General features: G+C 55.0%; 74 protein-coding genes and 1 rRNA gene (1 of these 75 only partly in view). 45 read left to right on the forward strand and 30 right to left on the reverse strand.

Going from position 1 to position 85268, the window contains the following annotated elements; all coding sequences use genetic code 11:
- The 9 genes from kdsC to npr form a co-directional block, all read left to right on the forward strand.
- On the forward strand, positions 1-411 hold the 3' portion of the coding sequence (gene kdsC / locus ACMWLG_RS13910) for a 3-deoxy-manno-octulosonate-8-phosphatase KdsC (protein WP_023309356.1). The gene continues 156 nt to the left of window position 1, outside the view; the window shows 411 of its 567 coding nt (coding positions 157-567); its start codon lies off the left edge, out of view; the stop codon is at positions 409-411.
- Entirely contained in the window at positions 408-983 is a 576-nt protein-coding gene (gene lptC, locus ACMWLG_RS13915) for an LPS export ABC transporter periplasmic protein LptC (RefSeq protein WP_023309357.1), read from the forward strand. Before kdsC ends, lptC begins: the two co-directional genes overlap by 4 nt.
- A complete protein-coding gene (lptA, locus tag ACMWLG_RS13920; protein ID WP_023309358.1) occupies positions 952-1506 on the forward strand; it encodes a lipopolysaccharide ABC transporter substrate-binding protein LptA in 555 nt (184 codons plus the stop codon). The genes lptC and lptA overlap by 32 nt, the downstream gene beginning before the upstream one ends.
- 6 nt (positions 1507-1512) lie before the next feature.
- The gene (lptB, locus tag ACMWLG_RS13925) at positions 1513-2238 is read left to right on the forward strand and encodes an LPS export ABC transporter ATP-binding protein (protein WP_023309359.1); all 726 of its coding nucleotides are present in this window, start codon (positions 1513-1515) and stop codon (positions 2236-2238) included.
- A gap of 47 nt (positions 2239-2285) precedes the next feature.
- Positions 2286-3719 (forward strand): RNA polymerase factor sigma-54, encoded by a 1434-nt coding sequence (rpoN, locus tag ACMWLG_RS13930; protein WP_045403547.1) that lies wholly within the window; start codon positions 2286-2288, stop codon positions 3717-3719.
- Positions 3720-3741: 22 nt separating this feature from the next.
- Entirely contained in the window at positions 3742-4029 is a 288-nt protein-coding gene (gene hpf / locus ACMWLG_RS13935; protein ID WP_008501444.1) for a ribosome hibernation promoting factor, read from the forward strand.
- 82 nt (positions 4030-4111) lie between these two features.
- Positions 4112-4603 (forward strand): PTS IIA-like nitrogen regulatory protein PtsN, encoded by a 492-nt coding sequence (gene ptsN, locus ACMWLG_RS13940; RefSeq protein WP_008501443.1) that lies wholly within the window; start codon positions 4112-4114, stop codon positions 4601-4603.
- Positions 4604-4648: 45 nt separating this feature from the next.
- Positions 4649-5503 (forward strand): RNase adapter RapZ, encoded by an 855-nt coding sequence (gene rapZ, locus ACMWLG_RS13945; protein WP_014885397.1) that lies wholly within the window; start codon positions 4649-4651, stop codon positions 5501-5503.
- Complete coding sequence (gene npr / locus ACMWLG_RS13950) at positions 5500-5772, forward strand: PTS phosphocarrier protein NPr (RefSeq protein WP_003861872.1); 273 nt, start codon at positions 5500-5502, stop codon at positions 5770-5772. Before rapZ ends, npr begins: the two co-directional genes overlap by 4 nt.
- Before the next feature lie 39 nt (positions 5773-5811).
- Here the strand turns inward: npr and mtgA are convergent, their stop codons facing one another.
- From mtgA to lptF, 5 genes are all read right to left on the reverse strand, one after another.
- Positions 5812-6537: a monofunctional biosynthetic peptidoglycan transglycosylase gene (gene mtgA / locus ACMWLG_RS13955; protein ID WP_045403550.1), complete on the reverse strand. Its 726-nt coding sequence runs from the start codon at positions 6535-6537 to the stop codon at positions 5812-5814.
- On the reverse strand, positions 6534-7187 hold the full coding sequence (gene elbB, locus ACMWLG_RS13960; protein WP_045403552.1) for an isoprenoid biosynthesis glyoxalase ElbB: 654 nt from the start codon (positions 7185-7187) through the stop codon (positions 6534-6536). The genes mtgA and elbB overlap by 4 nt, the downstream gene beginning before the upstream one ends.
- 232 nt (positions 7188-7419) lie before the next feature.
- On the reverse strand, positions 7420-9753 hold the full coding sequence (arcB, locus tag ACMWLG_RS13965) for an aerobic respiration two-component sensor histidine kinase ArcB (RefSeq protein WP_023309363.1): 2334 nt from the start codon (positions 9751-9753) through the stop codon (positions 7420-7422).
- Positions 9754-9888: 135 nt separating this feature from the next.
- On the reverse strand, positions 9889-10971 hold the full coding sequence (gene lptG, locus ACMWLG_RS13970) for an LPS export ABC transporter permease LptG (RefSeq protein ID WP_023309364.1): 1083 nt from the start codon (positions 10969-10971) through the stop codon (positions 9889-9891).
- Positions 10971-12071, reverse strand: a complete 1101-nt coding sequence (gene lptF, locus ACMWLG_RS13975; RefSeq protein WP_024906345.1) for an LPS export ABC transporter permease LptF — start codon at positions 12069-12071, stop codon at positions 10971-10973. The genes lptG and lptF overlap by 1 nt, the downstream gene beginning before the upstream one ends.
- A gap of 266 nt (positions 12072-12337) precedes the next feature.
- Between lptF and pepA the strand changes: the two genes are divergently transcribed.
- The 5 genes from pepA to ahr all read left to right on the forward strand — a co-directional run bounded on the left by pepA (position 12338) and on the right by ahr (position 18963).
- Entirely contained in the window at positions 12338-13849 is a 1512-nt protein-coding gene (gene pepA, locus ACMWLG_RS13980) for a leucyl aminopeptidase (RefSeq protein WP_045403555.1), read from the forward strand.
- An 85-nt stretch (positions 13850-13934) separates the two neighbouring features.
- Positions 13935-14378 carry a DNA polymerase III subunit chi gene (gene holC, locus ACMWLG_RS13985; RefSeq protein ID WP_008502815.1) on the forward strand — a complete coding sequence of 148 codons (444 nt, stop codon included), beginning with the start codon at positions 13935-13937 and terminating at the stop codon, positions 14376-14378.
- The gene (locus ACMWLG_RS13990) at positions 14378-17233 is read left to right on the forward strand and encodes a valine--tRNA ligase (protein WP_045403558.1); all 2856 of its coding nucleotides are present in this window, start codon (positions 14378-14380) and stop codon (positions 17231-17233) included. The genes holC and ACMWLG_RS13990 overlap by 1 nt, the downstream gene beginning before the upstream one ends.
- Positions 17234-17356: 123 nt before the next feature.
- Complete coding sequence (locus ACMWLG_RS13995) at positions 17357-17860, forward strand: GNAT family N-acetyltransferase (RefSeq protein ID WP_045403561.1); 504 nt, start codon at positions 17357-17359, stop codon at positions 17858-17860.
- A gap of 83 nt (positions 17861-17943) precedes the next feature.
- Complete coding sequence (gene ahr / locus ACMWLG_RS14000) at positions 17944-18963, forward strand: NADPH-dependent aldehyde reductase Ahr (protein ID WP_045403564.1); 1020 nt, start codon at positions 17944-17946, stop codon at positions 18961-18963.
- Positions 18964-19006: 43 nt separating this feature from the next.
- Here ahr and ACMWLG_RS14005 read toward each other — a convergent pair whose 3' ends face one another.
- Complete coding sequence (locus ACMWLG_RS14005; RefSeq protein WP_045403566.1) at positions 19007-20647, reverse strand: dihydroxyacetone kinase subunit DhaK; 1641 nt, start codon at positions 20645-20647, stop codon at positions 19007-19009.
- Positions 20648-20785: 138 nt separating this feature from the next.
- Between ACMWLG_RS14005 and ACMWLG_RS14010 the strand changes: the two genes are divergently transcribed.
- Positions 20786-22288 carry a helicase HerA-like C-terminal domain-containing protein gene (locus tag ACMWLG_RS14010; RefSeq protein WP_023309371.1) on the forward strand — a complete coding sequence of 501 codons (1503 nt, stop codon included), beginning with the start codon at positions 20786-20788 and terminating at the stop codon, positions 22286-22288.
- Between the two features lie 84 nt (positions 22289-22372).
- Here ACMWLG_RS14010 and ACMWLG_RS14015 read toward each other — a convergent pair whose 3' ends face one another.
- The 3 genes from ACMWLG_RS14015 to ACMWLG_RS14025 all read right to left on the reverse strand — a co-directional run bounded on the left by ACMWLG_RS14015 (position 22373) and on the right by ACMWLG_RS14025 (position 26556).
- The gene (locus ACMWLG_RS14015) at positions 22373-23020 is read right to left on the reverse strand and encodes a hypothetical protein (protein ID WP_032668272.1); all 648 of its coding nucleotides are present in this window, start codon (positions 23018-23020) and stop codon (positions 22373-22375) included.
- Between the two features lie 72 nt (positions 23021-23092).
- Entirely contained in the window at positions 23093-25261 is a 2169-nt protein-coding gene (locus tag ACMWLG_RS14020; protein WP_045403569.1) for an effector protein Tle3 domain-containing protein, read from the reverse strand.
- 362 nt (positions 25262-25623) lie between these two features.
- A complete protein-coding gene (locus tag ACMWLG_RS14025) occupies positions 25624-26556 on the reverse strand; it encodes a TIGR01212 family radical SAM protein (RefSeq protein WP_100245694.1) in 933 nt (310 codons plus the stop codon).
- Positions 26557-27243: 687 nt separating this feature from the next.
- On the opposite strand from ACMWLG_RS14025, the gene gltB reads away from it, so the two are divergent.
- Positions 27244-31704 carry a glutamate synthase large subunit gene (gene gltB, locus ACMWLG_RS14030; RefSeq protein WP_045403575.1) on the forward strand — a complete coding sequence of 1487 codons (4461 nt, stop codon included), beginning with the start codon at positions 27244-27246 and terminating at the stop codon, positions 31702-31704.
- 9 nt (positions 31705-31713) lie between these two features.
- Complete coding sequence (gene gltD / locus ACMWLG_RS14035; protein ID WP_045403578.1) at positions 31714-33132, forward strand: glutamate synthase subunit GltD; 1419 nt, start codon at positions 31714-31716, stop codon at positions 33130-33132.
- A 28-nt stretch (positions 33133-33160) separates the two neighbouring features.
- On the opposite strand, the gene sspB is transcribed toward gltD, so the two are convergent.
- From sspB to zapE, 5 genes are all read right to left on the reverse strand, one after another.
- Positions 33161-33658: a ClpXP protease specificity-enhancing factor gene (gene sspB, locus ACMWLG_RS14040; RefSeq protein ID WP_045355426.1), complete on the reverse strand. Its 498-nt coding sequence runs from the start codon at positions 33656-33658 to the stop codon at positions 33161-33163.
- Between the two features lie 5 nt (positions 33659-33663).
- A complete protein-coding gene (sspA, locus tag ACMWLG_RS14045; protein WP_014885418.1) occupies positions 33664-34302 on the reverse strand; it encodes a stringent starvation protein SspA in 639 nt (212 codons plus the stop codon).
- 308 nt (positions 34303-34610) lie between these two features.
- Positions 34611-35003, reverse strand: coding sequence for a 30S ribosomal protein S9 (gene rpsI / locus ACMWLG_RS14050; RefSeq protein WP_003860436.1), 393 nt, complete (start codon positions 35001-35003; stop codon positions 34611-34613).
- Between the two features lie 15 nt (positions 35004-35018).
- Positions 35019-35447, reverse strand: coding sequence for a 50S ribosomal protein L13 (gene rplM, locus ACMWLG_RS14055; RefSeq protein WP_006178824.1), 429 nt, complete (start codon positions 35445-35447; stop codon positions 35019-35021).
- Positions 35448-35739: 292 nt separating this feature from the next.
- Complete coding sequence (gene zapE / locus ACMWLG_RS14060) at positions 35740-36864, reverse strand: cell division protein ZapE (RefSeq protein WP_045403581.1); 1125 nt, start codon at positions 36862-36864, stop codon at positions 35740-35742.
- Between the two features lie 189 nt (positions 36865-37053).
- On the opposite strand from zapE, the gene zapG reads away from it, so the two are divergent.
- From zapG to degS, 3 genes are all read left to right on the forward strand, one after another.
- On the forward strand, positions 37054-37452 hold the full coding sequence (gene zapG / locus ACMWLG_RS14065; protein ID WP_008502832.1) for a Z-ring associated protein ZapG: 399 nt from the start codon (positions 37054-37056) through the stop codon (positions 37450-37452).
- Positions 37453-37623: 171 nt separating this feature from the next.
- A complete protein-coding gene (gene degQ / locus ACMWLG_RS14070) occupies positions 37624-38991 on the forward strand; it encodes a serine endoprotease DegQ (RefSeq protein ID WP_023309385.1) in 1368 nt (455 codons plus the stop codon).
- A 91-nt stretch (positions 38992-39082) separates the two neighbouring features.
- Positions 39083-40150: an outer membrane-stress sensor serine endopeptidase DegS gene (degS, locus tag ACMWLG_RS14075; protein ID WP_023309386.1), complete on the forward strand. Its 1068-nt coding sequence runs from the start codon at positions 39083-39085 to the stop codon at positions 40148-40150.
- 57 nt (positions 40151-40207) lie between these two features.
- Here the strand turns inward: degS and mdh are convergent, their stop codons facing one another.
- Complete coding sequence (gene mdh / locus ACMWLG_RS14080; protein WP_023309387.1) at positions 40208-41146, reverse strand: malate dehydrogenase; 939 nt, start codon at positions 41144-41146, stop codon at positions 40208-40210.
- A 397-nt stretch (positions 41147-41543) separates the two neighbouring features.
- On the opposite strand from mdh, the gene argR reads away from it, so the two are divergent.
- The 3 genes from argR to yhcN (ACMWLG_RS14095) all read left to right on the forward strand — a co-directional run bounded on the left by argR (position 41544) and on the right by yhcN (ACMWLG_RS14095) (position 43030).
- Entirely contained in the window at positions 41544-42014 is a 471-nt protein-coding gene (gene argR, locus ACMWLG_RS14085) for a transcriptional regulator ArgR (RefSeq protein WP_023309388.1), read from the forward strand.
- Between the two features lie 375 nt (positions 42015-42389).
- Positions 42390-42653 carry a peroxide/acid stress response protein YhcN gene (gene yhcN, locus ACMWLG_RS14090; protein ID WP_023309389.1) on the forward strand — a complete coding sequence of 88 codons (264 nt, stop codon included), beginning with the start codon at positions 42390-42392 and terminating at the stop codon, positions 42651-42653.
- Between the two features lie 110 nt (positions 42654-42763).
- Positions 42764-43030: a peroxide/acid stress response protein YhcN gene (yhcN, locus tag ACMWLG_RS14095; protein ID WP_023309390.1), complete on the forward strand. Its 267-nt coding sequence runs from the start codon at positions 42764-42766 to the stop codon at positions 43028-43030.
- Between the two features lie 61 nt (positions 43031-43091).
- Here the strand turns inward: yhcN (ACMWLG_RS14095) and ACMWLG_RS14100 are convergent, their stop codons facing one another.
- From ACMWLG_RS14100 to aaeX, 5 genes are all read right to left on the reverse strand, one after another.
- On the reverse strand, positions 43092-43364 hold the full coding sequence (locus ACMWLG_RS14100; RefSeq protein ID WP_023309391.1) for a barstar family protein: 273 nt from the start codon (positions 43362-43364) through the stop codon (positions 43092-43094).
- A gap of 45 nt (positions 43365-43409) precedes the next feature.
- Entirely contained in the window at positions 43410-44864 is a 1455-nt protein-coding gene (locus ACMWLG_RS14105) for an NAD-dependent succinate-semialdehyde dehydrogenase (RefSeq protein WP_045403584.1), read from the reverse strand.
- Positions 44865-44953: 89 nt separating this feature from the next.
- Complete coding sequence (aaeB, locus tag ACMWLG_RS14110; protein WP_045355383.1) at positions 44954-46921, reverse strand: p-hydroxybenzoic acid efflux pump subunit AaeB; 1968 nt, start codon at positions 46919-46921, stop codon at positions 44954-44956.
- 5 nt (positions 46922-46926) lie between these two features.
- On the reverse strand, positions 46927-47859 hold the full coding sequence (gene aaeA / locus ACMWLG_RS14115) for a p-hydroxybenzoic acid efflux pump subunit AaeA (protein WP_023309394.1): 933 nt from the start codon (positions 47857-47859) through the stop codon (positions 46927-46929).
- Between the two features lie 7 nt (positions 47860-47866).
- Positions 47867-48070, reverse strand: coding sequence for a p-hydroxybenzoic acid efflux pump operon protein AaeX (gene aaeX / locus ACMWLG_RS14120; RefSeq protein ID WP_003860416.1), 204 nt, complete (start codon positions 48068-48070; stop codon positions 47867-47869).
- 179 nt (positions 48071-48249) lie between these two features.
- Between aaeX and aaeR the strand changes: the two genes are divergently transcribed.
- A complete protein-coding gene (gene aaeR, locus ACMWLG_RS14125; RefSeq protein WP_023309395.1) occupies positions 48250-49176 on the forward strand; it encodes an HTH-type transcriptional activator AaeR in 927 nt (308 codons plus the stop codon).
- Positions 49177-49252: 76 nt separating this feature from the next.
- On the opposite strand, the gene tldD is transcribed toward aaeR, so the two are convergent.
- The 8 genes from tldD to csrD all read right to left on the reverse strand — a co-directional run bounded on the left by tldD (position 49253) and on the right by csrD (position 61524).
- A complete protein-coding gene (gene tldD / locus ACMWLG_RS14130; protein WP_029740073.1) occupies positions 49253-50698 on the reverse strand; it encodes a metalloprotease TldD in 1446 nt (481 codons plus the stop codon).
- An 84-nt stretch (positions 50699-50782) separates the two neighbouring features.
- The gene (gene yhdP / locus ACMWLG_RS14135; RefSeq protein ID WP_045404808.1) at positions 50783-54586 is read right to left on the reverse strand and encodes an AsmA2 domain-containing protein YhdP; all 3804 of its coding nucleotides are present in this window, start codon (positions 54584-54586) and stop codon (positions 50783-50785) included.
- Positions 54587-54628: 42 nt separating this feature from the next.
- Positions 54629-56098: a ribonuclease G gene (gene rng, locus ACMWLG_RS14140; RefSeq protein WP_010436156.1), complete on the reverse strand. Its 1470-nt coding sequence runs from the start codon at positions 56096-56098 to the stop codon at positions 54629-54631.
- A complete protein-coding gene (locus ACMWLG_RS14145; protein WP_023309398.1) occupies positions 56088-56681 on the reverse strand; it encodes a Maf family protein in 594 nt (197 codons plus the stop codon). Before ACMWLG_RS14145 ends, rng begins: the two co-directional genes overlap by 11 nt.
- 9 nt (positions 56682-56690) lie before the next feature.
- Positions 56691-57179 carry a rod shape-determining protein MreD gene (gene mreD / locus ACMWLG_RS14150; RefSeq protein ID WP_023309399.1) on the reverse strand — a complete coding sequence of 163 codons (489 nt, stop codon included), beginning with the start codon at positions 57177-57179 and terminating at the stop codon, positions 56691-56693.
- A complete protein-coding gene (gene mreC, locus ACMWLG_RS14155) occupies positions 57179-58195 on the reverse strand; it encodes a rod shape-determining protein MreC (RefSeq protein ID WP_023309400.1) in 1017 nt (338 codons plus the stop codon). The genes mreD and mreC overlap by 1 nt, the downstream gene beginning before the upstream one ends.
- Positions 58196-58257: 62 nt before the next feature.
- Positions 58258-59301, reverse strand: a complete 1044-nt coding sequence (gene mreB / locus ACMWLG_RS14160; protein ID WP_000913396.1) for a rod shape-determining protein MreB — start codon at positions 59299-59301, stop codon at positions 58258-58260.
- Between the two features lie 282 nt (positions 59302-59583).
- The gene (gene csrD, locus ACMWLG_RS14165) at positions 59584-61524 is read right to left on the reverse strand and encodes an RNase E specificity factor CsrD (protein ID WP_023309401.1); all 1941 of its coding nucleotides are present in this window, start codon (positions 61522-61524) and stop codon (positions 59584-59586) included.
- A gap of 182 nt (positions 61525-61706) precedes the next feature.
- Here csrD and ACMWLG_RS14170 point away from each other — a divergent pair, with 182 nt between their 5' ends.
- The 14 genes from ACMWLG_RS14170 (at position 61707) to ACMWLG_RS14235 (ending at position 74623) form a co-directional block, all read left to right on the forward strand.
- Positions 61707-62681, forward strand: a complete 975-nt coding sequence (locus ACMWLG_RS14170; RefSeq protein WP_045404806.1) for an MDR family oxidoreductase — start codon at positions 61707-61709, stop codon at positions 62679-62681.
- A gap of 77 nt (positions 62682-62758) precedes the next feature.
- Positions 62759-63760: a protein-methionine-sulfoxide reductase catalytic subunit MsrP gene (msrP, locus tag ACMWLG_RS14175; protein ID WP_032659657.1), complete on the forward strand. Its 1002-nt coding sequence runs from the start codon at positions 62759-62761 to the stop codon at positions 63758-63760.
- Positions 63761-64360 carry a protein-methionine-sulfoxide reductase heme-binding subunit MsrQ gene (gene msrQ / locus ACMWLG_RS14180; RefSeq protein WP_032659655.1) on the forward strand — a complete coding sequence of 200 codons (600 nt, stop codon included), beginning with the start codon at positions 63761-63763 and terminating at the stop codon, positions 64358-64360.
- 234 nt (positions 64361-64594) lie between these two features.
- The gene (gene aroQ / locus ACMWLG_RS14185) at positions 64595-65047 is read left to right on the forward strand and encodes a type II 3-dehydroquinate dehydratase (RefSeq protein ID WP_023309405.1); all 453 of its coding nucleotides are present in this window, start codon (positions 64595-64597) and stop codon (positions 65045-65047) included.
- A 21-nt stretch (positions 65048-65068) separates the two neighbouring features.
- Positions 65069-65530 carry an acetyl-CoA carboxylase biotin carboxyl carrier protein gene (gene accB / locus ACMWLG_RS14190; protein ID WP_010436174.1) on the forward strand — a complete coding sequence of 154 codons (462 nt, stop codon included), beginning with the start codon at positions 65069-65071 and terminating at the stop codon, positions 65528-65530.
- A 10-nt stretch (positions 65531-65540) separates the two neighbouring features.
- Positions 65541-66890 carry an acetyl-CoA carboxylase biotin carboxylase subunit gene (gene accC / locus ACMWLG_RS14195; protein WP_003860388.1) on the forward strand — a complete coding sequence of 450 codons (1350 nt, stop codon included), beginning with the start codon at positions 65541-65543 and terminating at the stop codon, positions 66888-66890.
- Between the two features lie 108 nt (positions 66891-66998).
- Positions 66999-67241, forward strand: a complete 243-nt coding sequence (locus ACMWLG_RS14200; RefSeq protein WP_006178860.1) for a YhdT family protein — start codon at positions 66999-67001, stop codon at positions 67239-67241.
- Complete coding sequence (gene panF, locus ACMWLG_RS14205; protein ID WP_045355372.1) at positions 67231-68682, forward strand: sodium/pantothenate symporter; 1452 nt, start codon at positions 67231-67233, stop codon at positions 68680-68682. Before ACMWLG_RS14200 ends, panF begins: the two co-directional genes overlap by 11 nt.
- A gap of 11 nt (positions 68683-68693) precedes the next feature.
- Positions 68694-69575, forward strand: a complete 882-nt coding sequence (prmA, locus tag ACMWLG_RS14210) for a 50S ribosomal protein L11 methyltransferase (protein WP_023309407.1) — start codon at positions 68694-68696, stop codon at positions 69573-69575.
- A 128-nt stretch (positions 69576-69703) separates the two neighbouring features.
- Positions 69704-70444 carry a carbonic anhydrase gene (locus tag ACMWLG_RS14215; protein ID WP_045404804.1) on the forward strand — a complete coding sequence of 247 codons (741 nt, stop codon included), beginning with the start codon at positions 69704-69706 and terminating at the stop codon, positions 70442-70444.
- 330 nt (positions 70445-70774) lie between these two features.
- Positions 70775-71740: a tRNA dihydrouridine synthase DusB gene (gene dusB / locus ACMWLG_RS14220; protein WP_023309409.1), complete on the forward strand. Its 966-nt coding sequence runs from the start codon at positions 70775-70777 to the stop codon at positions 71738-71740.
- Positions 71741-71763: 23 nt separating this feature from the next.
- Positions 71764-72060, forward strand: coding sequence for a DNA-binding transcriptional regulator Fis (gene fis / locus ACMWLG_RS14225; RefSeq protein ID WP_000462905.1), 297 nt, complete (start codon positions 71764-71766; stop codon positions 72058-72060).
- A gap of 177 nt (positions 72061-72237) precedes the next feature.
- Positions 72238-72402 (forward strand): DUF2556 family protein, encoded by a 165-nt coding sequence (locus tag ACMWLG_RS14230; protein WP_023309432.1) that lies wholly within the window; start codon positions 72238-72240, stop codon positions 72400-72402.
- Between the two features lie 139 nt (positions 72403-72541).
- Entirely contained in the window at positions 72542-74623 is a 2082-nt protein-coding gene (locus tag ACMWLG_RS14235) for a putative bifunctional diguanylate cyclase/phosphodiesterase (protein WP_229218378.1), read from the forward strand.
- Here ACMWLG_RS14235 and envR read toward each other — a convergent pair.
- Positions 74539-75258 carry an acrEF/envCD operon transcriptional regulator gene (envR, locus tag ACMWLG_RS14240; protein ID WP_047063977.1) on the reverse strand — a complete coding sequence of 240 codons (720 nt, stop codon included), beginning with the start codon at positions 75256-75258 and terminating at the stop codon, positions 74539-74541. The genes ACMWLG_RS14235 and envR overlap by 85 nt on opposite strands.
- A 386-nt stretch (positions 75259-75644) precedes the next feature.
- Between envR and ACMWLG_RS14245 the strand changes: the two genes are divergently transcribed.
- The 7 genes from ACMWLG_RS14245 (at position 75645) to ACMWLG_RS14275 (ending at position 85061) form a co-directional block, all read left to right on the forward strand.
- Entirely contained in the window at positions 75645-76784 is a 1140-nt protein-coding gene (locus ACMWLG_RS14245; protein ID WP_414762994.1) for an efflux RND transporter periplasmic adaptor subunit, read from the forward strand.
- A gap of 11 nt (positions 76785-76795) precedes the next feature.
- The gene (locus ACMWLG_RS14250; protein ID WP_045404797.1) at positions 76796-79909 is read left to right on the forward strand and encodes an efflux RND transporter permease subunit; all 3114 of its coding nucleotides are present in this window, start codon (positions 76796-76798) and stop codon (positions 79907-79909) included.
- 303 nt (positions 79910-80212) lie between these two features.
- Positions 80213-80434, forward strand: a complete 222-nt coding sequence (locus ACMWLG_RS14255; protein ID WP_008502867.1) for a lipoprotein — start codon at positions 80213-80215, stop codon at positions 80432-80434.
- 473 nt (positions 80435-80907) lie between these two features.
- The gene (locus ACMWLG_RS14260; protein ID WP_023333654.1) at positions 80908-81933 is read left to right on the forward strand and encodes an amino acid ABC transporter substrate-binding protein; all 1026 of its coding nucleotides are present in this window, start codon (positions 80908-80910) and stop codon (positions 81931-81933) included.
- A gap of 67 nt (positions 81934-82000) precedes the next feature.
- Positions 82001-83182 (forward strand): amino acid ABC transporter permease, encoded by a 1182-nt coding sequence (locus ACMWLG_RS14265; RefSeq protein ID WP_045404795.1) that lies wholly within the window; start codon positions 82001-82003, stop codon positions 83180-83182.
- A 9-nt stretch (positions 83183-83191) separates the two neighbouring features.
- The gene (locus ACMWLG_RS14270) at positions 83192-84295 is read left to right on the forward strand and encodes an amino acid ABC transporter permease (RefSeq protein ID WP_023309439.1); all 1104 of its coding nucleotides are present in this window, start codon (positions 83192-83194) and stop codon (positions 84293-84295) included.
- Between the two features lie 7 nt (positions 84296-84302).
- Positions 84303-85061 (forward strand): amino acid ABC transporter ATP-binding protein, encoded by a 759-nt coding sequence (locus ACMWLG_RS14275; RefSeq protein WP_023309440.1) that lies wholly within the window; start codon positions 84303-84305, stop codon positions 85059-85061.
- A gap of 106 nt (positions 85062-85167) precedes the next feature.
- Here the strand turns inward: ACMWLG_RS14275 and rrf are convergent.
- Positions 85168-85268: ribosomal RNA gene (gene rrf, locus ACMWLG_RS14280) — 5S ribosomal RNA — on the reverse strand; the annotation flags it as partial.

An 85268-nucleotide genomic window follows, 5' to 3' on the forward strand; every position in this document is an offset into this window, starting at 1 on the left:
GCGTTTAACGTTCGCGACGGCTACGGTATCCGCTGTGCGCTCACCTCGGGTATTGAGGTGGCTATCATCACCGGGCGAAAAGCTAAACTGGTAGAAGACCGCTGTGAAACCTTAGGAATTACCCATCTGTATCAGGGTCAATCCGATAAGATGGCAGCGTTTAAGGATTTACTGGGTAAACTGGCTATCGCACCGGAAAACGTGGCCTACGTCGGAGACGATCTGATTGACTGGCCCGTGATGGCTGAAGTCGGGCTGAGCATCGCCGTTGCCGATGCGCATCCGCTGCTGATCCCGCGCGCTGATTATGTCACCCACATCAACGGGGGCCGTGGTGCCGTACGTGAAGTCTGCGATCTGCTCCTGCTGGCGCAGGGCAAGCTTGATGAGGCCAAAGGGCAATCGATATGAGTAAAACCAGACGCTGGATTATCATTTTGCTTTCGCTTGTCGCACTGGTCTTGATTGGCGTGAACCTTGCCGATCGCGACGATACGCAAACGGAAGTGGTCAACAATAACGATCCAACCTATAAAAGCGATCACAGCGACACCGTGGTCTACAGCCCGGAAGGCGCGCTGAACTATCGCCTGATTGCCCAGCATGTTGAATATTTTTCAGATGACGGTATTTCGTGGTTTACCCAGCCTGTCATGACCACATTTGATAAGGACAAAGTGCCGACGTGGTCAATTAAGTCAGATCGGGCAAAACTGACAAATGACCGTATGCTTTATCTGTATGGTCACGTTGAAGTCAACGCCCTGACCGCTGACTCGCAACTGAGAAAAATTACGACGGATAATGCCCAGATTAACCTGGTAACCCAGGACGTGACCTCGCAGGATCTGGTCACACTGTATGGCACAACATTTAATTCCAGCGGTTTGAGAATGCGCGGGAACTTACGCAGCAAGAACGCCGAGCTGATTGAAAAGGTTAGAACCTCCTATGAAATTCAAAACAAACAAACTCAGCCTTAAAGTAATTATCGCCAGCGCGATGCTGGCGACCAGTCTCCCCGCGCTTGCTGTAACGGGCGATACCGACCAACCGATCCATATCGAGTCTGATACCCAGTCTCTCGATATGCAGGGCAACGTCGTCACCTTCACGGGTAACGTCGTCATGACTCAGGGCACCATCAAAATTAACGCCGACAAAGTGGTCGTGACCCGTCCGGGTGGCGAGCAGGGCAAAGAGATCATTGATGGTTACGGCAACCCGGCAACCTTCTACCAGATGCAGGACAACGGCAAGCCGGTGAAAGGTCACGCCTCGCATATGCACTACGAGCTGGCGAAGGACCTGGTCATCCTGACCGGAAATGCGTATCTGGAACAGCTGGACAGCAACATTACCGGCGACCAGATCACCTATCTGGTGAAAGAGCAAAAAATGCAGGCTTCCAGCGAGAAAGGCAAACGCGTCACGACCGTACTGGTTCCGTCGCAGCTGCAGGACAAAGGCAAAGGCCAGGCCCCGGCACAGAAGAAGAGTAACTAATTCGTTATGGCAACATTAACTGCAAAAAATCTCGCGAAGGCCTACAAGGGCCGCCGTGTCGTAGAAGATGTCAGTCTGACCGTCAACTCCGGCGAAATTGTAGGGCTGCTTGGCCCTAACGGTGCGGGTAAAACCACCACCTTCTACATGGTCGTTGGCATTGTGCCGCGCGATGCCGGCAACATTATCATTGACGATGAAGACATCAGTCTTCTGCCGCTGCACGCGCGCGCGCGTCGCGGGATCGGCTACCTGCCGCAGGAAGCCTCCATTTTCCGTCGTCTTAGCGTTTACGATAACCTGATGGCGGTCCTGCAAATTCGTAACGATCTGACCAGCGAGCAGCGTCAGGATCGTGCCAACGAGCTGATGGAAGAGTTCCACATTGAGCATCTGCGCGACAGCCTCGGTCAGGCACTCTCCGGGGGTGAACGCCGTCGCGTTGAGATTGCGCGTGCGCTGGCTGCAAACCCGAAATTTATCCTTCTGGATGAACCCTTTGCCGGCGTTGACCCGATCTCGGTTATCGATATTAAACGTATCATTGAACACCTGCGTGACAGCGGGCTTGGCGTACTGATCACCGACCACAACGTCCGTGAAACGCTGGCCGTGTGTGAACGCGCGTATATAGTGAGCCAGGGCAATCTGATCGCCCACGGTACGCCGCAGCAGATCCTCGAAGACGATCATGTTAAGCGCGTCTATCTTGGGGAAGACTTCAGACTCTGATAGGGTAGAGGTAACGTAACGCCGAACCGGAGAAAAATGCTCTGAACATGAAGCAAGGTTTGCAATTAAGGCTCAGCCAACAACTGGCGATGACGCCGCAGCTACAGCAGGCAATTCGCCTGTTGCAGCTGTCCACGTTAGAACTTCAGCAGGAGCTCCAGCAGGCGCTGGACAGCAACCCCCTGCTGGAACAAACCGATCTTCATGACGAGGTAGATACTCAGCAGTCACAGGATACAGAAGCGCTCGACACCGCGGATGCACTCGAACAAAAAGAGATGCCCGACGAGCTACCGCTGGATGCCAGCTGGGATGAAATCTACACCGCCGGAACCCCTTCCGGTACGCGTGCAGACTACCAGGATGATGAGCTACCGGTCTACCAGGGTGAGACCACCCAGTCGCTGCAGGATTACCTGATGTGGCAGGTGGAACTCACCCCCTTCTCCGATACCGACCGTGCGATTGCCACCTCAATTGTCGATGCCGTTGACGACACCGGCTATTTGACCGTCACGCTGGACGATATTCTGGAAAGCATGGGCGACGAAGAGATTGAGCTTGAGGAAGTCGAAGCCGTTCTGAAGCGCATCCAGCGTTTCGATCCGGTAGGCGTGGCCGCAAAAGATCTGCGCGACTGCCTGCTGATCCAGCTTTCTCAGTTCAGCAAAGAGACGCCATGGATCGACGAGGCGCGCTTAATCATCAGCGATCATCTGGATCTGTTGGCCAACCACGATTTCCGCAGCCTGATGCGCGTCACGCGGCTGAAGGAAGAGGTGCTGAAAGAAGCGGTGAATCTGATCCAGTCGCTCGATCCGCGCCCGGGACAGTCGATCCAGACCAGCGAGCCCGAGTACGTCATCCCGGACGTGCTGGTCAGAAAACACAATGACCGCTGGGTCGTTGAACTGAACTCAGACAGCATCCCTCGCCTGCAAATCAACCAGCAGTATGCCTCCATGTGCACCAGCGCGCGTAACGACTCCGACAATCAATATATTCGCAGCAATCTTCAGGAAGCGCGATGGCTGATCAAAAGTCTGGAGAGCCGAAATGATACGCTGCTACGCGTCAGCCGCTGTATTGTTGAACAGCAGCAGGCGTTCTTTGAGCAGGGCGAAGAGTATATGAAACCGATGGTACTGGCGGATATCGCCCAGGCCGTCGAGATGCATGAATCAACCATTTCCCGTGTCACCACGCAGAAGTATCTGCACAGTCCACGCGGTATTTTTGAGCTTAAGTATTTCTTCTCCAGCCATGTGAATACCGAGGGCGGCGGCGAAGCGTCGTCAACGGCCATTCGTGCCCTGGTGAAGAAGTTGATCGCCGCGGAGAACCCCGCGAAGCCACTAAGCGACAGTAAGTTAACCACCATGCTGTCCGATCAGGGTATTATGGTGGCACGTCGTACTGTTGCGAAGTATCGAGAGTCTTTATCCATTCCGCCGTCCAACCAGCGTAAACAGCTGGTCTGACACAACCGATAAGGAAGACACTATGCAGCTCAACATCACTGGACAAAACGTCGAAATTACTGAGGCTTTACGCGACTTCGTGAACGCGAAGTTTGCAAAACTCGAGCAGTATTTCGAAAGGATCAATCAGGTCTATATTGTGTTGAAAGTGGAGAAAGTGACTCATATCTCGGATGCCACCCTGCATGTTAACGGGGGTGAACTGCATGCCAGTGCGGAAGGGCAAGACATGTACGCTGCTATCGACGGCTTGATTGATAAGCTTGCACGACAGCTCAATAAACATAAAGATAAACTGAAACAACACTAATTGTCCGGGCAGTTAACGGGTGCAGGACGGCCTGTTGTGAAACACAACAGGCCATTTGTACAGTTAGCGCTTAGGTGAAATTATGATGAACAACGATTCCGCTCTTCAACTGAGCAATGTCCTTAACCAGGAATGTACCCGCAGTGCGGTTCACTGCCAGAGCAAAAAACGTGCGCTGGAGATCATCAGTGAACTGGCTGCCAAACAGCTGGGCCTGCCGCCGCAGGTGGTGTTCGAAGCGATTCTGACCCGTGAAAAAATGGGCAGTACCGGTATCGGCAACGGCATCGCGATCCCGCACGGCAAACTGGAAGAGGATACCCTGCGTGCCGTTGGTGTGTTTGTGCAGCTTGAAACACCCATCGCTTTCGATGCCATTGATAACCAGCCCGTCGATCTCCTCTTCGCGCTGCTGGTGCCCGCTGACCAGACAAAAACCCATCTGCATACGCTGTCGCTGGTCGCAAAACGTCTGGCCGATAAAACCATTTGCCGTCGACTGCGCTCGGCCCAAAGTGATGAAGAGCTCTATCAAATTATCACTGAAGCAGAAGGCAATCAGGATGATGCATAACCAGGAGATGGCCTTCACATCTGTTGTCCTGAGGAGAAACGGAACATGGTGCTGATGATTGTCAGTGGCCGTTCAGGGTCCGGGAAATCCGTTGCTCTGCGCGCCCTGGAAGACATGGGTTTTTACTGCGTCGATAACCTGCCGGTCGTGTTATTGCCCGACCTGGCCCGCACGCTGGCGGAGAGACAAACCTCTGCCGCCGTCAGTATCGACGTTCGCAACATGCCTGAATCGCCAGAGATCTTCGAACAGGCCATGAGCAACCTGCCTGACGCGTTCTCGCCTCAGCTGCTGTTCCTTGATGCAGACCGCAATACGCTGATCCGCCGCTACAGCGATACCCGTCGCTTGCACCCGCTATCCAGCAAGAACCTCTCTCTGGAGAGCGCTATCGATGAAGAGAGCGACCTGCTGGAACCGCTGCGTTCCCGTGCCGACCTGATTGTCGACACCTCTGAGATGTCCGTTCACGAGCTGGCGGAAATGCTGCGTACCCGGCTGTTGGGTAAACGCGAGCGCGAATTGACGATGGTGTTCGAATCCTTCGGCTTTAAGCACGGTATTCCAATCGATGCGGATTACGTTTTCGACGTGCGCTTCCTGCCGAACCCGCACTGGGATCCGAAGCTGCGTCCAATGACCGGTCTGGATAAGCCGGTGGCGGCGTTCCTCGACCGGCACACAGAAGTACACAATTTTATCTACCAGACGCGAAGCTACCTTGAGCTATGGTTACCTATGCTGGAGACAAACAATCGTAGCTACCTGACGGTGGCGATTGGCTGTACCGGCGGTAAACATCGTTCGGTTTATATCGCCGAACAGCTGGCCGACTATTTCCGCTCGCGCGGGAAGAACGTTCAGTCCCGTCATCGCACGCTGGAAAAACGTAAAACATGACCGTAAAACAAACCGTTGAGATCACCAATAAGCTGGGTATGCATGCACGCCCGGCGATGAAGCTGTTCGAGCTGATGCAGGGTTTCGATGCAGAGGTTCTGCTGCGGAATGACGAAGGTACCGAAGCGGAAGCGAACAGCGTGATTGCGCTGCTGATGCTGGATTCCGCCAAAGGGCGCCAGATTGAGGTTGAAGCCACCGGTCCTCAGGAAGAGGAAGCTCTGGCGGCGGTGATTGCCCTGTTTAACGCAGGGTTCGACGAAGATTAAGGTCTGCTATTCAGGCGGGTAGCGCTGCGCTTACCCGCTCTACATAAGATTATTACGCTGCATAAACCCCTCTCCACCCAGCTGATTCATCTGGCGCATAATCCACGCCTGACGGCTTCGCACGTACCCTGATGGGGCGCTGGCCTTAAAGCGGATAGGATTTGGTAACACAGCGGCCAATAGCGCCGCTTCTGACATGCTCAGACGGCTGGCTGGCTTATTGAAATACCGCTGTGCGGCAGCTTCCACGCCAAATGTGCCGTCGCCAAACTCAGCGACGTTGAGATAGACGGTCAGAATGCGTTTTTTGCTCCATACCGTTTCCATCCCCAGGGTCAACCCCGCTTCCAGCCCTTTTCGCACCCAGCTTCGACCATCCCACAGAAACAGATTTTTGGCCGTCTGCTGCGACAAGGTTGACGCACCGCGCACGCGGTTTTCATGGCGTTCGTTATGGGCTAGCGCCTTCTCAATGGCCGCAACGTCGAATCCCCAGTGCTCCGGGAATTTCTGGTCCTCAGCCGCGATGACCGCCAGCCCCATGAACGGTGAGATCTCGTCCATGCTCACCCAGTCAGAGTGGGCAACGTAGCCGAAATCGCCGCTGAACCACGCGCTAAGCTGGCGCTCAACCATAACGGCAGAGAACGGAACCGGCATAATGCTGAATAAAGCCAGCCCGCCTCCCCAGAATACCGCCAGCACAAGTACGATGCGCAAGAGAAAACGTTTCACCCCTGCGCCTGCGGCAAATTTACGCCTCATTCAGTCAGCACCAGCACGCGAGCCACCAGCTTTTCAATACCTGAGGCCGCCTCAGCGATATTATTCGCCAGCATATACGCCGGGGTGGTGACAATTTTGTTATCTTCGTCAACCACAATGTCATCAACCGGGCACGGAACGTGCTCGCCCCCCATTTCCTCCACGATCTCCGCGGTATCAATATCCGTCCCGATAGTCAGCCGCAGCGGGAAATCAAAAATCCTGGGCAGCATTGCCGGCGCGATGCAGATAAAGCCCAGCGGTTTTCCTGCCGCATGCATGGCCTGCGACAGTGCTTTAAGATGAGGATCGATCTGACACTCCGCTCCCTGCGCAGCAAAGGTACTGAGATTTTTGGCCGCGCCAAACCCACCCGGCACAATGAGCGCATCAAGCTCTGTAGAGTCTGCCTGAATAAGAGGATGGATATCACCTCGCGCAATACGCGCGGCTTCAATCAGTACATTACGGGTTTCCGCCATCGGCTCGCCGGTCAGATGATTAATCACATCCGCCTGATTTTTGTCCGGCGCAAAACAAATAACCTCTGCTCCCTGCTTAGCCAGGGCCAGCAGCGTGATTACGGCTTCATGTATTTCAGAACCATCGTAAACACCGCATCCGCTCAGCACGACACCAATCTTTTTCATCATGACAATCCTTTTCTGCAACTTGCTGAAGCACATTAATAATTTTGATTAAAACGCTATGCTTCACACATTTCACTGATTCATGTAACAAACCATTTAAGATTTGCTATCTTATCTGCGTGCGGCCTAAATTTTTCAGGCAGCGCCCTTTCGAAAATAACTTTATAAAACAGGCGCAGCCACGATTTCCCTGGTGTTGGCGCAGTATTCGCGCACCCCGGTTAAGCCGGGGTCATTTTTTTCTGGCGTCGACCCAGGCTTTAAGCACCGCCACATCGTTTTGCCACTCTTGTTTCATCTCTTCAACCCAATCACCCACGTTATCTTCCCATGCAGGTAAATCAGGCGACTGAATCTGTTGACCCAGCTGCTGCAGATGGCGTAAGCCGACCGAGCCGGCCGCACCTTTAATTTTATGTCCTTCTTCGACAATGCCCTTCTGGTCCCGGGCGGTCAGGTTTGATTCCAGCACGCTCAGATAGCCCGGCATCATTTTTTCGAACACCGCCAGACCATCGGTAATCAGTTTCGGGCCGACCAGATCGATGTACTGCTCCAGCATCGCGGTATCGAGTATCGTTTGGGCTTTTGCGCTATCAACAGACGTCATGGTGCTCTCCTCTTCATCATGGGTATCCCAGAACTTCTTGATCATGGCGGTCAGAGCAGGCACCGCCAGCGGCTTGCTGAGTACATCGTCCATACCGGCATCGAGATACTCTTTTTTATCTTTCAGCACGTTCGCCGTCAGCGCCACCAGCGGCGGCAGTTCGTCGGCCGCGTACTGACGCGTCAGCTCTCGCGAAATATCCAGCCCGGTCATATCCGGCAGCTGAATATCCAGCAGAACAAGATCGTATTCGCCCGGTTTAAACATCTCCAGCGCGGCCTTACCGGTCATCGCGACATCCACGCTGTTGCCCAGTTTTTCCAGCACCGAGCGCGCCACAATCACGTTCAGCTCAATATCTTCCACCAGCAGGACGTGCAGCGCGGGCAGCGGCATGTCGTCGTTTTCAAAGGTGTCTTCAACCTCTTCCGCCACCGCCGGCGCATGGACCGTCAGCGTGAAGGTTGACCCTTTACCCGGCTGGCTGGCAACGGTGATATCGCCACCCATACTCTTCGCCAGCCGTTTAGAGACCGCCAGGCCAATGCCCGTTCCGGTCGCCGGTTTCCCGCCGTTGCTGTCCTTCACCTGATAGTACATCGCGAAAATTTTGTCCTGCTCCTCCTGCGGAATACCTATCCCGGAGTCCTCCACCTCGAAGTGCAGCATGTCGCCTTCGTCATAGCGGATGCGCACCGCCACCTGCCCCTTCTGGGTAAATTTCACCGCGTTGCTGATAAGGTTCCACAGGATCTGGCGCAGACGCGTGCCGTCAGTCACCACTTTATGCGGCAGCGGCAGGGTTGGCTCCATGACAAAGCTCAGTCCCTTCTGCTGCGCCTGCAGGCCGGACAGGTTTTCGAGGTCGGCAAGGAAGCTGGTGAAATCAACAGGCTGATTATCAAGCTGAACTTTACGGCGCTCCATCTTATCCATATCAATAATATCGTTGAAGATATTACCCAGCGTGACCGCTGAGACATGGATAGTCTTGAGGTATTTCTCCTGCTCTGCGGTCAGGTCGGTATCCAGCAGAATACGGCTCAGCCCGACAATGCCATTAAGCGGCGTACGCAGCTCGTGGCTGATAGTGGAGATAAAGGTCGTCTTATCACGGCTGGCGCGCTCCAGGGCATCCTGGTAGCGCTTACGCTCGGTGATATCGCGGCCAAAGCCCATCAGGCCGTGGCGTTTCCCCACGCGGTCATAGTAGGGCACCTTACGGATCTCAAAACAGGCTTTGCGTCCGTCCGGGTAATCCAGCCACTGTTCATAGGTCAGCGAGACGTTATGGCGGAATACTTTTTCGTCCGTCTCCATGACCTTGGCCGCCGCTTCTTCAGAGTAAACGTCCTGCGGCTTCAGGTTAATCAGCTGCTTCTCGCTTTTCCCGGTGAGCAACTCCATCGCCCGGTTACAGCCGGAAAACTCTTTATCTTCATTACGGTAAAACACCAGATCCGGCGAAGCATCGAGGAACGACCGCAGGAAAGAGGATTGCTGCTCAAGCTGGATCTGCGTGACCTCGCGCTCTTTCATTTCGATTTTCAGCTGCTCCAGCGTGGCCTGACGCTCGGCTTCCGCCTTCTCACGATCTGAAATCTCCTGATTCAGCTGCGCAATGTTGTCTTTAAGCTGGACGTTGAGCTTCAGGTCGCGCTCGCGCATCTCTTCCAGTTTATCGACCAGTTTTGACAGACGCTGACGGGACTCTTCCAGCTGTTCAACCACCACGGAAAGGAAATAGACCGCCCAGGGAGTAATGAGCAAGCCAAAGAAGATGGAGCGGATAACGTCGATACTCTCGACCTGACCATGCAGAACCATGGTGACGGCCATTTGCACGACAATGGCCAGAACGACCAGCGCCAGCGCAAGCAGCATGGAGAAACGCACCAGCCCAAGCTTCATCATCAGGTCGACGTAATACTGGGCAAGCATTCGAATTTGCTTCATAGAAGATCCCTTCACGACTTTATCGCTCAATAATACTCAAATTCAGGGCGAGGCGTTGAAGGTTGTGAGAAAAAGTGCGGGGTGAAACAGGAGATTAGCCTCGCTCCCGGTTAACCGGAAGCGAGGAGAGGTCGATCAGGAGCGTTTCAACAGCAGCCAGAGGCTGATCAGGAGGAAACTTGCGCTTGGCAGCAGCGCACCTATTATCGGCGGAATGCCATAAACCAGCGTCAGCGGACCGAAGATCTGATCGAGCACGTAGAACACAAAGCCGAAGCTGATACCGGTCACGACGCGCACGCCCATCGGCACGCTGCGTAACGGACCGAAGATAAACGACAGCGCCATCAGCATCATCACCGCCACGGACATCGGCTGGAAGATCTTGCTCCACATGTTGAGCTGATAACGTCCCGCATCCTGCCCGCTCGACTTCAGGTATTTCACATAGTTGTGCAAACCGCTGATGGAGAGCGCGTCAGGGTCCAGCGCAACAACACCGAGCTTATCGGGCGTCAGGTTGGTCTTCCACGTACCGGTTACAGTCTGAGAACCGGCGATCTGTTTCGGATCGGTCAGGTCAGACTCATCGACCTGGGACAAACGCCACAGTTTATGTTCGGCGTCAAATTTCGCCGAAGAGGCGTGGCGGACTGACTCCAGACGGCGCTGGTCATCGAAAGCATAGATGCTCACCCCACCCAGTTCATCATTCCCCTTCACCCGTTCGATGTAGACGAAATTTTTACCGTCTTTCGCCCATAAACCTTGTTGAGTCGAGAGCAGCGAGCCGCCATACATGGCCTGCGCACGGTAGTTACGCGCCATCTGTTCGCCCTGCGGCGCGACCCATTCGCCAATCGCCATGGTCAACAGCACCAGTGGGATCGCGGTTTTCATGACCGACAGCGCAACCTGCATGCGGGTAAAGCCCGAGGCCTGCATAACGACCAGCTCGCTGCGCTGCGCCAGCATTCCTAGCCCCAGCAGCGCGCCCAGCAGGGCCGCCATCGGGAAGAAAATCTGCACATCTTTCGGCACGCTGAGCAGGGTATACATCCCCGCGCCCATCGCGTCATAGCTCCCCTGCCCGGCTTTTTTCAGCTGATCGACAAATTTGATAATGCCGGAGAGCGACACCAGCATGAACAACGTCATCATGATGGTGGTAAAAATGGTTTTACCGATATAGCGATCAAGAACGCCAAACGCCTGCATTAGATGGCTCCTTTACGCGAGAATCGGGCACGTATGCGGCGCACAGGCACCGTATCCCACAGGTTTAATCCCAGCGCCAGTAAGATGTACAGGCTGTTGACGAACCATGTCCAGACCATAGGGTCCAGCTTACCCTTCGCGCCGTTAGAACGAATCGAGGTTTGCAGCAGGAAATAGATCAGGTAAAGCAGCATCGCCGGCAGCATAGAGAGCACGCGTCCCTGGCGCGGGTTCACCACGCTCAGCGGAACGACAATCAGCGCCATCATAAACACGGTGAAGACAAGCGTAATACGCCAGTGGAACTCAGCGCGCGCTCTGTCGGTATCGGTATTCCACAGGGTACGCATGTCCATTTGCTCGGTATCCGTTGGATCGAGCGCCACCGCCTGATGGCCGATAATGGCCTGATAGTTCTGGAAATCCGTAATACGGAAGTCGCGCAGCATCGCGGTGCCTTCGAAACGGGTGCCTTTGTTCAGCGTCACGATCTGAGAACCATCTTTGCGCTGAGCAAGCTGACCGGAGTCTGCAACCACCACGGAAGGACGCGCGTTACCTTTGGGACGTAACTGCGCCAGGAATACGTCGTTGAATTTACTGCCGTCAACGCTCTCAATAAACAGCACGGAGTTGCCGTCGGTCGCCTGCTGGAACTGACCCTGAGCTAAGGCTGCCATGCCGGGGTTGGCTTTCGCTTCGGCCAGCACTTCGTCCTGATGACGGGAAGACATGGGCCCCGCCCACATCACATTCACCGCTGCGACAATACCCGTGAACAGCGCCAGTATCATGGCTGCTTTCACCAGTACCGCTTTGCTCAGGCCACAGGCATGCATCACCGTGATTTCACTCTCGGTGTAGAGTTTCCCAAGCGTCATGAGCAGGCCAAGGAAAAGACTTAGCGGCAGGATGAGCTGCGCCATTTCCGGGATCCCTAAACCAAGCAGGGAAAGCACCAGATTAGTTGGAATTTCGCCGTCAACGGCCGCACCGAGGATCTTAACCAGCTTCTGACAGAAAAAAATCAGCAGCAGGATGAAGAGGATCGCCAGTTGGCTTTTGAGCGTCTCCCGCACCAGATATCTTATGATTATCACTTTAAATACGCCCGTAAAAACCCGTCTCTTTGCTGGAAAATCGCTTGTTTCATGGCTTAAACGTCATTTATTCTCTTGAGTCGTCGAAATCATCGCTAAGATTAAAACATCCGGCGGATTCACGCTTCAGGACTTTTTCTGACGTGTCGAAACCGTAGTAACGTAAGATTAACACGAAGTCACCACAACAGCGGACATGAGTTACGAAAGGTTTCAATTCTATCCGTAGCTGCCGCCGTTGTCTTTAAGATTCAGGAGCGTAGTGCATGGAGTTCAGTGTAAAAAGCGGTAGCCCGGAGAAACAGCGGAGTGCCTGCATCGTTGTGGGCGTCTTTGAACCACGCCGACTCTCCCCGATCGCCGAGCAACTCGATAAAATCAGTGACGGCTATATTAGCGCCCTGCTGCGCCGTGGCGAACTGGAAGGCAAACCTGGGCAGACGCTGTTACTGCACCATGTTCCGAACGTACTGTCAGAACGTATTCTGCTGATTGGCTGCGGCAAAGAACGCGAGCTGGATGAACGTCAGTATAAGCAGGTGATTCAGAAAACAATCAATACGCTGAATGATACCGGCTCAATGGAAGCCGTCTGCTTCCTGACGGAACTGCACGTTAAAGGACGTAACACCTACTGGAAAGTGCGTCAGGCGGTTGAAACGGCAAAAGAGAGCCTGTACAGCTTCGATCAGCTGAAGACCAATAAAAGCGAGCCGCGTCGTCCACTGCGTAAAATGGTCTTTAACGTGCCAACCCGTCGCGAGCTGACCAGCGGCGAACGCGCGATCCAGCACGGTCTGGCGATCGCGGCCGGCATTAAAGCGGCCAAAGATCTCGGCAACATGCCGCCTAACATCTGTAACGCGGCGTACCTGGCCTCTCAGGCGCGTCAGCTGGCCGACGCCTACAGCAAAAACGTCATTACCCGCGTCATCGGCGAACAGCAGATGAAAGAGCTGGGGATGCACTCTTACCTGGCGGTCGGTAACGGCTCGCAGAACGAATCCCTGATGTCCGTCATCGAGTACAAAGGCAACCCGTCCGAAGACGCGCGCCCGATTGTGCTCGTCGGTAAAGGCCTGACCTTCGACTCCGGCGGTATCTCCATCAAGCCTGCCGAAGGCATGGATGAGATGAAGTACGACATGTGCGGTGCGGCGGCGGTTTACGGCGTGATGCGCATGGTCGCGGAACTGCAGCTGCCTATCAACGTGATCGGCGTTCTGGCGGGCTGCGAAAACATGCCTGGCGGGCGCGCCTATCGTCCGGGTGACGTTCTGACCACCATGTCCGGCCAGACCGTTGAAGTGCTGAACACCGACGCCGAAGGCCGTCTGGTGCTGTGTGACGTGCTGACCTACGTTGAGCGCTTCGAGCCGGAAGCGGTGATTGACGTCGCTACCCTCACCGGAGCCTGTGTGATTGCGCTGGGCCACCACATCACCGGCCTGATGTCGAACCACAATCCGCTGGCGCATGAGCTTATTGGTGCCTCAGAGCAGGCTGGGGACCGCGCATGGCGTCTGCCGCTGGGTGACGAATATCAGGATCAGCTGGAGTCTAACTTTGCGGATATGGCGAACATTGGCGGACGTCCTGGCGGGGCGATCACCGCGGGCTGCTTCCTGGCACGCTTCACCCGCAAGTACAACTGGGCGCACCTGGATATCGCGGGCACCTCATGGCGCTCCGGTAAAGCTAAAGGCGCAACCGGTCGTCCAGTGGCGCTGCTGTCGCAGTTCCTGCTCAATCGTGCGGGTTTTAACGGCGACGAGTAAGTCAAACGGCAGTAAACCGTAGGCCGGGTAAGGCGAAGCCGCCGCCCGGCTTAAGCATTTAAAGTGAGCACAAGAAGCCCCATATATGAAGAATGCAACGTTCTACCTTCTGGACAACGACACCCATCAGGATGGCCTCAGCGCCGTAGAACAGCTGGTGTGTGAAATTGCCGCAGAACGTTGGCGCGCAGGTAAACGCGTTCTGATCGCCTGTGAAGATGAACAGCAGGCGATTCGCCTGGATGAAGCGCTGTGGGCGCGCCCGCCGGAGAGTTTTGTGCCGCATAACCTGTCGGGCGAAGGCCCGCGCGGCGGTGCACCGGTTGAAATTGCCTGGCCGCAAAAGCGCAACAGCAGCGCGCGCGATATTCTGATTAGCCTGCGGATAGATTTTGCAGATTTTGCCACCGCTTTCACAGAAGTGGTAGACTTTGTCCCTTACGAAGAATCTTTGAAACAACTGGCGCGCGAACGCTATAAAGCGTACCGCCTGGCTGGTTTTAACCTGAATACGGCAACCTGGAAATAATGGAAAAGACATATAACCCACGCGATATCGAACAGCCGCTTTACGAGCACTGGGAACAGCAGGGCTATTTCAAGCCTAACGGCGACGAAAGCAAAGAGTCCTTCTGCATCATGATCCCGCCGCCGAACGTCACCGGCAGTTTGCATATGGGTCATGCTTTCCAGCAGACCATCATGGACACCATGATCCGCTACCAGCGCATGCAGGGTAAAAACACCCTGTGGCAGGCGGGGACTGACCACGCGGGTATCGCGACCCAGATGGTAGTTGAGCGTAAAATTGCCGCTGAAGAAGGAAAAACCCGCCACGACTACGGTCGCGACGCGTTCATCGACAAAATCTGGCAGTGGAAGGCGGAATCCGGCGGCACAATTACCCGTCAGATGCGCCGTCTCGGCAACTCCGTAGACTGGGAGCGCGAGCGCTTCACCATGGACGAAGGCTTGTCCAACGCCGTTAAAGAAGTTTTCGTCCGCCTGTACAAAGAAGACCTGATTTACCGCGGCAAACGCCTGGTAAACTGGGATCCAAAACTGCGCACCGCCATCTCTGACCTGGAAGTGGAAAACCGCGAGTCTAAAGGCTCCATGTGGCACATCCGCTATCCGCTGGCCGATGGCGCAAAAACCGCCGACGGTAAAGATTACCTGGTGGTCGCAACGACCCGTCCGGAAACCCTGCTGGGCGATACCGGCGTAGCCGTTAACCCGGAAGATCCGCGTTATAAAGATCTGATCGGCAAATTCGTGGTGCTGCCGCTGGTAAACCGCCGTATTCCGATTGTGGGCGACGAACACGCCGACATGGAAAAAGGCACCGGCTGCGTAAAAATCACCCCTGCACACGACTTCAACGACTATGAAGTCGGCCGTCGTCACGCCCTGCCGATGATCAACATCCTGACCTTCGACGGCGATATCCGCGAAAACGCAGAAGTGTACGACACCAAAGGCAACGAATCCGACGTTTATTCCAGCGACATCCCGGCGGAATTCCAGAAGCTGGAACGTTTTGCCGCGCGTAAAGCGATCGTGGCTGCCGTTGACGCACTGGGCCTGCTGGAAGAGATCAAGCCTCACGACCTGACCGTGCCGTACGGCGACCGTGGTGGCGTGGTAATCGAGCCAATGCTGACCGACCAGTGGTACGTGCGTGCCGACGTGCTGGCGAAACCGGCTGTTGAAGCGGTTGAGAACGGCAGCATTCAGTTCGTGCCGAAGCAGTACGAAAACATGTACTTCTCCTGGATGCGCGATATTCAGGACTGGTGTATCTCTCGTCAGCTGTGGTGGGGTCACCGTATCCCGGCATGGTACGACAACGAAGGCAACGTCTACGTTGGTCGCAGCGAAGATGAAGTGCGTCAGGAAAACAACCTGAGCGCGGACGTTGCGCTGCGTCAGGACGAAGACGTTCTGGACACCTGGTTCTCCTCCGCGCTGTGGACCTTCTCCACCCTCGGCTGGCCAGAGAACACCGACGCGCTGCGTCAGTTCCATCCAACCAGCGTGATGGTGTCCGGTTTCGACATCATCTTCTTCTGGATTGCCCGCATGATCATGATGACCATGCACTTCATCAAAGACGAAGACGGCAAGCCGCAGGTTCCGTTCCATACCGTTTACATGACCGGTCTGATCCGCGACGACGAAGGCCAGAAGATGTCCAAGTCCAAGGGGAACGTTATTGACCCGCTGGACATGGTTGACGGTATCTCTCTGGAAGAGCTGCTGGAAAAACGTACCGGCAACATGATGCAGCCGCAGCTGGCGGAGAAAATCCGCAAGCGCACCGAGAAGCAGTTCCCGAACGGGATTGAGGCTCACGGTACCGACGCCCTGCGCTTCACCCTGGCGGCGCTGGCCTCTACCGGCCGTGACATCAACTGGGACATGAAGCGTCTGGAAGGTTACCGTAACTTCTGTAACAAGCTGTGGAACGCCAGCCGCTTCGTGCTGATGAACACCGAAGATCAGGATTGTGGCTTCAACGGCGGCGAAATGACGCTGTCTCTGGCTGACCGCTGGATCCTGGCGGAATTCAACCAGACGGTAAAAGCGTTCCGCGAGGCGCTGGACAGCTACCGCTTCGACATCGCGGCGGGCATCCTGTATGAATTCACCTGGAACCAGTTCTGCGACTGGTATCTGGAGCTGGCGAAGCCGGTCATGAACGGCGGCACTGAAGCGGAACTGCGGGGCACGCGCAACACGCTGATTACCGTTCTGGAAGGCCTGCTGCGCCTGGCGCACCCGGTTATTCCATTCATCACCGAGACCATCTGGCAGCGCGTGAAGGTGATTGCTGGCATCAACGCAGATACCATCATGCTGCAACCGTTCCCGGAATTCGATGCGGCGAAAGTGGATGAAGCGGCATCAGCGGATACCGAGTGGCTGAAGCAGGCGATCGTTGCGGTACGTAACATCCGTGCTGAAATGAACATTGCCCCTGGCAAACCGCTGGAGCTGCTGCTTCGTGGCTGCAGCGAAGCTGCCGTTCGTCGCGTCACAGAGAACAACACCTTCCTGAAAACCATGGCGCGTCTGGAAAGCATCACCGTGCTGCCTGCGGATGACAAAGGTCCGGTTTCCGTGACCAAAATCATCGACGGCGCCGAGCTGCTGATCCCGATGGCGGGTCTGATCGACAAAGACGCCGAGCTGGCTCGTCTGGCGAAAGAAGTGGCGAAAGTCGACGTGGAAATTGGCAAAATCGAAAGCAAGCTGGCGAACGAAGGCTTTGTCGCCCGCGCGCCGGAAGCGGTCATCGCGAAAGAGCGTGAGCGTCTGGTTGCCTTCGCCGATGCGAAGACCAAGCTGATTGAGCAGCAGGCGGTTATCGCTGCCCTGTAATGCTTTTACCCCTTACGCTTCAGAGCGTAAGGGGTATCCTTCCTGAAAACTCCTCGCTTGCACTCCCCTTTCTGCGGTGCTATTAACAGCAGTTATGTGTCAATTTTTGTAATGAGTAATGCTATGAGCGTGATTACCCCCGTCGCGACGACGATGCGCCGGATCGCTGAGCAGGATAACCCGGCTATCGCCGCCGTTATCCGCACCGTTTCTGCCGAATATGGCCTGACGGCTGACAAAGGCTACACGGTTGCCGACCCGAACCTGGACGCGCTTTACCAGCTCTACAGCCAGCCAGGGCACGCCTACTGGGTAATCGAGCAGAACGGCCAGGTTGTCGGAGGCGGCGGCGTGGCGCCCCTCAGCTGCAGCGAGCCGGATATCTGCGAGCTGCAGAAAATGTATTTCCTGCCAACGGCGCGCGGGCAAGGACTGGCGAAAAAGCTGGCGCTGATTGCTCTGGATCATGCGCGCAAGCAGGGCTTCACCCGCTGCTACCTTGAAACGACCGCGTTCCTCAAAGAGGCCATCGGCCTGTATGAACATCTGGGCTTTGAGCATATCGATGCGCCCCTGGGCTGTACCGGTCACGTTGACTGCGAAGTCAGAATGCTGAAAAGTCTGTAACTTTCGTTCCTGCCCTCTTCTGTTAAGCGGCTGTAAACTGAATGCTCTACACTCTCAGTTCACACCACAACGGGGGAAACACGATGTCGAAGATAAAAAGCTACGCCGCACCGCAGGCGGGTGCAGAACTTGAGCTGTACGAGTACGATGCGGGCGAACTAAAAGCAGAAGACGTCGAAGTACAGGTTGATTACTGCGGGATCTGCCACTCGGATCTCTCGATGATCGACAACGAATGGGGCTTCTCCAGCTATCCGCTGGTTGCCGGACACGAAGTCATTGGCCGCGTCGTGGCGCTCGGTAGCGCCGCGCAGGACAAAGGGCTGAAAGTGGGCCAGCGTGTGGGCATTGGCTGGACGGCACGCAGCTGTGGTCACTGCGACGCCTGTATCAGCGGAAATCAGATCAACTGCCTCGAAGGCGCCGTTCCTACCATCCTGAACAAAGGCGGTTTTGCCGATAAGCTGCGCGCCGACTGGCAATGGGTGATCCCGCTGCCGGAGAGCATTGATATCGAATCCGCCGGTCCGCTGCTGTGCGGCGGTATCACCGTCTTCAAGCCCCTGCTGATGCACCATATCACCGCCACCAGCCGCGTGGGCGTCATCGGTATTGGCGGACTGGGCCATATCGCCATCAAGCTGCTGCACGCGATGGGCTGTGAAGTCACGGCGTTCAGCTCGAACCCGGCGAAAGAGAAAGAAGTACTGGCTATGGGGGCGGATAAAGTGGTGAATAGCCGCGATCCGCAGGCGCTGAACGCGCTGGCGGGCCAGTTTGATCTGATCATCAACACCGTTAACGTGGATCTCGACTGGCAGCCGTACTTTGAAGCGCTGGCCTACGGCGGTAACTTCCACACCGTGGGTGCGGTGATGAAGCCGCTGCCGGTTCCGGCGTTTACCCTGATCGGTGGGGATCGCAGCATATCCGGTTCTGCTACCGGTACGCCGTACGAGCTGCGCAAACTGATGAAATTCGCCGGGCGCACCAAAGTGGCGCCGACCACCGAACTTTATCCGATGTCGAAGATCAACGAAGCGATCCAGCACGTGCGCGACGGTAAAGCTCGCTACCGCGTGGTGCTGAAAGCGGATTTCTGATGTGAGTTTGCCGGGTGGCGGCTTCGCCTTACCCGGCCTACTTTCACTGCTGTGCCAATACGTTAAATACTTCCGCTATCGCGACCGCTCCCGGATCCATTACCCCATCCAGATTCTCTTTATTGACATACGACGAGCGTCCCGCGCCGGCTTTCGCCATTTTCGCCGTTGCTTCGGCACCGTGCTGTGCTGCCTTCGCCGCTGCCTCGATATCTCCCTTCAGCAACGCCTCCAGCGCCGGTTGCAGCGCGTCGATCAGTGTACGATCGCCGAGATCTGCCCCACCGTACTGCTTCATCTGCGCCAGCCCGCTGAGCAATGCCTCGGGCAGCGGCTGACCATCGTGAAGCTTTTGCCCGGCCGCGGTGAAGAAGATCGACATCAGCACCCCGCTCGATCCGCCCATCACCGTAGCCAGCCGCTCGCCCACCAGCAACAGCAGCGTCGATACGTTATCAAGCGGGAGCTTGCGATCCTCCAGACGCTGCGCAATATCCCGCGCCCCTTGCGCAAAAGTGGAGCCGGTATCGCCGTCGCCCACTTTGGCATCCAGCGCGTTCAGTCGGTTTTCCAGCTGGAGCAGCGTTTTCGTCACCGAGGAAACATATTCAGCCACCCGCAGATTGTCCGACGGAGTGTATTCCACGCGATCGTGAATGGCGGTATGCGCCACGGTGCGCAGTGGCGCAAACGCCACGGGCTTCTGCCAGCCCAGCGTTTCGACCTCGGCGTGAATCGCCTTTTCAAAGAAGTCGTTGAGCTTCAGCAGCGTGAGCGAAAAGCCCTTCATGTCCAGCGCGCTCACCAGCGGTGCGGGGCCTATCAGGTACGCGATCTCCTCTTTCAGCGCCGAATGCGCCAGCTCTTTGGTCAGCAGCGCCATCTCCAGCGCCGATACGCCGCCGAGATTGTTAATCAATACCGCAAACCGCCCCTCTCCCGCCTGCGCGCGTAACGGCGTCACCAGCGTGTCGATAATGGCTTTGCTGTTCTGCGTATCAACGACGGAAGCACCGGGCTCGCCGTGAATGCCCAGCCCCAGCTCGACATGGCCCTGCTTAATGCGCCCCTCTTCCTCGTCGCTGCCTGGCAGGTTGCACGTTTGCATCGCAACGCCCAGACTCCAGAGGTTATCGCAGGCCTGTTGCGCAATATCCCGTACCTCACTCAACGATTTCCCGTGCTCCGCCGCATAGCCCGCAATCTTGTGCACCAGTGCCGTACCGGCAATACCGCGCGGCTGTTTGTTATCCGGCAGCGCGATATCGTCCGCCACGATCGCCATCTCCACCTTAAGACCGTAGCGTTTGGCCTTTTCTGCCGCGAGGCCAAAGTTCAGGCGATCGCCGGTGTAGTTTTTGACAATCAGCAGACAGCCTCGATCGCCCGTGACCGCCACAATGGCATTCAGCACCGCATCCACGCTCGGCGAGGCAAACAGATCGCCACACACTGCCGCCGTCAGCATCCCTTTGCCGACAAACCCGGCGTGCGCGGGTTCGTGGCCTGAGCCGCCGCCGGAGATCACCGCCACGCGGCTTTTGTCCCAGTCGCCGCGTGCGACGATCCTGATGGCCGGATCGATATCAAGTTTGACGAGATTTGCGTGTGGCGCAGAAAGCAGTATGCCTTCAATGGCATCGTTGACCAGCTGTTTGCGATCGTTAAAGAAGAATCTGGACATCGTTTCCCACTATTTTTGTGAACCGTATGCAAAAGCATAGTCCGCGCTGGATAATGCGCCGCAAAGTCAGGAATTTACTCAACCAAATTGCGGTCAGGTTGCCTATACTCCACCCAGGACTAAGAGAGGAAGCGCATCATGAGTACACCATTGTTAATTGCCCGGACGCTGGAAAAAGAGCTGTATTTACTGCCCGCGATGGCGAACCGCCACGGTCTGATCACCGGAGCGACCGGGACAGGCAAAACCGTCACCCTGCAAAAGCTGGCTGAGTCGCTTTCGGAGATTGGCGTACCGGTCTTTATGGCTGACGTGAAAGGCGATTTAACCGGTGTGGCTCAGGAAGGTACGGCCTCTGAGAAACTGCTCGAACGGCTGAAGAATATTGGCATCACGGACTGGACGCCGCATAACAATCCGGTGGTAGTGTGGGATATCTTTGGTGAGAAAGGCCACCCGGTGCGCGCTACCGTCTCCGACCTCGGCCCGCTTCTGCTGGCCCGTCTGCTTAACCTCAACGACGTGCAGTCCGGCGTGCTGAATATTATCTTCCGCATTGCCGACGATCAGGGGCTGTTGCTGCTTGATTTCAAAGATCTGCGCGCCATTACGCAGTACATCGGCGATAACGCCAAATCCTTCCAGAACCAGTACGGCAATATCAGCAGCGCCTCGGTGGGCGCCATTCAGCGCGGGTTGCTGACCCTGGAGCAACAGGGTGCCGAACACTTCTTCGGCGAGCCGATGCTGGATATCAAAGACTGGATGCGCACCGACAGCAGCGGCAAAGGCATCATCAACATTCTGAGCTCCGAGAAGCTCTACCAGATGCCAAAGCTCTACGCCGCCAGCCTGCTGTGGATGCTCTCTGAGCTCTACGAACAGTTACCCGAAGCGGGCGACCTGGAAAAACCGAAGCTGGTCTTCTTCTTCGACGAAGCGCACCTTCTGTTTAACGATGCGCCGCAGGTATTGCTGGATAAGATTGAACAGGTCATTCGCCTGATCCGCTCCAAAGGCGTTGGCGTCTGGTTTGTTTCACAAAACCCGTCGGACATCCCGGATAACGTGCTCGGCCAGCTCGGTAACCGCGTGCAGCACGCCCTGCGCGCCTTTACGCCGAAGGATCAGAAAGCGGTGAAAGCCGCCGCGCAGACCATGCGCGCTAATCCTGCCTTTGATACCGAAGCGGCGATTCAGGCGCTAGGCACCGGTGAAGCGCTGATCTCGTTCCTGGATGCGAAGGGCAGCCCGTCTGTGGTAGAACGCGCCATGGTGATCGCGCCCTGCTCGCGCATGGGGCCGGTTACCGACGATGAGCGCAACGGCCTGATTAACCACTCTCCGGTTTATGGGAAATACGAAGACGAGGTGGATCGCGAGTCCGCGTTCGAGATGCTGCAAAAAGGGGTCCAGGCGACAACGGAATCGCAGGATGCGCCTGCCGCTAAAGGGCAATCTGTCGCCGTTGATGACGGCATTCTCGGTGGGCTCAAAGACATTCTGTTCGGCAGCACCGGGCCGCGCGGCGGCAAGCGCGACGGCGTGGTGCAGACCATGGCGAAAAGCGCGGCGCGGCAGGTCACCAATCAGATAGTGCGCGGCATGCTGGGAAGTCTGTTAGGCGGCCGTCGCCGGTAGCGGGGATAAAGTAAAACTGTCCTATACTTACCTGAGATTCGCCTTTTTGAATACCTCCCCCGTTTGGGAAGGTATTCAAACGCCTCAGTGCTTATCCATATCGCAGCGCATATGATCCCAGCCGGTGTAGTTTTTCACTTCTGGTACTTTGTCTGGCTGTCCTTGCCAGTTGATTTTAAATTGCTCAATACTCCCCTGGAGCCCTTCTTTGGTCATGTAGACCATGCCCCATGCCGCTCCCGGAGAGCGTGGTTTAATATGATGCACAGAGCCGTCCTCAGCTTCATAGGTTATCCCCGGCCCCCCTGTTGCCAGACGGGGGTCATCATAGGGTTTGGATGACATATATAGTCGGTGTTTGGTTTGCAAGAATCCCTGATCGTTTACGACGGTGAAAGATATCAGGGCATCGTAGGGTGGCGAGGAATCGCCATTAGGTTCGTTTTCAGTGGGCGGGAACGATGAAGGATACCATGTCTTCCCATAGTCTTTAGACACAATCGAGCCGGCTGAATCCCAGGTTGGCAGCGCAATATAACGTTCTGAAGGATGAATAAATTTTTTGGTAAAAATACGATAAAACTGGCTTACGGGTTGAGTTCGAATCCCCCGTTTCGTATCGACATACCAGATTTCACCTGCACAATTCCAGCCTTTCAACTCTAGGTAGCGGTGGCCATCAAAACGGTACACAATTTGCGTAGGACTGGTATCTGCGGAGGGCTGATTCATCGCCCAGATGGTCACGATACCGATAACTAATACTAACCATAAGATGAAAAATTTCCGGCTCACGTGATATACCTACTTTTCGTTAATTTGGCTTATATTTAACGCTCGTGGCATTTCCCATTGCAGAATAATTTTTTCTTCGAACTTAACAGGCTTAACAATGCCATATTCAATTTCCATCCTGTTGCGTTTATGGGGTCGGACACCAGCATAATTATTCACTACCCCAAATTCATCTTTCGGTAATATTGCGTCAGGTTTATTCATAAAAAATTTGGTCGTAGAATCATCCAGTTTTCCTGTTCGGTAATATTCTTTAGCCTGAAAATTCTTATTCAACGGATCCCGCCAGTCCGCGCGATGCAAAAGATCCTCCCAAAAACGGCCAGCCTTATAATCAAAAGATTTGCATTGCCCGATGGCTAAATCAAAGGCCATGGCCTGGGAAGGTGCATACTCGCTCATCACAATGGAGGAGTGCTGGCTGTACCCAACGGGATCAGCTTTCTTCCATTCATCTTCCAGCTCATCGCGGTTTTTCAGCCAAACCAGCGTCAGGTTTCTGAACGTATCGACGCCCGACACAACTCCCTGAATCACTTTGTGCTTCCGCTCAACTGTCATCTCTTGCAGCTCGTCAGGGGTCAGCGAATGGCCTGGCTTCATCGTTGGGTAATAATATTTATCCATAGGAAACATGCCTGAGGCTGTTCTGCTCAGGGCATGGGCTTTCGCGGAATACGAAATATAGGCGTCGGGACTTTCTGGATCGATATAAGCTTCATAGGGTATATCGCAGGTTTTCGGGTCGTTGTCTTTTCGGTTTTTCTCACCCTGTAATTCAAATACAAATGGCTCAGGTAATTCTTCGCCATTGATGACAACATCACGAGCAGAGTAAATCGCGTTCGTAACAGAACTGTATTTCGCATCCCCTTTCTGTATTGCGGGCAGTTCGAAGCACGTTTTGTCTGGCGGGAAACCGACATGACCATGCTGGTAAAAGACCCGCTGATACAGGTTTGGAATATGACAGGCGATGTTTTGCGGGATACCGCGCCAGCCAATGCCCTGAATGTTTTTCAGGGATACCGTTCCGTCATTCGGGCAGAAATAATTATACACCTTGCCGTTATTATCCCGTCGGAACCGAGCATCCTGCCGTAATGGGTTATCTGACGGTTTTCGTAATGTGCAAGCGGCCTCCATCGCCAGCATGTCTGCCTCAGTCACCTCGCCACCTTTGTACTGCGTTGCCATCAGGGCACAGAAATTGCTGAATGTCTGCTGACGGGCAGCGCTGGTCTGGTGATGACCAGACTGGGCATTTTCTAATAGTCGCTCTTCCAGCGAATACGGGGAGTGGGTCAGAATGGTGCAGTTAACGGGATCATAACCAGCCTGCTTCACCAGCATATTAGCCAGCATTGTAATGATAGTGCCCTGGCTGTGCGCCACGATGTTAATCACATCGTTCTCTGTAACTGGCTCTTTTCGGATTTGAATAATCAAATCCGCCAGCCGCTGAGCGGCAAAAAACTGATAGATGCGGTGCGGGTTGGGAAAGATGGGGTGGGTGAAATCGCCGCCATTTGCATGCAACGTCATAAAACCGGTGGCAGCGACGGCAACGCCACCGGCCCCCGGGCCAAGCATGTCCGGTATATTGGTGGTTGCATTGGCAAACGTGCCACCACCTTTGGCAAAATTGATATCGAGCGCATTTTTAAAGCAGTCGTTCTGAAATGCAAACGCCCCTTTACTGTCATTACCCAGCGCGGCCTTCTTGGTTTCGTCATCTTCCTGGTAGGCGTCGTAAGGGATGTGGGCGTCGCTGCCCAGCTTTCCGACTTCGTCCCGATAACGCTTCTGGTCAGCGCGCCACTCCTCATGCGTAACCGGCTTATAGCCCCAGTAAAAGGGGATAATGGGAGAACGTCCAGGCTCACAGATTTTCTTTTGCGCCTCTTCGTTGTGGGACATGATGAAATCTTTCCACTCGTGCGCATACAGGTCTGAACGGTTCAACCGCTTGCTTAACCCGGAAATAATCCCTTTTTCCTGATTCTGATAAGCTTCCCCAACATCGTTCACACCGTGCACCAGAATCACAATGCATGGCATCGGGCGCGGAACGCCGACTTTACGGGTCTGGGCTACCAGGCCCAAACTTTTGTGAACAGGAATATCGTTTTCAGATATAACGCGTGGACAATACGGACTTATTCTTACACCTGTCATCAACGTATCTCCAGATAATGAATACCGCTGAGACAGCTAAAACAACATAAATTACCTTCCATACGGAATATCCTTTTTAAGAGTGGCGATGTAAGACATTACGCCTGTAAGGAAGGCATTTAAATACAAAATAAAATATCAATAAGCACCACAGAAACTCGGATTATTCATCCAGTGAATAACTCACAGAAAAGAGAAAACGGATTTACTGCGATATTAATAGTCTGACGACTACCCACAACTGAAAAGAATAAGAACCATAGCGACTTAAATAAATAAAACTCATCAAATAAACAAATAACGGGATTCATTTATATTGATAAGTTTTCATTAATACTATTCAAATTATTTATAGCAAAACGCTAACGGTCAGAAATTGGAACCCAAGGCATTCCCAGCGCCGCCCCCTGCACGCCGTTCTCCTGCAGGTAGCGGTCGATTTCCACCATCCCCGTCCAGCGGTTCTCACACCATAGCGGTGCCAGAAGCGTTGGACGGCGGGCGCTGGCCGAGATGCGGTGGTAGACAATTTCCGGCGGGGTGTGGCGAATCATCTCCCCCGCCGTCACCGTATAGTCCTCAAGCTCAATACCGCTTAACCGCCCGGCTGCCCAGGCTTTCGCCATAATGCTTCCCGTAACGATATGCAGCGGGTGCAGCTTAATGCCGTCCACGCCGGTCTCAAGCACCTTTTCCAGCGTCTCCAGGCCGTGCTGCTGCCCTTCACCCGGCAAGCCGACAATCAGGTGCGAGCAGACCTTCAGCCCGCGCTCGCGGGCCAGGCGAGTGGTGCGCTGGTAGCAGGCGAAATCATGGCCACGGTTAATACGGTGCAGGGTTTTGTCGTGCGCGGTCTGCAGGCCCAGCTCCAGCCAGATCTCGTAGCCTTGCTCTTTGTACTCGCTGAGCAGGTCCAGCACCGCGTCCGGTACGCAGTCCGGGCGCGTGCCCACGCACAGCCCAACGATGTTAGCCTGGCTGACGGCCTGCTGATACATAGAGCGCAGCACCTGCACTTCCGCCCACGTGCTGGTGTAGGCCTGAAAATAGGCCAGATACTGCTTCGCGCGGTTCACCAGGCTGGCCTGATGGGCAAGCTGTTCAGCGATAGATTTATGCCGCTGGGCCTCGTCAGCAAAGGACGCAACGTTACAGAAGGTGCAGCCGCCGCGCCCGATGGTGCCGTCGCGATTCGGGCAGCTAAACCCGCCGTGCAGCGTCAGCTTATGAACCTTTTGCCCGTACCGCTGCAAAAGATCCCCACCAAACATATTGACTAATTTCTGTAACTGCATAATCTGATAGACCGTCCCGGAGAAAGGGGACAAGCCTGCCACTTTTAGCCTCTGTCGGCGATGACCTGGATCAATCGCCCTGGACGGCTTTTATCTATATGAATAAATACTCAGGATTACTGCAATTTCATTCACGCTACCCGTGATTACTTTTCCTTATGTTCTGATTGTTTTTTTCATTTATAGCGCCACCACTGAAAAACAGTGGGTTTATGCGGGTTTGCAGCCATTGCCAGATTATTATTCTGCTATAAAACGGCTATTCAGCACGCTACATTGATAATACCGCTTTCATATAGTGAGTCAGATCACACTCCGCTGCGTCCTGCCAGGGCATACAATCAATGTAAAAATAGTTAAATGACATTTAATTTCAAAGACATAAACTCTCTTTAGCACATTTTTGTATAAATAAGATTGCCATTTGACCTGTGTACCAATTCCCGATAAGTTGGAAATCCGCTGGAAGCTTTCTGGATGAGCGGCCTGCTCATCATATTTATGCAGTAATTGAGATTCCCTCTGAAGCAAGTCCTCAAACTTGTTTACCTGCGCGAAAGGATGAAAAAGAGGGCGAATGCGAGGTCCGCGTATGAAACGCAAACCCCGTCGCCATGCTCTTTCTGTGCCTGTGCGCCACGGTAAAGTTCAGTGGGAAGCCCGACGAGCCTGGGGAGGTTCACTGATATGTTGTACGATAAATCCCTTGAGAAGGATAACTGTGGTTTCGGCCTGATCGCCCACATAGAAGGCGAACCTAGCCACAAGGTAGTGCGTACTGCTATTCACGCACTGGCCCGAATGCAGCACCGTGGCGCTATTCTTGCCGATGGTAAAACGGGCGACGGTTGCGGCCTGCTGCTGCAAAAACCGGATCTTTTCTTCCGCATCGTGGCGGAAGAGCGCGGCTGGCGTTTAGCCAAAAACTACGCTGTCGGCATGCTGTTCCTGAACCAGGATCCTGAAAAGGCTGCCGCCTCACGCCGCATCGTCGAAGAAGAACTTCAGCGTGAAACCCTGTCGATTGTCGGCTGGCGCAATGTGCCAACCAACGAAGGGGTGCTCGGTGAAATCGCCCTCTCCTCGCTGCCTCGTATTGAACAGATTTTCGTCAACGCGCCTGCGGGCTGGCGTCCGCGTGATATGGAACGCCGTCTGTTTATTGCCCGCCGCCGCATTGAAAAACGTCTCCAGGACGATAAAGAGTTCTACGTTTGTAGCCTCTCTAACCTGGTGAACATCTATAAAGGTCTGTGTATGCCGGCTGACCTGCCGCGCTTCTACCTGGATCTGGCGGACCTGCGTCTGGAATCGGCCATTTGCCTGTTCCACCAGCGCTTCTCCACCAACACCGTTCCACGCTGGCCGCTGGCTCAACCGTTCCGCTACCTGGCGCACAACGGCGAGATCAACACCATCACCGGTAACCGCCAGTGGGCCCGCGCCCGTACCTATAAGTTCCAGACGCCGCTGATCCCCGATCTGCACGATGCCGCGCCGTTCGTGAACGAAACCGGCTCGGACTCCAGCTCCATGGATAACATGCTGGAACTGCTGCTGGCGGGCGGGATGGATATCGTGCGCGCCATGCGTCTGCTCGTGCCGCCGGCCTGGCAGAACAACCCGGATATGGATCCTGAGCTGCGCGCGTTCTTCGACTTTAACTCCATGCACATGGAGCCATGGGACGGCCCGGCGGGCATCGTTATGTCCGACGGCCGTTTTGCCGCCTGTAACCTGGACCGTAACGGTCTGCGTCCGGCGCGCTACGTTATCACCAAAGACAAGCTCATCACCTGCGCCTCTGAAGTCGGCATCTGGGATTACCAGCCTGACGAAGTGGTCGAGAAAGGCCGCGTCGGTCCGGGCGAGCTGATGGTGATCGACACCCGCGGTGGGCGCATCCTGCACTCCGCCGAAACCGACAACGATCTGAAGAGCCGCCACCCGTACAAAGAGTGGATGGAGAAGAACGTGCGTCGCCTGGTGCCGTTCGAAGATCTTACGGACGAAGAAGTGGGCAGCCGCGAGCTGGACGACGATACTCTCGCAAGCTACCAGAAGCAGTTTAACTACAGCGCGGAAGAGCTGGACTCTGTCATCCGCGTGCTCGGTGAAAACGGCCAGGAAGCGGTCGGCTCAATGGGTGACGATACCCCGTTTGCCGTGCTCTCCAGCCAGCCGCGCATCATTTACGACTACTTCCGCCAGCAGTTCGCGCAGGTGACCAACCCGCCGATCGACCCGCTGCGCGAAGCGCACGTGATGTCGTTGGCCACCAGCATCGGTCGTGAGATGAACGTCTTCTGCGAGGCCGAAGGCCAGGCGCACCGTCTGACTTTTAAATCGCCGATCCTGCTGTATTCAGATTTCAAACAGCTCACCACTATGAAAGAGGAGCACTACCGCGCCGACACGCTCGACATTACCTTCGACGTGAACGAAGCGAGCCTTGAAGAGACGGTGAATGCGCTGTGTGACAAAGCCGAACAGATGGTGCGTAACGGCACCGTGCTGCTGGTGTTGTCCGACCGTAATATCGCGAAAAACCGTCTGCCTGTACCTGCCCCGATGGCGGTCGGCGCTATCCAGACGCGTCTGGTCGATAAGAGCCTGCGCTGCGACGCCAACATTATTGTGGAAACCGCCAGCGCCCGCGACCCGCACCACTTTGCCGTGCTGTTAGGCTTTGGCGCGACGGCGATCTACCCGTACCTGGCCTACGAAACGCTGGCGCGCCTGGTGGATACCCGCGCGATCGACAAAGATTACCGCGCGGTGATGCTGAACTACCGTAACGGCATCAACAAAGGTCTGTACAAGATCATGTCCAAAATGGGCATCTCGACCATTGCCTCCTACCGCTGTTCTAAGCTGTTTGAAGCGGTCGGCCTGCATGACGAGGTCGCCAACCTCTGCTTCCAGGGCGTGGTCAGCCGCATCGGCGGCGCCGGTTTTGCTGACTTCCAGCAGGATCTGGTGAACCTGTCCAAACGCGCCTGGCTGGCACGTAAGCCTCTGGATCAGGGCGGTCTGCTGAAATACGTTCACGGCGGCGAGTATCATGCCTACAACCCGGACGTGGTGCGCACGCTGCAGCAGGCGGTTCAGAGCGGTGAATACAGCGATTACCAGCAGTACGCTGAGCTGGTAAACAACCGCCCGGCGGCAACGCTCCGCGACCTCATTGCCCTGAACCCGGGTGATGAAGCGGTCAGCATTGACGAGGTTGAGCCTGCATCCGAGCTGTTCAAACGCTTCGATACCGCGGCGATGTCCATCGGCGCGCTGAGCCCGGAAGCCCACGAAGCGCTGGCGGAAGCCATGAACAGCATCGGCGGCAACTCCAACTCCGGCGAAGGCGGTGAAGATCCGGCGCGTTACGGCACCAACAAAGTGTCCCGCATCAAGCAGGTGGCATCCGGCCGCTTTGGCGTGACGCCTGCGTACCTGGTCAACGCCGACGTGATTCAGATTAAAGTCGCTCAGGGTGCTAAACCGGGCGAAGGCGGCCAGCTGCCGGGTGATAAAGTTACCCCGTACATCGCCAAACTGCGCTATTCCGTGCCGGGCGTGACGCTGATCTCCCCGCCGCCGCACCACGATATCTACTCTATCGAGGACTTAGCGCAGCTGATTTTCGACCTGAAGCAGGTCAACCCGAAGGCGATGATCTCCGTGAAGCTGGTTTCCGAACCGGGCGTCGGCACCATCGCTACCGGCGTGGCGAAAGCCTATGCGGATCTCATCACCATCGCCGGCTACGACGGCGGTACCGGCGCAAGCCCGCTCTCCTCCGTGAAATACGCGGGCTGCCCGTGGGAGCTTGGCCTGGTGGAAACCCAGCAGGCGCTGGTGGCGAACGGTCTGCGTCACAAGATCCGTCTGCAGGTGGACGGCGGCCTGAAAACGGGCCTCGACATCATTAAAGCGGCGATCCTCGGCGCGGAAAGCTTCGGCTTCGGTACCGGCCCAATGGTTGCGCTCGGCTGTAAATACCTGCGTATTTGCCACCTGAACAACTGCGCAACCGGCGTTGCTACCCAGGACGAGAAGCTGCGTAAGAACCACTATCACGGTCTGCCGTTCAAAGTGACCAACTACTTTGAGTTCATCGCCCGCGAAACCCGCGAGCTGATGGCGCAGCTGGGCGTGAAGCGTCTGGTGGACCTGATTGGCCGTACCGACCTGCTGAAAGAGCTGGAAGGCTTCACGGCGAAGCAGCAGAAGCTGGAGCTGAGCAAGCTGCTGGAAACCGCGCAGCCGCACCCTGGCAAAGCGGTCTACTGCACCGAGAACAACCCGCCGTTCGATAACGGCGTGCTGAACGCGCAGCTGTTGCAGCAGGCGAAACCGTACGTGGACGACAAGCAGAGCAAAACGTTCTGGTTTGATATCCGCAACACCGACCGCTCCGTGGGCGCCTCCCTCTCCGGCTACATCGCGCAAACGCACGGTGACCAGGGGCTGGCAGCAGATCCGATTACCGCACACTTCAGCGGTACCGCGGGTCAGAGCTTCGGCGTATGGAACGCAGGCGGCGTTGAGCTGTACCTGACCGGCGATGCCAACGACTACGTCGGTAAAGGCATGGCAGGCGGCCTGCTGGCGGTGCGTCCTCCGGTCGGCTCAGCCTTCCGCAGCCATGAAGCCAGCATCATCGGTAACACCTGCCTGTACGGCGCGACCGGCGGTCGTCTGTTTGCAGCAGGCCGTGCGGGCGAGCGTTTTGCGGTGCGTAACTCCGGTGCTATCACCGTGGTGGAAGGCATTGGCGATAACGGGTGTGAATACATGACGGGCGGGATTGTTTGCGTTCTGGGTAAAACCGGCGTGAACTTCGGCGCGGGCATGACGGGCGGTTTTGCGTACGTCCTGGACGAAGACGGTGAGTTCCGCAAACGCGTGAACCCGGAGCTGGTAGAAGTGCTGGACGTTGATACGCTGGCTATCCATGAAGAACACCTGCGTGGTTTGATTACCGAACACGTGCAGCATACCGGTTCTTCGCGCGGCGAAGAGATCCTGGCAAACTGGCCGGCGTTCTCTGCGAAATTCGCGCTGGTTAAGCCGAAGTCCAGCGATGTTAAAGCCCTGTTGGGTCACCGTAGTCGTAGCGCAGCAGAGCTGCGCGTGCAGGCGCAGTAAGGAATTCAGATGAGCCAGAACGTATACCAGTTTATCGACCTGCAGCGTGTTGATCCGCCAAAGAAACCGCTGAAGATCCGCAAAATTGAATTTGTTGAAATCTACGAGCCGTTTTCAGAAGGCCAGGCCAAGGCACAGGCAGACCGCTGCCTGTCCTGCGGTAACCCTTACTGCGAATGGAAATGTCCGGTACACAACTACATCCCGAACTGGCTGAAGCTGGCCAACGAAGGGCGTATTTTTGAAGCCGCCGAGCTGTCTCACCAGACCAACACCCTGCCGGAAGTGTGCGGCCGCGTGTGCCCTCAGGACCGTCTGTGCGAAGGTTCCTGTACGCTGAACGACGAGTTCGGCGCGGTGACCATCGGCAACATCGAGCGCTATATTAACGATAAAGCGTTCGAGATGGGCTGGCGTCCGGATATGACCGGCGTGAAGCAAACCGACAAGCGCGTGGCAATCATCGGTGCGGGCCCGGCGGGCCTGGCCTGTGCGGACGTGCTGACCCGCAACGGCGTGAAGGCGGTGGTCTTTGACCGCCATCCGGAAATCGGCGGTCTGCTGACCTTCGGTATCCCGGCCTTCAAGCTGGAAAAAGAGGTCATGACCCGTCGCCGTGAAATCTTCACCGGCATGGGCATTGAGTTCAAACTGAACGTGGAAGTGGGCCGCGACGTGCAGCTCGACGACCTGCTGAAGGATTACGACGCCGTGTTCCTCGGCGTGGGCACCTATCAGTCCATGCGCGCCGGTCTGGAGAACGAAGATGCGCCAGGCGTGTACGACGCGCTGCCGTTCCTGATTGCCAACACCAAGCAGATCATGGGCTACGGCGAAACCGCCGATGAGCCGTTCGTCAGCATGGAAGGCAAACGCGTGGTGGTGCTGGGCGGCGGTGATACCGCGATGGACTGCGTGCGTACCTCCATTCGTCAGAATGCGGCACACGTGATCTGCGCCTATCGTCGTGACGAAGAGAACATGCCGGGCTCTAAACGCGAAGTGAAAAACGCGCGTGAAGAGGGCGTGGAGTTCCAGTTCAACATCCAGCCTCTGGGTATTGAAGTGAATGCCAACGGTAAAGTGAGCGGCGTGAAGATGGCGCGCACTGAGATGGGCGCACCGGATGCGAAAGGCCGTCGTCGCGCCGAGATCGTAGCCGGTTCTGAGCACGTGATCCCGGCCGATGCCGTAGTGATGGCGTTCGGCTTCCGTCCTCACAGCATGGAATGGCTGGCGAAGCACAGCGTTGAGCTGGATTCGCAGGGTCGCGTGATTGCGCCAGAAGGCAGCGACAACGCATTCCAGACCAGCAACCCTAAAATCTTCGCCGGTGGCGATATCGTTCGCGGTTCTGACCTGGTGGTAACGGCGATTGCCGAAGGTCGTAAAGCGGCTGACGGGATCCTGAACTACCTGGAAGTGTAAAAAAAACAGGCCCGATTGGGCCTGTTTTTTATTTCACGACGCGAAGAGCCGGACGACCACCGCGCGGAGGCGGATCGTCATCAGGGTCATTGTCGTCGTGATGATCGGGTTTATCACCATCGATAAGTGACATCACCGTGTCGCTTTCGCGCTCATCGGATGCGTTGTCATCATTCAGGCTGGCAACCTCTTCATCATACGCCGCTTCCGGCTCGAACATGGTACCCGCACCGTTTTCACGCGCGTAGATAGCCAGCACGGCTGCCAGAGGTACGGAAACCTGACGCGGCACGCCGCCGAAACGCGCGTTGAAGCGCACTTCATCGTTTGCCAGCTCCAGGTTACCCACCGCGCGCGGGGCGATGTTCAGTACGATCTGTCCGTCACGTGCGTATTCCATTGGAACCAGCACGCCCGGCAACGTCACATCCACAACCAGGTGCGGCGTGAGCTGGTTATCCAGCAGCCATTCATAGAAGGCGCGCAGCAGATACGGACGGCGTGGGGTAAGTTGTGACATTTCCACAGTCATTAGCCTCGGCCGAGACGCATTTCACGTTCCGGTTCAGTTAAAGATGCCAGGAAAGAGTCGCGCTCAAAGACGCGAGTCATATAGCCTTTCAGCTCTTTTGCGCCAGGACCGCTGAACTCTACGCCCAGGGTTGGCAGACGCCACAGCAGCGGTGCCAGGTAGCAATCCACCAGGCTGAACTCATCGCTCAGGAAGAATGGTTTCTGACCAAACACAGGAGCGATCGCCAGCAGCTCTTCACGCAGTTGTTTACGTGCAGCGTCAGCTTCAGAAGCAGAACCGCTGGTAATCACGTTCATCAGCGAGTACCAGTCTTTTTCGATACGCTGCATGTACAGGCGGCTTTCACCACGCGCGACAGGGTAAACAGGCATCAGTGGCGGATGAGGGAAACGCTCATCCAGATATTCCATAATGATACGGGATTCCCACAGGGTCAGCTCGCGATCCACCAGCGTCGGTACGCTTTGGCTCGGGTTGAGATCGATCAGATCCTGAGGCGGGTTATCCTTTTCCACATGCTCGATCTCAAAACTGACACCCTTCTCGGCCAGCACGATACGAACCTGATGGCTATAAATGTCAGTAGGACCAGAAAACAGCGTCATTACCGAACGTTTGTTGGCAGCGACAGCCATGAAAACCTCCAGGTATATTCAGAATTTTTACTGCTACCAGCCCAACAGGGGCCAGCCAGATGTTGTATCGCCCATCCCAGAGAAAACACATTGTTCAAGAAACGAACAAAAATCGAGTATTCACCGATATTTGGGCAGAAAATTGGATGATAGTTTACCAGATTTTGATGGCTTTGTGGTGAGGGGATTCTGGAAATGTGGAAAAAGAGAAGATATATGCATGGATATTGTGGATAACCTGCGCATTATCCATAAAAAAACCCGCCGAAGCGGGTTTTTCGCCAATCGTTCTGCGTAAGCAGAATGGATTAACGTTTGGAGAACTGTGGACGACGACGTGCTTTACGCAGACCCACTTTCTTACGTTCAACCTGACGCGCGTCACGAGTAACGAAGCCAGCTTTACGCAGTTCAGAACGCAGGGATTCGTCGTACTCCATCAGAGCGCGGGTGATACCGTGACGGATCGCACCTGCCTGACCGGAGATACCACCACCTTTAACGGTGATGTACAGATCCAGTTTTTCTACCATGTCAACCAGTTCCAGCGGCTGGCGAACTACCATGCGGGCAGTTTCGCGACCGAAGTATTGTTCCAGAGAACGCTGGTTGATTACGATTTTACCACTGCCCGGTTTGATGAAAACGCGAGCTGCGGAACTTTTGCGGCGACCAGTGCCGTAGTATTGATTTTCAGCCATTGCCTATAATCCCGATTAGATGTCAAGAACTTGCGGTTGCTGTGCCGCGTGGTTGTGCTCGTTGCCTGCGTAAACTTTCAGTTTACGGAACATAGCACGACCCAGCGGGCCTTTTGGCAGCATGCCTTTAACCGCGATTTCAATCACACGCTCAGGACGGCGGGCAATCATCTCTTCAAAGGTCGCTTCTTTGATACCACCGATGTGGCCAGTGTGGTGATAGTACACTTTGTCAGTACGCTTGTTGCCGGTTACAGCAACTTTATCAGCGTTCAGAACGATGATGTAATCACCGGTATCAACGTGCGGAGTGTATTCCGCTTTATGCTTACCGCGCAGGCGACGAGCCAGTTCAGTAGCCAGACGGCCCAGAGTTTTACCGGTCGCGTCAACAACATACCAGTCGCGCTGTACGGTTTCTGGTTTAGCTGTAAAAGTTTTCATTAAAAGCTTACCCAAATAATAAGTTACACGTTGGTGAACACCCAAACGTTTAGTCAGTTGAGGTTCACACGACAAAGTCCGGCAAACCTACCCCTTCGAATAGCACATGCCGACACATAGAAAGTTTCGGGAAAAAAACCTTCTCGTAACGTGGGGTCGCAAGATTATAGAGAAGTTGAGGTCAAAGATCGACCCTTAAATGTGATTTGGAATGGGTTTTTCGGGGGGGTGTATTGTGCGGTCTGGTGCCCTCACCCCCAGCCCCTCTCCCACAGGGAGAGGGTGGCATTTGTTACGGCATATGCTCCAGCTTCAGGTATTCCTCACTCTGCATCTCCTGCAGGCGCGACAGGCAGCGCTGGAACTCAAATTTCAGCCGCTCTCCCTGGTAAATCTCATATAAAGGTACCTCGGCGCTGACCACCAGCTTGACGTGGCGCTCATAAAACTCATCCACCAGCGCAATGAAGCGCCGTGCTTCGCTCTCCATCAGCCGCGTCATCACCGGCACGTCCAGCACCATCACGGTGTGGAACAGACGCGAAAGCGCAATGTAGTCGTGCTGGCTGCGGGCATCCACGCAGAGCGTCGTAAAGGAGACCGCCAGCGTTTGGTTTTCGACGCCAAGCGTGGGCAGCGGTCGATGGTTAATCTCGAGTTCCGGGGCGTGCTCGCGTTTTGCCCCCGCCAGCGCCAGCCAGAGTGTATCCATCTCGCGGGTGGTCTCTGCATTTAACGGCGAGAGCCACAGGTGCGCCTGGGTCAGCGTGCGCAGACGATAATCGACACCGGCATCGACGTTCATGATGTCGCAGTGCTGCTTGATGGCATCGATGGCGGGCAGGAAGCGTGCCCGCTGCAGGCCGTTACGATAGAGCTCATCCGGCGGGATATTCGACGTGGCCACCAGCGTGATCCCGCGGGCAAATAGCGCTTTCATCAGGCCGCCTAGCAGCATGGCATCGGTGATGTCAGACACAAAAAACTCGTCGAAGCAGAGCACGTCCGTTTCAGCTTTGAACCTGTCGGCCACAATCTCCAGCGGATCGCTTTTGCCCTGCAGTGCGGTCAGCTCTTCATGCACCCGCAGCATAAAACGATGGAAGTGCAGACGCTGCTTACGTGCGCCAGGCAGGCTCATGTAAAACAGGTCCATCAGCCAGGTTTTTCCGCGACCGACCCCGCCCCACATATATAAACCGCGTACCGGCGCGTGAGCCTGTGGCGCTTTTTTACCGAGCAACCGCCCAAATGCCGCCTTTAGCCCACCGTTCTGTTCGACTTCAGCGGGTTTTGCCGTGAGCTCCTGATAAACCATCTCCAGACGGTTTACCGCCTCACGTTGAACGTCATCAGGCTGATGAGTGCCCTCGTTAAGGGCCAGTTGATATCGCGATGCAGGGGACAGGTTTTGCATAATCTTATTGTTATTCCTTCAATTAACGCTCACCAGCAGACGTGACTGATGAAAAAAAGGCCGTTCTACACTACGCGATGATACGTCAGGATTCCACTTCTGCAGAAATAGCGGTTATAGTGGCATTATCAGGCACAGGCAGGAGCCGAGCCAACACCCTACGGAACAACAAGACAACGGGAGAAGTTCATGACCTGGGAATATGCGCTAATCGGTTTAGTCGTCGGCATCGTCATTGGTGCTGTGGCCATGCGTTTCGGTAATCGCAAATTGCGTCAGCAGCAGTCACTGCAGTACGAACTGGAAAAGAACAAAGCCGAGCTGGAAGAGTATCGTGAAGAGCTGGTCAGCCATTTTGCCCGCAGCGCCGAGCTGCTGGACAACATGGCAACCGACTATCGTCAGCTGTATCAACATATGGCAAAAAGCTCCAGCAGCCTGCTGCCGGAAATGACCGCGGAAACCAACCCATTCCGCAACCGTCTGGCTGACTCTGAAGCTGGTAACGATCAGGCGCCCGTTCAGATGCCTCGCGACTATTCCGATGGCGCGTCCGGCCTGTTGCGCGGCGGTGTAAAACGCGATTAATCGCACAACCTGAATTTATTTTACGGGCGCAGCGATTGCGCCCGTCCTTTCCTGATGACCCCAGCTATCATTTAGTTAAACACCTCATTGTTCAGCGGTTTAAAATTCAATAACATCAACGTGTTTTTAGGGCCGTTTTTCCTTTATTCCAGGTTACGAGAGTCAACATCGATGAAGAAAAAAAACCAGCTGTTGAGCGCTATCGCGTTAAGTGTCGGGTTATCTCTCTCGGCGTCCGTCCCTGTATTTGCCGCCATACCTTCCCAGGTGCCTGGCCAGGCGGCCATTCCAAGCCTCGCGCCCATGCTGGAAAAAGTGTTGCCTGCGGTCGTCAGCGTTCAGGTTGAGGGCACCGCGGTACAAAGCCAACGCGTCCCTGAAGAACTGAAAAAATATTTCGGCGATGAGTCTCCCGACCAGCAGGCGCAGCCTTTTGAAGGCCTGGGCTCTGGCGTCATTATTGATGCGGCAAAAGGCTATATCCTGACCAACAATCACGTCATCAGCCAGGCCGATAAAATCAGCGTCCAGCTTAACGATGGCCGTGAATTTGATGCCAAACTGATCGGCGGCGATGACCAGAGCGACATCGCGCTGCTGCAGGTACAAAACCCAAGCAACCTGACCCAGATTGCCATCGCGGATTCCGACAAACTGCGCGTCGGCGATTTTGCCGTCGCCGTAGGCAACCCCTTTGGCTTAGGGCAGACCGCAACTTCCGGGATCGTCTCGGCGCTGGGACGCAGCGGCCTCAACCTGGAAGGGCTGGAAAACTTTATCCAGACCGATGCATCAATCAACCGTGGTAACTCCGGCGGAGCATTGCTTAACCTTAACGGCGAGCTGATTGGGATTAACACGGCTATTCTGGCCCCGGGCGGCGGCAGCATCGGGATCGGTTTTGCTATCCCCAGCAATATGGCCAAAACCCTGGCGCAGCAGCTGATCCAGTTCGGTGAAATCAAACGCGGGCTGCTGGGTATTAAAGGTATGGAGATGAGCGCGGATATCGCAAAAGCGTTCAATATCAACGTACAGCGCGGGGCGTTTGTCAGTGAAGTGCTGCCAAACTCCGGCTCGGCAAAAGCGGGCGTGAAATCAGGGGATGTGATCGTCAGCCTGAACGACAAACCGTTGAACAGCTTTGCAGAACTGCGTTCACGGATTGCCACGACGGAACCTGGCGCCAAAGTGAAGCTGGGCCTGATACGTGACGGCAAGCCGCTTGACGTTGAGGTGACGCTGGATAAGAGCACCTCTTCCTCGGCCAGCGCGGAGCTTATCGCCCCGGCGCTACAGGGGGCTACGTTGAGCGACGGGCAGCTGAAGGACGGTACGAAAGGCATTAGCATCGATACCGTTGAGAAGAGCAGCCCTGCCGCACAGGCCGGATTGCATCAGGATGACGTGATTATCGGTGTCAACCGCAACCGCGTGCAGTCTATTGCCGAACTGCGCAAGGTGCTGGAAAGCAAACCAGCGGTTATTGCCCTGCAGGTCATGCGTGGCAATGAGTCCATCTATATTCTGTTGCGCTAAGCATTTGCGACCCGGACATCACCGCTGCGTGTGATGTCCGGATAACTCATGTTATGCTGCAAATCGTTCCTTTTTTAACGACACGCGCATCATGCTTTTAAAGCTCTTACGTTCTACTGTCATCGGTTTGATTGTCGCTGGCCTGCTGCTGCTGGCGCTGCCGTCTTTACGTCAGTTCAATAAACTGTCGGCTCCCCAGTTCGATAGCACGGATGAAACGCCGGCCACCTATAACCAGGCCGTTCGCCGTGCCGCACCTGCCGTGGTTAACGTCTATAACCGAGGCCTGAATACCTCAGCCCATAACCAGCTGGAGATCCGCACCCTGGGCTCCGGGGTAATTATGGACGAGCGCGGCTACATTATTACCAACAAGCACGTGATTAACGATGCCGACCAGATCATCGTCGCTCTGCAGGATGGCCGCGTGTTTGAGGCGTTACTCGTTGGTTCTGACAGCCTGACCGACCTGGCAGTTCTGAAAATTAACGCCACGGGCGGTTTGCCGGTCATCCCGATCAACCGTAAACGTACCCCGCATATTGGTGACGTCGTACTGGCTATCGGTAACCCTTACAACCTGGGCCAGACCATCACCCAGGGGATAATCAGCGCGACCGGTCGTATCGGTTTGAACCCCTCCGGGCGGCAGAACTTCCTGCAAACCGATGCCTCCATCAACCACGGTAACTCCGGCGGGGCGCTGGTCAACTCGCTGGGCGAGCTGATGGGTATCAATACCCTCTCGTTCGATAAAAGTAACGACGGTGAGACGCCGGAAGGGATCGGCTTTGCCATTCCGTTCCAGCTGGCGACCAAAATTATGGATAAACTGATCCGCGACGGACGCGTGATCCGCGGCTATATCGGTATCGGCGGGCGCGAAATTGCACCGATGCATACCCAGGGCGGCGGTATCGATCAGATTCAGGGCATCGTGGTTAACGAGGTGGCACCGGGTGGTCCGGCGGCTAACGCGGGGATTCAGGTAAACGATGTGATTGTTTCGGTCAACGGCACGCCAGCGGTTTCTGCGCTGGAGACGATGGATCAGGTGGCAGAAATTCGCCCGGGTTCTATCATCCCTGTTGAGGTCATGCGCAACGATAAGAAACTGACGCTGCACGTGACGATTCAGGAATACCCGGCCACTAACTGACAGGCATAAAAAAACGGAGCGATAAGCTCCGTTTTTTTTACCGGGAGACGGTTCGTATTACTTGTTAACGAACTCTTCGCCCAGGGTGATATCTTTCTTCAGCGTATCCAGCATGCCTTCCATCGCGTGTTGTTCAAACGCGCTCAGCGTACCAATGGATTTACGCTCTTCGATACCGTTTTTACCCAGCAGCAGCGGTTGGGAGAAGAAGCGAGCGTGTTCGCCATCGCCTTCAACGTAAGCGCATTCAACAACGCCTTTCTCGCCCTGCAGAGCGCGAACCAGTGACAGACCAAAACGCGCAGCCGCCTGGCCCATAGACAGGGTTGCAGAACCGCCACCCGCCTTCGCTTCCACCACTTCGGTGCCCGCGTTCTGGATACGTTTAGTCAGGTCAGCCACTTCCTGCTCGGTGAAGCTCACGCCTGGGATCTGCGACAGCAGAGGCAGGATGGTGACGCCAGAGTGACCGCCAATTACCGGTACTTCCACTTCTGTTGGCTGCTTGCCTTTCAGCTCAGCAACAAAGGTGTTGGAACGGATGATATCCAGCGTGGTTACGCCGAACAGTTTGTTTTTGTCGTAAACACCCGCTTTCTTCAGCACTTCTGCCGCGATAGCCACGGTGGTGTTCACCGGGTTAGTGATGATGCCGATGCATGCTTTCGGGCAGATTTCTGCAATCTGTTGCACCAGGTTTTTCACGATGCCCGCGTTGACGTTGAACAGGTCTGAACGATCCATGCCTGGCTTACGCGCCACGCCTGCAGAAATCAGCACCACGTCGGCACCCTGCAGCGCAGGACGTGCATCTTCACCGGAGAAGCCTTTGATTTTTACAGCAGTCGGGATGTGGCTCAGGTCAACCGCCACACCTGGGGTTACCGGAGCAATATCGTACAGGGAGAGTTCTGAGCCTGAAGGCAGTTGGGTTTTCAGTAGTAGGGCAAGCGCCTGGCCGATACCACCAGCAGCGCCGAGGACTGCGACTTTCATCCTAAACTCCTTATTATGGTTAACTTAAGTATCTGTAAATCCGTTGCGGCGACCATAATTCAGCAAGTAAATAATTACAATTTTCGTAGCTAAAGAATTTGAGGTCACGCGACTTTATCTCTCACCAGAAGACTATCTGACGACAGAGGGCAACGCATTAAGAGGTGGTTACAATACACCCTGCCCCGCCACCAAAACAACATCATTTTGATAACATTTAATTTACTTTTAAGCTTATTTGCGTGGCGTGACCCAGGCATGTTTTCTGATAACGAAATCTGATAAAATCACTCCCTTTCATAACATTATTTCAGCCTGGCGCTGAGTAGATAATTTGCATAAAAATTCATCCACATGCATAATAATGTTGTTTCTATCGTCATATTCCGGGTGACTTATGCGAAGCTCGTCTAAGCAAGAAGAATTAGTAAAGGCCTTTAAGGCGCTACTCAAAGAAGAGAAATTCAGTTCTCAGGGAGAAATTGTTCAGGCGCTGCAGGAACAAGGCTTCGATAACATCAACCAGTCGAAAGTCTCCCGCATGTTAACGAAATTTGGCGCGGTGCGTACGCGTAACGCCAAGATGGAGATGGTCTATTGCCTGCCGGCAGAACTTGGCGTGCCGACCACCTCCAGCCCGCTCAAAAATCTGGTTCTGGATATCGATCATAACGACGCCGTCGTGGTGATCCACACAAGCCCGGGTGCCGCGCAGCTGATTGCCCGCATGCTGGACTCGCTGGGTAAAACGGAAGGTATCCTCGGGACTATCGCCGGTGATGACACCATTTTTACCACACCGGCTAGCGGTTTCTCCGTGAAAGATCTCCACGAAGCCATTCTGGTACTGTTCGAACAGGAACTCTAATCCCCTCTCCCCGTAGCGCCGCTGCGGGGATCGTTCTGTTTCCGCTGCGTTTCTCACTCTTTTCCTCTGCCCTTCACTTTGACAAATAGTGCTTTTTACCACCTATTAACATTCATCTGGTGAATGCTAAATCAAAAAATCGCACAAAAAATCAAAATATGATATCCATATGATTTTATTAGATATAACCAACAAAAATGAACAAAAAACGTTCAATATTATGCAATTTGGTTATAAAAAAAAGGCTGGTTAACACGTAATAACAAGAGAAACCATTAGTCTGGTATTAATTTTTGCCGTTATTAGTGTATACTTGATTTTGTGATGAGGGTCACGAAACAAGACCCCACGAAAAAATTCGACGAGGTAAGAATCATGAAAATCAAATCAACTGTAGCGGCGCTCAGCGTCCTGTCCGTCTTGTCATTCGGTGCTTTCGCAGCAGACTCTATCAATGCTGACCAGGCGCAATCCCGCCAGGCCATCGGTACGGTTTCTGTCGGCGCGGTCGGCACATCGCCAATGGACATGCATGAGATGCTGAACAAAAAAGCGGAAGAACAGGGTGCGTCATCCTATCGCATCATCGAAGCGCGTTCTGGTGACCACTGGCACGCCACCGCTGAGCTGTACAAATAAGTTTTAGTAATAACTGAAGACGAAAATCTCCACTCAACGGCACCAGGCATAAAAATAGCTGTTCAACCCTTCTCGCCGTTGAGTAAAAACCCTATTCAGGAGTAAAGACTATGAAAACCAAATTGATCATCGCAACCCTCGGTATGGCATCCGTTCTCTCTTTCGGCGCAAGCGCAGCCGTACAGCAGGTAAATGCCGACCAGGCACAAAATCTACAGCGTATGGGCAGCATCTCCGTAACGTCTGTCACCGGTTCACCGATGGATATTCGTCACGAACTTGCCGCCAAAGCTGAAAAAGCAGGCGCCAGCAGCTATCGCGTCACCGAACTGAATCAGGGTGACCACTGGCATGCAACGGCAGAGCTGTATAAATAAACCCTCGTCGTATCTCATCATACGACTTGCCCCTGGCCTCATGGTCAGGGGCTTTTTTCATTCAATGCCGCGCGTTAAAGCGCAGCTGCCCTTCAAGCTCTTCTTCCGCTTCATCGAACAGCAATATCAGCGCGCCAAAACGTCTTCGCAGCTTATCGGGCAAATGGATGAACTCAATTTCCAGCGGTAGCGGCAACTGACTGCCGGTGACCACGTCCCACAGCGTATCCAGATTCGTCACGCTTTCTCGTTCAAGATCAAACGCCCGGATAAATTCACGGTAGAAGTCTTCCTGACTGTCGATCTCGTCAAAATCAAACGTATAGGTTTTCATTGCCAGCCACCCAGTCCAGGCGAGCGGCAGATGCCGCCCTGTCTATTATAATCCCCCAATATGCAGGGTTTTAACTTCCAGATACTCTTCCAGCCCCAGCACGGAGCCCTCTCGTCCAAGGCCTGACTCTTTTACGCCGCCAAAGGGGCCGAGCTCCGTGGAGACGGCGCACTCGTTGATGCCGATCATCCCGCTTTCGATGGCCTGTGAAACGCGGAAGACCCGTGAGAGATTTTGGGTGTAGAAGTAAGCCGCCAGCCCATAAGGGGTGTTGTTGGCGCGCTGGATGACTTCATCTTCCGAGGTGAAACGGAAGCACGCCGCCACCGGGCCAAACGTCTCTTCTTCTGCCAGCTTCATGCCCTCATGGCAGTCGCCCAGTACGGTTGGCATCCAGAAATTCCCGCCAAGCGGATGAGGCTTACCCCCTGCCAGGATGGTCGCACCCCGGGCAACGGCATCGTCGACATGCTCACGCACCTTGTTGACCGCAGAAGGTTCAATCAGCGGCCCGACGACCACCCCCTCCTCAAGACCATTACCCACCTTCAGCGCATTCACCGCATCGGCGAGTTTATTCACAAATTTGTCGTAGACGGTTTCCTGAATATAAAAACGGTTCACGCTGACGCAGACCTGCCCGGCATTGCGGAACTTGTTGGCGATCGCACCCTTAACCGCGGCGTCGATATCCGCATCCTCAAAAACGATATACGGGGCATTTCCCCCCAGCTCCATCGAGACTTTTTTCATGGTTTCTGCGGCGTTACGCACCAGCGTTTTGCCGACGGAGGTTGAGCCGGTAAAGGAGATTTTACGTACGTCGCGGCTTGCCATAATCGCATCGCTGATTTCATGCGTATTCCCGGCTACGGCGTTGAGAACACCGTCGGGCACTCCGGCCTGTTTCGCCAGCGTAAGCAGCGCAAAGGCGCTGAGCGGCGTGTTATTGGCCGGTTTAATGACCCCGGTACATCCTGCTGCCAGCGCCGGGCCTAACTTGCGGGTGAGCATGGCCATCGGGAAGTTCCACGGCGTAATCGCTGCGACCACACCAATGGGTTCACGGGTCGCCAGAATGCGTGAGCCGGGTTTTATCGGCGGAATAATTTCACCGTTCGCGCGTTTGGCCTCTTCGGCAAACCACTGGATAAAGCTGGCGGCGTACTCGACTTCTCCCTCCGCTTCTTTCAGGGGTTTGCCCTGTTCGGTGGTCATCAACCGCCCGAGCCAGCTTTTATTCTCAATAATCAGTTCGTACCAGCGGTAGAGAATCGCCGAGCGTTCTTTCGCGGTTTTGGCACGCCATGCCGGGAAGGCCTGGGTAGCCGCTGCGATAGCGTCTTCGGTCTGTGCTTTACCCGCTTTTGCGACTTTAGCAATGACCTCGCCGGTCGCGGGATTCAGCACATCAAAGGTTGTATCCAGCGTTTTCCAGATTCCGTTGACCAGATAACCGGTCTGAAAAAGGATGTGGTCCTGAAGCGCCTGGGTCGTCATGTGTTCTCCCTTTCTGAAATGTAAGAACGTGCTGGAATAAGTATAGCCACAAAAAAACCGACGCTTTTGGCATCGGTTTTTTACTTCAGTCAGTTATCCGTGAGGGCATTCTGGTAGCGATGCAGCATAAACACCAACCGTCCTACCGGCTCGGTCACCTGAGGCGGCGCCTCCCAGTGCTTGAGCTTTTCCTGATAGATATCGAGCTCTTCAAGCAGCTGCGTAAAGTAGCGGCGCCGTTTGTCATCGCTGCTGGCAGAAAGCACGTGATCGGCGGTACGACGCAGCTGGCGGTGGTATGCCGACAGATCGTCGTTGATCGGCACGGGCGCGTTACGCAAACGCTGGTGCGCAATGATCATGGTTAACGCCAGGCGGAACTTCGCGATATCGCCCGGGAACTTGTTCAGCAGCAAAAACAGCTGCTGGTACAGCGCGGGGAGGTGGTTCTCTTTACGGCGCGCGGTATTGGTTGTCAAAGATGACACGGCAGCCGACACGAACTGGTTCAGCAGCACGCGGCCCGTTCTTGCCTGCGAGTTATCACGCACCAGCAGTATCACCATCATGGCCAGGAAGCAGCCCACCAGCTGGCCTAACGCGCTGTCGAGGAACTGGCTGAAATGGAAGGTCATCGGGTTATCGAGCACGATGATGTTAATCGTACTCGCCAGCGCCCCCAGCGATCCCAGACGCCGCTTTTGCACTTCAATGCCGATAAAGAACGCCATTACCGCCAGGCTAATACAGAGCAGCAGCATGCTCTGTTGCGTCGACGGGATGATGACCAGGAAATAGAGCGCGCCTATCGGCAACGCGGCAATCGTGCCGTAAAGGAAATCAATGGCGACCATACGCGGATTAGGCAGACGCATCGCCAGTGCGGTCACAACGGCAATCATCACCATCGCGCCGCTGCCGGACGTCCAGCCCGTCCACAGCCAGAACAGCGTGCCGAGCATGCAGGCAAGCGTCGTACGCCAGAAATTGACCATGGCGTGATGGCGCTCGGCGGATTCCGCCTTGATCACCACTTCCCCCTGCAGCACCTCTTCTTCCGCCGCGCTGATTTTGGTGTTACCAATCACGCCGCGCTTCAGCAGCAGATAGCGCGTCGCGGCGCCGACCCAGGTGTAGATGGTCACCGGCGTGTCGCGCTCCCCGGTCCAGGCAATCACCCGGCGCATGCGCTTAAGCTGCTTATGCACGTCCTGTACGGTTTCCACCGGCTCGGCAAACAGTTCGCGGAACGTATCGGTGACTGCTTCCGGCCGGGTGTTCTGAATCAAATAGGTTTCACAGGCCTGGGTAATCAGCGTCAGAGAGACGGTGTTGAGGGCTTTAAGACGTCGATTCGCGCGGGCCCAGCGCGAGGACTCCATGTTAAGGTTGCTGCGCATACCTTCCAGCGCCTGCGTACGGCGTACCAGCCCGCTCCAGGCTTTATCCACCTCTTCGCTGTCGCCGTGCTTAATGCACAGCTGCATCAGCTGATACTGGGCAACGATCAGCGCGTCGAGCTCACGGTCGACTTCCTGCTTGATGGAGCGCGGAGAGAAAAGCAGATCAGCGACGATCGCGCTGACAATACCAATCACAATTTCGCTGCATCGCTCCACCGCAAACTGCGGTGCCAGCAGCGGTTCGCTTTGGATAGTGATGATAATAATCAGCGCGGTATAGCCCGCCAGTCCCCAGGCGTAGGAGTTTTCCACTTTCACCAGAGACGAGATCCAGGTGCAGAACCCCGCCCAGATGCAGCAGACCATCAGCATCAGCAGCGGGGTGCGGATCATGAGAATAATAATGGTCAGCGCCGCGAAACAGCCGATAAACGTCCCGATGATACGCAGCATCCCGCGATAGCGGATCGCGCCTGAATAGGGTTCCCCACCCGCGGCAAAGGCCGGGCCCGCCGCGACAATCGCGGCCGTCAGCACTGCCCAGCGAGGGGTTTCAAGCTGGAAGTGAAAGCCAACAAACAGCGCCAGCACGATGGCGCACGCCAGCTTCACGGCGAAGCGAATGTGCTGGCTGGCGATGGAAAAGATACCCATGGCGATTAACCAAACTCGCGCAGGCGGTGGGCAATTTTACGGAAGAACGAGTCCTGGCTGGCATCCCGGTCCTTTTCACCGGTGATCACCACCGTCGCCGTGGTACCCGCAGGCCACAGATTTCCCTGCTGTTCATCCAGATGAATACGTACCGGCACGCGCTGGGCCAGACGCACCCACTCCAGGTTGGAATCGACCGTCGCCATCCCTTTGGCATCGTTAGAGCTGCTGGAGTTAGTCACCCCTGCAGCAACGCTGTCGACGGTGCCTTTAAAGACGCGATTGCTGCCGAGCGGCGTAATTTCCGCCCGATAACCTGGGCGCACGCCTTCCAGCTTGGTCTCTTCCATATAGGCGAGCACGTAGAAGGAGTTCTGTTTAACCAGCGCCACGGCGGTTGAGCCACGGGTAATGAATTCCCCGGCATAGACGTTGAGGTTGGTGACCCAGCCATCGGACGGCGCGCGGATCACGGTGCGCTCGAGATCGAGCTTCGCCAGATCGCGCGTTGCCTGCGCTTTCGCCAGCTGGTGCAGCACGGTTTGCAGCACGTTGTTGGACTGGTCAATCTCTTCGCGGGACATTGCCTGAACGCCCAGCTGATTACGGCGGCCTGCCTCGCGGCGTTTCTCCGCAGCGAGCGCCTGATAATAGGCCACGTCCGCTTCCGCCTCTTCCAGCGCTTTCTGGTAACGAGGCTGGTCGATGGTGAACAGAACCTGATCTTTTTTCACCAGCTGGTTATCGTGGACGTTGACCGCCGTGATAAGACCGGCCACGTCAGGGGCTATTGCCACCACATCGGCGCTGAAGCGTGCATCACGCGTCCACGGTGATTCGGTGTAATAAACCCAGGCGCGGAAAATAGCGATGAAGGCGAGGATAACCAGCGCCATTGTGATGGCAGTGCGGGAGATTTTTCTTGTTAGCGTTTTCACATCAACCTCAGACAAACATGCGCGATATCAGATAAAACAGGCAGCAATACAGCGCGGTATTGAACAATGCAGGGTGCCAGACGAAATCGTAGATCCCGGTAGGGACCAGCACCTTGCGCACCAGCCAGAAGATCGCCAGTGATAAAAGAAGCTCGAAAAATATCGGTGGGAACGACAGACCGAACACCACGATAACGGGAAACAGACTCATGTTGACCTTGATAAGAGAGAGTGCAGGCTTCAGAATTTTTTAGCGCACGCCACCGCAGGAGAGCAAGAAACGCCGGGCGAGAATGGCGCAGCCGTTATGTAATTAATAATATATTAACGTAACTGTTATGCTGTTATCTATAATATGTGATCTAAATCACTTTTAAGCCAGAGTGAACAATGGAACGTTTAAAACGCATGTCGGTCTTCGCCAAAGTGGTTGAGCTGGGCTCTTTTACCGCCGCTGCACGCCAGCTTCAGATGAGCGTCTCATCCATCAGCCAGACGGTGTCCAAACTGGAAGATGAGCTTCAGGTCAAGCTGCTCAACCGCAGTACCCGCAGCATTGGGCTGACGGAGGCGGGTAAAATTTACTATCAGGGCTGCCGCCGCATGCTGCTTGAAGTGCAGGATGTTCACGAACAGCTCTATGCCTTCAACAACACCCCCATCGGCACGCTGCGCATCGGGTGTTCTTCAACTATGGCACAAAATGTTCTCGCTGCCATGACGGCGGATATGCTGAAAGAGTATCCCGGGCTTACCGTCAATCTGGTGACGGGTATCCCGGCGCCGGATCTGATTGCCGACGGGCTGGACGTGGTGATCCGCGTCGGCGCGCTGCAGGATTCCAGCCTGTTCTCGCGACGGCTGGGCAGCATGCCGATGGTGGTCTGCGCCTCGAAAAGCTATCTGGCGCAGTACGGCGTTCCGGAGAAACCCGCCGATCTCACCAACCACTCGTGGCTGGAGTACAGCGTGCGGCCCGATAATGAATTTGAGCTGATCGCTCCGGAAGGGATCTCTACCAGGCTGCTGCCGGAAGGACGGTTTGTCACTAACGATCCGATGACCATTTCGCGCTGGCTGGTGGCCGGCGCCGGGATCGCCTACGTGCCGTTAATGTGGGTGATCAACGAGATCAACAGCGGCGTGCTGGAGATCCTCTTCCCGCGCTACCAGTCCGATCCGCGTCCTGTGTACGCCCTGTATACCGAAAAAGACAAACTCCCGCTCAAGGTACAGGTGTGTATTAACTATCTGACCGAGTATTTTGTGGACGTAGCGGAGCTGTTTCAGGGGATGCGGGGGAGAAGGAAAGAGTAGACCTTTTCCAAAAGGACGAGGGAGAAAAGACTGCACGGAGCAGTTCCCTCTCCCCTTTGGGGAGAGGGTCAGGAAATCACGCCGTGCCGCCCACCGTCAGGTTGTCCACTTTCAGCGTTGGCTGGCCCACGCCAACCGGAAGGCTCTGGCCCTCTTTACCGCAGACGCCCACGCCGTTATCCAGCTTCAGATCGTTACCGACCATAGAGATCTGCTGCATGGCTTCAATACCGGAGCCAATCAGCGTCGCACCCTTCACCGCTTTGGTCACTTTGCCTTTCTCGATCAGATACGCTTCTGACGTGGAGAAAACAAACTTACCGGAGGTAATGTCCACCTGGCCGCCGCCAAAGTTTGGCGCAAAGATACCGTAATCAACGGATTCAATAATCTCCTGCGGCGTGGATTTGCCCGGCAGCATGTACGTGTTGGTCATGCGCGGCATCGGCAGGTGCGCGTAAGATTCACGGCGTCCGTTGCCCGTCGGCGCCACGCCCATCAGACGCGCGTTGAGTTTGTCCTGCATGTAGCCTTTCAGCACGCCGTTTTCGATCAGCACATTGTACTGCCCTGGCGTACCTTCATCGTCGATAGCCACCGAGCCGCGACGATCGCGCATGGTGCCGTCATCCACCACAGTGCACAGCTCAGAGGAGACAAGCTGCCCGATTTGACCGCTGAACACGGACGTCCCGCGACGGTTAAAGTCGCCTTCCAGGCCGTGGCCTACGGCCTCGTGCAACAGCACGCCCGGCCAGCCAGCGCCCAGCACCACCGGGAATGAGCCCGCCGGCGCCGCGACGGCATTCAGATTCACCAGCGCCATACGCACGGCTTCTTTCGCCCACGCGTCGGCGCGAGCTTCACCGTCAACGTCGCCCAGGAACCAGTCATAGCCGAAACGACCGCCGCCGCCGCTTGAGCCGCGCTCGCGTTTGCCGTCGTCATCGACCTGCACGCTGATAGACAGACGCACCAGCGGGCGAACGTCTGCCGCAAGGGTACCGTCCGTTGCCGCAACCAGAATCAACTCATACACGCCGCTCAGGCTGGCAGAAACTTCCTGCACGCGTTTATCCGCCGCGCGGGCGACTTTGTCCACGCGACGCAGGATATCCAGCTTCTCTTCACGGCTCATGCTCTGCAGCGGATCGATGCTGGTATAGAGCGCAGAGTGCTGCACTTCTCCCAGGGTTTTCACGCGACCATCGCCGGTATCACGCACAATGGTACGTGCGGCCTGCGCGCTCTGCTCAAGTGCGGTGAGGCTAATCTGATCGGCATAGGCGAAACCGGTTTTCTCGCCGCTGACGGCACGGACGCCGACGCCCTGGTCAATGTTGTAGGAGCCATCTTTGATGATGCTGTCTTCTAAAACCCAGGATTCGTGATAGCTCGACTGGAAATAAAGGTCGCCGTAGTCGAGACGGCGTTCGGTCAGTTGACCAAGAATGGAGAACAGGTCCTGATGGCTCAGGCCGTTCGCTGCGAGCAAATGTTCACTTACCAGGTTCAGACTCATCGTATTGCTACTCGTTCGTTGCCGCCCGTGGCGGTATAAAGATCGTATTTATTGAGAGTGAGGCAATTACCTGCCCACGTCAAATCATTGCTGTGCATCTTTGCGCGGCTGGCGCAGCACCTCGTTAATCTGCGGTTTATCGACCGGACCGGTAATGCGGTAGCGCAGAATGGAGACTTTGCTCCACAGCGGACCCAGCACTTTGCTGGCGGCAAACACCGCCGCACCGACAATCGGGTTCACCACAAAGGCCGCCGCCACGCCCACGCTCGCGGAAATTTCCGGTGCCACCACGGCTTCCATATCCAGCTCGCGACGCACGAGGTTAACGGAGCCTTTCATGGCGATATCCGCTTCCAGGCCATCCACCAGCGTGTCGTCCGTATGCAGAACGCCGTCCTTGATCCACGCCGTGCTGCGGATGGAATCGTAGTAGAAACCTTCGCTGAAGGTATCGCTGAAATCGAAGCGCAGCTTGCGCAGCAGAGCATCAAAACTCAGCAGGCGCAGGATCTGCCCGGCGCGCCCCGTGCTCACGTCGGCAATTTCACCTTTGCCGAAGCGGGTTTTCAGAATACCGTTCAGCGAGGCCTCATCCGGCTTCCACGGGGCGTCACGCCAGTGAAGATCGTAATCGACGTCAAATGACGAGCCGCGCAGCGGCGTGCTGATACCAAAGAAATTGGCTGCCGCATCCAGCTTGTTGCCTTTAATGTCACCCTTCAGGGAAGTTCGCTGCTCGCCCGGGTTATTCACCCATTCCCCTGCGGCCGTCATGCGGCCAAAACCGGTATCAACCAGGCCACCGGAGAGCGTAAGCGTATTTGCCTGGATGGTGAAATCGCCGTCGATACGGCCATATTTCTGCCCCCACAGCCAGCACTCCGCGCAGCGCAGCTGGAGATCGGGCCAGCCGCTAAAATCGACGCGGGAGACATTACTCAGCGGCGACGTCTCTGCCGGTTTATCTTTCCCGCTCGCGGCGCTTGCCGGGTTGTAGTAGAGGTAGCGGATCGCCGCCTGCCAAGGCGCGTGATTGCGCATGGTCAGCGTGCCGTTGATCTCCCTTCCCTGGGCCTCCACCTTCGTGCCGTTAGCGCCAGGTTGCGAGACAATGCTCAGGTTGTTCCACTGCTGCCCGCCCAGCATCAGCGACGGCGTACGTACGGTAATGGCTTGCGGGAACTGGGCGGTTTCATCAACGTTTTGCCCAACGCCTTTCTGGAACAGCGCCAGCCACTCTGCGCCGTCCATCGGCGGGAGATTCAGCTCAATGCCAGCCTGCTCCGGCAGAGGCGGCGTGGAGCGGCTATCCGTTGTCCAGATGGCTTTGTCGAGGGTGAGCTTGCGGTTAAGTAGCCATCGGCTGTTGAAGTGGTTTGTCCCGCCCGCGCTTCCGGTCAGCGCGAAGCTGTTCAGGTTGCCATCGACGTTCAGCTTTACCGGCAGCGGCTGTCCGGCCTGTTTATCCAGCGGCGCAGGCAGCTGGCTCTGAAGGTTTTTCAGATCGCCCGTGATGTCGACCTTATACTGGGCACCCGCGTGATAAGGCAGGTCAATTGCCACTTTACCCTGCCAGGCGACTGCGCCCTGCACTGACGCCTCAATGGGCTTCGGCAGGACGTCCATGCGCGCTGGCTGCCAGTTACCGTCCAGATTGACGGCCACCTGATAGGCCTTTTCACCCTCGGTGGTCGTGAAGTCGATATTAACGGGCTGATTAAACCAGCTGGCCGTAAGCGGCTCGCTCTTCAGGTTACCGTTGTCAAAGCTGAACTGCCCGCTGAGATTTTTCAGCGTGCTCTCAAGGGGTTTGATGAACAGACTGTTGTTCTTCAGGCGGACGTCACCTTTGGCTGTGGTCATCTCTCCGTCCAGCGGGATATCAAGATGTAAGCGAGCATTCACATCGCCATCAAGCTGTAGCTGCTGGAGCGTCGCCGCCAGCGACTCTTTCAGGGGCGTCTCCTCAAAGTACGGTCCCACCGCTTTGCCCGGACCGTTGATGTCAGCATCAATCAGCAGCTTCTCTTTGGAGTAATCCGGGATGTTGGCCGTCAGGTTGCTGGCCGTCACGCCGCCCAGCGCCACGCTGTCGGACTTCATCCATAGCCCGTCATTGAGGAAGTTGAGCTCGATATCCAGGTCTTTCAGCGCAGGCCAGCCGGGCTGGAACGCAAAGGTCGCGTTATGCAGCGGCACCAGCACCTGGAACTGGCCTTCATTATGTTTGTACGGGAATAGATGCGGGTTACCGCCGTACACTAGCGTGGCATTGTCCGCCTGACCGCCCTGAATCGCGCCGCTGAGATAGTCCACCAGGGCTTTTCCCATCAGGTTTTCCGGGAAGTAACGCCAGGCCTGTGAGCCGTCATCGGTGCTGATCCCGGCCAGAATGCCCAGCCACGGCTCATCGCCTTCAGGCTGCAGATAGCGGAAATCGCCGCGCGCGTGCACCGCTTTGGCTTTCACATCAATATGGCGGCCATCAAGCTGGAAACCCTTGTCGTTACGGAGCCAGTTAAGCACCGCGCTGCCCTGTTCGATTTCCAGCGGCGCGCGGAAGACCGTCTCGTAAGGCATTTTGGCGTCGTGCATATCAACCGTCAGCCTGCCGTTTTCCACGCTGCCTTCCAGCTTGCCGCTAAAGTGCTCCGCCCCCGGCAGCAGCTTCCACTGCTTCCAGGCAAGATCTTTCCACGTTGCCTGGAAGCGGGTTTTTTCCGTCGCCTGGAGCGGGATATCCAGCCCCAGAGCATCGATCGTCCCGCTCGGCTGCGTTGCCAGCCAGATCTCGCCCAGGTCCGGAGAGAGCTTTGCCGCCATCGAGCGCAGGCCTTCAATGGCCGACAAATCGAGGTTGCTGGCGCGGATGCGCAGCTCGTCGCTGCGTTTACTGGCCGTACCGCCGACGTCCTGCTCCGGCATCCAGGCCAGCGTCAGCGCACCGCGCGGCCACGACTTGCCGTCCATGGTGATGCGCGTATCCGGAATGGCAAACTGCCAGCCCCCTTTCTCCTGCGTCACGTGCGCGGTGAGGTTATCGACGGAAAGCTGATGCTGCTGTTTTTCGCCTTTCCAGCTGGCCCCCCCCTGCTTGAGCCAGATATCGCCGCTGGCAAATTCGCCTTTGGTCAGGGTCAGCCAGCCTTCAAGGCTGAAACGGGCAGTCTCCAGCTGCATATTTTGCTGGATCCAGTCACCCAGCCATGGCTTCACGTCAACATCGTCGGCCTGCAGCCAGACTTTGCCGTTGTTTAACAGGCCGTCATCGTCCCGCAGATCCATGCGCACCTGCATCACGCCGTGCTGGCCGTTCAGGCTTGAGAGATTGACCTGCCCCTCGGCGCGGTGACGTTCTTTACCGTTGAGCCAGGTCAGCTGAGGGATCGCCAGTTCGGCGCGCTGGCCGGAAAGGGTAATGAAGCTCACTTCGCTGTCGCGCAGATCGAAGTGATCGAACTGGCGGAGGAAAAGATCGCTGAAGCGGTTGGCTTCAAGACCCTGACCGCTATCGCCGCCAGACAGCGGCGTATTGGTCAGGAACTGGAGTTGATAAAAGGTGAGATCGCGAAACTGCCAGCGCAGATGCAGCAGGCTTTGCCAGACGTCCAGCGCCAGGGTCACGCGTTTGATTTTCAGGTGGCCGCCATCTTTCAGGCTGGCGTTGATATCCCGGACATCGAGCGTCGGGCCAAAATTCTGCCAGTTAGCGCTTAGCTGGCTTACGTTCACCGGCACGCCGGTGGTGGATTCAATTTTAGCCAGCAGCTGCGGACGCCAGCTGTCCAGATGCGGTAATACGAGGCGTAGCCCGCTCACGAGCAACGCGACAATCACGACCAGCGTTGCCCCTGTAAGCAATAAAATCCCCGGCAATCGCCTCACGCATCTCTCCTTGTCAGCTTTCGTCACGCAGCGTACTGCGTTTTACATCATCACGACGTCAAACTGCTCCTGGTTATAGAGCGGTTCAATTTGTACTTTTACCTGTTTGCCGACAAAGATTTCCACTTCCGCCAGCGCGTGTGACTCTTCGCCTTTCAGCGCTTCAGCCACCGCAGGGGAAGCATAGACCAGAAAACGATCGGAGTCGTAGGCATGATGAACACGGACGATTTCACGCATAATTTCGTAGCAGACGGTCTCAACCGTCTTTACCGTTCCGCGTCCATGGCAGGTTGGGCATTCATTACACAGCACATGCTCAACGCTCTCGCGGGTACGCTTACGCGTCATTTCCACCAGCCCCAGCTGTGAGAAGCCGTTAATGCTGGTTTTCACGCGGTCTTTGCTCAGGGCCTGCTCAAGCGAGTGCAGCACGCGGCGACGGTGGTCTTCATTACTCATATCGATGAAGTCGATGATGATAATGCCGCCCAGATTGCGCAGACGAAGCTGGCGCGCAATCGCCTGCGTGGCTTCGATGTTGGTGTTGAAGATGGTGTCATCCAGGTTGCGATGGCCGACAAACGCGCCGGTGTTGATATCGACGGTGGTCATCGCTTCGGTCTGATCGATGATCAGATAGCCGCCTGACTTCAGCTCGACCTTACGCTCCAGCGCGCGCTGGATCTCGTTTTCGACATCATAGAGATCGAAGATCGGCTGACGTCCTGAATAATGCTCCAGCAGGCCGGGCATCTCCGGGATGTACTCAGCGGTAAATTCCAGCAGCGCTTCATAGGTCAGGCGCGAGTCCACGCGAATGCGGTCGAGCTGCGCATCAGCAAAGTCGCGCAGAACGCGCTGAGCAAGCGCCAGTTCACCGTAAAGCTGGTAGCGGGTCTGGTTACGTTTTTTACGCTCCATTACCTTGGTCCAGACGCGCTTCAGGTAAGCCGCATCCGACGCGAGGTCTTCTTCGCTGATCCCTTCCGCAGCGGTACGGATGATAAACCCGCCCTGTTCATCGCAGTAGGCGCTGACCACTTTCTTCAGACGCTCGCGCTCGGTTTCGCTCTCAATACGCTGCGAAACGCCCACGTGCGACGCGCCAGGCATAAAGACCAGATAGCGGGAAGGTAAGGTGATGTCGGTGGTCAGACGGGCGCCTTTGGTACCGAGGGGATCTTTCACCACCTGCACCATCAGATCCTGCCCCTGACGTACCAGTTCAGAAATATCGCGCACGGCAAACTGCTTTTGCTCTTCGCCCGCGACGCACTCGGTGTGCGGCATGATATCGGAGGCATGTAAAAACGCCGCCTTATCCAGTCCAATATCTACAAAAGCCGCCTGCATACCCGGTAGTACACGACTGACACGACCTTTGTAGATATTGCCTACTATTCCGCGCCGCGCTTCACGCTCAATATGAATTTCCTGAAGAATGCCACCATCAATATAGGCCACACGGGTTTCCGATGGCGTTACGTTTACCAACAATTCAGCCGTCATAATTATCCCTTCCCTCACGCAGTGAGTTAAAATTGCTCAGCAACTCATACGTTTCCACCAGCGGTAAGCCGACTACGGCGTGATAGCTGCCATTAATCTTCCTGACAAAACAGCCACCCAGCCCCTGAATACCGTATGCACCTGCTTTATCCATCGGTTCACCGCTGGCAATATAAGCGGCGATGTCGTCGTCGGTAAGTACTCTGAACGTCACTTCGGTCACCACCAGGCAATCCAGCACGTGCTGGCGGTCAGCCAGCGCGACGGCCGTCATCACCTGATGCGTTTGTCCGGACATTTTGTGCAGCATGCGCGCCGCATGATCGGCGTCGCGCGGTTTCTCAAGCACTTCACCGTTCAGAATAACGATGGTATCTGCTCCCAGCACGGGAAGATCGCGTGGCACACTGGCCACGCCCGCCTGCGCTTTCTCGCGCGCCAGGCGAGACACATACTGTTGAGCGCTTTCGCCCTCAGCACGCTTTTCTTCAATGCCGGTAACGATGCGTTCAAAAGAGACCCCCAGCTGCGTCAGGAGTTCCTGACGGCGCGGGGAGCCGGAAGCGAGATACAAAGACGTCATAGAAACCTTTTATTGCACAGCAAACTGCTGGCGAACCTTACGCATCAGCAGGAATAACCATGGCCAGAGCACACCGTTTACTACACTACTCCAGAACACTTCCGGTCGGAAAGAGACGTTGATCACTAAAAACTCTGCCCAGAAAACAACGATATCCGCAGCGAGCGACAATAACATCACCACCAGGGCCTGTTGCCAGAGCGCAAGGTTACGAAAGAGCTGGAATTTGAGTGCGACGAGGTACGCAATAATGCTCATGGACAAGGCGCGCACGCCAAGCGTAGAGCCGCTAATGAGATCCAGTATGGCACCCATCACGAAACCTGTGCCGACATTTACGCGATGCGGCAGGGCAAGGATCCAGTAGAGTAAAATGAGCAATACCCAGTTTGGCCGGAAAACGAGAATGTCATCCGGCCAGGGCATCACTTGCAGTAACAGTGCAATGAGAAACGAGAGCCAGATGACCCAGCGCCCCTGGCTACGATAGCTTGCCACTACTGCCCTCCCGAAGAGAGTTTAGGCGGTGGCGGCGCATCCGGCAGCGGCTGCGTTAACCCTGTTGCCGGCGCCGGAACTGGCGCAGGCGGCCCCATGGAATCCGCAGGCGGGAGAACCTGCGGCATCATCTGCATCAGGCGCTCATTTGCTACGCGATGCACCTCTTCAGGCGTCATCGGGTTAGCACCGTTACGATCGGCGCCCCACAGCAGCAGCAGATAGCGCAGACGCTGCAACCCGGCGGTTGGACGCGCCTGAATCACGGTATAGGCACGCTGGGTGTCCAGCTTGACCGAAGAGACCACCGCAACCGGATAGCCTTCAGGGAAGCGTCCGCCCAGGCCGGACGTGACCAGCACGTCGCCCACGCGAATATCCGTGTTAGCCGGCAGATGTTCCAGCTGCAGGTCGTCCGTACAGCCGTTACCGGCCGCAATCACGCGGATGTCGTTACGCAGGACCTGGATCGGCAGCGCATGTGTGGCATCGCAAATCAGCAGCACGCGGCTGGTCAGTTTGGCCACGGCAACAACCTGGCCCACGACGCCCTTATCACTGATAACAGGCTGACCTTCATACACCCCGTTCACGCTCCCTTTGTCGATCACAACCTGATCGCTGTAGGGGTCGTTCACGGTGGAGATCACCTGCGTGACCATTTTCTGCTCATCCTGACGCAGCGGCGAGCCGAGCAGTTCACGCAGACGCGCGTTTTCCTGCTTGTATTGCCCCAGCATTAGCAGTTCGCTGTTTTTCAGCAACAGTTCCTGACGTAATGCCCGGTTTTCGAGTTCGAGTTGGTCGCGCGAAGACAGCGTTTGAGAAACGGAGTCGAGCAGTTCACGGGGACCATTTGAAACAAAGTAGAAAGGACTGACGGCGGTATCCATGTACGTTCTGATCTGGCTGAACGTACCGAGGCGGCTATCGGCAATAATGACCCCAAGCGCAACCAGAACCGCCAGAATAAGGCGAAACTGTAGCGATGGGCCACGGCTAAAAATTGGCTTCATAGGCTATGCGTATTCTCGCGTCAGAGAGAAAGGGTAGCAAATTGCTACCCTCTCAAACTCGACTACTCTTCGCTGAACAAATCGCCGCCGTGCATGTCGATCATTTCCAGCGCCTTGCCACCACCACGGGCGACGCAAGTCAGTGGATCTTCTGCAACTACGACAGGAATACCTGTCTCTTCCATTAACAGGCGGTCGAGGTTACGCAGCAGCGCACCACCACCGGTCAGAACCATACCGCGCTCGGAGATATCGGACGCCAGCTCTGGTGGGCACTGTTCCAGCGCAACCATTACCGCGCTCACGATGCCCGTCAGTGGTTCCTGCAGAGCTTCCAGAATTTCGTTGGAGTTCAGGGTGAAACCGCGTGGAACACCTTCAGCCAGGTTACGGCCACGCACTTCGATCTCACGCACTTCATCGCCCGGATACGCAGAGCCGATTTCGTGTTTGATACGCTCTGCGGTGGCTTCACCGATCAGAGAGCCGTAGTTACGGCGCACATAATTAATGATGGCTTCATCGAAGCGGTCACCACCGATACGTACGGAAGAGGAGTACACCACGCCGTTCAGAGAGATAACGGCCACTTCAGTGGTACCACCACCGATATCCACCACCATAGAACCGGTAGCTTCGGAAACAGGCAGGCCCGCACCGATGGCCGCAGCCATTGGCTCTTCAATCAGGAACACTTCACGTGCACCTGCACCCTGGGCAGATTCACGGATTGCGCGACGCTCTACCTGGGTTGCGCCAACCGGCACACACACCAGAACACGCGGGCTTGGACGCATGAAGCTGTTGCTGTGAACCTGCTTGATGAAGTGCTGAAGCATTTTTTCAGTCACGAAGAAGTCGGCGATAACGCCGTCTTTCATTGGGCGAATGGCGGCGATGTTGCCAGGGGTACGACCCAGCATCTGCTTCGCGTCATGACCCACTGCAGCCACGCTTTTCGGCGAGCCTGCACGATCCTGACGAATGGCCACAACGGAAGGCTCATTCAATACGATGCCTTGTCCTTTTACATAAATAAGGGTATTCGCGGTACCCAGGTCAATGGACAGGTCATTGGAAAACATGCCACGAAATTTTTTCAACATACTAAGGGATAATCCTGAAAGCTGGGGCGGAAAACAAAATCCGCTTACTTTACCAACCACACGCAGCAGCGACAAGGCGCAAAAATCATCTGCAACGGTGAAAATTTGTGCAGTACGTTTCCTGATGTTACAAAATCATCCCCTGACTCCCTCAGGGCTGAGTAAACAGTAGCGTTCCCCACTGACGTTTGTAACCCGTTACAGGTCGTTCACTGGCTTTTTGCTCGACATACTCAAAGCTACAGGCGCGATATTCTACGTGAAAACAGCGTAAACGGCAGGTCAAACAGAGTATCTTTGCAAATATTTTTTCACGTTGGTGTCAAGCGGTTGAGAGGCAGCAAAAAAATCCCCCTGACCGCCCATCACGCCGCGCGCTGTTAACATCTGCCATTCGCTTCTGGAGCGCACGCCCGTGGCAAATACTTGTGTTCGCGTACCCTTGCACGCTTCTACCAGACTCTGTACCAGCAGCTGGTTTTCCGTACGCTTCTCAATATTCCTTACCAGCCCCGGATGTAGCTTTAATAACTCTACATCCAGCTCCTTGATCCAGTTGGTGCTGACCAGCGTTAAACCTGCCTGCGTCACAGCGATACGTGCACCGAGCGCATTGATCAAACGTACCACCGGACGTAACCGGCTGATGTGTTGACCTACATCGGCCTCAGCAAGTTCAAAAATAATGTGTTTACGCTGCGATTTTTCGCATTGCATTAACGTATCACGTAGCCAGCGCTGAAAACGTGGGCGTATTAACGACTCCACGGTGACCTGTAACGCCAGGTTTTCTTCAGGCCAGAAGGATAAAAACGGAATCAGCCGGGTAATTTGCTGGCGGTCATACTCTTCGGACAGGCCAAATTGCAGCACCATCGGCAGATATTCCGCAGAGATGACCTCTTCGGTGCCGTCAAAAATACGACACATCAGTTCACGGTGATGAACGTTGCCGTTTTTCATGACCGCGGGTTTTTGATAAATACGTGGACCGCCGCGGCTGAGCATTTGCTCAATCAGCGTTCGCCAGCGCACGTTGCCACGCCCTTTTTCCGGCAGCGAGTCATCGTAAACCGCCCATCCGTTGGCCCCCTGCAACACGGCGTTGCGGGTAGCGGCTTCCGCATGTTCCATCACCTGCTCGGTGGATTGTCCGCCACGCCAGGCGCAGATCCCCATGTGGACCATATCGTCCCTGTCGAGCATTTTGCTCTGCGGCAGCGCATCTACCGCCTTCAGCAGCTGGCTGGCGATGCTTTCGGATTCCTTCAGCGTACGATGAGGCAACAGCACGGCAAAGTCGCTGCGGTGATAGCGGGCCAGCAGCGCGCCCGGGTAGCGCATAATAAAGGTGGAGAGCAGGTTGATCAGCGTAAAGAGGTTTTCTTCCGCGGCCCGCTGTCCCCAGGTGTCGCGCAGGAGATCGAAATCGGGCAGGCGAATCATCATCACCACCCCGTGAGTCCCCACTTTCTCTGAATCGTCGAGCAGCGTGGCGAGCTGATTATCAAAGAAAAGACGGTTGTTAAGGCCGGTTTTATTATCCTGCGCCGCATAAGAGCGGATCAGCGTATCCATACGGCTGCGCTGGTCGCTGGCAAACTGGATTTCGGAGAGCAGGGTATCGAGCGCGCTGCTGGCGCGTGACGGCCACTCGTGAACGGAGCCACGCACCTGCGGGCCGCGCTCACCGTTCAGGATCCGCACGGAGCGCATCTCCAGCAGCTCCTGACCGGAAAGCTGGCGGCGCAGCCAGCGGACCGCGAGAAAGATCAGCAGGACGATAAACGCAACGGCGACGGTGAGCGGCGCGGTGGTCATCATGGAACGGAAATAGCTGGCCATCGGATCGAGGTAGACCATGCGTATGGTCATCCCCGGATTTTTAAGGGAATGCACCGTCACTTCCCGATACTGGCTTACCACGCCCGCGGGGCGATAGCTTCCCGGTCGTTCGTGGCTTAAAACACGATGCTTTCCCTGCAGAATGTCGATCTGAACGATATCAACAGGTACCATCAACTCATCGAGCTCACGGGAGAGCGCTGGTAGCGGCGTCGTCAGCAGACGCGTATCAATCACCGAGGCAACAGACTGTACCCGGTTAACCAGCTTGTCCTGAATGGCAGTGTAAAAACTCAGGGAACAGCCCAGAAGCGTGACAAAAATGGTAAGCCCCGTCAGCAAGGTGATAAAAGCTGAGAACTTCGTCGTTAATCGCATCCTTGAGATTACTCCGTGGGTTGATGGGGTAGCGAGTGAGCGCTAACTTGCATTTCAAATGCGGCATACTACCAAATCGGGTGTATCTGGCAATTTATTGCGTTAAATCGGCACTGCGTTTCCCTGAGCGAGTATAGTCTTCAGAAATTATTTTCCAATCATATGAGTCGAGAGGACCCCGTATGCAGGCTTTGATCTTAGAACAGCAGGACGGCAAAACGCTTGCCTCAGTGCAGCCGGTAGAAGAGAACCGCCTGCCGGAAGGCGAAGTAACCGTCGACATCGACTGGTCCAGTTTAAATTATAAAGATGCGCTGGCTATTACCGGTAAGGGTAAAATCATCCGAAATTTCCCTATGGTGCCGGGTATTGATTTCGCGGGCCGGGTTCATACCAGCGAGGATCCGCGCTTCCATCCAGGCCAGCATGTACTGCTCACCGGCTGGGGCGTGGGTGAAAATCACTGGGGCGGGCTGGCAACGCAGGCGCGCGTGAAGGGCGACTGGCTGGTGCCTGTGCCGAAAGGCATGGATGGCCGCAAGGCAATGATCGTCGGAACGGCAGGCTTTACCGCCATGCTGTGCGTGATGGCGCTGGAAGATGCGAGTATCCGCCCTGAATCAGGGGAAATTGTCGTCACCGGCGCCAGCGGCGGCGTGGGCAGCACGGCAGTCACGCTGCTCCACAAGCTGGGCTATCAGGTCGCTGCGGTTTCCGGCCGAGAAAGTACCCATGACTATCTGCGCCAGCTCGGCGCCAGCCGCATTCTCAGCCGCGACGAATTTGCCGAAACCCGTCCGCTGGAAAAACAGGTTTGGGCAGGGGCGGTGGATACCGTCGGTGATAAGGTGCTGGCAAAAGTCCTGGCGCAGATGAACTACGGCGGATGCGTGGCAGCCTGCGGTCTGGCCGGCGGATTTGCCCTGCCAACCACCGTGATGCCATTTATTCTGCGTAACGTACGCCTGCAGGGTGTGGATTCCGTGATGACCCCTGCGGCCCGTCGTCATGAAGCCTGGGAACGGCTGGTGCGCGATCTGCCGGAATCTTTCTATACCCAGAGCGCAACGGAGATAACCCTCAGCCAGGCACCGGAATACGCCAGTAAGATCATGGACAACCAGTTCCACGGCCGCGCGCTGGTGAAAATCGCCTAATCTTCAAATTTTCGTGACATATTCGCGCGAATCCCTCTCCTCCGTCATGCTTAGAAAAACGCATGACGGAGGATGCCATGAAAAACCGAAAACTGACGGAAGCCGACGTAACGTCTGAGTCTGTCTTTATGTTACAGCGCCGCCAGATCCTGAAAATGCTTGGCATTAGCGCCACTGCCCTGACGCTCTCTCCGGCGGCACACGCCGACCTGCTCGACTGGTTTAAAGGCAACGATCGGCCAAAGGCTCCATCCGGCGCCCCGCTCACCTTTACGAAACCGGCCGAATGGCAAAACAAGCTGACGCTCACGCCGGAAGATAAAGTTACCGGCTACAACAACTTCTACGAATTTGGTCTCGATAAGGCCGATCCTGCCGCCAACGCGGGGAGCCTCAAAACCGATCCGTGGACGCTGAAAATTGATGGCGAAGTGGCGAAACCCCTGACGCTGGACCACCACGATCTCACTACCCGCTTCCCGCTCGAAGAGCGTATCTATCGCATGCGCTGCGTGGAAGCCTGGTCGATGGTGGTGCCCTGGGTCGGCTTCCCGCTTCATAAGCTGCTGGCGATGGTTGAACCCACCAGCAATGCAAAATATGTCGCTTTCCAGACGCGCTATGCGCCTGACGAGATGCCCGGGCAGAAAGATCGGTTTATCGGCGGTGGGCTTGAGTATCCGTATGTGGAAGGGTTACGTCTCGACGAAGCTATGCACCCCCTTACCCTGCTGACCGTTGGCGTTTATGGCAAAGCGCTTCCGCCGCAGAACGGTGCCCCCATCCGTTTAACCGTACCGTGGAAATATGGCTTCAAAGGGATTAAATCTATCGTCAGCATTAAGCTTACCCGCGAACGTCCGCCAACCACCTGGAATCTGGCGGCCCCGGACGAATACGGCTTCTTCGCCAACGTGAACCCGCACGTGGATCATCCGCGCTGGTCGCAGGCAACCGAGCGGTTTATTGGTTCCGGCGGTGCGCTGGACGTAAAGCGCCAGCCGACGCTGCTGTTTAACGGCTATGCGGATGAAGTGGCTTCGCTTTACCGTGGTCTCAACTTACGGGAGAATTTCTGAGTGCGTTTAACGGCAAAACAGATTACCTGGCTGAAAGTGCTGCTGCACCTGGCCGGGCTGCTTCCTTTTATATGGCTGTTCTGGGCCGCCAGCCAGGGGCTCTTTAGCGCAGACCCGGCAAAGGATATCCAGCATTTTACCGGTCGGATGGCTCTGAAATTTTTGCTGGCCACCTTGCTCGTCTCGCCGCTGGCGCGCTACGCTAAACAGCCCTTATTGATACGCACCCGTCGGCTGTTAGGGCTATGGTGTTTTGCCTGGGCGACGCTGCACCTCACCAGCTACGCCCTGCTGGAACTGGGAATTAACAATCTGGCGCTGCTTGGCCGCGAACTGGTGACACGTCCTTATCTGACGCTGGGTATCGTGAGCTGGGTGGTTTTACTGGCGTTAGCGCTGACATCCACGCAATATGCGCAGCGAAAACTGGGCAGGCGCTGGCAGCTTCTGCACAACTTCGTCTATCTTGTCGCGATCCTCGCTCCCATTCATTACCTGTGGTCGGTGAAGATCCTCTCGCCACAGCCGATCCTTTATGCACTGGCGGCCGTGGCGCTTTTGGCATGGCGTTACAAGAAGTTCCGCCAGTGGTTGCGATAGTTCGCGAAACTGTGCGTTTTCCCGCAGATTACCCGTCAACCGCAAATCTTTTTCGGATAGCGGTTGATAATCTTCCCTGATAAGACCAGTATTTAGCTGCTAAATGCTACGAAATCGTTATAATGTGCGACCTTGGTTCGCCTGACAGCGGTTTTAAGCCTCTGAAAAGGTGACATTTGCGTTTCGAAGGTATATTTTGTTTTTTACCCGAAGATCGCAGGAGATAGCGGCATTATGACTGATAAGTTCCATATCTTAGTTTTGAACGGACCGAACCTGAACATGCTCGGCACCCGTGAGCCAGAGAAGTACGGCACGCTAACATTGAGTGAAATTGTTAACCGTCTGGGAACGGAAGCAGCGTCACTGAATGTGGATTTGGATCATTTTCAGTCGAATGCGGAGTACGCACTCATCGACCGTATTCATCAGGCTAAAGACAATGTGGACTATATCCTGATCAATCCGGCCGCGTTTACGCACACCAGTGTTGCTATCCGCGACGCACTGCTTGCGGTGAGTATCCCGTTTATCGAGATCCACCTGAGTAATGTGCACGCCCGAGAGCCGTTCCGTCACCATTCGTATCTGTCAGATATCGCTGCTGGCGTTATCTGTGGACTGGGCGCAGACGGCTATTCATACGCTTTACAGACAGCGGTAAAACGCTTGTCACAATCACACTAAACAAGAGTACGGAACCCACTCATGGATATTCGTAAGATTAAAAAACTGATCGAGCTGGTTGAAGAATCAGGCATCTCCGAACTGGAAATTTCTGAAGGCGAAGAGTCTGTACGCATCAGCCGTGCAGCCCCAGCCGCTAGCTTCCCGGTAATGCAGCAGGCTTATGCTGCGCCAGTGCAGCAGCCTGCGCTCTCCGCAGCCGTTGCGCCAGCAGCTGAAGCCGCACCTGCCGCTGCAGCAGAAATCAGTGGTCACATCGTACGTTCCCCAATGGTTGGTACTTTCTACCGCACCCCGAGCCCGGACGCGAAGGCGTTCATCGAAGTGGGTCAGAAAGTCAACGTAGGCGATACCCTGTGCATCGTTGAAGCGATGAAAATGATGAACCAGATCGAAGCAGACAAATCAGGTACTGTGAAAGCGATTCTGGTCGAAAGTGGTCAGCCGGTTGAATTTGACGAGCCGCTGGTCGTCATCGAGTAACGAGGCGTACATGCTGGATAAAATTGTTATCGCCAACCGCGGCGAGATCGCACTGCGTATTCTTCGTGCCTGTAAAGAACTGGGCATCAAGACCGTCGCTGTGCACTCAAGCGCGGATCGCGATTTAAAACACGTATTGCTGGCGGATGAGACGGTCTGTATTGGCCCGGCTCCGTCCGTAAAAAGCTATCTGAACATCCCGGCTATCATCAGCGCCGCTGAAATCACCGGCGCGGTGGCAATTCATCCGGGTTACGGCTTCCTCTCTGAGAACGCCAACTTTGCTGAGCAGGTTGAACGCTCTGGCTTCATCTTCATCGGCCCGAAAGCCGACACCATCCGCCTGATGGGCGACAAAGTGTCTGCAATCACCGCGATGAAAAAAGCCGGTGTTCCAACCGTACCAGGCTCTGACGGCCCTCTGACCGACGACATGGATGCTAACCGTGCTCATGCTAAACGCATTGGCTATCCGGTTATCATCAAGGCGTCCGGCGGCGGCGGCGGTCGCGGTATGCGCGTTGTGCGTAGCGATGCTGAACTGGCGCAGTCCATCTCCATGACCAAAGCAGAAGCGAAAGCCGCTTTCAGCAATGACATGGTATACATGGAAAAATACCTGGAAAACCCACGCCACATCGAAATTCAGGTGCTGGCTGACGGTCAGGGTAACGCGATCTATCTGGCAGAACGTGACTGCTCCATGCAGCGTCGTCACCAGAAAGTGGTCGAAGAAGCGCCAGCACCGGGCATTACTCCGGAACTGCGTCGCTACATCGGCGAGCGTTGCGCCAAAGCGTGTGTCGATATCGGCTATCGCGGGGCAGGTACCTTTGAGTTCCTGTTCGAAAACGGCGAGTTCTATTTCATCGAAATGAACACCCGTATTCAGGTTGAACACCCGGTTACCGAAATGATCACCGGCGTTGACCTGATCAAAGAACAGCTGCGTATCGCTGCGGGCCAGCCGTTGTCTATCAAGCAGGAAGAAGTAGTGGTGAAAGGCCATGCGGTAGAGTGCCGTATTAACGCCGAAGACCCGAACACCTTCCTGCCAAGCCCGGGTAAAATCACGCGTTTCCACGCGCCGGGTGGCTTTGGTGTGCGCTGGGAGTCTCATATCTACGCCGGTTACACCGTACCGCCGTACTATGACTCAATGATCGGCAAGCTTATCTGCTACGGCGAAAACCGTGACGTGGCGATTGCCCGCATGAAAAACGCCCTGCAGGAACTGATCATCGACGGTATCAAAACCAACGTTGATCTGCAGATGCGTATCATGAGCGACGAGCACTTCCAGAATGGTGGAACTAATATCCACTATCTGGAGAAAAAACTCGGTCTGAACGAGAAGTAAGAGACCTGTGTTGCTAAAAGGCCGGATTATCCGGCCTTTTTTATTTCTGGGGCCTGGAAAGCCTCATCATGTACAATCCCCGCTTTCTTCATCCACAAGGGACAAAAAATGGACAAACGTTTTGTTCAGGCCCATAAAGAAGCGCGCTGGGCGCTGTGGCTGACCCTTCTCTATCTCGCAGCATGGTTAGTAACTGCTTACTTACCTGACTCCGCTATTGGCATCACCGGCCTGCCGCACTGGTTCGAAATGGCGTGTCTGCTGGTACCGCTGGTCTTCATCCTGCTGTGCTGGGCAATGGTGAAATTCATCTATCGCGATATTCCGCTGGAGGACGATGATGCAGCTTGAAGTCATTCTGCCGCTTATCGCTTACTTGTTAGTGGTGTTTGGTTTATCCGTTTACGCCATGCGTAAAAGAACGACGGGCACCTTCCTGAACGAGTATTTTCTTGGCAGCCGCTCGATGGGCGGCGTCGTGCTGGCCATGACGCTGACCGCGACCTACATTAGCGCCAGTTCGTTTATCGGCGGGCCAGGTGCAGCCTATAAATACGGGTTAGGCTGGGTGCTGCTGGCGATGATCCAGCTTCCTGCCGTCTGGCTCTCGCTGGGGATACTGGGTAAAAAATTTGCCATTCTGGCACGCCGTTACAATGCCGTGACGCTCAACGATATGCTGTTTGCCCGCTATCAGAGCCGTTTACTGGTGTGGCTGGCCAGCTTAAGCCTGCTGGTGGCCTTTATTGGCGCAATGACGGTGCAGTTTATCGGCGGGGCACGCCTGCTGGAAACGGCGGCGGGAATTCCCTACGAGACAGGCCTCGTCATCTTTGGGGTGAGTATCGCACTCTACACCGCGTTTGGCGGATTCCGCGCCAGCGTGCTGAACGATACGATGCAGGGATTGGTGATGCTTGTTGGCACCCTTGTTCTGCTGGTCGGCATTGTGCATGCTGCTGGTGGCCTGAGCCATGCGGTTGAAACGCTCGAGGCGATCGATCCAAAACTGGTTTCGCCACAGGGCGCGGATGACATCCTTTCGCCAACCTTTATGACCTCGTTCTGGGTGTTGGTATGCTTTGGGGTGATTGGCCTGCCGCATACCGCCGTGCGCTGTATCTCTTACAAAGACAGCAAAGCCGTGCACAGAGGTATCATTATCGGCACTATCGTTGTCGCAATCCTGATGTTTGGTATGCACCTGGCAGGCGCGTTAGGTCGGGCAGTTATTCCTGACCTTACCGTACCCGATCTGGTTATCCCAACCCTGATGGTTAAAGTACTGCCGCCATTTGCCGCCGGGATCTTCCTCGCCGCACCGATGGCCGCCATTATGTCGACCATCAACGCTCAGCTGCTGCAAAGTTCCGCTACGATCATTAAAGATCTCTATCTGAACCTGCGTCCTGACCAGGCAGAGAATGAACGGCGCCTGAAGCGCATGTCGGCCGTTATTACTCTGGCGTTAGGGGCATTGCTGCTGTTAGCCGCGTGGCGCCCGCCGGAGATGATCATCTGGCTGAACCTGCTGGCATTTGGTGGGCTTGAAGCGGTATTCCTGTGGCCTCTGGTGTTAGGGCTCTACTGGGAGCGCGCGAATGCCGCCGGTGCGCTGAGCGCTATGATTGTCGGCGGCGTGCTTTACGCCGTCCTCGCAACGTTTAAGATTCAGTACTTGGGCTTCCATCCAATTGTGCCTTCGTTACTGCTAAGTTTACTGGCGTTTGTGGTGGGGAACCGTTTCGGTCAGCCCGTCCCACAACCCGCTATGATTTCTACTGATAAATAAAGAGTTTTGCCATGCCGTGGATCCAACTAAAACTGAACACAACCGGCGCGAACGCCGAAGAGCTGAGCGATGCGCTGATGGAGGCCGGGTCGGTCTCTATCACCTTCCAGGACACGCATGACACGCCGGTCTTTGAGCCGCTGCCGGGCGAAACCCGCCTGTGGGGTGATACCGACGTTATTGGCCTGTTTGATGCCGAAACCGATATGAAAGAGGTTGTCGCGATTCTGGAGAATCATCCTCTGCTGGGCGCGGGTTTCGTGCATAAAATCGAACAGCTGGAAGACAAAGACTGGGAACGCGAGTGGATGGATAACTTCCACCCGATGCAGTTCGGCAAACGTCTGTGGATCTGCCCAAGCTGGCGCGACGTCCCGGACGAGAATGCGGTCAACGTGATGCTCGACCCGGGTCTGGCGTTTGGTACCGGCACTCACCCCACCACGTCCCTGTGCCTGCAGTGGCTGGATGGTCTCGATCTGGACGGTAAGACCGTGATCGACTTCGGCTGTGGATCCGGGATCCTCGCGATTGCAGCCCTGAAGCTGGGCGCGGCAAAAGCCATCGGGATCGATATCGATCCGCAGGCGATTCAGGCCAGCCGCGATAATGCCGAGCGTAACGGCGTCTCCGATCGTCTGGAGCTGTATCTGCCGGATGGTCAGCCAGAAGCCATGAAAGCCGATGTGGTGGTCGCAAACATTCTGGCGGGCCCGCTGCGTGAACTGGCTCCGTTAATCAGCGTGCTGCCCGTTGAGGGCGGTCTGCTGGGGCTTTCCGGTATCCTGGCGAGCCAGGCCGACAGCGTGTGTGAAGCCTACGCCGATCTCTTTGCCCTTGATCCGGTAGTGGAAAAAGAAGAGTGGTGCCGCATCACCGGTCGTAAAAAATAAGAATCTGGCGTGGTCATCTGACCACGCCTCTCCCCCTCTGATAATCCTCTCTCCCCCGTTCATTCTTCGGTAAAATAACCCTACAAACCATGTTGATTTGTATTACAAAAATTCACCGGAAGAATATGATGACACAGGTTACAGGCAAGGCAGCGCTGCTGGCGCTGAGCATGATCTCGGCTTCAGCATTCGCATCACACTGGAGCTATGAAGGGGAAGGTTCACCGCAACACTGGGGCGAGCTGGACGAGGCATATAAGACCTGTCAAAGCGGAATGAACCAGTCCCCTATTAATATTGATTCGACCGCTATCGCCCATCTCTCCCCGCTACAAACCCACTACGTTGATGGCCCTGTTACGCTGACGAACAATGGTCATACCATTCAGGCAGGTGAACAGGCGAACACCCGCGATACTCTTACTCTCGATAAGCAAACCTGGACGTTACAGCAGTTCCATTTCCACGCGCCGAGCGAAAACACCGTACATGGCAAGAGATACGCGATGGAAATGCATCTGGTTCATAAAAATGCCAGTGGGGAACTGACGGTGGTGGCGGTCATGTTTGATAAAGGAACCGCAAACCCGGAGCTAGAAAAACTGTGGCGCGTTATGCCTCAGCAGGCCGAGCAGAACGTCTCCATCAAACAGGATCTCAACCTGAACAAACTGCTGCCAAAAAATAAAACGTACTGGCGCTTTAGTGGTTCACTGACCACTCCACCGTGTTCAGAAGGCGTTACCTGGATTGTACTTAAACAGTCCCTGACGGTTTCTGCAGAACAGCTGGCCAGATTCACCCAGACAATGCATCACGATAATAACCGTCCGGTACAGTCGCTGCATGGGCGCGTCGTGGTCGAATAACACGCATTTTTCGCATGACGATCATGTTCTAAAATGCGACGCAGATCGCAAAGAAGAAGGGAAATCTGCTGCTAAAAACAGCAGATTATCCCGCTTCAGCGACGCATTTATTCAGAAATGATGAGAAGTTACGGGAAATTGTAAGCGCCCATAAAATAACCATTATCATATAACTTAATGATTTAAATCATGAATAATTTTTAACGGGAAGATTGGGTGGCGATTCCTTGATCTACAACAGTGGATTGTTCAAAGTTTGGCCTTTCATCTCGTGCAAAAAATGCGTAATATACGCCGCCTTGCAGTCACAGTATGGTCATTTCTTAACTCATGCGCATCGGACACCACCAGCTTAGAAATCGCCTGATCGCAGCCCCAATGGCAGGTATTACAGACCGGCCGTTCAGGACGCTGTGCTATGAGATGGGAGCCGGTTTAACCGTATCCGAGATGATGTCGTCTAACCCGCAGGTTTGGGAAAGCGATAAATCCCGCCTTCGGATGGTGCACGTTGATGAACCAGGTATTCGCACCGTGCAAATTGCCGGAAGCGTGCCTGAAGAGATGGCAGATGCCGCGCGGATTAACGTGGAAAGTGGTGCCCAGATTATTGATATCAATATGGGGTGCCCGGCCAAAAAGGTGAATCGCAAGCTTGCAGGTTCAGCCCTTCTGCAATACCCCGACCAGGTGAAAGCTATCCTGACGGCGGTTGTCAGCGCGGTGGACGTTCCTGTTACGTTGAAGATTCGCACGGGTTGGTCGCCGGAACACCGTAACTGTGTAGAGATTGCCCAACTGGCCGAAGACTGTGGCATTCAGGCCCTGACCATCCATGGACGCACTCGCGCCTGTTTGTTCAACGGTGAAGCTGAATACGACAGCATTCGGGCAGTTAAGCAGAAAGTTTCCATTCCGATTATCGCGAATGGCGACATAACTGACCCGCTTAAAGCCAGGGCTGTACTCGACTATACGGGAGCTGATGCTCTGATGATAGGACGTGCAGCTCAGGGAAGACCCTGGATCTTCCGGGAAATCCAGCATTATCTGGACACTGGGGAGCTGCTTGCCCCGCTGCCTCTGGCAGAGGTTAAGCGCTTGCTTTGTTCGCATGTTCGGGAACTGCATGACCACTACGGTCAGGCAAAAGGGTACCGAATTGCGCGTAAACACGTCTCCTGGTATCTCCAGGAGCACGCTCCAGATGACCAGTTTCGGCGCACATTCAACGCCATAGAGGATGCCAGCGTACAGCTGGAGGCGTTGGAGGCATACTTCGAAAATCTTGCGTAATGAAATAAAGAGCTGACAGAACTATGTTCGAACAACGCGTAAATTCTGACGTACTGACCGTTTCTACCGTTAACTCTCAGGACCAGGTAACTCAAAAGCCCCTGCGTGACTCGGTTAAACAGGCACTGAAGAACTATTTTGCTCAACTGAATGGTCAGGATGTTAATGATCTGTATGAGCTGGTATTGGCTGAAGTTGAACAGCCACTGTTGGACATGGTGATGCAATACACCCGCGGTAACCAAACCCGCGCTGCGCTGATGATGGGTATCAACCGTGGTACTCTGCGTAAGAAACTGAAAAAATACGGCATGAACTGATACTAATCAGTTAAATGCTTGTTTAAAAAGGCGCTCTTCGGCATGGGGAAGCGCCTTTTTTATTACCTGCGCTTCTCCGTCAACGCATTGTAAACCTTCGCCTCTCCCGCTTTTCAACCACGGTTTTTCGTGTATATTTCCCCCACCTTACTGGCGATCTTCTCGCGGAATGACACAATGATTCGTAAATACTGGTGGCTGGTTGTCTTTGCAATCTCCGTTCTCATTTTCGATACACTCCTGATGCAGTGGATTGAACTGATGAGCACCGAAACCGATAAGTGTCGCAATATGAACTCCGTTAATCCGCTGAAACTCGTGAACTGCTCAGAGCTCGACTAACCGCCCGATTGCGCAAACCACCCCGTTATTACCCACTAAAAACGGGGATTTAAATCCCTTTGAGCCATTACCTGACGGTGATAATGTCTCGCCCTTCTCAACCGCTCTAGCGTAACCCCACACTCGAGTAGAACCGTCCATGCTGGTCAGCCAATACAACCCTATCCTTGTCGTCCTCTCCTTTGTTGTTGCCATTCTTGCTGCGTATACCGCGCTGAACATGGCTGCACGCGTCGCCGGGAGTGAAGGTGTCGCTGCCCGCGTCTGGCTGGCTGGCGGCGGTATTGCTATGGGCATCGGCGTGTGGGCCATGCATTTTATCGGCATGCTGGCGATGGACCTCTCCATGAGCATGAGCTACAACGCCACCCTGACGGTGTTATCCATGGTCATCGCCGTGGGTTCGTCGCTGTTTGCGCTATGGCTCGTGAGCTGCGAGCAACTACGCCTGCGCCGACTGCTGCCCGGCGCGCTGGTGATGGGGAGCGGTATTGTTGCTATGCATTACACCGGCATGGCGGCGCTGGAAGTGATGCCCGGGATTATCTGGGACAAGATGTGGGTGGCCATTTCGGTCGTGATTGCGCTTGCCGCTTCGCTCGCGGCATTATGGCTCACCTTCCGCCTGCGTCGCGAAGCCGCGCAGGTCGTGCTGATGCGCATGGGTGCCGCCATCACGATGGGAATTGCCATTGCCGGCATGCACTATGCCGGGATGAAAGCGGCGCAGTTTCCGATGTCCACAATGGTTCACCATGAGGGTATCAACGGGAGCTGGCTGGCGGTGCTCGTCAGCGTCGTCGCGCTCTCTATTCTTGGGATCACCCTGCTGGTGTCGATGCTGGATGCCCGCCTTCAGGCTCGTACCGCCCTTCTGGCCTCGTCGCTGGCAGAAGCTAACCGGGAACTCGCTCAACTGGCGCTACACGATACCCTGACGCGCCTGCCCAACCGTATCCTGCTGGAAGACAGACTCGATCAGGCCATCAGCAAAGCCGATCGTGAAGGCAACCACTTTGCCCTGATGTTCATGGATCTTGACGGCTTTAAAGCCATCAATGACGCCTACGGCCATGATGTCGGTGACAGGCTGCTGGTCGCCGTTACGCAGCGTCTGCTGCTTCTCCTGAAAGGCCAGTTCACCCTTGCACGTATCGGCGGTGATGAATTTGTTCTGCTGGCAGAGGGAGAAGGTCCGGACGACGCGGCATCGCTGGCGAACTCGCTGGTGCGCGCGATCGATAGCCCGTTCAATCTCAGCCCCTATGAACTGGTCGTGACCCTCAGCATTGGCATCGCGCTATATCCTCACGACGGCAAAACCGAGCGTGAGCTGATGTTTAACGCCGACGCGGCGATGTATCACACGAAGCATATGGGCCGTAACGGTTACCACTTTTTCCAGCCCTCCATGAACACCCTGGCGCAGACCCATCTCCAGTTAATGAACGATCTGTGGATGGCAATCGATCGCAATGAGCTGCGCCTGCTGTATCAGCCAAAATTTCATGCCCCGGCGGGCCCGGTCCTCGGATTCGAGGCGTTATTGCGCTGGCAGCATCCTAAGCAGGGGTTACTGACGCCGGACCTCTTTCTGCCGCTGGCGGAAAAAACGGGGCTGATCGTCCCGATTGGCAACTGGGTGATTAATGAAGCCTGTCGCCAGCTGCGGGAATGGCATCTTCAGGGACATCAAAGCTGGTCAATGGCGGTAAACCTGTCGACACTGCAGTTTGAACAACCTTCGCTGGTTAAAACGGTTCTCGACTGCCTGGCACTTCACCAGGTGCCACCGGAAATGTTGATCCTCGAAGTGACGGAAACCACGGCGATGAGCAACCCGGATGAGAGCGTACGCGTGCTGACAGAGCTGACCAATGCGGGGGTAAAGGCCTCCATTGATGATTTTGGCACCGGATATTCGAGCCTGCTGTACCTCAAGCGCTTACCGGCCTGCGAATTGAAAATCGACAGGGCGTTTGTGAAAGAGCTCAGCGGCGAGAGCGAGGATGCCACTATTGTCTCAGCAATTGTGGCCCTCGCTAAAACACTTAACCTGAAAGTCGTGGCTGAAGGTGTGGAAACCGAAGCGCAGCAAGCCTTTTTAACCGAGCTTGGCTGTAACACCCTTCAGGGTTATCTGTTAGGTAAACCCGTCAGCGCGCAGGCCATAGAGGCGCTTTGTGCCCGAGGGGAAATGTTACCTGGCGCTGAGCAGTAAGCACCCTCATCTGGCGACACGCGAATAACCGGGAGTGTCGCCAGTATGCTATCGACCAGAGCGGGAGCCTGCTGATAAAGATTAAAACTGTCGTTATTCATTAACCAGTTTTTGATTATTCCGCTAAAAAAACCGTGGAATACAATCAAGGTGAGATCAACATTCACCTGTGGCGAAATGATGTTTCGCGAAATACAGGTCTCCAGCGTGGCGCGTAGCGTGTCATCGTTGAATCCGATACGTTTTCTGATTTCACGCTCAGAAATCATATCACTGCTAAATTCACACTTATGATACAGAATTTGTAAAAGCGCACATTGCCGGGGTTCATGAGCAATATATTGCAGCGCGGTAATAAATTGCTCACGAAGTTTTAACAATGGATCGTCACTATCGGAAAGCGAAAGCCTGTCGTGAATAATGTCGCGAAGCGGTAATTGCTGTTCCCAGATGGCATTAAATATTTCAGATTTACTGGTGAAGTGCCAGTAGATCGCACCGCGCGTCACCTTAGCGGCATCAGCGATATCCGTCAGCGTCGTGCTGGCTACGCCACGCGTGGCAAACTGTCCGATAGCCGCCTCAATCAGCTGCTGCCGGGTTTGTTGAGCCTCTTCTTTCTTTTTACGCGCCATAGGCAACTACTCGTTACTCACAAGGTTTAAAGGTCATATTGCGTTCATGCAAATGTAAGTATTCACTAAAATCCGTTTTAATTTTGCACAAAAAAAGTCACCCCTCTTAATTTATAATTAAGACAAATATATCCAATCAATTAAATTGACGGAATGAATAATTATAAAATATTAAACTCATTTACCTGATTAACATGCCTGACTATATCCCAGGATGAAGCCGGTCTGATTCTTATTTTCTTCTACAAACATGGTCATTCGCACTTATAAATTAAAAAACATTAAATACCCTCATTATTATACGCAGCTACATTTTATTTTTATCCCTCTGCCCCTGCTACCGATTCGCGGCATATATCGGTTAATGGGTATTTAAAGGAACAGTAATGACGAATCATTTCAGACTCTTGCCTTTATCCGGTTTCATTGTCTGCACGGTACTGCTCACTGGATGCGATGGTCAGGAAAATCAACAACAGCATCTGCAGGCGCCTCAGGTCAGCGTGCATATTGTGAAAAGCGCGCCTCTGGCTGTCACCACTGAACTCCCGGGCAGAACAGATGCATTTCGCGTTGCGGAGGTTCGTCCTCAGGTCAGCGGCATTATTCTTCGCCGCAACTTCGCGGAGGGCAGCGATGTAAAAGCGGGCGAGTCACTCTACCAGATCGATCCTGCGACCTATCAGGCGGCCTATGACAGCGCGAAAGGCGAACTGGCGAAGGCTCAGGCGGCAGCCAATATTGCACACCTGACGGTGAAACGTTATCTCCCGCTGGTAGGCACCCGGTATGTCAGTAAGCAGGAGTATGACCAGGCCGTAGCGACGGCTCAGCAGGCAGATGCCAGCGTGGTTGCCGCAAAAGCGGGCGTTGAAAGCGCACGTATCAACCTTGCCTACACCAAAGTGACCTCTCCGGTTGAAGGTCGTATCGGAAAATCCAGCGTGACCGAAGGGGCGCTGGTGACGAACGGGCAAGCCGCAGCGCTGGCAACGGTCCAGCAGCTCGATCCGATTTATGTCGATGTCACCCAGTCCAGTAATGATTTTATGCGCCTGAAACAGACGAGCCTGCAAAAAGGCGATACCGCCAGCAGCGTTGAACTGCTGATGGAGAACGGGCAGCCCTACCCGCTGAAAGGCACATTGCAGTTCTCTGACGTCACGGTTGATGAAAGTACCGGCTCGATCACCCTGCGCGCCATTTTCCGGAACCCTCAGCATCAGCTGTTACCCGGCATGTTCGTTCGCGCACGCATTGATGAAGGCACCCAGCCGGATGCGATTCTGGTACCACAGCAGGGCGTGACCCGCACACCGCGAGGCGATGCAACCGTCCTGGTGGTGAACGATAAAAACCAGGTTGAGCCGCGAACCGTCGTGGCCCCTCAGGCAATTGGCGATCGCTGGATGGTAACGGAAGGGCTGAAAAACGGTGATCGTGTGATTGTCAGCGGGCTACAGAAAGTCAGACCCGGGGTAACCGTCGTCGCCACGCCGGATACCACCACGACGCCAGCCGGTTAAGGGACGACGACATGGCTAATTTCTTTATTCAGAGACCGGTTTTCGCCTGGGTACTTGCCATCATTTTGATGATTGCAGGCGGGCTGGCCATTCTCAAACTTCCCGTCGCACAGTATCCGACCATTGCCCCTCCCGCTGTGGCGATATCCGCGACCTACCCGGGAGCTGACGCTCAAACGGTGCAGGATACCGTGACCCAGGTTATCGAACAGAACATGAACGGTATCGATAAGCTGATGTATATGTCCTCCACCAGCGATTCAGCGGGTAACGTCACCATCACCCTGACCTTCGAGTCAGGAACCGATCCGGACATCGCCCAGGTGCAGGTGCAGAACAAGCTGCAGCTCGCCATGCCGCTGCTGCCGCAAGAGGTACAGCAGCAAGGGATTGGCGTGGAGAAATCCAGCAGCAGCTTCCTGCTGGTCGCCGGCTTTGTTTCAGACAACAAAAATCTCACGCAGAATGACATCTCTGACTATATCGCGTCGAACGTCAAAGATGCCATCAGCCGAACGTCTGGCGTCGGTGACGTTCAGCTGTTTGGCGCCCAGTATGCAATGCGCATCTGGCTCGACAGCAACGCGATGAACAAATACCAGCTGACGCCGCAGGATATTATCAACCAGCTGAAAACGCAGAACGCCCAGATAGCGGCAGGCCAGCTGGGCGGGACGCCGTCCATTCCCGGGCAGCAGCTGAACACCTCGATCATCGCGCAAACCCGCCTGAAAACACCGGAGGAGTTTGGCCGCGTGACGCTTAAGGTGAACCAGGACGGCTCGATGGTTCATTTGAAGGACGTGGCTCGCATTGAGCTGGGTGGCGAAAACTACAATATGGTCACTAAAATCAACGGGCAGGCGGCAACCGGTCTGGGGATTAAGCTGGCAACCGGGGCAAATGCGCTGGACACTGCGGCAGCCATTAAGAGCAAGCTGGCGCAACTGCAGCAGTTCTTCCCGCAGGGGCTGAAAGTGGTCTATCCCTATGACACCACGCCTTTTGTGAAGATCTCCATTCACGAAGTGGTGAAGACCCTGTTTGAAGCAATCATTCTCGTCTTCCTGGTCATGTACCTGTTCCTGCAAAACCTGCGCGCGACCCTCATCCCAACTATCGCGGTGCCGGTCGTTCTGCTGGGTACCTTCGCGGTTCTGGCGGCATTCGGTTTCTCCATCAATACCCTGACGATGTTCGGCATGGTGCTGGCGATAGGTCTGCTGGTCGATGACGCTATCGTGGTCGTTGAGAACGTTGAACGCGTCATGGTCGAGGATAAACTGCCGCCGAAAGAGGCCACGCAGAAGTCGATGGAGCAGATCCAGGGTGCACTGGTCGGGATCGCCATGGTGCTCTCGGCGGTCTTTATTCCGATGGCCTTTTTTGGCGGCTCGACGGGGGCGATCTATAGTCAGTTCTCGCTGACTATCGTTTCCGCTATGGCGTTGTCCGTATTGGTTGCGCTAATCCTGACGCCCGCACTCTGCGCAACGTTGCTTAAGCCCATATCCGGCGACCATCATGAGAAAAAAGGTGGCTTCTTCGGCTGGTTTAATGCGCTCTTCGATAAAAGCGTGGAGCACTACAGCAACAGCGTGAGCAGTATTTTGCGTAAGGCAGGGCGCTATCTGGCGGTGTACGTCATTATCGTCGTAGGGATGGCGGTGCTCTTCCTGCGCTTGCCCACCTCCTTCCTGCCCGAAGAGGATCAGGGGGTGTTTATGACGATGGTTCAACTCCCGGCGGGTGCAACCCAGACACGTACTCAGCAGGTTCTTGATCAGGTTCAGGACTACTATCTGAACAAAGAGAAAGCGAACGTTGATTCTGTCTTTACCGTAAACGGCTTTAGCTTTAGCGGCCAGGGTCAGAACGCCGGCATTGCCTTCGTCAGCCTGAAGCCCTGGGAGGAGCGCCCGGGGGCGGAAAACGGCGTTGAAGCCATTGTGGGTCGCGCGACAAAAGCCTTCAGTCAGATTAAAGATGGCCTCGTGTTCCCTTTTAACCTGCCTGCCATTATTGAGCTGGGTACCGCCACGGGCTTCGATTTTGAGTTGATCGATCAGGCGAACCTGGGGCATAACCAGCTGACGCAGGCGCGTGACCAGCTGCTTAGCATGGTGAAAGAGCACCCTGACCTGCTGGTTCGCGTCCGCCCTAACGGCCTTGAAGATACGCCTCAGTTCAAGCTGGATGTCGACCAGGAGAAAGCGCAGGCGCTGGGCGTGAGTCTTTCTGACGTCAACCAGACGATTTCGACGGCCTTAGGTGGCACCTATGTGAACGACTTTATTGATCGTGGGCGCGTGAAAAAGGTCTACGTACAGGCCGACGCAAAATTCCGTATGTTGCCGGGAGATATTAATAACCTTTACGTGCGCAGCGCGAATGGGGAAATGGTCCCATTCTCCACCTTTAGCAACGCTCACTGGGTCTATGGTTCACCTCGTCTGGAGCGCTATAACGGGATGCCCTCTATGGAGATCCTGGGTGAATCAGCTCAGGGTAAAAGTACCGGTGAGGCCATGGCTATGATGGAAAGTCTCGCGGCAAAACTGCCTTCCGGTATCGGCTATGACTGGACGGGGATGTCTTATCAGGAGCGCCTCTCGGGTAACCAGGCGCCAGCACTGTACGCCATTTCACTGATCGTGGTGTTCCTGTGCCTGGCTGCGCTGTATGAAAGCTGGTCCATTCCGTTCTCCGTCATGCTGGTTGTGCCGCTGGGGGTCATTGGGGCTCTTCTCGCAGCGTCGCTGCGCGGGTTAAACAACGACGTCTATTTCCAGGTCGGTCTGCTGACGACGATTGGTTTATCGGCTAAAAACGCCATCCTGATCGTCGAATTTGCTAAAGACCTGATGGATAAAGAAGGCAAAGGCATTATTGAAGCCACGCTGGAAGCTTCCAGGATGCGCCTTCGACCGATCCTTATGACATCCCTGGCCTTTATTCTTGGCGTCATGCCGCTGGTGATCAGCACCGGGGCCGGGAGCGGGGCGCAAAACGCCGTCGGTACGGGCGTTATGGGGGGAATGCTTTCCGCAACCCTTCTGGCGATTTTCTTCGTGCCTGTTTTCTTTGTGGTTGTTCGGCGACGGTTTACTCACCATAAAGGTTAATGTTTCCCTGAAAAGGCACCTCTGGTGCCTTTTTATTTTTAACATAAACAATGAATTAGGCTTTACATAAAGGCAGCATTAAAAATATGATGATTTGCATTAAGTAAAAACAGTCTCTTGCAACTCCATAATTCCTCCATTAATGCCTCCTTAAACCGACTTTTCTCCACGATTTTTACAAACTACATAATTTGAGATTATTCCTCGTGTAACGAGGACTTACCCCGGTGGTAAAATAACCTCCAGTTCGTTAATAGCCCTCCTGGCTTAATAGCGGATGAGAAATAATACTGAGGTAACATCATGAAAAGATTCATTTCCGTTGCACTTCTCGCTGCGCTGCTTGCTGGTTGCGCGCACGACTCTCCATGTGTACCGGTTTACGACGACCAGGGCCGACTGGTTCATACCAATACCTGTATGAAAGGCACCACCCAGGATAACTGGGAGACTGCGGGTGCTATCGCCGGCGGTGCTGCCGCAGTAGCGGGTCTGACGCTGGGTATTGTTGCCCTGACCAAGTAAAATCTGTTGAGAAAGCGCGGCTCTGGCCGCGCTTTTGCTTTTAATGAGTGCAGTATTTTCAAATAAGTAAAAAAATAGCCCCGTATTTATTCACGTAATTAATCTAAGCCTGAAGTCAGTCACAGCTTTTTTGCATACTCATTCAAATTACTTATTCTATCGTGATGATTTTCACACATTAATATTATTGAATACCCTGCCAATATTCACGCTAAAAACTATCTCTTCTTTTTCCAGACCCGACTCGCAACTTTTGCTCCAATTTGTGGCACAGGTTGTAATTTCGCACCGTTTCGGGGCGCTCGTTTTATTTAAGCCTGTCTACACTCAGCATTAAGCGTTCACTCGTCTCTTATTTTGTCGAACGCAAAACTGGCATTACGTTTGCTTTATAAACGTTGGCCAAAGCCACAGACAGGTAAAGCGTTTAAAAACGCCTCTATAACGATAAATTACGCCACACAGGATGCATTATGAAAAAGACGATGATAGCCAGCCTGGCCGCTGCAGGTATGTTGTTTGCCGTAGCCGGTCAAGCCCATGCGGGAACGACACTGGATGCCGTTAAAAAGAAAGGTTTTGTTCAATGTGGTATCAGTGACGGTTTGCCTGGCTTCTCTTATGCCGATGCGAACGGCAAATTTACCGGTATTGATGTGGACGTCTGCCGTGGCGTTGCAGCCGCCGTTTTTGGCGATGACAGCAAAGTAAAATACACCCCGCTGACGGCGAAAGAACGCTTTACGGCGCTGCAGTCCGGCGAGGTCGACATGCTCTCCCGTAACACCACCTGGACCTCCTCCCGTGATGCAGGCATGGGGATGTCATTTACGGGCGTGACCTATTATGACGGCATCGGCTTCCTGACCCACAATAAAGCCGGCCTGAAAAGCGCTAAGGAACTGGATGGCGCCACCGTTTGTATCCAGGCGGGCACCGATACCGAGCTGAACGTCGCGGATTATTTCAAAGCAAACAACATGAAATACACCCCGGTGACATTCGACCGCTCGGATGAATCGGCCAAAGCGCTGGAATCCGGCCGTTGCGACACGCTGGCCTCTGACCAGTCACAGCTGTATGCCTTACGCATTAAGCTGAGCAATCCGGCAGAGTGGATTGTCCTGCCTGAAGTGATCTCCAAAGAGCCTCTCGGCCCCGTCGTTCGTCGCGGCGATGAAGACTGGTTCTCTATCGTTCGCTGGACGCTGTTTGCCATGCTGAACGCAGAAGAGATGGGCATCAATTCCAAAAACGTTGATGAAAAAGCCGCTAAGCCATCCAACCCGGATATGGCACACCTGCTCGGTAAAGAAGGTGATTTCGGCAAGGATCTGAAGCTGGATAACAAGTGGGCTTACAACATCATCAAACAGGTGGGCAACTACTCTGAGATCTTTGAACGCAACGTGGGATCGGAAAGCCCGCTGAAGATCAAACGCGGCCAGAACAATCTCTGGAACAACGGCGGTATTCAGTACGCACCACCAGTACGTTAAGTCATAGCTGTAACGGGCACTGCTCCGGCAGTGCCCACTCCAGAGTCATGGTTACTGAGGTTTCTTTATGTCCCATCGCCGCTCAGCCGTAAAAGGATCGCTATCCTTTTCTCATCCCGCGGTCCGCGCCTGGCTATTCCAGATTATTGCTATTGTTGCGGTTGTTCTCATCGCCGTGTATCTCATCCATAACACCATCACCAACCTGAATAACCGTGGCATTACCTCCGGTTTCGCGTTTTTAGACCGCAGCGCGGGGTTTGGTATTGTTCAGCACCTTATTGATTATCAGGAAGGTGACACGTACGGACGCGTGTTCGTGGTCGGTTTACTGAATACGCTGTTGGTATCGGCGCTTTGTATCGTTTTCGCGTCGGTACTGGGCTTCTTTATTGGCCTGGCGCGTCTTTCTGAAAACTGGCTCCTGCGGAAACTGTCGACCGTTTATATCGAGACGTTCCGCAATATCCCCCCGCTCCTGCAGATCTTCTTTTGGTATTTCGCCGTACTGCGTAACCTTCCCGGTCCCCGCCAGGCCGTCGACGCGTTTGAGCTGTTTTTCCTGAGTAACCGTGGATTGTCCATTCCTTCTCCTCAGCCGGGTGAAGGGCTGTACGCTTTTATCGGCGCGATTGTGATAGCGCTTGCGCTCTCTGCGGGGGTATTCCGTTTTAACCGCAAGCATCAGATCAAAACCGGTCAGCTTCGTAGAACCTGGCCCACGGCAGCTGTCCTGATCGTTAGCCTGCCGCTAATGGCACACTGGCTGTTTGGGGCCGCTTTGCACTGGGATATTCCACATCTGCGGGGCTTTAACTTTCAGGGCGGGATGGTATTAATTCCCGAGCTGGCAGCCCTGACGCTGGCGCTGTCGATTTATACGTCCGCCTTTATCGCAGAGATTATCCGTGCAGGGATCCAGGCAGTTCCTTATGGGCAGCACGAGGCGGCGCGCTCGCTGGGATTACCCCATACCGTGACGCTTCGCCAGGTCATTATTCCGCAGGCTTTACGGGTCATCATTCCCCCCCTGACCAGCCAGTATCTCAATATTGTCAAAAACTCGTCTCTGGCCGCTGCCATTGGTTACCCGGATATGGTGTCGCTCTTCGCCGGAACCGTGCTTAACCAGACCGGACAAGCCATTGAAACCATCGCCATCACCATGTCTGTCTATCTCATCATCAGCCTGGTAATTTCACTGCTGATGAACCTCTATAACCGTCGTATAGCACTGGTCGAGCGCTAAGGATTTATGATGACAAAAGCGATACTGTCGCACTCCTCGCGCCCTGCCAACTCGACAGGTGGACGTTTTATTCTCTGGGCGCGCAAGAATCTGTTCTCCAGCTGGAGTAACAGCCTGCTGACGATTGTCTGCCTGTGGCTCATGTGGGAGTTGATTCCTCCCCTGCTGAACTGGGCGTTTTTACAGGCCAACTGGGTCGGTTCAACCCGGGCAGACTGTACAAAAGCCGGCGCCTGCTGGGTGTTTATCCATGAACGCTTCGGTCAGTTCATGTATGGGTTGTATCCGCATGAACAGCGCTGGCGGATTAATCTGGCGCTGGTTATCGGTCTGCTCTCTGTCGCAGTCATGTTCTGGAAAAAGCTGCCTCACCGTGGACGCTATATTGCCGTCTGGGCGGTGGTTTATCCGATTATTGTCTGGGTGCTGCTGTATGGCGGTTTTCTGGGGCTGGAACGCGTTGAAACACGCCAGTGGGGCGGGCTGACGCTGACGTTGATTATCGCATCAGTGGGGATAGCCGGTGCTCTGCCGTGGGGGATTTTACTGGCCCTGGGACGGCGTTCAAAAATGCCGATCGTCCGCGTGCTCTCCGTTATCTTCATTGAGTTCTGGCGTGGCGTCCCGCTTATCACCGTCCTGTTCATGTCGTCGGTCATGCTGCCGCTGTTTATGGCAGAGGGAACAACCATCGACAAGCTGATCCGTGCCCTGGTGGGGGTGATTCTCTTCCAGTCCGCCTATGTCGCTGAAGTTGTGCGAGGTGGTTTGCAGGCGTTGCCTAAAGGCCAGTACGAAGCGGCGGAATCACTGGCTCTCGGTTACTGGAAAACGCAGGGACTGGTCATTCTTCCACAAGCACTCAAGCTGGTCATTCCGGGTCTGGTCAACACGATCATTGCCCTCTTCAAGGATACCAGTCTGGTGATCATCATCGGATTGTTCGATCTCTTTAGCAGTGTGCAACAGGCAACCGTTGACCCTGTCTGGCTGGGTATGTCCACCGAAGGATATGTCTTTGCTGCCCTGATCTACTGGATCTTTTGTTTTAGCATGTCGCGCTACAGCCAGCATCTGGAAAAGCGCTTTAACACCGGGCGTACACCGCACTGAGGAAATTATGAGCCAAATAACTATGACACCCGCCGACGCGATGATTACGCTGGAAAATGTGAATAAATGGTACGGACAATTTCATGTCCTGAGGGACATTAATCTTAAGGTAAAGCAGGGAGAACGCATCGTCCTTTGCGGCCCTTCGGGCTCCGGAAAATCCACAACCATTCGCTGTATTAATCATCTTGAAGAACATCAGCAAGGACGCATTGTGGTTGATGGTATCGAGCTGAATGAAGATATCCGCAATATCGAACGCGTACGTCAGGAAGTAGGAATGGTATTTCAACACTTTAATCTGTTTCCGCACCTGACCGTTCTGCAGAACTGTACGCTTGCGCCGATTTGGGTACGAAAGATGCCGAAAAAGGAAGCGGAGGCGTTGGCAATGCACTACCTGGAACGCGTACGTATCGCAGAGCATGCCAATAAATTCCCTGGCCAGATATCGGGTGGCCAACAGCAGCGTGTGGCTATCGCCCGTTCGCTGTGTATGAAGCCGAAAATTATGCTGTTTGATGAACCGACATCTGCCCTGGATCCGGAAATGGTGAAAGAGGTTCTGGACACCATGATTGGGCTGGCTCAATCCGGCATGACCATGCTGTGTGTGACGCATGAGATGGGGTTTGCGCGAACCGTGGCCGACCGGGTGATCTTTATGGACCGCGGTGAGATTGTTGAACAGGCGCCGCCGGATGAGTTCTTTGCGCATCCGAAGTCAGAACGTACGCGAGCATTCCTGTCGCAGGTGATTCATTAATCTGCTGTTTTTGCCCGGTGGCGCTGCGCTTACCGGGCCTACCGTTTTCACGAGAATCATAACGCAAAAAGGCCATCCTTTCGGATGGCCTCTTCACTTGTTTGATGTCTGGCAGTTCCCTACTCTCACATGGGGAGACCCCACACTACCATCGGCGCTACGGCGTTTCACTTCTGAGTTCGGCATGGGGTCAGGTGGGACCACCGC

Origin of the sequence: Enterobacter sp. 01-M-02-SI-ECC (assembly GCF_047530595.1) — a bacterium.
Classification (GTDB): domain Bacteria; phylum Pseudomonadota; class Gammaproteobacteria; order Enterobacterales; family Enterobacteriaceae; genus Enterobacter; species Enterobacter cloacae_M.

Excerpts from the sequence above, each read along its gene's own strand:
- argR (WP_023309388.1), top strand. The coding sequence starts at position 41,544 with ATGCGAAGCTCGTCTAAGCAAGAAGAATTAGTAAAGGCCTTTAAGGCG.
- ACMWLG_RS14025 (WP_100245694.1), bottom strand. The coding sequence starts at position 26,556 with ATGCAGTTACAGAAATTAGTCAATATGTTTGGTGGGGATCTTTTGCAG.
- pepA (WP_045403555.1), top strand. The coding sequence starts at position 12,338 with ATGGAGTTCAGTGTAAAAAGCGGTAGCCCGGAGAAACAGCGGAGTGCC.
- rpoN (WP_045403547.1), top strand. The coding sequence starts at position 2,286 with ATGAAGCAAGGTTTGCAATTAAGGCTCAGCCAACAACTGGCGATGACG.
- msrP (WP_032659657.1), top strand. The coding sequence starts at position 62,759 with ATGAAAAACCGAAAACTGACGGAAGCCGACGTAACGTCTGAGTCTGTC.
- holC (WP_008502815.1), top strand. The coding sequence starts at position 13,935 with ATGAAGAATGCAACGTTCTACCTTCTGGACAACGACACCCATCAGGAT.
- panF (WP_045355372.1), top strand. The coding sequence starts at position 67,231 with ATGCAGCTTGAAGTCATTCTGCCGCTTATCGCTTACTTGTTAGTGGTG.
- ACMWLG_RS14245 (WP_414762994.1), top strand. The coding sequence starts at position 75,645 with ATGACGAATCATTTCAGACTCTTGCCTTTATCCGGTTTCATTGTCTGC.
- mtgA (WP_045403550.1), bottom strand. The coding sequence starts at position 6,537 with ATGAGGCGTAAATTTGCCGCAGGCGCAGGGGTGAAACGTTTTCTCTTG.
- gltB (WP_045403575.1), top strand. The coding sequence starts at position 27,244 with ATGTTGTACGATAAATCCCTTGAGAAGGATAACTGTGGTTTCGGCCTG.
- yhcN (WP_023309389.1), top strand. The coding sequence starts at position 42,390 with ATGAAAATCAAATCAACTGTAGCGGCGCTCAGCGTCCTGTCCGTCTTG.
- ACMWLG_RS14265 (WP_045404795.1), top strand. The coding sequence starts at position 82,001 with ATGTCCCATCGCCGCTCAGCCGTAAAAGGATCGCTATCCTTTTCTCAT.
- aroQ (WP_023309405.1), top strand. The coding sequence starts at position 64,595 with ATGACTGATAAGTTCCATATCTTAGTTTTGAACGGACCGAACCTGAAC.
- elbB (WP_045403552.1), bottom strand. The coding sequence starts at position 7,187 with ATGAAAAAGATTGGTGTCGTGCTGAGCGGATGCGGTGTTTACGATGGT.
- mdh (WP_023309387.1), bottom strand. The coding sequence starts at position 41,146 with ATGAAAGTCGCAGTCCTCGGCGCTGCTGGTGGTATCGGCCAGGCGCTT.
- degQ (WP_023309385.1), top strand. The coding sequence starts at position 37,624 with ATGAAGAAAAAAAACCAGCTGTTGAGCGCTATCGCGTTAAGTGTCGGG.
- lptC (WP_023309357.1), top strand. The coding sequence starts at position 408 with ATGAGTAAAACCAGACGCTGGATTATCATTTTGCTTTCGCTTGTCGCA.
- arcB (WP_023309363.1), bottom strand. The coding sequence starts at position 9,753 with ATGAAGCAAATTCGAATGCTTGCCCAGTATTACGTCGACCTGATGATG.
- npr (WP_003861872.1), top strand. The coding sequence starts at position 5,500 with ATGACCGTAAAACAAACCGTTGAGATCACCAATAAGCTGGGTATGCAT.
- ACMWLG_RS14270 (WP_023309439.1), top strand. The coding sequence starts at position 83,192 with ATGACAAAAGCGATACTGTCGCACTCCTCGCGCCCTGCCAACTCGACA.
- lptG (WP_023309364.1), bottom strand. The coding sequence starts at position 10,971 with ATGCAGGCGTTTGGCGTTCTTGATCGCTATATCGGTAAAACCATTTTT.
- dusB (WP_023309409.1), top strand. The coding sequence starts at position 70,775 with ATGCGCATCGGACACCACCAGCTTAGAAATCGCCTGATCGCAGCCCCA.
- rng (WP_010436156.1), bottom strand. The coding sequence starts at position 56,098 with ATGACGGCTGAATTGTTGGTAAACGTAACGCCATCGGAAACCCGTGTG.
- ACMWLG_RS14005 (WP_045403566.1), bottom strand. The coding sequence starts at position 20,647 with ATGTCCAGATTCTTCTTTAACGATCGCAAACAGCTGGTCAACGATGCC.
- ACMWLG_RS14235 (WP_229218378.1), top strand. The coding sequence starts at position 72,542 with ATGCTGGTCAGCCAATACAACCCTATCCTTGTCGTCCTCTCCTTTGTT.
- accC (WP_003860388.1), top strand. The coding sequence starts at position 65,541 with ATGCTGGATAAAATTGTTATCGCCAACCGCGGCGAGATCGCACTGCGT.
- mreC (WP_023309400.1), bottom strand. The coding sequence starts at position 58,195 with ATGAAGCCAATTTTTAGCCGTGGCCCATCGCTACAGTTTCGCCTTATT.
- rplM (WP_006178824.1), bottom strand. The coding sequence starts at position 35,447 with ATGAAAACTTTTACAGCTAAACCAGAAACCGTACAGCGCGACTGGTAT.
- gltD (WP_045403578.1), top strand. The coding sequence starts at position 31,714 with ATGAGCCAGAACGTATACCAGTTTATCGACCTGCAGCGTGTTGATCCG.
- ptsN (WP_008501443.1), top strand. The coding sequence starts at position 4,112 with ATGATGAACAACGATTCCGCTCTTCAACTGAGCAATGTCCTTAACCAG.
- yhcN (WP_023309390.1), top strand. The coding sequence starts at position 42,764 with ATGAAAACCAAATTGATCATCGCAACCCTCGGTATGGCATCCGTTCTC.
- aaeR (WP_023309395.1), top strand. The coding sequence starts at position 48,250 with ATGGAACGTTTAAAACGCATGTCGGTCTTCGCCAAAGTGGTTGAGCTG.
- ACMWLG_RS14260 (WP_023333654.1), top strand. The coding sequence starts at position 80,908 with ATGAAAAAGACGATGATAGCCAGCCTGGCCGCTGCAGGTATGTTGTTT.
- lptB (WP_023309359.1), top strand. The coding sequence starts at position 1,513 with ATGGCAACATTAACTGCAAAAAATCTCGCGAAGGCCTACAAGGGCCGC.
- ahr (WP_045403564.1), top strand. The coding sequence starts at position 17,944 with ATGTCGAAGATAAAAAGCTACGCCGCACCGCAGGCGGGTGCAGAACTT.
- rpsI (WP_003860436.1), bottom strand. The coding sequence starts at position 35,003 with ATGGCTGAAAATCAATACTACGGCACTGGTCGCCGCAAAAGTTCCGCA.
- ACMWLG_RS14200 (WP_006178860.1), top strand. The coding sequence starts at position 66,999 with ATGGACAAACGTTTTGTTCAGGCCCATAAAGAAGCGCGCTGGGCGCTG.
- ACMWLG_RS14275 (WP_023309440.1), top strand. The coding sequence starts at position 84,303 with ATGAGCCAAATAACTATGACACCCGCCGACGCGATGATTACGCTGGAA.
- mreB (WP_000913396.1), bottom strand. The coding sequence starts at position 59,301 with ATGTTGAAAAAATTTCGTGGCATGTTTTCCAATGACCTGTCCATTGAC.
- fis (WP_000462905.1), top strand. The coding sequence starts at position 71,764 with ATGTTCGAACAACGCGTAAATTCTGACGTACTGACCGTTTCTACCGTT.
- prmA (WP_023309407.1), top strand. The coding sequence starts at position 68,694 with ATGCCGTGGATCCAACTAAAACTGAACACAACCGGCGCGAACGCCGAA.
- ACMWLG_RS14215 (WP_045404804.1), top strand. The coding sequence starts at position 69,704 with ATGACACAGGTTACAGGCAAGGCAGCGCTGCTGGCGCTGAGCATGATC.
- ACMWLG_RS14105 (WP_045403584.1), bottom strand. The coding sequence starts at position 44,864 with ATGACGACCCAGGCGCTTCAGGACCACATCCTTTTTCAGACCGGTTAT.
- csrD (WP_023309401.1), bottom strand. The coding sequence starts at position 61,524 with ATGCGATTAACGACGAAGTTCTCAGCTTTTATCACCTTGCTGACGGGG.
- ACMWLG_RS14020 (WP_045403569.1), bottom strand. The coding sequence starts at position 25,261 with ATGACAGGTGTAAGAATAAGTCCGTATTGTCCACGCGTTATATCTGAA.
- zapE (WP_045403581.1), bottom strand. The coding sequence starts at position 36,864 with ATGCAAAACCTGTCCCCTGCATCGCGATATCAACTGGCCCTTAACGAG.
- lptA (WP_023309358.1), top strand. The coding sequence starts at position 952 with ATGAAATTCAAAACAAACAAACTCAGCCTTAAAGTAATTATCGCCAGC.
- ACMWLG_RS14230 (WP_023309432.1), top strand. The coding sequence starts at position 72,238 with ATGATTCGTAAATACTGGTGGCTGGTTGTCTTTGCAATCTCCGTTCTC.
- aaeB (WP_045355383.1), bottom strand. The coding sequence starts at position 46,921 with ATGGGTATCTTTTCCATCGCCAGCCAGCACATTCGCTTCGCCGTGAAG.
- degS (WP_023309386.1), top strand. The coding sequence starts at position 39,083 with ATGCTTTTAAAGCTCTTACGTTCTACTGTCATCGGTTTGATTGTCGCT.
- tldD (WP_029740073.1), bottom strand. The coding sequence starts at position 50,698 with ATGAGTCTGAACCTGGTAAGTGAACATTTGCTCGCAGCGAACGGCCTG.
- ACMWLG_RS14145 (WP_023309398.1), bottom strand. The coding sequence starts at position 56,681 with ATGACGTCTTTGTATCTCGCTTCCGGCTCCCCGCGCCGTCAGGAACTC.
- ACMWLG_RS13995 (WP_045403561.1), top strand. The coding sequence starts at position 17,357 with ATGAGCGTGATTACCCCCGTCGCGACGACGATGCGCCGGATCGCTGAG.
- ACMWLG_RS14100 (WP_023309391.1), bottom strand. The coding sequence starts at position 43,364 with ATGAAAACCTATACGTTTGATTTTGACGAGATCGACAGTCAGGAAGAC.
- rapZ (WP_014885397.1), top strand. The coding sequence starts at position 4,649 with ATGGTGCTGATGATTGTCAGTGGCCGTTCAGGGTCCGGGAAATCCGTT.
- sspA (WP_014885418.1), bottom strand. The coding sequence starts at position 34,302 with ATGGCTGTCGCTGCCAACAAACGTTCGGTAATGACGCTGTTTTCTGGT.
- hpf (WP_008501444.1), top strand. The coding sequence starts at position 3,742 with ATGCAGCTCAACATCACTGGACAAAACGTCGAAATTACTGAGGCTTTA.
- ACMWLG_RS14250 (WP_045404797.1), top strand. The coding sequence starts at position 76,796 with ATGGCTAATTTCTTTATTCAGAGACCGGTTTTCGCCTGGGTACTTGCC.
- ACMWLG_RS14015 (WP_032668272.1), bottom strand. The coding sequence starts at position 23,020 with ATGAATCAGCCCTCCGCAGATACCAGTCCTACGCAAATTGTGTACCGT.
- aaeX (WP_003860416.1), bottom strand. The coding sequence starts at position 48,070 with ATGAGTCTGTTTCCCGTTATCGTGGTGTTCGGTCTGTCGTTCCCACCG.
- ACMWLG_RS14255 (WP_008502867.1), top strand. The coding sequence starts at position 80,213 with ATGAAAAGATTCATTTCCGTTGCACTTCTCGCTGCGCTGCTTGCTGGT.
- envR (WP_047063977.1), bottom strand. The coding sequence starts at position 75,258 with ATGGCGCGTAAAAAGAAAGAAGAGGCTCAACAAACCCGGCAGCAGCTG.
- ACMWLG_RS14170 (WP_045404806.1), top strand. The coding sequence starts at position 61,707 with ATGCAGGCTTTGATCTTAGAACAGCAGGACGGCAAAACGCTTGCCTCA.
- ACMWLG_RS13990 (WP_045403558.1), top strand. The coding sequence starts at position 14,378 with ATGGAAAAGACATATAACCCACGCGATATCGAACAGCCGCTTTACGAG.
- zapG (WP_008502832.1), top strand. The coding sequence starts at position 37,054 with ATGACCTGGGAATATGCGCTAATCGGTTTAGTCGTCGGCATCGTCATT.
- ACMWLG_RS14010 (WP_023309371.1), top strand. The coding sequence starts at position 20,786 with ATGAGTACACCATTGTTAATTGCCCGGACGCTGGAAAAAGAGCTGTAT.
- accB (WP_010436174.1), top strand. The coding sequence starts at position 65,069 with ATGGATATTCGTAAGATTAAAAAACTGATCGAGCTGGTTGAAGAATCA.